The sequence below is a fragment of the Geodermatophilus poikilotrophus genome, assembly GCF_900111455.1.
Classification (GTDB): Bacteria; Actinomycetota; Actinomycetes; order Mycobacteriales; family Geodermatophilaceae; genus Geodermatophilus; species Geodermatophilus poikilotrophus.
In genome coordinates this window covers 56,933-171,249 of sequence record NZ_FOIE01000003.1, presented here as the reverse complement: position 1 = coordinate 171,249, position 114,317 = coordinate 56,933, and the positions used below count along the sequence as shown (strand labels likewise).

The 114,317-nt window shown below is 75.7% G+C and carries 107 protein-coding genes (2 of these 107 running past the window's edge); 45 read left to right on the top strand and 62 right to left on the bottom strand.

The window, feature by feature from the left end; translation table 11 throughout:
* Nucleotides 1–526: the 3' portion of a TetR/AcrR family transcriptional regulator gene (locus BMW27_RS08305; RefSeq protein ID WP_091443063.1), read on the top strand. It extends 149 nt beyond the left edge of the window; only the last 526 of its 675 coding nucleotides appear in the window; its start codon lies off the left edge, out of view; its stop codon occupies nt 524–526.
* A gap of 129 nt (nt 527–655) precedes the next feature.
* On the opposite strand, the gene BMW27_RS08300 is transcribed toward BMW27_RS08305, so the two are convergent.
* From BMW27_RS08300 to BMW27_RS08285, 4 genes are all read right to left on the bottom strand, one after another.
* Complete coding sequence (locus tag BMW27_RS08300) at nt 656–1,426, bottom strand: fumarylacetoacetate hydrolase family protein (RefSeq protein ID WP_091442212.1); 771 nt, start codon at nt 1,424–1,426, stop codon at nt 656–658.
* Nucleotides 1,426–2,214 carry an SDR family oxidoreductase gene (locus BMW27_RS08295; RefSeq protein WP_091442208.1) on the bottom strand — a complete coding sequence of 263 codons (789 nt, stop codon included), beginning with the start codon at nt 2,212–2,214 and terminating at the stop codon, nt 1,426–1,428. Before BMW27_RS08295 ends, BMW27_RS08300 begins: the two co-directional genes overlap by 1 nt.
* 43 nt (nt 2,215–2,257) lie before the next feature.
* Nucleotides 2,258–3,112 carry a fumarylacetoacetate hydrolase family protein gene (locus BMW27_RS08290; RefSeq protein ID WP_091442205.1) on the bottom strand — a complete coding sequence of 285 codons (855 nt, stop codon included), beginning with the start codon at nt 3,110–3,112 and terminating at the stop codon, nt 2,258–2,260.
* 62 nt (nt 3,113–3,174) lie between these two features.
* Nucleotides 3,175–4,062 (bottom strand): dihydrodipicolinate synthase family protein, encoded by an 888-nt coding sequence (locus tag BMW27_RS08285; RefSeq protein WP_091442199.1) that lies wholly within the window; start codon nt 4,060–4,062, stop codon nt 3,175–3,177.
* A 141-nt stretch (nt 4,063–4,203) separates the two neighbouring features.
* Here BMW27_RS08285 and lhgO point away from each other — a divergent pair, with 141 nt between their 5' ends.
* Both lhgO and BMW27_RS08275 read left to right on the top strand, forming a co-directional pair.
* The gene (lhgO, locus tag BMW27_RS08280; RefSeq protein WP_091442195.1) at nt 4,204–5,415 is read left to right on the top strand and encodes an L-2-hydroxyglutarate oxidase; all 1,212 of its coding nucleotides are present in this window, start codon (nt 4,204–4,206) and stop codon (nt 5,413–5,415) included.
* Nucleotides 5,412–6,635 carry an MFS transporter gene (locus BMW27_RS08275; protein WP_091442192.1) on the top strand — a complete coding sequence of 408 codons (1,224 nt, stop codon included), beginning with the start codon at nt 5,412–5,414 and terminating at the stop codon, nt 6,633–6,635. The genes lhgO and BMW27_RS08275 overlap by 4 nt, the downstream gene beginning before the upstream one ends.
* 6 nt (nt 6,636–6,641) lie before the next feature.
* Here BMW27_RS08275 and BMW27_RS08270 read toward each other — a convergent pair whose 3' ends face one another.
* From BMW27_RS08270 to BMW27_RS08230, 9 genes are all read right to left on the bottom strand, one after another.
* Nucleotides 6,642–7,079 carry a hypothetical protein gene (locus BMW27_RS08270; RefSeq protein ID WP_091442188.1) on the bottom strand — a complete coding sequence of 146 codons (438 nt, stop codon included), beginning with the start codon at nt 7,077–7,079 and terminating at the stop codon, nt 6,642–6,644.
* Nucleotides 7,080–7,148: 69 nt separating this feature from the next.
* Nucleotides 7,149–8,030 carry a DUF1932 domain-containing protein gene (locus BMW27_RS08265; protein WP_091442185.1) on the bottom strand — a complete coding sequence of 294 codons (882 nt, stop codon included), beginning with the start codon at nt 8,028–8,030 and terminating at the stop codon, nt 7,149–7,151.
* Entirely contained in the window at nt 8,027–8,710 is a 684-nt protein-coding gene (locus tag BMW27_RS08260; RefSeq protein WP_091442183.1) for an RraA family protein, read from the bottom strand. The genes BMW27_RS08265 and BMW27_RS08260 overlap by 4 nt, the downstream gene beginning before the upstream one ends.
* Nucleotides 8,711–8,720: 10 nt before the next feature.
* Entirely contained in the window at nt 8,721–10,043 is a 1,323-nt protein-coding gene (locus tag BMW27_RS08255; protein ID WP_091442180.1) for an MFS transporter, read from the bottom strand.
* Nucleotides 10,036–12,234 (bottom strand): Ldh family oxidoreductase, encoded by a 2,199-nt coding sequence (locus tag BMW27_RS08250; RefSeq protein WP_175486425.1) that lies wholly within the window; start codon nt 12,232–12,234, stop codon nt 10,036–10,038. The genes BMW27_RS08255 and BMW27_RS08250 overlap by 8 nt, the downstream gene beginning before the upstream one ends.
* Nucleotides 12,231–13,082: a DUF6282 family protein gene (locus tag BMW27_RS08245; protein WP_091442174.1), complete on the bottom strand. Its 852-nt coding sequence runs from the start codon at nt 13,080–13,082 to the stop codon at nt 12,231–12,233. The genes BMW27_RS08250 and BMW27_RS08245 overlap by 4 nt, the downstream gene beginning before the upstream one ends.
* A complete protein-coding gene (locus tag BMW27_RS08240; protein ID WP_245743380.1) occupies nt 13,079–15,307 on the bottom strand; it encodes a TRAP transporter permease in 2,229 nt (742 codons plus the stop codon). The genes BMW27_RS08245 and BMW27_RS08240 overlap by 4 nt, the downstream gene beginning before the upstream one ends.
* Nucleotides 15,304–15,855: a hypothetical protein gene (locus tag BMW27_RS08235; RefSeq protein WP_091442166.1), complete on the bottom strand. Its 552-nt coding sequence runs from the start codon at nt 15,853–15,855 to the stop codon at nt 15,304–15,306. Before BMW27_RS08235 ends, BMW27_RS08240 begins: the two co-directional genes overlap by 4 nt.
* 29 nt (nt 15,856–15,884) lie before the next feature.
* The gene (locus BMW27_RS08230) at nt 15,885–16,886 is read right to left on the bottom strand and encodes a TAXI family TRAP transporter solute-binding subunit (RefSeq protein ID WP_091442163.1); all 1,002 of its coding nucleotides are present in this window, start codon (nt 16,884–16,886) and stop codon (nt 15,885–15,887) included.
* Nucleotides 16,887–17,072: 186 nt separating this feature from the next.
* Here BMW27_RS08230 and BMW27_RS08225 point away from each other — a divergent pair, with 186 nt between their 5' ends.
* The 3 genes from BMW27_RS08225 to BMW27_RS08215 are packed head-to-tail and all read left to right on the top strand — an operon-like array spanning nt 17,073 to nt 19,894.
* Entirely contained in the window at nt 17,073–17,825 is a 753-nt protein-coding gene (locus BMW27_RS08225) for a GntR family transcriptional regulator (protein WP_091442160.1), read from the top strand.
* A 31-nt stretch (nt 17,826–17,856) separates the two neighbouring features.
* The gene (locus BMW27_RS08220; RefSeq protein WP_091442157.1) at nt 17,857–18,615 is read left to right on the top strand and encodes an SDR family NAD(P)-dependent oxidoreductase; all 759 of its coding nucleotides are present in this window, start codon (nt 17,857–17,859) and stop codon (nt 18,613–18,615) included.
* Nucleotides 18,616–18,628: 13 nt separating this feature from the next.
* Nucleotides 18,629–19,894: an MFS transporter gene (locus BMW27_RS08215; protein ID WP_091442153.1), complete on the top strand. Its 1,266-nt coding sequence runs from the start codon at nt 18,629–18,631 to the stop codon at nt 19,892–19,894.
* Here BMW27_RS08215 and BMW27_RS08210 read toward each other — a convergent pair.
* Entirely contained in the window at nt 19,866–21,080 is a 1,215-nt protein-coding gene (locus BMW27_RS08210; RefSeq protein ID WP_091443060.1) for a CaiB/BaiF CoA transferase family protein, read from the bottom strand. The genes BMW27_RS08215 and BMW27_RS08210 overlap by 29 nt on opposite strands.
* A 354-nt stretch (nt 21,081–21,434) precedes the next feature.
* Between BMW27_RS08210 and BMW27_RS08200 the strand changes: the two genes are divergently transcribed.
* The 6 genes from BMW27_RS08200 (at nt 21,435) to sbnA (ending at nt 28,004) form a co-directional block, all read left to right on the top strand.
* The gene (locus BMW27_RS08200) at nt 21,435–23,339 is read left to right on the top strand and encodes a S9 family peptidase (RefSeq protein WP_091442147.1); all 1,905 of its coding nucleotides are present in this window, start codon (nt 21,435–21,437) and stop codon (nt 23,337–23,339) included.
* A gap of 73 nt (nt 23,340–23,412) precedes the next feature.
* The gene (locus BMW27_RS08195; RefSeq protein ID WP_091442143.1) at nt 23,413–23,835 is read left to right on the top strand and encodes a DUF1810 domain-containing protein; all 423 of its coding nucleotides are present in this window, start codon (nt 23,413–23,415) and stop codon (nt 23,833–23,835) included.
* Nucleotides 23,836–23,871: 36 nt separating this feature from the next.
* Nucleotides 23,872–24,909, top strand: a complete 1,038-nt coding sequence (locus BMW27_RS08190) for a glutathione S-transferase family protein (RefSeq protein WP_091442140.1) — start codon at nt 23,872–23,874, stop codon at nt 24,907–24,909.
* 388 nt (nt 24,910–25,297) lie between these two features.
* Complete coding sequence (locus tag BMW27_RS08185; RefSeq protein ID WP_091442137.1) at nt 25,298–25,729, top strand: hypothetical protein; 432 nt, start codon at nt 25,298–25,300, stop codon at nt 25,727–25,729.
* 126 nt (nt 25,730–25,855) lie between these two features.
* Complete coding sequence (locus tag BMW27_RS08180; RefSeq protein ID WP_091442135.1) at nt 25,856–26,623, top strand: hypothetical protein; 768 nt, start codon at nt 25,856–25,858, stop codon at nt 26,621–26,623.
* A gap of 319 nt (nt 26,624–26,942) precedes the next feature.
* Entirely contained in the window at nt 26,943–28,004 is a 1,062-nt protein-coding gene (gene sbnA / locus BMW27_RS08175; protein ID WP_091442133.1) for a 2,3-diaminopropionate biosynthesis protein SbnA, read from the top strand.
* A 56-nt stretch (nt 28,005–28,060) separates the two neighbouring features.
* Here sbnA and BMW27_RS08170 read toward each other — a convergent pair whose 3' ends face one another.
* Entirely contained in the window at nt 28,061–28,801 is a 741-nt protein-coding gene (locus tag BMW27_RS08170) for an alanyl-tRNA editing protein (RefSeq protein WP_091442130.1), read from the bottom strand.
* A gap of 170 nt (nt 28,802–28,971) precedes the next feature.
* Between BMW27_RS08170 and BMW27_RS08165 the strand changes: the two genes are divergently transcribed.
* The 3 genes from BMW27_RS08165 (at nt 28,972) to BMW27_RS08155 (ending at nt 32,068) form a co-directional block, all read left to right on the top strand.
* Nucleotides 28,972–30,603: a Na+/H+ antiporter gene (locus BMW27_RS08165; RefSeq protein ID WP_245743378.1), complete on the top strand. Its 1,632-nt coding sequence runs from the start codon at nt 28,972–28,974 to the stop codon at nt 30,601–30,603.
* A 164-nt stretch (nt 30,604–30,767) separates the two neighbouring features.
* Nucleotides 30,768–31,388 (top strand): hypothetical protein, encoded by a 621-nt coding sequence (locus BMW27_RS08160; protein WP_091442126.1) that lies wholly within the window; start codon nt 30,768–30,770, stop codon nt 31,386–31,388.
* A complete protein-coding gene (locus BMW27_RS08155) occupies nt 31,385–32,068 on the top strand; it encodes a hypothetical protein (RefSeq protein WP_342707432.1) in 684 nt (227 codons plus the stop codon). The genes BMW27_RS08160 and BMW27_RS08155 overlap by 4 nt, the downstream gene beginning before the upstream one ends.
* A gap of 124 nt (nt 32,069–32,192) precedes the next feature.
* Here BMW27_RS08155 and BMW27_RS24295 read toward each other — a convergent pair whose 3' ends face one another.
* The 5 genes from BMW27_RS24295 to BMW27_RS08130 form a co-directional block, all read right to left on the bottom strand.
* Entirely contained in the window at nt 32,193–33,263 is a 1,071-nt protein-coding gene (locus BMW27_RS24295; RefSeq protein ID WP_091442123.1) for an acyl-CoA dehydrogenase family protein, read from the bottom strand.
* A 64-nt stretch (nt 33,264–33,327) separates the two neighbouring features.
* Nucleotides 33,328–34,488: an acyl-CoA dehydrogenase family protein gene (locus BMW27_RS08145; protein ID WP_091442119.1), complete on the bottom strand. Its 1,161-nt coding sequence runs from the start codon at nt 34,486–34,488 to the stop codon at nt 33,328–33,330.
* Nucleotides 34,489–34,636: 148 nt separating this feature from the next.
* Complete coding sequence (locus tag BMW27_RS08140) at nt 34,637–35,008, bottom strand: hypothetical protein (RefSeq protein WP_091442116.1); 372 nt, start codon at nt 35,006–35,008, stop codon at nt 34,637–34,639.
* A gap of 60 nt (nt 35,009–35,068) precedes the next feature.
* Entirely contained in the window at nt 35,069–37,342 is a 2,274-nt protein-coding gene (locus BMW27_RS08135; RefSeq protein ID WP_091442113.1) for a SpoIIE family protein phosphatase, read from the bottom strand.
* A 7-nt stretch (nt 37,343–37,349) separates the two neighbouring features.
* Nucleotides 37,350–38,144 (bottom strand): alpha/beta fold hydrolase, encoded by a 795-nt coding sequence (locus BMW27_RS08130; RefSeq protein ID WP_091442110.1) that lies wholly within the window; start codon nt 38,142–38,144, stop codon nt 37,350–37,352.
* Between the two features lie 160 nt (nt 38,145–38,304).
* Between BMW27_RS08130 and BMW27_RS08125 the strand changes: the two genes are divergently transcribed.
* Nucleotides 38,305–39,033, top strand: a complete 729-nt coding sequence (locus tag BMW27_RS08125; RefSeq protein ID WP_091442107.1) for a hemerythrin domain-containing protein — start codon at nt 38,305–38,307, stop codon at nt 39,031–39,033.
* A gap of 99 nt (nt 39,034–39,132) precedes the next feature.
* Here the strand turns inward: BMW27_RS08125 and BMW27_RS23295 are convergent, their stop codons facing one another.
* The gene (locus BMW27_RS23295; protein ID WP_175486424.1) at nt 39,133–39,300 is read right to left on the bottom strand and encodes a hypothetical protein; all 168 of its coding nucleotides are present in this window, start codon (nt 39,298–39,300) and stop codon (nt 39,133–39,135) included.
* A gap of 369 nt (nt 39,301–39,669) precedes the next feature.
* Between BMW27_RS23295 and BMW27_RS08120 the strand changes: the two genes are divergently transcribed.
* Nucleotides 39,670–41,967 carry a HelD family protein gene (locus BMW27_RS08120; RefSeq protein ID WP_091442105.1) on the top strand — a complete coding sequence of 766 codons (2,298 nt, stop codon included), beginning with the start codon at nt 39,670–39,672 and terminating at the stop codon, nt 41,965–41,967.
* A gap of 118 nt (nt 41,968–42,085) precedes the next feature.
* Here the strand turns inward: BMW27_RS08120 and BMW27_RS08115 are convergent, their stop codons facing one another.
* The 4 genes from BMW27_RS08115 to BMW27_RS23655 all read right to left on the bottom strand — a co-directional run bounded on the left by BMW27_RS08115 (nt 42,086) and on the right by BMW27_RS23655 (nt 46,156).
* Nucleotides 42,086–42,286, bottom strand: coding sequence for a hypothetical protein (locus BMW27_RS08115; protein ID WP_091442101.1), 201 nt, complete (start codon nt 42,284–42,286; stop codon nt 42,086–42,088).
* Between the two features lie 101 nt (nt 42,287–42,387).
* Nucleotides 42,388–43,623: a cytochrome P450 gene (locus BMW27_RS08110; RefSeq protein ID WP_091442097.1), complete on the bottom strand. Its 1,236-nt coding sequence runs from the start codon at nt 43,621–43,623 to the stop codon at nt 42,388–42,390.
* A gap of 205 nt (nt 43,624–43,828) precedes the next feature.
* Nucleotides 43,829–45,454, bottom strand: a complete 1,626-nt coding sequence (locus BMW27_RS08105; RefSeq protein ID WP_091442092.1) for an SIR2 family NAD-dependent protein deacylase — start codon at nt 45,452–45,454, stop codon at nt 43,829–43,831.
* Between the two features lie 72 nt (nt 45,455–45,526).
* Nucleotides 45,527–46,156, bottom strand: a complete 630-nt coding sequence (locus BMW27_RS23655; RefSeq protein ID WP_217638082.1) for a hypothetical protein — start codon at nt 46,154–46,156, stop codon at nt 45,527–45,529.
* Between the two features lie 178 nt (nt 46,157–46,334).
* On the opposite strand from BMW27_RS23655, the gene BMW27_RS08095 reads away from it, so the two are divergent.
* The 3 genes from BMW27_RS08095 to BMW27_RS08085 are packed head-to-tail and all read left to right on the top strand — an operon-like array spanning nt 46,335 to nt 49,476.
* Complete coding sequence (locus BMW27_RS08095) at nt 46,335–47,171, top strand: DUF1206 domain-containing protein (RefSeq protein WP_091442088.1); 837 nt, start codon at nt 46,335–46,337, stop codon at nt 47,169–47,171.
* 41 nt (nt 47,172–47,212) lie between these two features.
* Nucleotides 47,213–48,112 (top strand): DUF1206 domain-containing protein, encoded by a 900-nt coding sequence (locus BMW27_RS08090; RefSeq protein ID WP_245743376.1) that lies wholly within the window; start codon nt 47,213–47,215, stop codon nt 48,110–48,112.
* Nucleotides 48,113–48,123: 11 nt separating this feature from the next.
* Nucleotides 48,124–49,476, top strand: coding sequence for a DUF2254 domain-containing protein (locus BMW27_RS08085; protein WP_175486423.1), 1,353 nt, complete (start codon nt 48,124–48,126; stop codon nt 49,474–49,476).
* 3 nt (nt 49,477–49,479) lie between these two features.
* Here the strand turns inward: BMW27_RS08085 and fabG are convergent, their stop codons facing one another.
* Nucleotides 49,480–50,247, bottom strand: coding sequence for a 3-oxoacyl-ACP reductase FabG (fabG, locus tag BMW27_RS08080; protein ID WP_091442078.1), 768 nt, complete (start codon nt 50,245–50,247; stop codon nt 49,480–49,482).
* 87 nt (nt 50,248–50,334) lie between these two features.
* Nucleotides 50,335–51,546, bottom strand: coding sequence for an acetyl-CoA C-acetyltransferase (locus tag BMW27_RS08075; RefSeq protein ID WP_091442074.1), 1,212 nt, complete (start codon nt 51,544–51,546; stop codon nt 50,335–50,337).
* A 122-nt stretch (nt 51,547–51,668) separates the two neighbouring features.
* Here BMW27_RS08075 and BMW27_RS08070 point away from each other — a divergent pair, with 122 nt between their 5' ends.
* Nucleotides 51,669–52,823: an MFS transporter gene (locus BMW27_RS08070; protein WP_175486422.1), complete on the top strand. Its 1,155-nt coding sequence runs from the start codon at nt 51,669–51,671 to the stop codon at nt 52,821–52,823.
* Nucleotides 52,824–52,927: 104 nt separating this feature from the next.
* On the opposite strand, the gene BMW27_RS08065 is transcribed toward BMW27_RS08070, so the two are convergent.
* The 6 genes from BMW27_RS08065 to BMW27_RS23910 all read right to left on the bottom strand — a co-directional run bounded on the left by BMW27_RS08065 (nt 52,928) and on the right by BMW27_RS23910 (nt 58,674).
* Nucleotides 52,928–54,175: an ABC transporter substrate-binding protein gene (locus tag BMW27_RS08065; protein WP_091442068.1), complete on the bottom strand. Its 1,248-nt coding sequence runs from the start codon at nt 54,173–54,175 to the stop codon at nt 52,928–52,930.
* Nucleotides 54,172–55,425, bottom strand: coding sequence for a branched-chain amino acid ABC transporter permease (locus BMW27_RS08060; RefSeq protein WP_091442065.1), 1,254 nt, complete (start codon nt 55,423–55,425; stop codon nt 54,172–54,174). The genes BMW27_RS08065 and BMW27_RS08060 overlap by 4 nt, the downstream gene beginning before the upstream one ends.
* On the bottom strand, nt 55,418–56,308 hold the full coding sequence (locus BMW27_RS08055) for a branched-chain amino acid ABC transporter permease (protein WP_091442062.1): 891 nt from the start codon (nt 56,306–56,308) through the stop codon (nt 55,418–55,420). The genes BMW27_RS08060 and BMW27_RS08055 overlap by 8 nt, the downstream gene beginning before the upstream one ends.
* A complete protein-coding gene (locus BMW27_RS08050) occupies nt 56,305–57,171 on the bottom strand; it encodes an ABC transporter ATP-binding protein (protein ID WP_245743374.1) in 867 nt (288 codons plus the stop codon). Before BMW27_RS08050 ends, BMW27_RS08055 begins: the two co-directional genes overlap by 4 nt.
* Nucleotides 57,159–57,947: an ABC transporter ATP-binding protein gene (locus BMW27_RS08045; RefSeq protein ID WP_091442055.1), complete on the bottom strand. Its 789-nt coding sequence runs from the start codon at nt 57,945–57,947 to the stop codon at nt 57,159–57,161. The genes BMW27_RS08050 and BMW27_RS08045 overlap by 13 nt, the downstream gene beginning before the upstream one ends.
* Nucleotides 57,948–58,308: 361 nt before the next feature.
* Nucleotides 58,309–58,674: an STAS domain-containing protein gene (locus BMW27_RS23910; protein ID WP_091442051.1), complete on the bottom strand. Its 366-nt coding sequence runs from the start codon at nt 58,672–58,674 to the stop codon at nt 58,309–58,311.
* A gap of 228 nt (nt 58,675–58,902) precedes the next feature.
* Here BMW27_RS23910 and BMW27_RS23905 point away from each other — a divergent pair, with 228 nt between their 5' ends.
* A complete protein-coding gene (locus BMW27_RS23905; protein ID WP_139206854.1) occupies nt 58,903–59,196 on the top strand; it encodes a hypothetical protein in 294 nt (97 codons plus the stop codon).
* A 184-nt stretch (nt 59,197–59,380) separates the two neighbouring features.
* Nucleotides 59,381–59,749 (top strand): hypothetical protein, encoded by a 369-nt coding sequence (locus BMW27_RS23900; RefSeq protein ID WP_091442045.1) that lies wholly within the window; start codon nt 59,381–59,383, stop codon nt 59,747–59,749.
* Between the two features lie 189 nt (nt 59,750–59,938).
* On the opposite strand, the gene BMW27_RS08025 is transcribed toward BMW27_RS23900, so the two are convergent.
* Entirely contained in the window at nt 59,939–63,019 is a 3,081-nt protein-coding gene (locus BMW27_RS08025; protein ID WP_091442041.1) for a sacsin N-terminal ATP-binding-like domain-containing protein, read from the bottom strand.
* 71 nt (nt 63,020–63,090) lie between these two features.
* On the opposite strand from BMW27_RS08025, the gene ppk2 reads away from it, so the two are divergent.
* The 4 genes from ppk2 to BMW27_RS08005 all read left to right on the top strand — a co-directional run bounded on the left by ppk2 (nt 63,091) and on the right by BMW27_RS08005 (nt 67,682).
* Nucleotides 63,091–64,023, top strand: coding sequence for a polyphosphate kinase 2 (gene ppk2 / locus BMW27_RS08020; protein WP_091442038.1), 933 nt, complete (start codon nt 63,091–63,093; stop codon nt 64,021–64,023).
* 47 nt (nt 64,024–64,070) lie between these two features.
* Entirely contained in the window at nt 64,071–65,582 is a 1,512-nt protein-coding gene (locus BMW27_RS08015) for an aldehyde dehydrogenase family protein (protein ID WP_091442035.1), read from the top strand.
* Nucleotides 65,579–67,213: a GMC family oxidoreductase gene (locus BMW27_RS08010; RefSeq protein ID WP_091442031.1), complete on the top strand. Its 1,635-nt coding sequence runs from the start codon at nt 65,579–65,581 to the stop codon at nt 67,211–67,213. The genes BMW27_RS08015 and BMW27_RS08010 overlap by 4 nt, the downstream gene beginning before the upstream one ends.
* Before the next feature lie 136 nt (nt 67,214–67,349).
* Entirely contained in the window at nt 67,350–67,682 is a 333-nt protein-coding gene (locus BMW27_RS08005; RefSeq protein ID WP_139206853.1) for a hypothetical protein, read from the top strand.
* Between the two features lie 16 nt (nt 67,683–67,698).
* On the opposite strand, the gene BMW27_RS08000 is transcribed toward BMW27_RS08005, so the two are convergent.
* Nucleotides 67,699–69,015: an MFS transporter gene (locus tag BMW27_RS08000; RefSeq protein WP_245743373.1), complete on the bottom strand. Its 1,317-nt coding sequence runs from the start codon at nt 69,013–69,015 to the stop codon at nt 67,699–67,701.
* 72 nt (nt 69,016–69,087) lie between these two features.
* Between BMW27_RS08000 and BMW27_RS07995 the strand changes: the two genes are divergently transcribed.
* The 3 genes from BMW27_RS07995 (at nt 69,088) to BMW27_RS07985 (ending at nt 72,485) form a co-directional block, all read left to right on the top strand.
* Complete coding sequence (locus BMW27_RS07995) at nt 69,088–70,083, top strand: GlxA family transcriptional regulator (RefSeq protein ID WP_091442021.1); 996 nt, start codon at nt 69,088–69,090, stop codon at nt 70,081–70,083.
* 222 nt (nt 70,084–70,305) lie between these two features.
* On the top strand, nt 70,306–71,889 hold the full coding sequence (locus tag BMW27_RS07990; protein ID WP_245743372.1) for a DEAD/DEAH box helicase: 1,584 nt from the start codon (nt 70,306–70,308) through the stop codon (nt 71,887–71,889).
* Nucleotides 71,890–71,984: 95 nt separating this feature from the next.
* A complete protein-coding gene (locus BMW27_RS07985; RefSeq protein ID WP_091442017.1) occupies nt 71,985–72,485 on the top strand; it encodes a hypothetical protein in 501 nt (166 codons plus the stop codon).
* Nucleotides 72,486–72,521: 36 nt separating this feature from the next.
* Here BMW27_RS07985 and BMW27_RS07980 read toward each other — a convergent pair whose 3' ends face one another.
* Nucleotides 72,522–73,052: a helix-turn-helix domain-containing protein gene (locus BMW27_RS07980; RefSeq protein WP_091442013.1), complete on the bottom strand. Its 531-nt coding sequence runs from the start codon at nt 73,050–73,052 to the stop codon at nt 72,522–72,524.
* 63 nt (nt 73,053–73,115) lie between these two features.
* Here BMW27_RS07980 and BMW27_RS07975 point away from each other — a divergent pair, with 63 nt between their 5' ends.
* The 3 genes from BMW27_RS07975 (at nt 73,116) to BMW27_RS07965 (ending at nt 74,979) form a co-directional block, all read left to right on the top strand.
* Nucleotides 73,116–73,454: a hypothetical protein gene (locus BMW27_RS07975; protein ID WP_217638081.1), complete on the top strand. Its 339-nt coding sequence runs from the start codon at nt 73,116–73,118 to the stop codon at nt 73,452–73,454.
* Between the two features lies 1 nt (nt 73,455).
* Nucleotides 73,456–74,382 carry an alpha/beta hydrolase family protein gene (locus BMW27_RS07970; RefSeq protein ID WP_091442005.1) on the top strand — a complete coding sequence of 309 codons (927 nt, stop codon included), beginning with the start codon at nt 73,456–73,458 and terminating at the stop codon, nt 74,380–74,382.
* A gap of 105 nt (nt 74,383–74,487) precedes the next feature.
* Nucleotides 74,488–74,979 carry a cupredoxin domain-containing protein gene (locus tag BMW27_RS07965; RefSeq protein WP_175486421.1) on the top strand — a complete coding sequence of 164 codons (492 nt, stop codon included), beginning with the start codon at nt 74,488–74,490 and terminating at the stop codon, nt 74,977–74,979.
* Nucleotides 74,980–75,141: 162 nt separating this feature from the next.
* Here the strand turns inward: BMW27_RS07965 and BMW27_RS07960 are convergent, their stop codons facing one another.
* From BMW27_RS07960 to BMW27_RS07930, 7 genes are all read right to left on the bottom strand, one after another.
* On the bottom strand, nt 75,142–76,149 hold the full coding sequence (locus tag BMW27_RS07960; RefSeq protein WP_091442001.1) for a sugar phosphate isomerase/epimerase family protein: 1,008 nt from the start codon (nt 76,147–76,149) through the stop codon (nt 75,142–75,144).
* Nucleotides 76,150–76,273: 124 nt separating this feature from the next.
* Nucleotides 76,274–77,437, bottom strand: coding sequence for a Gfo/Idh/MocA family protein (locus BMW27_RS07955; protein WP_091441999.1), 1,164 nt, complete (start codon nt 77,435–77,437; stop codon nt 76,274–76,276).
* 66 nt (nt 77,438–77,503) lie between these two features.
* Complete coding sequence (locus tag BMW27_RS07950) at nt 77,504–78,562, bottom strand: substrate-binding domain-containing protein (protein ID WP_091441995.1); 1,059 nt, start codon at nt 78,560–78,562, stop codon at nt 77,504–77,506.
* A 97-nt stretch (nt 78,563–78,659) separates the two neighbouring features.
* Nucleotides 78,660–79,826 (bottom strand): ABC transporter permease, encoded by a 1,167-nt coding sequence (locus BMW27_RS07945; protein WP_091441991.1) that lies wholly within the window; start codon nt 79,824–79,826, stop codon nt 78,660–78,662.
* Entirely contained in the window at nt 79,823–81,388 is a 1,566-nt protein-coding gene (locus tag BMW27_RS07940) for a sugar ABC transporter ATP-binding protein (RefSeq protein WP_091441987.1), read from the bottom strand. The genes BMW27_RS07945 and BMW27_RS07940 overlap by 4 nt, the downstream gene beginning before the upstream one ends.
* A gap of 312 nt (nt 81,389–81,700) precedes the next feature.
* Entirely contained in the window at nt 81,701–82,867 is a 1,167-nt protein-coding gene (locus tag BMW27_RS07935; protein WP_091443047.1) for an ROK family protein, read from the bottom strand.
* A gap of 63 nt (nt 82,868–82,930) precedes the next feature.
* Entirely contained in the window at nt 82,931–83,590 is a 660-nt protein-coding gene (locus BMW27_RS07930) for an alpha/beta fold hydrolase (RefSeq protein WP_091441984.1), read from the bottom strand.
* 118 nt (nt 83,591–83,708) lie between these two features.
* On the opposite strand from BMW27_RS07930, the gene BMW27_RS07925 reads away from it, so the two are divergent.
* Nucleotides 83,709–85,133, top strand: a complete 1,425-nt coding sequence (locus tag BMW27_RS07925; RefSeq protein ID WP_091441982.1) for an NAD(P)/FAD-dependent oxidoreductase — start codon at nt 83,709–83,711, stop codon at nt 85,131–85,133.
* A gap of 117 nt (nt 85,134–85,250) precedes the next feature.
* On the opposite strand, the gene BMW27_RS07920 is transcribed toward BMW27_RS07925, so the two are convergent.
* From BMW27_RS07920 to BMW27_RS07900, 5 genes are read right to left on the bottom strand one after another with little or no spacing between them, the layout of a single operon-like run.
* A complete protein-coding gene (locus tag BMW27_RS07920; protein WP_091441979.1) occupies nt 85,251–85,931 on the bottom strand; it encodes an alpha/beta hydrolase in 681 nt (226 codons plus the stop codon).
* A gap of 9 nt (nt 85,932–85,940) precedes the next feature.
* Nucleotides 85,941–87,239 carry an erythromycin esterase family protein gene (locus tag BMW27_RS07915; protein WP_091441976.1) on the bottom strand — a complete coding sequence of 433 codons (1,299 nt, stop codon included), beginning with the start codon at nt 87,237–87,239 and terminating at the stop codon, nt 85,941–85,943.
* Nucleotides 87,240–87,243: 4 nt separating this feature from the next.
* Nucleotides 87,244–88,035, bottom strand: coding sequence for an SDR family NAD(P)-dependent oxidoreductase (locus tag BMW27_RS07910; protein WP_091441974.1), 792 nt, complete (start codon nt 88,033–88,035; stop codon nt 87,244–87,246).
* Nucleotides 88,032–89,195, bottom strand: coding sequence for a carboxylate-amine ligase (locus BMW27_RS07905; protein WP_175486420.1), 1,164 nt, complete (start codon nt 89,193–89,195; stop codon nt 88,032–88,034). Before BMW27_RS07905 ends, BMW27_RS07910 begins: the two co-directional genes overlap by 4 nt.
* Complete coding sequence (locus tag BMW27_RS07900) at nt 89,192–91,165, bottom strand: alpha-amylase family protein (RefSeq protein ID WP_245743371.1); 1,974 nt, start codon at nt 91,163–91,165, stop codon at nt 89,192–89,194. The genes BMW27_RS07905 and BMW27_RS07900 overlap by 4 nt, the downstream gene beginning before the upstream one ends.
* 101 nt (nt 91,166–91,266) lie before the next feature.
* Between BMW27_RS07900 and BMW27_RS07895 the strand changes: the two genes are divergently transcribed.
* The 3 genes from BMW27_RS07895 (at nt 91,267) to BMW27_RS07885 (ending at nt 94,971) form a co-directional block, all read left to right on the top strand.
* Nucleotides 91,267–92,235: a S1C family serine protease gene (locus BMW27_RS07895; protein WP_091441970.1), complete on the top strand. Its 969-nt coding sequence runs from the start codon at nt 91,267–91,269 to the stop codon at nt 92,233–92,235.
* Between the two features lie 145 nt (nt 92,236–92,380).
* On the top strand, nt 92,381–93,310 hold the full coding sequence (locus BMW27_RS07890) for a GGDEF domain-containing protein (RefSeq protein ID WP_091441969.1): 930 nt from the start codon (nt 92,381–92,383) through the stop codon (nt 93,308–93,310).
* Nucleotides 93,311–93,573: 263 nt separating this feature from the next.
* Nucleotides 93,574–94,971 (top strand): NAD(P)/FAD-dependent oxidoreductase, encoded by a 1,398-nt coding sequence (locus BMW27_RS07885; RefSeq protein ID WP_091441968.1) that lies wholly within the window; start codon nt 93,574–93,576, stop codon nt 94,969–94,971.
* Nucleotides 94,972–94,981: 10 nt separating this feature from the next.
* Here the strand turns inward: BMW27_RS07885 and BMW27_RS07880 are convergent, their stop codons facing one another.
* From BMW27_RS07880 to BMW27_RS07870, 3 genes are all read right to left on the bottom strand, one after another.
* On the bottom strand, nt 94,982–95,788 hold the full coding sequence (locus BMW27_RS07880) for an SDR family oxidoreductase (protein ID WP_091441967.1): 807 nt from the start codon (nt 95,786–95,788) through the stop codon (nt 94,982–94,984).
* Nucleotides 95,789–95,916: 128 nt separating this feature from the next.
* Complete coding sequence (locus tag BMW27_RS07875) at nt 95,917–96,096, bottom strand: hypothetical protein (RefSeq protein WP_091441966.1); 180 nt, start codon at nt 96,094–96,096, stop codon at nt 95,917–95,919.
* A complete protein-coding gene (locus tag BMW27_RS07870) occupies nt 96,093–97,100 on the bottom strand; it encodes a helix-turn-helix transcriptional regulator (RefSeq protein WP_091441965.1) in 1,008 nt (335 codons plus the stop codon). Before BMW27_RS07870 ends, BMW27_RS07875 begins: the two co-directional genes overlap by 4 nt.
* Nucleotides 97,101–97,193: 93 nt before the next feature.
* On the opposite strand from BMW27_RS07870, the gene BMW27_RS07865 reads away from it, so the two are divergent.
* Nucleotides 97,194–97,712 carry a DinB family protein gene (locus tag BMW27_RS07865; protein ID WP_091441964.1) on the top strand — a complete coding sequence of 173 codons (519 nt, stop codon included), beginning with the start codon at nt 97,194–97,196 and terminating at the stop codon, nt 97,710–97,712.
* A gap of 9 nt (nt 97,713–97,721) precedes the next feature.
* Here BMW27_RS07865 and BMW27_RS07860 read toward each other — a convergent pair whose 3' ends face one another.
* The gene (locus BMW27_RS07860; protein ID WP_091441962.1) at nt 97,722–98,696 is read right to left on the bottom strand and encodes a hypothetical protein; all 975 of its coding nucleotides are present in this window, start codon (nt 98,694–98,696) and stop codon (nt 97,722–97,724) included.
* A gap of 96 nt (nt 98,697–98,792) precedes the next feature.
* On the opposite strand from BMW27_RS07860, the gene BMW27_RS07855 reads away from it, so the two are divergent.
* On the top strand, nt 98,793–99,266 hold the full coding sequence (locus BMW27_RS07855; RefSeq protein ID WP_091441961.1) for an SRPBCC family protein: 474 nt from the start codon (nt 98,793–98,795) through the stop codon (nt 99,264–99,266).
* A gap of 91 nt (nt 99,267–99,357) precedes the next feature.
* On the opposite strand, the gene mgrA is transcribed toward BMW27_RS07855, so the two are convergent.
* Nucleotides 99,358–100,389, bottom strand: coding sequence for an L-glyceraldehyde 3-phosphate reductase (gene mgrA, locus BMW27_RS07850; protein WP_091441958.1), 1,032 nt, complete (start codon nt 100,387–100,389; stop codon nt 99,358–99,360).
* Nucleotides 100,390–100,481: 92 nt separating this feature from the next.
* Between mgrA and BMW27_RS23285 the strand changes: the two genes are divergently transcribed.
* On the top strand, nt 100,482–100,637 hold the full coding sequence (locus BMW27_RS23285; RefSeq protein WP_175486419.1) for a hypothetical protein: 156 nt from the start codon (nt 100,482–100,484) through the stop codon (nt 100,635–100,637).
* 33 nt (nt 100,638–100,670) lie between these two features.
* Here the strand turns inward: BMW27_RS23285 and BMW27_RS07845 are convergent, their stop codons facing one another.
* Together BMW27_RS07845 and BMW27_RS07840 are read right to left on the bottom strand one after the other, a co-directional pair.
* Nucleotides 100,671–101,174 (bottom strand): SgcJ/EcaC family oxidoreductase, encoded by a 504-nt coding sequence (locus BMW27_RS07845; protein ID WP_091441956.1) that lies wholly within the window; start codon nt 101,172–101,174, stop codon nt 100,671–100,673.
* Complete coding sequence (locus BMW27_RS07840) at nt 101,174–101,704, bottom strand: MarR family winged helix-turn-helix transcriptional regulator (protein WP_091441954.1); 531 nt, start codon at nt 101,702–101,704, stop codon at nt 101,174–101,176. Before BMW27_RS07840 ends, BMW27_RS07845 begins: the two co-directional genes overlap by 1 nt.
* 262 nt (nt 101,705–101,966) lie before the next feature.
* Between BMW27_RS07840 and BMW27_RS07835 the strand changes: the two genes are divergently transcribed.
* Nucleotides 101,967–102,785, top strand: coding sequence for an alpha/beta hydrolase (locus BMW27_RS07835; protein WP_091441951.1), 819 nt, complete (start codon nt 101,967–101,969; stop codon nt 102,783–102,785).
* Between the two features lie 245 nt (nt 102,786–103,030).
* Here the strand turns inward: BMW27_RS07835 and BMW27_RS07830 are convergent, their stop codons facing one another.
* The gene (locus tag BMW27_RS07830) at nt 103,031–104,224 is read right to left on the bottom strand and encodes an MFS transporter (protein ID WP_091441950.1); all 1,194 of its coding nucleotides are present in this window, start codon (nt 104,222–104,224) and stop codon (nt 103,031–103,033) included.
* 172 nt (nt 104,225–104,396) lie between these two features.
* Here BMW27_RS07830 and BMW27_RS07825 point away from each other — a divergent pair, with 172 nt between their 5' ends.
* On the top strand, nt 104,397–105,143 hold the full coding sequence (locus tag BMW27_RS07825) for an alpha/beta fold hydrolase (protein ID WP_091441947.1): 747 nt from the start codon (nt 104,397–104,399) through the stop codon (nt 105,141–105,143).
* 225 nt (nt 105,144–105,368) lie between these two features.
* Here BMW27_RS07825 and BMW27_RS07820 read toward each other — a convergent pair whose 3' ends face one another.
* On the bottom strand, nt 105,369–105,971 hold the full coding sequence (locus tag BMW27_RS07820) for a TetR/AcrR family transcriptional regulator (protein WP_091443044.1): 603 nt from the start codon (nt 105,969–105,971) through the stop codon (nt 105,369–105,371).
* 105 nt (nt 105,972–106,076) lie between these two features.
* On the opposite strand from BMW27_RS07820, the gene BMW27_RS07815 reads away from it, so the two are divergent.
* The 3 genes from BMW27_RS07815 to BMW27_RS07805 all read left to right on the top strand — a co-directional run bounded on the left by BMW27_RS07815 (nt 106,077) and on the right by BMW27_RS07805 (nt 108,699).
* On the top strand, nt 106,077–107,249 hold the full coding sequence (locus BMW27_RS07815) for an MFS transporter (protein ID WP_245743370.1): 1,173 nt from the start codon (nt 106,077–106,079) through the stop codon (nt 107,247–107,249).
* Nucleotides 107,246–107,695, top strand: coding sequence for a hypothetical protein (locus tag BMW27_RS07810; protein WP_091441942.1), 450 nt, complete (start codon nt 107,246–107,248; stop codon nt 107,693–107,695). Before BMW27_RS07815 ends, BMW27_RS07810 begins: the two co-directional genes overlap by 4 nt.
* A gap of 71 nt (nt 107,696–107,766) precedes the next feature.
* The gene (locus tag BMW27_RS07805) at nt 107,767–108,699 is read left to right on the top strand and encodes a ketopantoate reductase family protein (protein WP_091443041.1); all 933 of its coding nucleotides are present in this window, start codon (nt 107,767–107,769) and stop codon (nt 108,697–108,699) included.
* Nucleotides 108,700–108,787: 88 nt separating this feature from the next.
* Here BMW27_RS07805 and BMW27_RS07800 read toward each other — a convergent pair whose 3' ends face one another.
* From BMW27_RS07800 to BMW27_RS07775, 5 genes are all read right to left on the bottom strand, one after another.
* Nucleotides 108,788–109,180, bottom strand: a complete 393-nt coding sequence (locus tag BMW27_RS07800) for a DUF1801 domain-containing protein (protein WP_139206852.1) — start codon at nt 109,178–109,180, stop codon at nt 108,788–108,790.
* Between the two features lie 567 nt (nt 109,181–109,747).
* Nucleotides 109,748–110,959, bottom strand: coding sequence for an MFS transporter (locus BMW27_RS07790; protein ID WP_091441933.1), 1,212 nt, complete (start codon nt 110,957–110,959; stop codon nt 109,748–109,750).
* Nucleotides 110,960–111,175: 216 nt separating this feature from the next.
* Nucleotides 111,176–111,439, bottom strand: coding sequence for a hypothetical protein (locus BMW27_RS07785; protein WP_091441929.1), 264 nt, complete (start codon nt 111,437–111,439; stop codon nt 111,176–111,178).
* A gap of 355 nt (nt 111,440–111,794) precedes the next feature.
* Nucleotides 111,795–112,553, bottom strand: coding sequence for a DNA alkylation repair protein (locus BMW27_RS07780; RefSeq protein ID WP_217638080.1), 759 nt, complete (start codon nt 112,551–112,553; stop codon nt 111,795–111,797).
* 255 nt (nt 112,554–112,808) lie between these two features.
* A protein-coding gene (locus BMW27_RS07775; protein WP_091441926.1) for a vitamin B12-dependent ribonucleotide reductase crosses the window boundary here: on the bottom strand, nt 112,809–114,317 show its 3' portion. The gene runs 1,347 nt beyond the window's last position; 1,509 of the gene's 2,856 nt are visible here — the last part of the coding sequence; its start codon lies off the right edge, out of view; its stop codon occupies nt 112,809–112,811.

Sequence of the window (114,317 nt, the reverse complement as noted above, 5' to 3'; positions counted from 1 at the left end):
CACCGACATCTCGGCGGCGGCCGGTGTCGCGCACGGCAGCTTCTACACGTACTTCGGCTCCAAGACCGCCGTCTTCCGGGCGCTCGTGGCCGAGACGATGGACGACCTCTACGCCTCGATGGGGACCCGCCACGAGCCGGGCCCGCCGGACGGCTCACCGGAGGAGGTCGCGGTGCACCGCATCGACCGGGCCAACCGCCGGTTCGTCGCCATGTACCGGCAGAACACCGCGCTGATGGCGCTGTTCGAGCAGGTCACCACCTTCGACCCGGAGGTGCGGGCGCTGCGCCAGGCCGCCCGGGAGCGCAACGTCGGCCGGGTGCGGCACAGCATCGAGCAGCTGCAGCGCGACGGCCTGGTCGCCGCCGACCTCGACGCCGAGTACAGCGCGCACGCGCTCGTCGCGATGGTCAACGGGCTGGTGCACTACTGGCTGGTGCTCGACGGCGAGTTCGAGCAGGAGCGCCTGGTCGCCGCGCTCACCCGGCTGTGGGCGCAGGCCCTCGGCCTGCCGGTGCGCACCTGACCGACCGCACCGACCTGCTCCGCAGGGAGCCGCACCGACCTGCTCCGCGGGGAGTCGTGCTCTGCCCACGGTGGTGGGCAGAGCACGAGCGTCGTCAGGTGGGGAGGTCCGGCGCGGCTGACGCCCGCCTCAGACGATGCGGGTGGACAGCGACCCGATCCCCTCGAGCGTCACCGTCACCTCGTCGCCGGCCTGCAGCGGCCCGACGCCGGCCGGGGTGCCGGTGAGCACGACGTCGCCGGGCAGCAGGGTCATGGTCTGGCTGACCCACGACACGCACGCGGCGACGTCGAGCAGCATGTCGGCGGTCGTGCCGTCCTGCTTCACGTCGCCGTTGACGGTGGTCCGCAGGGACAGCGCCGCCGGGTCGACGTCGGTCTCCACCCACGGCCCCAGCGGGCAGGAGCGGTCGAAGCCCTTGGCGCGGGTCCACTGCTTCTCGGCGCGCTGCATGTCGCGCATCGTCAGGTCGTTGGCGACGGTGTAGCCGAGCACCACGTCGGCCACCTCCTCGGCCGGGACCCGCGTGCACTCCCGGCCGATGACGACCGCCAGCTCGCCCTCGAAGTGCAGGTTCCCGGTGTCCGGCGGATAGGGTACCTCGGCGTCGGGCCCCACCACGGACGTGGAGAACTTGGCGAACACGACCGGGATCTCCGGCACCTCGTTGCCCAGCTCCCTGGCGTGCTCGGCGTAGTTGCGGCCGAGGCACAGCACCTTGCTGGGCTCGACGGGGGCGAGCAGCCGCACCTGACCCAGCGGGGTCCGCTCCTCCGTCGTCCGGACGCCGTCGAACGGGTCGCCCTCGAGCCGGACGACGACGGCGTCGTCGCCGTCCCCCTCGACCAGGCCGTAGGACGCCGGACCGCCGGCGGCCGGGGTGTAGCGGGCGATGCGCATCAGATGGCCCGCACCATGCCACCGTCGACCAGGAAGTTCTGGCCGGTGACGTAGGTGTTGGCGCCCGAGGCCAGGAACGCCGCCACCTTGCCGAACTCCTCCGCGGTGCCGTAGCGGCCCAGCGGGATGCCCGCCTCGCTCTGCGCGCGGACCTCCTCGACCGACTGCCCGGTCTTCTCGGCGCGACCGGCGTCGAGCGAGGCGACGCGGTCGGTGGCGATCCGGCCGGGGCCGAGGGTGTTGACCAGCACGCCGTCGGCGGCCACCTCCAGGGCGACGCTCTTGGCCAGCCCGAGCAGGCCCACCCGCAGCGTGTTGGACAGCGTGAGGTTCTCGATCGGCTGCCTGATCGAGGAGGACGCGACGGTGACGATCCGGCCCCAGCGCTGCTCGCGCATGTGCGGCAGCACGCCGCGGAACAGCCGCACGGTCGACAGCAGGTTCAGCTCGAACGCCTGCTGCCACCGGGCGTCGTCGAGCGCGTCGAACCCGCCCGGCGGCGGCCCCCCGGCGTTGTTGACCAGCACGTCGACGCCGCCGAGCCGCTCCCGCGTCTCCCGCAGCAGCCGGTCGAGGTCGGCGGCGTCGGAGACGTCGGCCGGGCAGTGCTCGACCTGCGCGCCGGTGGCGTCGGCGATCTCCTGCGCGGTGCTCGTTAGCCGGTCGGCGCCGCGGCTGGAGATCATCACCCGCGCGCCCTCGGCGGCCAGCTGGGTCGCGGTGGCGCGGCCCAGGCCCTTGGAGGCGGCGGTGACCAGGGCGACCCGGCCGGTGAGTTCGAGGTCCATCGGTTTGTCCTCCGTGGTCGTCGGGGCGGATTCGGTCGGGCGCTCAGGCCACGGGGTTGGTGAGCTCGCGGAAGCCGGTGATCTGCACACCGGCGGTGTCACCGGAGCGGATGTGCACGGCACCCGGCGTGCCGGTGGAGATGACGTCGCCGGGCAGCAGCGTCATGACCCGGGAGTGGAAGGCCACCAGCCACCAGGGCCGGAAGGTCATGTTCGAGACGACGTTGCGCCGGTGCACCGCGCCGTTGTGGATCGTGGCCACCTCCAGTGCGTCGACGTCGTCCACCTCGTCGACGGTCACCAGCTCGGGGCCGAAGCTGAAGAAGGTGTCGAAGCTCTTGGACCGGGTGAGGTAGCGCGGGTTCTTCTCGAGGATGTCCTCGGCGGTCATGTCCACGATCGTGGTGAAACCGGCGACCACCGAGGGGGCGTCGGCCTCGTCGACGTCCTTGCACTCGCGGCCGATGACCACGCCCAGCTCACCCTCGGCGGTGGTGCGCTGCGACTGCGGGGGGATCCGGATCGGGTCCCCCGGGCCGATGATCGCGGTGTCGGGCTTGAGGAAGCTGGCCGGCTCTGTCGAGGGCGCCTTCTCCGACAGGTCGGCGGCGTGCTCGACGTAGTTCAGGCCGATGCCCCAGATCTTCCGCGGGCGCCGGTAGAGCGGCGCGTACGCCAGCTGCTCCTGCGGCACGACGAGCTCGTCCAGCCCGGCGGCGTCCTGGCCGGCGACCCAGTCGCGCAGCTCCTCGACCCGGCCGCTCTCGAGCAGCCCCTGGACGGTCTCCGGCCAGTCGGTCCGCAGGCGCCGGTTGAGCGCGGGCAGCGGTACCGCGCCACCCGGGCGCACCAGCGCCCCCGGCTCCGCGCCGTCCAGTCGCAGCGTCGTCAGTCGCACAGCGGTGTCCTCTCGCAGGCGGGCGCGGGCCGTGCGGCAGCACGACCTGCGGGGGTGGGTGGTTACAGGCCGACGGCGGCGATGAGGTCGTCGAGCTCGGCGAGGGTGAGCTCGTCGACCGGCGGGGCCGGGAAGCGGGCGTGCGGGGAGGCGATGGCCCCGCGCCGGGCAAAGACCTGCTTGCGGATGGTCACCCCGCCGACGCCGAGCTGGGCCTCGTAGCGGATCAGCGGCAGGTACCGGAAGAAGAACTCCTGCGCGCCCGCGCGGTCGCCGGCGACGAACCGCTCGTAGGTGCCGACCAGCACCTGCGGGAAGCCGAAGCCGGTCATGATGCCGTCGGCGCCGCGGAGCAGCTCCTCGTACAGGTACAGCCCGCCGAGGCCGCCGAAGACGCCGACCGGCCCCTTCGCCTTCTGCCGCACCGCGGTGATCTTGGGCAGCGTCGGGGTCTCCTCGAGCTTGAGGTAGCGGCACCCCTCGATCTCGTCGAGCAGCCGGACGAGGAACGGCGCCGGCATCACCACGCCGGTGTTCACCGGCTCGTCCTGGACCACGACCGGCACCGACACCGCCTCGGCGACCAGCCGGAAGTGCTCGAAGACCAGGTCGAGGTTCCGGGTGTTGTCCGGCGGGGCGAGCATGACCGCCGCCGCGCCGGCGTCCTCGGCCCGGCGCGCGTAGTCCAGCGCCATGCGGGTGGCCCGGGCGGAGACGCCGGCCACCACCGGTACCCGGCCGGCGGTCGCCTGCAGGTAGCGGCGCAGCACCCGCTCGCGCTCGTCGTCGAGCAGCCGGGCCGCCTCGCCCATGATCCCGAGGATGGTCAGCCCGTGCGCCCCGGCGCCGAGGTAGTCCTCGACGAGGCTGTCGATGCTGCCCTCGTCGACCTCGCCGTCGTCGGTGAACGGCGTCAGTGTGATCGGCAGCACACCCGTGAGGGCGCTCACCAGGAACTACCCTGCGGACGGGAGCACAGGCCGGGGGCTCGGCGCGCGACGGAGATCACATCGGCACCGTAGCCGCCTGCCGGGAGCCGTTCCCACACCCGCCCCCCGCAGAGCCGCGGGCGGCCGAGAGGACGGAGAGCGATGCCGGTCCAGCGATACGCCGTGGTCGGGGGCGGGATCATCGGGACGGCGGTGGCCCGGCGGCTGCTCGCCCGCGCCCCCGACGCCGTGGTGACCGTCCTCGAGAAGGAGGACCGGCTCGCCGCCCACCAGACCGGCCGCAACAGCGGCGTGGTGCACGCCGGCCTCTACTACGAGCCCGGCTCCCTCAAGGCGACGCTGTGCCGCCGCGGGGTCTCCCTGCTCCGCGAGTTCTGCGCGGAGAAGGGGCTGCCCTACCAGGAGATCGGCAAGGTCCTCGTCGCGCTCGACGGGGCCGAGGAGCAGCGGCTGGGCGCGATCGCCGAGCGGGCCCGCGCCAACGGCGTCCCCGGGGTCCGGGTGATCGACCGGGCGGAGCTGCACGAGCTCGAGCCGCACGTCGCCGGCATCGCCGCGCTGCACTCGCCGACCACCGCGATCGTCGACTACGTCGCCGTCACCGAGCAGCTGGCCGAGGAGGCCCGCAAGGCCGGGGCCACCGTCCGCACCGGCTTCGAGGTCGCCGGCCTGCGGTCCGCCGGCGGGGAGGTCGTCGTCAGCAGCACCGCCGGCGAGGAGGTCGCCGTCGACCGGGTGGTGCTCTGCTCCGGGCTGCACGTCGACCGGCTGGCGCGGCTGGCCGGGGACGACGACGCCCCGCGGATCGTGCCCTTCCGCGGCGAGTACTACGCGCTGCGGCCGGACAAGCGGGCGCTGGTGAACGGCCTGGTCTACCCGGTGCCCGACCCCCGGTACCCGTTCCTCGGCGTGCACCTGACCCCGCGGGTGGACGGCGAGGTGCTGGTCGGGCCCAACGCCGTGCTGGCGCTGGCCCGCGAGGGCTACCGGTGGCGGGACGTCTCCCCCGCCGAGCTGGCCGCCATCGCCCGCTTCCCCGGCTTCCGGCGCTTCGCGAAGCAGCACTGGCGCACCGGCCTGGCGGAGATGCGCGGCTCGCTGAGCAAGCGCGCCTACACCGCCGCGGCCCGCCGCTACGTGCCCGAGCTGACCGTCGAGGACATGGTCCCGGCGACCGCGGGGATCCGGGCGCAGGCGCTGGAGTCCGACGGCAGCCTGGTCGACGACTTCCGCATCACCCGGCGGGGCGCGGTGGTGGCCGTGCGCAACGCCCCCTCCCCCGCGGCGACGTCGTCCCTCGCCATCGCCGAGCACCTGGTGGAGCTGCTGCTGGCGGAGGAAGGGGCGGCGTGAGGGCGCGCCGGGAGCGGCCGGCGGGCTCGGCCCGCGCGGCGACCGCCGCGGTCACGGTGACGACCGCGGGCGTGCTCCCGGCCTACCTGGTCGGCGTGCTGTGGGTGCAGTTGAGCGCCGACCTCGGCGTCGGGCCGTCGCTGCTCGGCCTGCTGGTCGCGGCGTTCTTCGCCACCTCGGCGGTGTCGGCGCTGTTCGCCGGAACGCTGGTGCGCAGGCTGGGCGGCATCCGGGTCGTGCGGCTCTCCGGGCTCACCGCGGCGCTGGCGATGCTGGGGGTCGCGGTCGTCGCCCGTGACACCGCCGTCCTGGTCGCCGCCCTCGTCGTCGCCGGGTGGGGCAACGGCGTCGGGCAGCCGGCCAGCAACGACCTGATCGCCCGGTCGGTGCCCGCCGACCGGCAGGGCCTGGCCTACGGCCTCAAGCAGGCGGCGATCCCGCTGTCCACGCTGCTCGCGGGCGTCGCCATCCCGCTGGTGGCCATCCCGCTGGGCTGGCGCACGGCGTTCGGGCTGGGGGCCGTCCTGGCGCTGCTGGTGGTGCTGTCGGTGCCCGGCGCGCGGCGGATGGGGTCGGCCGGGGCCTCGGCACCGCCGTCGGAGGCGGCCGGGCCGTTCCGCCGCGGCCCGCTGTACGTGCTGGCCGCCGGGCTGGCGCTCGGCGCGGGCACCGGCAACGCGCTGGGCTCCTTCTTCGTCAGCACCGCGGTCGCCGGCGGCATCGCCCCGGCGACCGCCGGCGTGCTGGCCGCGGTGGCCAGCGGGCTGGGGGCCCTGGCCCGGGTGGTCGCCGGCTGGCTGGCCGACCGGGTGCGCACCCGCTGGCTGCTCGTCGTCGCCGCGCAGATGTCGCTGGGCGGGCTGTCCTACGCGCTGCTGGGCACCGGGGTCGAGGCGCTCATCGCCGTCGGCGCGGTGGTCGGGTACTGCACCGGGTGGGCGTGGGCGGGGCTGTCGACCTACGCCATCACCCGCATGCACCACGGCATGGCCGCGCAGGCGACGTCGATCACGCAGGGCGGCATGGGCCTGGGCGCCGCGCTCGGGCCGCTGGCCTTCGGCGCGGTCGTGTCGGCCGGCTCCTACGCCGTGGCCTGGACCGCCACCGCGGCCCTCGCCGTCGTCGGCGGGCTGGTCGTCGTGCTCGCCCGGCACCTGCTGCTGCGCGACCGCCCCGCGCTGGTCGCCGCACACCGCCGCCGGGCCGCCGCCCGGGCCTGAGCGCGGTCAGCCGCGCAGCGGCCAGGCGGCCAGCGGCGGCAGCTCCCCGCCGTGGCTGCCGCCGGCGTGGGCGACGGCGGCCAGCAGCAGCGCGAGGCCGTCGCGGTCCAGGCCCGCGGCGAGGTCGCCGAGGTCGACCGGCTGCCCCTCGGCCAGGGAGGCGGCCGCCCGGAGCAGACGCAGCTGGCTGCTGCTGCCGCCGATGCGCCCGGCGCGCAGCGCGGCGTCGAGGTCGGGCCAGGCGACCTGCGCCCACAGCCCGTCGCCGTCGACGTCCCCGAGCAGGGAGATCAGCCCGGCGCCCTGCAGCTGGGGCAGCCAGTGCCCGGCGTTGGCGAGCAGCAGGACCGCGGCCTCGGCGGAGTAGTCGCCGACCGCGGCGCGCAGCAGGGCGTTCTCGACCTCGACGAGGTCCAGGTCGGCCGCCCTGGGTTCGAGGATCACCGCGTCCCCTCCCGGAGTCCGTCTCGCACGTCGCCCCCACGATGCCGGAGGGGTACGACAACTCCCGGCTCAGCCGGGCAGCGAGCGCAGCACCTCCAGCGCGTCGGCGAGCGTCGGCGGCACCTCCCCCGCCCGCCGTCCGGCCTGCTCGAGCCCGCGCGCGGTGCGCTCCTGCCGGGCCACCAGGGCGGTCGACATGAACGGCTCGACGCCGGTGCCGGCGACCGTGTCGCGCACCATCCGGGCCTCCCCCTGCCGGCGGCCGGCGTGCGCGACGTGGGTGGTGACGAGCATCGTGGCGAAGTCGCGGGTGGGCCAGCGGTCCAGCGTCTCCTCGACCATGGCGATCAGCGGCTCCACGACGTCCAGCTCGCGGGCGGCCAGCAGCGCCTCGGTCCACAGCCCCTCCAGGCCCTTGACCACGACGCTGCGGAGCATCTTCAGCGCGGCCGCGGCCCCCACCCGCTCGCCGACGACGCCGGTGCGGAACCCGGCGCCCGACAGCAGCCGGGCCGCCTCCGGGGCGTCCGGCCCGGCCAGCGAGATCGGGATGCGGCTGCCGTCGAGCCGGATGCCCCCGCCGGTCATCACTCCGTCGACCACCCGGGCGGCGGGCAGGGCGGCCGCCACCGCCTCCTTGACCAGCGGCGCGGTCGAGTTGAGGTCGACGTAGAGGACGCCGTCGCCCACGACGGCCGCGAGCCCCTCGGCCACCGCCAGCGCGGTGGCCGGGGTGACCAGCGACAGGACGACGTCCCGGTCGGCGAGCTCCGCGACGTCGGCCACCGGCTGCGCTCCGGCCGCCCGCACCGCCGCCGCCAGCCCCGGACCGCGCTCCGGGTCGAGGAGCACCCGGTCGTGCACCGCCAGGTCGGCGCCGGAGGCGGCCAGGGCGGTGCCGATGACCCGGCCGGCCTCGCCGAAGCCGACCAGCCCCCACCGGGTGCTCACGCGACCACCCCGGGGCCGACCCGCACCTCGGTGAGCGCGGCGGCCACCCACGACCTGTCCCACGTGCCGGCGGCGATGTGCGCGAACACCGCCTCCTCCGCCCGCGCCTGCTCCTCGCCGGCCGCGACCACCTCCGCGACCCGCTCGTGCGGCACCACCACGACGCCGTCGGCGTCGCCGACCACGACGTCGCCGGCGCGCACCACCGTGCCCCCGGCGTGCACCGGGCCGCCGATCTCGCCGGGGCCGTCCTTGTACGGGCCGAGGTGGTTGACGCCCCGCGCGAAGACCGGCACGGCGCCCGCGGCCAGCCCCTCGACGTCGCGCACCGCGCCGTCGACGACGAGCGCGGCCAGCCCGCGGGCGGCCGCGTAGCGCGCCATGATCTCGCCGAGCAGTGCCCGGTCCAGCGCGCCGCCGCCGTCGACGACGAGCACGTCGCCGGGCTCGGCGAGGCCAAGAGCGCGGTGGACGACGAGGTTGTCCCCCGGTCGGGTGCGCACGGTCAGCGCGGGCCCGGCCACCCGCGGCCAGCCACCGCCCGGCACCCGGTGCACGCCGCAGATCCCGCCGCTGCGCGCCATGCAGTCGGACAGGGTGCTCGTCGGCAGCGCACGGCTGCGCTCCAGCAGTCCTGCGTCGGGACGGGGGCCGGGCGGGTGCAGCCGGCAGGTGCTCATGTCGGGCTCCTCAGGTGGGTGCGGGCAGGTCGGGGGCGGCCGCGGCGCGGCGCCGGCGACCGGGCAGCCGGCTCACCGGCAGCCCGCGCGACCGGCGGACCATCCGGCGGCTGACCCGCACGGTGACCGCCCCGGCCAGGCTGAGCGCCGCGGCCGTGAGCCAGGCCGCGGAGTAGGACCAGGTCTGCGCGACGACGCCGAACAGCAGCGGACCGGAGGCGGCGCCCAGCGACAGGCCGGTCTGCACGAACCCGGTGACCGACGCCGCGGCGTCGCGGTTGTCGCGGATGACGGCGTAGTGGAACAGCCCGGTCCACGCCCAGCCGGCGCCGTAGGCCAGCACGCCGCCGGCGACGAAGGCCGGCACCGGGCCCGCCGCGAGCAGCACGTAGCCGGCCGTACCGGCGGCCAGCAGGTTCGCGATGAACAGGTAGGCGCTGCGGGTCGGGTGCCGGTCGACGAGCAGGCCGTAGCCGATCCGGACGACCAGCCCGAGCACCGAGCAGCCCGCGAACAGCAGCCCGGCCGCACCCGCGTCGATGCCGGCGGCGACCGCGGAGTCGACGAGGAAGACCCCGGTCGGGGTGGCCGCGGCCGAGCCGAGGAAGCCGCCGACGGTGAGCACCACCAGCCCGCCGCGGGGCAGCCCCCGGTCCGGCGCCCGGGGAGCGCCGGGGGCGCGCGGCGCCCCGGCCCGCCGTCCGGCGTCCCGGCCGGTGAGGGCGACCAGCAGCAGGACGACGGCGAGACCGACGGCGCAGGCGACCGCCCACCGCCAGCCGAAGACGAGGGCCACCCCGGGGACGGCGAGCCCGCCGAGGAGCGTCGCCGCGGGGATCGAGGACTGCTTGATGCCGAAGGCGACGCCGAGCCGCTGCTCGGTGACCAGCTCGGAGACGACCGCGTTGGCCGACGGCTGGGCGACGGCGTTGCCCAGGCCGCCGACGGCCAGCCCGGCCATCAGCGCGGCCGGCGAGCCGGCCAGGGCGATGACGGCGAGCGAGGCCGTGGCCAGCGCCGCGGCCAGGGCGGCGCCGCGGCGCGAGCCGAGCCGCTGCACCAGCCGGCCGGCGGGCCGGGCGAGGCCGCCGGAGACGGTGAACAGCGTCGCCGCGGCCAGGCCGAACAGGCCGAGGCCCACGTCGAGGTCGGCGCGGATCTGCACGGCCAGCGCCCCGACGAGGAAGGCCGGCAGCACGCCGAGCACGGAGACGGCGACCGCCCGGAGCACGGCGCCCACCGCGGCCGGGGACCGGGCACGCCGGTTCCGGGCCGCGGTGCGCCGGCCGGGTTGGTCGGGGTCGGCGTCCACGTCCCCGGCCGGGTCAGCCACGCGCTCCGCCCGCCAGGGGCCGGCCCACCTGCTCGCCCAGCACCTGCAGCGCGCGGTGCGTCTCGGCGTCCAGCGGGACGCCGTGCGCGCGACGCAGCGCGCGCTCGGCGGCGGCCCGCTGCCCCGGCGTCCGGACCGGCAGCTCCGGGTCGACCGGGGCCAGCGCCCGCAGCCCGGCGAGCAGCCGGGCGGCGCCGGTGCCGATGGCCTCCGGGTCGCCCAGCCGCGCCGGGTCGAGGACCACGACCAGGTGGCTGGTGTCCGGCGGCCGGGCGCCGGACCGGAACGTCAGGTTGCCGACCCCCGGCCCGGTGGGCCCACCGGCCAGGACCGCGGTGAGCAGCTCGACCAGCAGACCCAGGCCGTAGCCCTTGTGACCGGACCGCTCCCGGTCGCTGCCCAGCGGCAGCAGCGCCCCCCGGCCGGGGAAGACCGCGGCCGGGTCGGTCGTCGGCCGGCCCTCGGCGTCCACGCCCCAGCCCAGCGGCACGGGCTTGCCGAGGCGCAGCGCGATCTCGAACTTGCCGGCGGCGACCGCGGACGTCGCCATGTCGAAGACCAGCGGCTCCTCCCCGGCGACCGGCACCCCCAGGGCCAGCGGGTTGGTGCCGAGGTACGGGCGGGCGGCCCCGGCGGGTGCGACGACCGGGCCGGTGTTGGTCCCCGCCAGCCCGACCAGCCCGAGCCGTGCCGCGTCGTGCACGTAGCAGCCGCTGGCGCCGTGGTGGCTGCTCCTGCGCACGTTGACCCAGCCGACGCCGTACCGCCGCGCCCGCTCGACCGCCTCGTCGAAGGCACGCGTGGTGACCGGGTGGCCGAGCAGGTCGTGGCCGTCGACCAGCGCCACCGCACCGCCGTCGGAGTGCACGCTCGGCTCGCCGTCGACGGCGACGACGCCGGTGCCGATCGCGCCGACGTAGGCCGGCAGCCGGGCGATGCCGTGCGAGTCGATGCCCGACAGGTCGGCGTAGGCGAGCACCCGCGCGGTGTCGCGGGCGTGCGACGGCCGGACGCCGACGGCCTCGAGCACCTCGGCGGTCCAGGTCTCCAGGACGTCAGCCGGCACGCGCACCGGCGGCTCCCCGAGCACCTGCGCGGCCTCTCCCGCCGCCGGCTCGGCGGGCGGGGACGCGGGGGCCGACGGCTCGACCGACCCGAACGCGGCGAGGACGGCGTCGGCCACCTCGCCCGTCGACGCCGCCGCTGCGCCCGCCGGCGCCAGGTCGTAGGTCCACGGGCCCGCGCGGAGCACGGCGTCGACCGCCGCCCGCACCCGCTCGCCGGCCTCGCGGGTGGCGGGGAAGTGCCGCAGCAGGGCGGCCAGGGCGAGGAAGCCGCCGAGCGGGTCGACCTGGTCCCGCAGCGCCCGCCGCGGAGCCGAGCCGTGCGCCGGCTCGAACAGGCCGACGCACCGCCCGCGGACCGGCTCGCCGGGGTGCAGCGACGCCGAGCCGCACAGCGCCGGGGAGCCGGCCCGGCCGGCGGCGAGGTCGGAGAGGATGTCGCCGAGCAGGCCCTCGGTGACCAGGACGTCGGGCACCGGGGCCCCCGAGCCCAGCTCGAACGCCGCGCGGTCCACGTACCGGTGCTCGACCTCGATCCCGCGCTCGCGGGCGACGTCGCCGGCGACCTGCCGCCAGAGCCGTCCGGTCGCGTAGAGGTTGGCCTTGTCCACCGAGACCAGCCGCCCGCCGCCCCGCCGTGCCAGCACGTCGCAGGCGGTGTGCACCACCTCGGCGACCCGTTCCCGGGTCAGCCGCAGCACGTCGGCGGCCTCGCTGCCGTCCTCGTGCAGCACCCGGTCGTCCGCGCCGCCGTACGAGCCGCCGATGAGGTTGCGCACGACGGTGAGCTCCCGGCCGTCGCCGAACGGGATCTCGCGGACCGAGATGCGCAGGTCGTAGCGCTCCCGGAGCCGGTGCAGGGCGACCTCCGGGCGCGGGCACACCCCGGCCGGCACGCGGGGGTCCTCCCCCACGGCGCCGAGCAGGACCGCGTCGGCGGCGTCGCAGGCGGCCAGCGTCCCGGCCGGCAGCACGTCGCCGCTCTCCGCCGCGGCCCGGGCGCCGACCGGCCAGGGCCCGGTGACCTCCACCTGCCCGCGCTCGGCCAGCAGCCGCAGCAGCCGCGTCGGCCCGTCGAGCACCTCCTCGCCGACGCCGTCCCCCGGCAGCAGCGCGATCCGGATCACCGGAGCACCAGCTCGCGGCCCACGGTGGTGAGGGCGTGCTCGGCGCCGGCCTCGCCCAGGCACGCCTCCAGCCCGGCCAGCCAGCCGGGGAGCGCCTGCGCCATCGTGGGGTGGTCGGCGTGCCCGAGGTCGCCGCCGAAGGCCAGCTGGTCGTGCGGGTAGACCTCGCCCAGGGTGGTCGACGGCGGCCCGTCGGTGGTGAGGATGTCGGGCAGGATGCCGAGCTCCAGCACCACGCCCAGCCGCGCCAGCTCCGGCGCGGCGTCGTCGTCCCACTGCAGGAACGGCATGCGCGGGTGGTTGAACAGCATCCGGCGCACCCCGGCCGCCGACGCCGCCCGGAAGAGCACCAGCGCCTCCGCGCAGGTCAGGTGACCCGAGGCCAGCACCAGGTCGGAAGCGGCGACGACGTCGAGCACCTCCTGCCACGCGGGCAGCAGCGCACCGGCGTCGTCCAGCACGTCGACCTGCCGGAAGGACAGCGTCCGGTGCACCGAGAGCTCGGGGGCGGCCGCCGACGCGACGTGCGCGGGCGCGGAGACCGTCGGCATCCACACCACCCGCCCACCGAGCCGGGCGGCCACCTCCACCGCGTCGGGGTTGGCCCCGCCGGCCGGTGAGTTGAGCACGATCCCGCCGACCACCCGGACGCCGTCGGTCTCCGGCCGGCCCGCGGCCAGGGCCGCGCGCTCCACCGTCGAGCCCTCGTGCGCCTTGAGGACGGCGAGGTCGACGCCGACCTGTGCGTGCGCGCCGACCACCTCGTGGTCGAGCCCGTGCCGGGCGACGAGGCTGGGTGCCCCGTGCACGTGCAGGTCGGCGACGCCGTCGATGAGCCGCGGGCTCACCGCTCCGTCCGCGGGCGGTCCGCGGTCGTGGCACCGGCCGTCGGTAGCGCGTCGGCCGAGCCGCTGGGCACGTCGGACCTCCCGGCCTCGGGTTCCACCGCACGTCCGTCGTCGTCCGGCGTGGCCCGGCGGCGGGTGACCAGGTGCACCACCACGCCGGCGAGGGCGAAGCCCGCGCCGACCGCGATGAACATCGGCGTCATGACCAGCAGCGCGATGGCCGCGACGAGGAACAGCACCCGCTCGGGGACGCGCGCCGGGCCGAACAGCCAGGCGCCGGTGACCACCGCCAGCGAGGCCACGGCGAAGACCGAGGTGACGAAGGCGATCGCCACCGTGGCGGCGCCGCCCTCGAAGAGCAGCCCGACGCCGCGCGGGGAGAGCACGAAGATGAACGGCACGAGGAATGCCGGCAGCGTGTACTTCCACGTCAGCCACATGGTCTTGACCGGCTTGCCACCGGTGATGGCAGCGGCGGCGAACGGCGAGAGCGCCGTCGGCGGGGAGACCTCGCTGAGCACCGCGTAGTAGAAGATGAACATCGCCGCGGCGAACGGCTCGACGCCCACCTGCTGCAGCGCCGGGGAGATGACGACGAACGAGATGATGAAGCTCGCCGTCACCGGGACCGCGAGCCCCAGCAGCACGACCACCACCGCGGAGAAGACGGCGGTCAGCACCACGTTGCCGTTGGAGAAGTCGACGATGATCCCGGCCAGCCGCAGCGCCAGGCCGGTCAGGGTCATGACGCCGACGATGATGCCGGCGACGGCCATGACCGGGATGACCGACAGCGCCCCGGTCGCGCCCTGGGCCAGCGCCTCCCACAGCCGCCGGGGCGTGATCCACGACCGGCGCTCGAGGAAGCTGAGCAGGAACGCCAGCACGGTGGCGTAGACGACCGCGCGGAAGGGCGTGAAGCCCAGCACCAGGAAGAAGACGATCGCGGCCAGGGAGGAGAAGTGGTAGCCGAAGCGCAGCAGCAGCTTCCAGGCCGACTGGGTCTCCATCGCCACGGTGTGCGTCTTGTGCCGCCGGGCGTCCATCTCGATCGCCAGGATGATCCCGAGGTAGTACAGGATCGTCGGGATCGTCGCCCAGATGAGCACCTCGAGGTAGGAGACCTGCAGCAGCTCGGCGATGATGAACGCCGCCGCGCCCAGGGTCGGCGGGGACATGATCGCGCCGATGCCGGCGGCCGCCAGCACGCCGCCGCCGGCCTCCTTCGGGTAGCCGGCCCGCTTCAGCAGCGGCCAGGAGATGCCACCGAGGGTCACCGTCGTGGCGACGCCCGAGCCGGACACCGTGCCCAGCAGGAAGCCCGAGAGGGTGACCGTGCGGCCGGGGCCGGCCGGGGACTGCCCGAACGCGGCGAAGGACAGGTCGATGAAGAACCGGGTGGCACCCGAGGCGGCCAGGACGGCGCCGTAGATGGTGAACAGGATGATGTAGGTGGCGGCGACCTCCAGCGGCGTGCCGAAGATGCCCTGCAGCCCCATGACGTTGTGCCCGACCAGCCGCGGCCAGCCGAAGTTGGCGGTGGTGAACGGCGCGGGCAGGAACGATCCCCAGTACGCCGAGGCGATGAACAGCAGCACGACGACCGGGACCAGGATGCCGACGGTGCGCCGTGCGGCCTCCAGGCACAGCAGGACGAGCAGCGTGCCGATGATCAGGTCGGTGTCGGTCGGCAGGATCGCGCGCCGGAAGAAGCCCTGCCAGTCCAACACCATGTAGAGGCCGGGCACGAGCGAGGCGAGCGCCAGCAGCCAGTCCAGCACGTTCGGGCGGTCGGCTCTCCCGGACTCCTTGGCCCTGACCGACCGCGGCCAGCCGCGGTAGGTCAGGAAGGTCAGGAACAGGCCGATGGACAGGAACGTCGGCAGGTACACCTGTCGCGGGAGCGGGTTGAACACCCAGTAGAGGCCGAACAGGGACAGCCCCACGCCGACCACCGAGGTGACCCAGCTCGGCCAGCCGGTGAGGTGGCGGGCCGGCTTCTCGGCCTCGAACTCGGCGATCAGCGCCTCCTCGTCGATCCGGTCGGGGTCGTCGACCGGATCGGCGCCGGGGCGCTTGTCCAGGGTGGCGACGTCCACGATGCCGCCCTGCCGGTGAGCGGCGTGGTGGGCGGCCCTGTGGACGCTGTCGTGCCGGTGCTCCGCCGGGGCCTGCTCGTCCTCGGCCGTCCGCGTCCGTGCGCGGCCTGGCAGCTTCATCTTCATCGCTCGATCTCCAGTAGCACGGTGGGGTCCTCCCTGGTCAGGAGCCGCCAGATCGGGACGGGGTCGGTACCCGGGGTGTGCAGTGTGCGCTCGCCCAGGTCGGTGGCGGCGATGTTCAGGACGTCGAAGACGGCCGGGCGGGCCGGGTCGGGCTCGGCCACGTGGTGGCGGCGGTCGCCGGGCGGCGCGGGTCGTGGTGCACCCGGTACGGCGTAGTACTCCTCGAGCACGGCCACCTGGTCGGCGGCCAGCTCGACGAGCTCGAAGCGGCCGTCGGGGAGGACGCGGTACCGCTCCTCGGCCAGGGTGGTGTAGACGCTGTTGCGGTAGCTGACGGCGAACCGGTCCCCGGTCAGCGGGACGCGGGCGACGACCTCGCCGTCCGGCGTCCGGACGACGACCGCCCGGCCGTCGTCCCCGGCCAGCGCCGCGGTGGTCGCCGCGACCACCACCAGCACGACGGCGGCGAACCACCGCACCGTGCGGCGGCGGGCGGTCGCGCCGCCGGGGCCCGCGGCAGCAGCCCCGGACCCCGGCAGCACGACCACGACCGGCTCCTCCCGCGCTCGCTGCCCGGTCAGCCCACCGAGTCGAAGTAGGCCTGCGCGCCGGGGCAGGTCTCGATGAAGGCGACCTCGCCGGCGGTCGCCGGGTCCAGCTCCTCGGCCGCCGGGTGGACGGTGAGCAGCTGCTCCTTGTTCTCGAAGATCGTCCGCGTGATGTCCTGCTGCAGCTGCTCGTCCATGTCCGTGCGGGCCACGAGGATGTTCGGCGAGACCACCTGCGGCGAGGCCTCGGTCTGGCCCTCGTAGGTGTTGGCCGGGATCTCGTCGGCGAAGTAGTAGTCGCCGTACTGCTCGGCCATCGCGTCGGTGTACTCGGCGGTCGGGATGAGCACCAGGTCGGCGTTGTTGGCCAGCTCGACGATGGCGCCGGTGGGCAGGCCGCCGGACCAGAAGCCCGCGTCGACGGTGCCGTCCTGGATCGCCGCGACGGTCTCCGCGACCCCCAGCTGGGCGCGCTCGATGTCGGCCTGCGGGTCGAGGCCGGCCGCCTGCATGATCCGGTCGGCGGTGACCTCCGAGGCCGAGCCGACGGCCCCGGGCGACACCCGCTTGCCGCGGAGGTCCTCGATCGAGGTGATCCCGGTCGCCGCGGTCGTGAAGACGTGCGTGAAGTTGTTGTAGATGTTGCCGAGCGAGCACAGCGGCAGCGCCTCGGTGAACGTGTTCTCACCGTTGGCCGCGTCGGAGACGACGTCGCCGAGGCCGAAGGCCAGCTGCGCCTGCCCCGAGGCCAGCAGCTGCATGTTGTCGACCGAGGCGTTGGTCTCCTGGACCGTGACCGTCGTCCCCTCCAGCTCCGAGCTGAGCAGGTTGGCGATGCCGCCGCCGTAGGGGTAGTAGACGCCGCCGGTGCCACCCGTGGCGAAGGTCAGCGGGCCGCCGGCCTGCGCGCCCTCACCTCCCCCGGAGCCGCCGGACTCGCCCCCGCCACAGGCGGTGAGCAGGAGCGCGGTGGCCAGCGCGGTGCCGAGGAGGCGGCGGGTCGGCCGGGCAGGGATCGGGCTGGAGGTCATCGTTGGCCTTCCTGGTGCGTGCGGTCGGGGACCCCAGGGCCGGCGTCCTCCCTGGTCGGGACGGCTCGAGGGGCCGAGCCGGAGCGGTCGGTCGCTGAGTGAACCAGCTCACAACAAATCTTGTCTACTGTTAACGATCCGTGGAACGATCCTGCTGCACACCGACGCGGGAAGTGGGGATCGATCGTGTCCGGCGCCGACCACATCCACGCCCTCCCGCTGCGCGAGCACGTCTACGGGCGGCTGCAGGAGCTGCTCATCGCCCGGACGCTCGCGCCCGGCGACCACCTGGTCGAGGAGCGCCTGGCCGCCGAGCTCGGGGTCAGCCGCGGTCCGGTGCGCGAGGCCCTGCAGCGGCTGCACCGCGACGGCTGGATCACGCTGCGGCCGCGGCAGGGGGCGTTCGTCAACCAACCGACCCGGCAGCAGGTCGAGGAGTTCTTCGAGGCCCGGGAGGTGGTCGAGCGCGCCGCCGCCGAGCTGGCCGCGCGGCGCTGCACGCCCGAGGACGCCGCGGCGCTGCTGGGCATCTGCGACGAGGCCGACGCCGACTGGGCGCGGGGGGTGCCCGCCCAGCAGATGGCCGGGCACACCGCCCGCTTCCACCGCACCGTGGTGCTCTGCGCGCGCAACCACCTGCTGCTCGAGTTCGGCGAGCAGCTCTCCCAGCGCAGCCGCTGGTTCTTCGCGCCGCTGGTCAGCACCATCGCCCCGCGCGCGTGGGCCGAGCACCGCCGGGTCGCCGAGCTCATCGCGGCCGGCCGGCCCGACGAGGCCGCGGCCGCCATGCGCGCGCACGTCCACCAGTCCCGCGACTCCTACCTCGACACCCAGCCGGTCGACGACGCCCCGCCCGAGCCGGTCGCCTTCCGCCGCACCCGGGCGCCGTCGGGCTCGCGGGCCGCCGACACCCCCCGCACCCGGCGCGCCCGCGCCTGACCCCAACCCCGCCCCGAGCACAGGAGCCCCCGTGAGCACTGCACGCGTCGTACTGGTCACCGGAGCCTCGAGCGGCATCGGCCGGGCCTGCACCGAGGCGTTCCTCGCCGAGGGCGCCCGGGTGATCGCCGCCGCCCGCCGCACCGAGCGGCTGGCGGACCTCCACGCGCAGCACGGGGACGCGGTGCTGCCGCTGACCGTGGACGTCCGGGACCGCGCCCAGGTGTCGGCCGCGCTCGGCTCGCTGCCCGCCGACTGGACGCCGATCGACGTCCTGGTCAACAACGCCGGGCTGGCCGCCGGCCGCGGGCCGATCCACACCGACGACCCGGAGAACTGGGACCGGATGCTGGACACCAACGTCCGCGGCCTGCTCAACGTCTCGGCCTGCGTGCTGCCCGGCATGGTCGAGCGCGGCTCCGGCCACGTGGTCAACATCGGGTCCAACGCCGGCCGCGAGGTCTACCCCGGTGGCGCCGTGTACTGCGCCACCAAGGCCGCCGTGGAGCGGATCACCCGCGGTATGCGGATGGACGTGCTGGGCAGCGGCGTGCGGATCAGCCAGGTCGACCCCGGGATGGTCGAGACCGAGTTCTCCCTGGTCCGCTTCGACGGGGACGAGGCCCCGGCGAAGGCCGTCTACGAGGGCCTGACCCCGCTGTCGGCGGCCGACGTCGCCGACGTCGTCACCTGGGTCGCGAGCCGGCCGCCGCACGTCGTCGTCGCCGACGTCCTCCTCTACCCGGTGGACCAGGCCGGCTCCGGCAGGGTCGCCCGCCGCAGCTCGTGAGGTGACGCCGACCGTGGGGGCCGGGCGGCGCCGGGACTTCCCGGGCTGGCGGATGGTGTGGGCGCTGGCCGGCACCGAGACCGTCGCCTACGGGGTGCTCTTCTACTCCTTCGCGGTGTTCCTCGTGCCGATGCAGCGCGACCTCGGCGCCGGCACCGCGCAGCTGTCGGGCGCGCTCACCCTCGCCATGGCCGTCACCGGAGCGGCCGCCCCGGCCGTGGGCCGCTGGCTGGACCGGCACGGGGCGCGCTGGCTGATGACCGCGGGCAGCCTGCTCGGCGCGGCCTGCGTCGTCGGCTGGTCGCAGGTGCGCACCCTGCCGCAGCTGTACCTGGTGTTCACCGGCATCGGGCTGGCCTGCGCGGCCGTCCTCTACGAGCCGGCGTACGCGGTGATCAACACGTGGTTCCACCGCGAGCGGCGGGCCGCGCTGCTGACCCTCACCGTGGTCGCCGGGTTCGCCTCGACCGTCTTCCTGCCGACCTCGCAGGCCCTCATCGACGGGCTCGGGTGGCGCGGCGCACTGCTGGTGCTCGCCGTGCCGGTCGCACTCTGCGCGGTGCCGCACGCGCTGCTGCTGCGGCGCGCCCCGGCCGACCTCGGCCTCGCCCCGGACGGCGCGGCGTCCCCCGAACCCGTTGCGGCGCCCGGTCCCGGGCCGTCGGCGACGCCGGACCCGCCCGCCGCCCCGGTCGACCCGTGGCAGGACCCCGCGGTGCGCCGGCTGACCCTGGCCACGGCGCTGGAGATGCTGGCCACCACCGCCGTCGCGGTGCACCTGGTGGCGCACCTGTTGGAGCGCGGCGCGTCCCCGACGCTGGCGGCGGCGTCGGCCGGTGCCCTCGGCGCGATGTCGGTGGCCGGGCGGGTGGTGCTCACCGCGCTGGCCGGGCGGCTGGGCACCGGGCCGGTGAGCGCCGCGCTGATCGCCGGCCAGGCGGTCGGCGTGGGGCTGCTGTTCGCCCTGCCGCAGCCGGCGTCGACGGTGGTGTTCGTGCTGCTGTTCGGTGCGGGGTTCGGCGTCATCCACATCGCCCGCCCGGCACTGCTGGGCAGCTACGTGCCCGCCGCCGTCTTCGCGTCGGTCTCCGGCGGCCAGGCCCTGGCCGGGCAGCTGGGCCGGGTGGTCGCCCCGGTCGCGGCCGGCGCGCTGATCGGAGCGGCCGGGTACGGCGTGGCGTTCGGGGCGGTCGCGGTCTGCACGCTCGCCGCGGCCGCGCTCATCCTCTCCGCCGAGCGGGCTGCCGCGCTCACCCCGGAGCGGGCCGCTCCCCGGTGACCGGCCGGGCGGTGCCGGCGGCTCGGACGGCGTCGTCGTCGAGGCCCAGCCGGCGCAGCGTCGCCTCGGTGTGCTGGCCCAGGGCGGGCGCGCCCGGGAGCGAGGGGGCACCGCTGCGGCCGAAGGTCCACGGCAGCCGGGCGTGCACCAGCGTGCCCTCGGTCGGGTGCTCGACCTCCTCGAAGAACCCGACCGCGGCCAGGTGCTCGTCGTCGAACAGGTCCTCGACGGTGTTCACCGGCATGGCCGGGATGTGCCGGTCGCGCAGCGTCGACAGCCAGTGCGCCGTGGGCCGGCGGGCGAGCTCGTCGTCGACCAGCCGGTAGAGCTCGTCGATCCGCCGGGTGCGGCCCCGGATGGTGGTCAGCTCGGGGTCGTCGGCGAGGTCGGGCCGGTCGACCAGCCGGAAGAACTCGCGCCAGTGCGCGTCGGTGTAGAGCAGCATCGCGACGACCCCGTCGGCGGTGCGGTGCGGGCGGCGGTAGGGCGACGCCGTCCGGGCGTACCCCGTGCCGCCGGTGCGGCCCGCGTACACCCGGCCGCCCTGCTGCTCCATGAGCAGGAAGCCGGCCATGGACTCGAACATCGGCACCTCGACCGCCTGCCCGCGGCCGGACACCGACCGCTCGTGCAGGGCGGCGAGGACGGCGGCCAGCGCCATGACGCCGACCGTCTTGTCCACCACCTGGGTGCGCACGTACTGCGGCTCCCCGGCGCCGCCCTGGACGGCGGCCAGCCCGGAGACGCCCTGGACGACGTCGTCGTAGGCCGGCTCGTCGCGGTACGGGCCGGCCGAGCCGTAGCCCACGGCGGCGCAGTGGACGACCCGCGGGTTGCGGGCCAGGACCGTCCCGGCGTCGATGCCGAGCCGGGCGGCGGCCCTCGGCCGCATGTTGTGCAGCACCACGTCGGCCTCGTCGACCAGCAGGTCGAGTGCCTCCCGGCCGGCCGGCGTCGTCAGGTCCAGGACGACGGACTCCTTGCCCCGGTTGAAGGTGAGGAACGCCGGCCCCAGCCCGGAGCCGCGCTCGTCGCCGACGCCGCGGATGATGTCGCCCGACGGCGGCTCGACCTTGACCACCCGCGCGCCCATCTGGGCCATGAGCACCGCGCAGTACGGGCCGAGGAACGTCGAGGTGAGCTCCAGGACGGTCAGGCCCGCGAGCGGTCCGGGCGACGGCGGCACGGGCACTCCCTCCTGGGTGGGCGGCGGTGGAGGCAGCGTGCCAGAGCGCGGGGAGAGCGGTCCCACCGGGCGCACCGGCGGGACGCCAGGTCGGCACCTCGGAGGATCCGGGTCACGCGTGCCCCACTCGGCACGAGAGTCCCGGTGCTCCTCGTCCGGCGGGGACGCGGGCCGTACCGTGGAGGAGGCGCCGGGCGACCCGGCGATCCAGCGGCCGGACGGCGTGGTCCGCCCCGGCCGGGACCGGCGGAGCGCGTGCTGCGCGAGCCGGACGCCACGGACCACTCTCGGCGCGGGGGCTGTGCCAGCCTGCGCGTACGCCACGAGGCTGCAGAACAGGGAGGACCTGGCACGGTGACGACGTACCCGGACGCGGACCCGACGGTCGTCGAGGACGCGATCGCGCTGGGCGACTCCCTCGTCGACGCCTGGGGCAGCTGGGGACCGAACATGACGCCGGACGCCCGGCAGGTCGCCTTCATCAGCGACCGCTCCGGCGTGCCCCAGCTCTACATCAAGGACGTCGTGCTCGACGGGCCGCGGCCCGCGGCGCGGCACGTCAAGCTCTCCGAGGACCCGGTGGTCTCCGTGCGGTGGGCGGCCGACAGCGGCTGGCTCACCTGCGAGGTCGCCACCGACGGCGGGGTCCGGACGGCGGTGTGGGTGGTGCGTCCCGACGGCAGCGACGCCCGCCGGATCGCCGGCGACGCGACCACGCACGCCGAGCTGGGTCCCTGGACCCGCAGCGGGCACCGCTTCGTCGTCACCTTCCCCGGCGCCGCCGAGGGGGTGCCGACCCGCTGCTTCCTGGCCGACCCCGCGACCGGCCGGCTCGACCCGCTGGCGGAGGGCGAGCTCATCCGCGTGCTCGACGTGTCGCTGGAGGAGCGCTTCATCGTCATCCGCGACGGCGCGCGTGGGCAGCAGTACGTCGTCGTCGTCGACCGGCTCACCGACGAGGCCCTCAGCGTGCTGCCCCAGGGCGCGACCGGCTCGACGGAGGTCGCGCTCATCCGGCCGGCTCCCGCGGAGCACGGCGGACCGGTCTACGTGTACCTGGCCTCCGACGTGGGCCTGCCCCGGCGCCAGCTGATCGGCCTGCCGTTCGGCCCGAACGGGTGGCGCGGCGAGCCCCGGACGCTGGCGGCGCGCGACGACGCGGAGCTGGAGTTCATCGACGCCGACGACGCCGGCCGCCTGCTGCTGCTGGTGTGGAACGTCGCCGGGCGCAGCGAGCTGGAGCTCATGGACACCGCCACGGGCGGGCGGACGCCGATCTCCGGCCTGCCCGGGCTGGTGGCCGCGGACCCGGTGCTCAGCCGCGACGGCTCGAGCGTGGTGCTCGGCGTGGAGGGCCCGACGCGACCCCGCGAGCTCTGGCACCTGGACACCACGACGCACGCCTGGACCCGGGTCTCCTCCTCCCCCCCGCTGCCCGCGCGGCGGCTCGTCGTCCCGACACCGGCGACCTTCGCCGGGCAGGACGGCCTGCCGCTGACCGGCTGGCTGTACCGCGCGCCGAGCCGGCTGAAGGGGACCGGCCCGGCGGTGCTGTGGCTGCACGGTGGGCCTGAGGCGCAGGAGCGGCCGACGTTCGACCCGGAGCACCAGGCGCTGGCCGCGGCCGGCATCACCGTGTTCGCGCCCAACATCCGCGGCTCGTCGGGGTTCGGCCGGGAGTTCGTGCACGCCGACGACCTGCACGGCCGCTACGACGCGTTCGCCGACGTCCTGGCCGCCGCGCAGCACCTGGTGGACACCGGTGTCGCCGACGCCGACCGCATCGCGGTGACCGGCCGCTCCTACGGCGGTTACCTGACCCTGGCCTCGCTCGCCTTCTCGCCCGGCGTCTTCGCCGCGGGAGTGGACGTCTGCGGCATGTCCGACCTGGTCACCTTCTACCGCGACACCGACCCGTGGATCGGCGCGGCCGCGGTGTCGAAGTACGGCCACCCCGAGCGGGACCGCGCGCTGCTGGAGGAGATCTCGCCGCTGCGGGCCGCCGGCGCCATCGACGTCCCGCTGCTGGTGGTGCACGGCGAGCACGACACCAACGTGCCGATCGGCGAGGCGCACCAGGTCGTCCTGGCGCTGCGCGAGCAGGACCGGACGGTGCAGTACCTGGAGCTCGAGGGCGAGGGCCACGACTTCCGGCGGGCCGACTCGCGCAAGCGGCTGCTGGGGACGATGGTGCGCTTCCTGGCCCGGGCGCTGTCCCGGTCGCGCGAGGCCGACCCGGTGGGCGGCCGGGCCGGGTGAGCGAGCCTGCGAGCTCACCCGACGGCACAACAGCGCCGCGAACGCGGCCGACGAGCGCCAGCGAGGAGGTCCCGTGAGCGACCCCTTCGGCCTCGAGCGGTTCGTCCGGGCTCAGGACGGCGGGGTGTACGAGCACGCGCTGCGCGAGCTGCGGGCCGGGGCCAAGCGCGGTCACTGGATGTGGTTCGTCTTCCCGCAGATCGCAGGTCTGGGGCGCAGCTCGACCGCGCAGCACTACGCGCTGTCCGGCCTGGAGGAGGCGCGGGCGTACCTCGCGCACCCCGTGCTGGGGCCGCGGCTGGTGGAGTGCGCGCAGGCGCTGCTGGAGCTGCCCGGCCGTGACCCGGTCCGGGTGCTCGGGTCCGTGGACGCGGTCAAGCTGCGCTCGTCGATGACGCTGTTCGAGGCGGCCGCGCCCGACGAGCGGGTGTTCGCCGAGGTGCTGGAGCGCTGGTTCGACGGCGAGCGGGACGAGGCGACGACCACGCGGCTCTGACGAGCGGCCCGGCGCGGGTTCGATGAGGCTGGGGGCGTGAGCGAAGACAACAGCGGGTCGGGCTACGTCACCTCCGGGGAGTTCAAGCGGGACACGAACTACATCCCCGACCGGATCACCGCCGACGGTTCGAGCGGGTGGCCGGCGGAGGCCGGGCGCTACCGGCTCGTCATCGCGCGGGCCTGCCCGTGGGCGAACCGGGCGGCCGTCGTGCGCCGGCTGCTCGGCCTGGAGGACGCGATCTCCATGGGCATGTGCGGGCCGACCCACGACGAGCGGTCCTGGACCTTCGACCTCGACCCCGGCGGCCGCGACCCGGTGCTCGGCTACGAGCGGCTGCAGGAGGCCTTCCTCGCCCGCTTCCCCGACTACGACCGCGGCATCACGGTGCCGGCGCTGGTCGACGTCCCCACCAAGCAGGTCGTCACCAACGACTTCCTGCAGATGACGCTGGACCTCTCCACCGAGTGGACCGCGTTCCACCGCGACGGCGCGCCCGACCTCTACCCCGAGAAGCTGCGGGACGAGATGGACGAGGTCATGCAGCGGGTCTACACCGAGGTCAACAACGGCGTGTACCGGTGCGGGTTCGCCGGCTCCCAGCGGGCCTACGACAGGGCGTACCAGCGGCTGTGGACGGCGCTGGACTGGCTCGAGGAGCGGCTGTCCGGGCAGCGCTACCTCATGGGCGACACGATCACCGAGGCCGACGTCCGGCTGTTCACCACGCTGGCCCGGTTCGACCCCGTGTACCACGGCCACTTCAAGGCCAACCGGCAGAAGCTGACCGACATGCCGGTGCTGTGGGCCTACGCGCGCGACCTGTTCCAGACCCCCGGGTTCGGCGACACGATCGACTTCCCGCAGATCAAGGAGCACTACTACGTCGTGCACGCCGACATCAACCCGACCCAGGTCGTCCCGGTCGGTCCCGACACCTCGAACTGGCTGACCCCGCACGGGCGCGAGGAGCTCGGCGGCGCGCCGTTCGGCGACGGGACACCGCCCGGGCCTCCTCCTGCGGACGAGCGCGTGCCGGCCGACCACGGCCCCGGCGGCCTCGGCCACCGCTGAACACCGGCGCGGCCCGGCACCACGCGGGTCCGGCCGGCGCCGGGTGTCCTCGGCAGCGCTCGTGCTCTGCCCGCACCGTTGGGCAGAGCACGAGCTGCCGGGGAGGACCGCCGGGCCGGGAGGCCCCGACGCCGGTCGTCCGTGAACCCGGCGACGTCGGAGCTGGTGCGGTCGTCGGGCGGACGCAGCAGGAGCTCCACCCGCTCCACCGTGGGTTCCCCGCCGCGGAGCCGCCAGGACGTGCCGTCGGCGTCCACGGGCTGATCGCGGACGGCCACGGGATGGCGCAGTAGCAGGATCGGGCCCACGGTGACGCCGGTCGTGTGGACAAGCGCCCTCCTGTGGACGGCGGACCGCACCGACGGCGGCCGCGGCCAGGGTCGCGGCCATGACGACTCCCCCGCTCGCGCAGGTCCCCGTCCGCTCGGCCGCCGAGCTGACCCGGCGCTGGGCCGCCCTGCTCGACCCACCGGTCTTCGCCGCCCGCAGCCTCTGGCTGCTGTGGCTCACCGGCGACGGTCGCTCGCTGCCGCTGGTCGTCCCGGTCGACGACCTGCCGGCGGTCCCCGACCGGCTGATGCTCCGCGGGCTCGCCGACTTCCACGAGACGCTCACCGAGGACCTCGACGTCACGCACCTGGCGATGGCGCTCTGCCGCCCCGGGCGCGCCGTGGTCACCGCCGCGGACGAGGAGTGGGCGACCGGGCTGCACACCGTCCTCGACGACGCCATCGGGAGCAGCTGGAGCCTGCACCTGGCCGCAGGTGGCCGGGTGGTCCCGGTCGTCGAGCGCCCGACGTGGCGGCCGTCGACCGGGTGAGGCGGGGATCGAGGATGGCCGGCGCGGTCGACACGACCGGCGGTCGTCCGCACGACCGCGCGGCAGGCCACGCCGGGCGCGGCCCTCGACGGCGCGGCTCGGCTCGACGTCGAGCAGGCTGGGAAGGTGGCTGCCGGTCCGCCCCTGTCCCTGCCCAGCGTCGGACCGGACCCGGTGCCCTGGGACACCGCGCTCGCAGCGGTGCTCGGGTACGCGCGGGGGCGGCGGGCGCTGTGGTTCCGCTCCCCGGGCCACCCCGAGGGTCGGTGGGTGCGGGTCCCGGCCTTCGGCTACGAGCGCTTCGACTGCCGCCCGCCGGTCGTCGGACCGCTGGGCGACGACGACGTCCTGGTCGCCGAGGGGCTGCACGGCCGCCTCGACCCGGCGGGCTGGGCCACGGTCCGCTCTGCGCTCGACGATGCCGGCCCGCTCGCCGACGCCGTGGCCGTGCGGGCGGAAGAGCGGGCGTTCTGGGGGCTCCCGCCCGGTGAGCTGTCGGTGCTGGAGGAGCCGGGCACGGTCGGCGCCGCGCTGCGGGCGGTCGGCCGGCACGGTCCCGGGCAGCACCGGGACCACCTCGTCGCGGCGCTGCACCACCGGCGTCCGGACCTCGTGCCGCTGGTCGGCGGCACCACCCGCCGTTCGTTGCTGCCCCACGTCGAGGAGGGCGACAGCGGGCCGGAGGCGGTCGTGCACCGGGAGCTGCTGGTCAACGCCGAGGCGTTCGGCGCGCTCGAGACGGTGGCGTCCCGACTGCTGACCGCGACCGGGGGCGTCCCGCTCACCCGGCTGCGGCTGCACGACGTCCTGGTCTGGCTCAGCGGCGGTCTCCGGCTGGCGCACGCCGTCGCCCTCGGCAGGCAGACCCCGGAGTGGGCGGCGCTGCGGGCCTGACCGGTCGAGCGCGCCGTCGAAGACGGTGACGTCGACGGTCCCGTCCAGCTCCACGGCCGACCGTCGGCACGCCTCCCGGGTCATCAGTGGGGTCGAGCCGCGCCTCGCTGCCCGGCCGGGTACGCGGCGTGAGCGCGAGGTCGGAGCTGTCCGCTCGGGGTGGGGATGACCCCACCCCGACCGTGGGGGAATGCCGGGTCGATCCGGGGGTCGGCACGGTCGAATCAAGCGGCGCCACACCGGACTCTTGTCTCCAGGGGATCCACCCACGGGCCGCGCGGGACACCGCAGTTCCGCGCCGACGAGATGAGAACCGATCGTGACCGTCATCTCCCAGCCGCACGAGTACAACCAGCACGACCTGTTCATCGACCTGCGGTCGGTGATCGGACACCCGCTGTTCCTCAAGGTCGAGGGGCTCAACTTCGCCGGATCGGTGAAGCTCAAGGCCGCGAGCGGGATGGTGGCGGCCGCCGAGCGTGAGGGTCGGCTGCAGCCGGGGTCGGTCATCGTCGAGTCCTCGTCGGGCAACCTCGGCGTCGCGCTGAGCATGATCGCGGCGAGCAAGGGCTACGGGTTCTTGTGCGTGACCGACCCCCGCTGCAACCTGCAGACCAGGCTGCTGATGGAGGCGCTCGGCGCCGAGGTGCACGTGGTCACCGAGGTGGCCGACCCGGCCCGCGGCCTCCTCGGTGCGCGGATGGACTACGTGAGGGCTCGGTGTGCCGCCGACCCCCGGTACCTGTGGCTCAACCAGTACGAGAACCAGAACAACTGGCAGGCGCACTACCGCCAGACCGCGCCGGCGATCGCCCGGCAGTTCCCGGAGCTGGACGTCCTGTTCGTCGGGGCCGGCACCACCGGCACCCTGATGGGCTGCGCCCGGTGGTTCCGCGAGCACCGCCCCTCGGTGCGCATCGTCGCCGTCGACGTGGTCGGCTCGGTGTCGTTCGGCGGTCCGGCGAGCACGCGGATGATCCCCGGTCTGGGCATGGGCGTCCGCCCGCCGCTGCTCAACGAGTCCTACGTCGACGAGTTGGTGATGGTGGAGGAGGCGGACACCGTCCGCGCCTGCCACCGGCTGGCCCGGCGCGGCTTCCTGTTCGGCGGCTCGACCGGCACCGTGGTCAGCGGGGCCACGAGCTGGCTGGCCCGCCACGAGGAGAACGGCGGGCGGGAGCTCACCGCGGTCACCATCGCCCCGGACCTGGGTGAGCGGTACCTCGACACCGTCTACCAGCCCAACTGGGTGCAGGACATCTACGGCGACGACGTGCTGCGGTCGCTGGACCTGGACGCGGCCCCCGCGACCGCGGCACTGCCGCCGATCCCCGTGCCGCGGGTCCCCATCGACGCCGCGGTGGCGTCGAACGTCGCCTGAGCACCACCCGGTCCCCGGGCCGGGAGCTGAACCGCTCCCGGCCCGGGACCGGCACGTCAGACGACGCGGATGCGCAGCCGGCGGAAACCGCGGCCCTTGTTCTCCATCTTGACCACCTCGACCCGGCCGACCATCGCCGTCGAGGCCACGTGCGTGCCGCCGTCAGCCTGCAGGTCCAGGCCGACGATGTCGACGATCCGGACCTCCTCGATGTCGGGCGGCAGCAGGTCGGTCGCCGTCCGGATCAGATCGGGGATCGCGTAGGCCTCCGCACGCGGCAGCGTCCGCACCTCGATGCGCCGGTCCGCGGCGATCTCGGCGTTGACCGCCTCGGCCACGCGGTCCTTGAAGTCGGCCGGCACCTCGGCCAGGTCGAAGTCCATGCGCGCGGTCAGCGGCTCCATGTTGCCGCCGGTGACCTTCGCGCCGAAGTCGCGCAGGACGACGCCGGTGAGCACGTGCAGGCCCGAGTGCGTCCGCATCAGCGCCGTCCGCCGCTCGTCGTCGAGCGCCCCGCGGACGGCGGTGCCCGGCGGCGGCACCGGATCGCCCTCCACCGGGACCAGGTACAGCTCGTCGCCTCTGCGGGTGCCGGCGATGCGCGTGCGGACGCCGCCCCACAGGAGCACGCCCTCGTCCGGGGGCTGCCCACCGCCGCCCGGGTAGAAGGCGCTGCGGTCGAGGACGACGCCCCGCTCGGGATCGGCCGCGACCACCGTCGCGTCCCACTCCCGCACGGTGGCGTCGGTCAGGTCGAGACGGTGGGTGTGCCCGTGGGCGTCGCCGGCAGTGGTCACCCCGGCATGCTGCCCGGGATGGCCGGACGGCGGCCACCATCGGGCCCCCGTCCGGTCGGACGGTACGGCGAGGGGACCGGCGTCCTCCGGTGTGAGCGGCTCGAGCCCGGGCGTCGACCCGGAGGATCACGGCCGTCGGGAAGACTGTGCAGGTGCACGCGGAGACTGCGGTGTTGCTGGTCCTGGGTGCGGTCGCGGTGATCGTCGGGGTGCGGTGGGTCGCCGGACGCACCGGCCTGCCGGCCGCCGCGCTGTTGACCCTGGCCGGCATCGCCTACGCCTACCTGCCCGGCCCGAACGTCGCGCTCGACCCCGAGCTGGTCCTCACCCTCGTGCTGCCACCGCTGCTCTACAGCGCGGCGCTGGACTCCTCGCTGCTGGCCATCCGCCGGAACCTGCGGACGGTCGTCAGCCTGTCGGTCCTGCTCGTCACCGCGACGGCGCTGCTCATCGGCGTCGGCTTCGCGCTGTTCGTCGCCGGCGCGACGCTCGCCGCCGGGATCGCGCTGGGCGCCGCCGTCGCGCCGCCGGACCCGGTGGCGGCCCTCGCGGTGGGGCGCAAGGTGGGCCTCCCGCCGCGGCTGATCACGCTCATCCAGGGCGAGGGCCTGCTCAACGACGCCACCGCGCTCACCATCCTCTCGGTCGCGGTGGCCGCGGCCCGCGGCGACGGGTTCTCCACCCCCGCGGCCGTCCTGCAGTTCGTCGTCGCCGCCGCAGGGGGCGTGGCCGCCGGCGTGGCGGTGGCCTACGCCGTCCGGCCGCTGCGCCGGCTGCGCAGCGACCCGCTGTCGTCCAACGCCGTCTCCCTGGCCACGCCGTTCGTCGCCTACCTGCTCGGCGAGTCGCTGCACGTGTCCGGCGTGCTGGCGGTCGTCGTCGCCGGGCTGGTCATCGGGCACAACAACCCGAGCTGGGCCTCGGGTGCCAGCCGGCTGCAGACCGACGCCGTCTGGCGGCTGGTCGACTTCCTGCTCGAGGGCATCGTCTTCCTGCTCATCGGCCTGCAACTGCCCATGGTCATCCGCGGGCTGGACCAGTACGACACCTCGACGATCGTCACCGCCGCCGCCGTCACCGTGGGCGTCGTCCTCCTGCTGCGCCCGCTCTGGCTCTGGCTCACCGAGCACCTGCCGCAGGCCCTGCACACGCGGCTGGGCGGGCACGGCGACGGCACGCCGGAGGAGGACGGCGTCCCCCGGCTCACCGGCCGCGAGATCGTCGTCCTCAGCTGGGCCGGGACCCGGGGAGTCATCAGCCTCGCTGCCATCTTCACGCTGCCCCTGGTGACCGACACCGGCGAGCCGTTCCCCGACCGCAACCTGCTGCTGCTCTGCGCCTTCCTGGCCGTGCTGGTCACGCTCGTCGGGCAGGGGCTGACCTTCGCCCCGCTGGTGCGCGCGCTGGACCTGCGCGCCGACCAGGCCGACCAGGCCCGGCTGCGCAACGAGGCCCGGGCGGCCTCGGTGGAGGCCGCGCTCGTCCGGTTGACCGAGATCGAGGCCCAGCAGCACGACGACGTGGACGACCAGGTGATCGCCGGCCTCCGTGCCCAGCTGACCCCCCGGCTCAACCGCTACCGACGGCGGCTGGACCTCCTGCAGAACGCGGAGGGCGGGGAGATCCCCCTGTCCCCTCAGTACGAGGCGGCGCTGCGCCTGCGCCGGGAGGTGCTGGACGCGCAACGGCACGAGTTGCTGCGCTGGCGGGAGGTGGGCCAGCTGCCCGACGCGGGCCTGCGGATCCTGGAGCGCGAGCTGGACCACGAGGAGGGACTGCTGCCCGCCCGCGGACCCCGGTGAGCGGGCTGCCGCGGCCGCCCGCCGCCGGCGCGGGCCGTCGTCCCGACGGCGGCGCACCGGGACATTGCCTGCCGGCCCGGGCGCGAGGACGCTGGGCGCCGCGGCGATGCCGCCCGAGCACCGCCGCCCGAGAACCCCAGCGCGCCTGGGAGAGGAGCGGTGACGTGTACGCACGCTCGACCACCATCCGCGGCAACCCGCAATCCGTCGACCGTGGGACGGACTACGTCCGCGACGAGGTGATGCCCGCCGTCCGCAGCATGGAGGGCTGCATCGGACTGTCCATGATCGCCGACTCCGAGTCCGGGATGTGCATCGTGACGACGTCCTGGCGGGACCGGGAGACGATGCAGGCCAGCGCCGAGGGGGTCCGGCCGCTGCGCGACCGGGCCAGGGAGGTCTTCGGCGGCGAGGTCGAGGTGCACGAGTGGGAGGTGTCGGCCATGCACCGCCGGCACGAGGCCCACCACGGCGCCTGCACCCGGGTGACCTGGCTGCGCGGCGCCCCCGACGACATGGAACGCAGCATCGACGCCTTCCGGATGAGCCTGATGCCGCGGCTGGACGACCTCGCCGGCTTCTGCAGCGTCAGCCTCATGACCCACGCCGCCGAGGGCATGGCCGTCTCCGCGGTCACCTACGACAGCCGGGAGGACATGATCGAGACCCGCGAGCACGCCCGCGCGCTGCGCGACGAGTTCGTGCCGGCGCTCGGCCTGGCCGTCACCGACGTCCGGGAGTTCGACCTCGTCCTCGCCCACCTCCGGGTACCCGAGACCGCGTGAGCGCCGCAGAGCAGGCCGGGGTGGCCTCCGCCGGCACCCGCGCCGAGAGGAAGCCGCCCGTGTACGCGCGCACCGTCACCGTCCACGGCGACCCGGAGGCGGTCGACGACGGCGTCGCCTTCCTGCGGGACAGGGTCATGCCGGCCGTCGAGGGCCTGCCCGGCTACGTGGGCCTGTCGATGCTCGCCGACCGCGGCTCCGGCCGCTGCATCGCGACCACGTCGTGGGCCGACGAGGCCGCGATGTCCGAGACCGCCGAGCAGCTCCGGCCCCTGCGGGCCCGGTTCGCCCAGATCCTGGGCGGACCGCCGGAGCTGCAGACGTGGGAGATCGCCGTCCTGCACCGGGTGCACGAGGCGCCGGACGGGGCCTGCACCCGGGTCACCTGGACGCGCACCGACCCCGACCGGGTGGAGCAGGTCCTCGACGCCTACCGGCTGAGCCTGCTGCCCCGGCTCGAGGAGATGGCCGGCTTCTGCAGTGCCAGCCTGCTCGTCGACCGCTGGGAGGGGCGGGGCGCCGCATCGGTCACCTACGCCGACCGGGAGACCCTGGAGCGCTCGCGCACCGACGCCACCGCCGTCCGGGAGGAGTTCGCCGCCGCGATGGGCAGCCGGATCCTCGAGGTCGCCGAGTTCGACCTGGTGCTCGCGCACCTGCGGGTGCCCGAGACCGCCTGATCGCCGCGGGGCCGGCCGGGTCGCCCCGGCCGGCCCCTGGCGGCCTCCCGGCGAGGGGCCCGCCGCGGCCCCTTGCCGGGTCCCGCCGCCAGCTCGCGAGTGGCGGGGGCGAGGGGGTCCTCCCTCAGACCACCCGGGTCAGGGCCGGCCAGAGGCCGTCGCCGCCCTCGGCGAGCAGCCCGACGCCGAGCACCTGCGACCAGGTCAGCTCCGACCCGGCCTCGTCCCGCCAGGACCACAGCCGCCGCGTCAGGTGGTGCAGCTTGTGCTCCTGGGTGAACCCGATCGCGCCGTGCACCTGGTGCGCCAGCCGGGCCACCGCCTCGACCGCCGCCCCGGCGCGCACCTTGGCCGCCGCCGCGGCGAGGACGACGTCGTCCCCCCGCCCGAGGGCCTGGACGGCGGCGTCGGTCAGCGCGGTCACCGCGGTGACCTCGCCGGCCATCTCCGCGAGCTCCATCTGCACGGCCTGGAACTTGCCCAGCGGCCGACCGAACTGGTGCCGCTCCCCGGCGTACTGCACGGTCCAGGCCAGCACCCGTTCCAGCGCCGCGGCCAGCTGCACCGCCCGCGCCAGCGCGAACCGGGCCCGCACCTCCGCGGCCCTCGCCGGGGTCAGCAGCGCTCCGGCCGCCGGCGCACCGCCGAGCACCAGCGAGCCGCGCGGCTCCCCGGCCAGGTTGCGCGCGTCGCTGGTCGCCAGCCCCTCAGCGTCGACCAGCGCCAGCACCGCGCCCTCGATGCCCTCGGGCGCCGCTGCGAGGACCGCGACGTGCTGCGCCACCCCGGCCCAGGCGACGTCGGTCGCGGAGCCGGTGAGCTGCCAGCGCCCCGGGCCGTCGCCGTCGTCCACCGGCTCGGCGGTGACCGCGCCGGCGACCGCGAGCGTCAGCGGCTCGGCCGGGTCGGGCAGGTCCAGGCCGGCCGCCAGCAGCGCCGGCCCGGCGGCCAGCAGCTGCTCGGCCACCGGCACCGCCCCGGCACCGGCGGCCAGCGTGCGGACGACGGCCACCGCGTCGGCCAGCTCACCGCCCGACCCGCCGGCCTCCTCGGGCAGCCCGACGCCGGTCAGCCCCGCCTCGGCCAGGTCGGCCCACAGCCCGGCGTCCCACGCGGTGTCCGCGGTGAGCGCGAACGGCTCGTGCGCCGAGAGGATGTCGCGGACGGTCTCGACCACCAGGTCCTGGTCGCTCATCGCACTGCCCCCTGGCTCGCGTCCGCGCTCGCTCGTTCCCGGCCGCGGTGCTCACCCACCGTCGTCATCGCAGCCCCAGCCCCCGCGCCACGATCCCGCGCAGGATCTCGTTGGTCCCGCCCCGCAGCGTGTAGCCCGGCGCGTGCAGCTGGGCCTCGGCCAGCGCCCGCCCCAGCGGGTCCGGCGACTCCAGCGACACGGTCACCTCGACCACCCGGCGGATCTCGTCGACGACGTCGGCCTCGAACGTCGTCCCCACGTCCTTGACCAGCGCCGCGGGGATGTCGGGGAGCTCACCGCGGTCCAGCGCCGCCGCGATCCGCAGCGAGAGCTGGCGCAGCGCCAGCAGCCGCGCCGAGAGCCGGCCGAGGGTGGCCAGCTGCGCGGCGTCCCCGGTGTCGCCGGCGCGCCGGGCGAACTCCGCGAGCAGCGGGTAGGTCGACAGGAAGCGCTCCGGCCCGGACCGCTCGAAGGCCAGCTCCGCGGTCACCTGGTGCCAGCCGGCGCCCTTCTCCCCGAGCAGCATGTCGCCGGGGACGACGACGTCCTCGAAGACCACCTCGTTGAAGTGGTGGCCGCCGTCGAGGATGCGGATCGGGTTGATCGTGATGCCGGGCAGCGACAGGTCCACCAGCAGCTGGGACAGCCCCGCGTGCCGGCTCGCCGGGTCGGCCGGTGAGGTGCGCACCAGCACGATCCCGTAGTGCGAGAAGTGGGCGTTGGACGTCCACACCTTGGCGCCGTTGACCACCCAGTCCCCGTTGCCGTTGCGCGCGGCGCGGGTGCGGATCGAGGCGAGGTCGGAGCCGGAGTCCGGCTCGCTCATGCCGATGACGAAGTAGCACTCCCCTGCGGCGATCCTCGGCAGGATCTCCCGCCGCTGCTCCTCCGTGCCGTAGCGGAGCAGGTTCGGCCCGGACTGCCGGTCGGCGATCCAGTGCGCCGCCACCGGGGCGCCCGCCGCCAGCAGCTCCTCGGTCACCGCGTAGCGCTCCATCGCCGAGCGCTCGTGCCCGCCGTACTGCTTCGGCCAGGTCATCCCCAGCCAGCCGCGCTCGCCGAGCTTCCGCGAGAACGCCGGGTCGACGCCGGACAACCAGGTGTCGACGTGGGTGGTGAAGGTCCCGGCGGCCAGCTCCTCGGCCAGGAACTCGCGCACCTGGGCGCGGACCTCCTCGGCGGCCTGGGACGGCGGCGCGGGCGCCAGGGTCAGCGAGCTGCTCATGCGGTGCGACTCCCCACGTCGATGTGGCTGTGCCCTCTGGTTGTACAGGGCGGCGACGTGGGCGGCACGGCCGACTCCGGCCGTGGTCACCGGGTCGTTGCCGGGACCGGCGGCGCCTCGTCGCGCGTCCCCGGCACCGACCCCGTGGTCAACCCGCGGGCGACGGCGGGGACGACGGCGGTGGGTCGGGCGGCGCCTGCTCCTCCTCGTCGTCGTCGGCCGGCTCCTCGCCCTCCGTGCCCCGGGTGAGCTGGCGGAGCTCGGCGACGACGTCCCCGGCCACCGTCGCCAGCGAGGTGACCGCGTCGGAGACCAGCCGGCGCACCCCGGGGGCGTCCAGGCCGAGCAGCGCACCGAACCCGGCGGCGACGTCCACCCCGGGGAGGGCACCGGGCGCACCGACCGCCCGCGCCTGTCCGTCGGCCAGCTCCGGTGACCAGCGCATCGCGTCGCCGGACATCGTGATGTCGCCGGTGGCCCCGTCGATCGACTCGGTCACCGGGTTGGGTGGACGCTCCATGGCCGCCTCCCGCGCCGCACGTGCCCCTGCGCCGATGGTGGCCCTCGCAGGGCCGGGGGTCTAGGGGCGCCGGGTGATCGCCAGCAGGGCCACGTCGTCGGCGCGCACCCCGCTCGCCAGCTCGGCCAGCAGCCGGTCGCAGAGCTCGTCGGGGTCGTTCGTGCCGGCCCGCACCGCGGCGTCCATCAGCGTCGCCAGGCCCCGGTCGAGGTCGGCGTCCCGGCTCTCCACCAGCCCGTCGGTGTAGAACAGCAGCGTCGCGCCCGGGGCGAGCACCCCGGCCCACTCCACCGCGGGGCCCGGCGCCGGCGGCGCGCCCAGCATCCGGCTGGGCCGCACGTCGATCAGCTCCGCCCTCCCGCCCGCGACCAGCAGCGGTGCCGGGTGCCCGGCGGAGGCCATCCGCAGCCGGCCCGTCTCCGGGTCGAGCACCGCGAACAGGGCGGTGGCCATCAGCTGCAGTCCCAGCAGCGACCACCCTGCCTGCAGCCGGTCGATGACCGCGCTCGGCGGCGGCCGGTCGGACAGCAGCGCCCGGTAGACGCTGCGCAGCTGCCCCATCACCGCCGCGGCGGTGATGTCGTGCCCGACGACGTCCCCCACGGCCAGCGCCACCTGCCCGCCGGGCAGCGGGACGACGTCGTAGAAGTCGCCGCCGACGTCGGCGCCGCGGCTGGCGGGCAGGTAGCGGACGGCGACGGCCAGCCCCGGCACCGGCGGTGGGGCCGGGGGCAGCAGGTTGGCCTGCAGCGTGTGCGACGTGCGGGTCTCCAGCTCCAGCCGCTGCGCCTTGTCCACGACCTGCGACACCTGCAGCGCCAGCTGCTCGGCGACCTCCACGTCGGCCGGCGTGAACGCCCCGCGCCGCCGGTCGCTGCCCAGGCTCAGGACGCCGAGGACGCGCCCGTCGGCCAGCAACGGCACGCAGACGAGGTTGACCAGCTCGAGGGCGCGGGCGACCCCGAGGTGTTCCTCGTCGAGCGTGATCTGCGCGAGCCACCGGTCGGTCACCTCGCGGATCCACACCGTCCGGCCCAGCTCCATGGCCTGCACGGCCGGGTGCGGTGACTCGCGGTACGGCAGGTGCCGCTCCTGCAGCGCGGCGGCCAGCTTCTGCCGCGCCGGGTCGCCGTGCCGCGCGGCCGCCCGGGCCAGGCCGTGCTCGCCGGCCAGATCGATGACGCAGACGTCGGCCAGCCGCGGCACGGCCAGCTCGGCCAGCCGCTCCGCGGTCTCGGTGACGTCCCCGGCCGAGGACATCAGCCGGGCCGCGTCGAGCAGGAAGGCCGAGCGCTCCGCGTGCCGCGCCGTCTCCTCGTACAGCCGCACCCGCTCGATCGCCTGTCCCGCCTGGCGGCCGACGGTGGCCAGCAGGTCGGCGTCGGCCTGGACCAGCGTGCCCCGCTCGCCCGGCGGGGTGAGGTCGATCAGCCCGGTGTCCCCCGTCACCCCGAGCAGCAGCACCAGCGCCCCCAGGTGGCGGGCGTCGGCGTCCACCGGGACGACGACCAGCGCCTCCTGCCCGTGCTCCTCCATCACCGAGGCCAGAGCCGGCCACACCGCACGCAGCCCCGCCCCCCGCGGCACCGTGTGCACCCCGCCGTCGCGCACCAGCTCGGCGCCGCCGAGCGCCGCGGACTCCATCGCGTCCAGCAGGTCGGCCGGGATCCCGCCGGCGGCGACCAGCTCCAGCGGCGGCACCGAGGGCTCCGCCCGGCGGCTCGCGCGCCGCTCGCCGGCCAGCCACAGTGCCGCGCCGCTGGCCCCCACGGCCTCCCGGCTGCGGCGCACGATCACCTCGGCCACGTCCCGTGCCGTGACCGCCGCCGACACCTCCGAGACCACCTGCTGCAGCGTGCGCGCCCGGCGCTCGGACTCCGCGGCCGCCCGCTGGGCGGCCAGCAGCGCACGCTCGTAGCGGCGCCGGGACGTCGCCTCGAACACGGTCGCGCGCACCAGCAGCGGCGCGCCGCGGGCGTCGCGCACCTCCACGGCGTTGAGCAGACAGGGCAGCAGCGACCCGTCCGCCCGGACGACGTCGAGCGCCACCTCCCGCACCATGCCCTGCATCCGCAGCAGCGGCGCCAGGTGGGTCTCGTAGAACACCCGCCCGCCGATGCTGAGCAGCTCCTGGAAGCGCACCCCGATCAGCTCGCCGACCGGCCGGCCGGTCCACTCGCAGAAGGTGCGGTTGGCCTTGACGAGCTGGCCGTCGGGGAGCGCGGAGAAGTAGCCGCACGGGGCGTTCTCGTACAGGTCGGCCGGGTCGTCCTCGAGCAGTCGGCGCAGCCCGGCAGGACCCTCGCGGGGGTCCGGTCGCCGCGGGTCGTCCATGGCGGGGCTACTCGAGGAAGGCGCGGATCGCGGCGGTCGTCTCCTCCGGCGCCGACAGGTGCGGACAGTGCCCGGTGGCCGCCAGCCGGGTGAGGACGCTGCCCGGGACCTGCTCGTGCACGTACCGGCCCACCACCTCGGGGGCGATCGCGTCGGCGGTGCACTGCAGGACCAGCGTGGGCACCCGGACTCCGGGCAGGTCGGCGCGGTTGTCGGAGAGGAAGGTGACGCGGGCGAACTGCCGGGCGATGTCGGGGTCGGTGCGGCAGAAGCTGTTGGTCAGCTCGGCGGTGAGCTCGGGCCGGTCGGGGTTGCCCATGATCACCGGCGCCATCGCGGCCGACCAGCCCAGGTGGTTGCTGTCGAGGGACTCCAGCAGCGCGGCGATGTCCTCCCGCGAGAAGCCGCCGGTGTAGTCGCCGTCGTCGACGTAGCGCGGGTTGGGCCCGACCATGACCAGCGCGCCGAACAGGCCCGGGGCGCAGGCCGCGGCCAGCACGCCCATCATCGCGCTCACCGAGTGCCCGACGAAGACGACGTCGTCGAGGGCCAGCTCGCGGCAGATCTCCACGACGTCGGCGGCGTACCCGTCCAGCGACCCGTACTTGACGCGGTCGTACGCCGACAGGTCCGACCGGCCGGAGCCGACGTGGTCGAAGAGGACGACGCGGTGGTCGACCTCGAACGCGGGTGCGACGAGGCGCCACATCTCCTGGTCGCACCCGAAGCCGTGCGCGAAGACCATCGGCCGACCGTCGTCGACCCCGCTCACGCGGACCCGGTTCCGGGCGATCACGCTCACCGCCGCAACGTAGCCGTCCCGGACCCCTCCTGTCCCTCCCCTCGCCGCGCGTCGTGGTCCACGGCGCGGCGCGACAGGGACGGAGAGCCCTGTCGCGCAGGGGGACGCTGTTCCTACGCTGGGCTGTCGTCCGGTCCCGCCGACCGCACCGAGGTGCTCCATGCCCGCCGCCGCGGCGCTCCGCCGTCCCTCCGCCCTGCGGACACCCACCGACGACCCGCCGGCCGACGTGCCGGCCCCCCGCGCGGTCGCCTCCGAGCTGCTGCTGCACCGGCTCGTGCGCCGCGAGCTGCGGCTGCTGGCCGAGCTGTCCGCGTGGGCCTCCGCCGACGACGTCGAGCGCACCCGGGAACTGACCCGGCACGCCGACCTGCTCGGCCGGCTGCTGCTGCACCACCACGCCACCGAGCGCGAGCTGGTCTGGCCGGCGCTGCTGCGCGCGGCGCCGGCCGCCCGGCCGCTGGTGGCGCAGTGGACCGCCCGCGTCGCCGGCCTCGACGACCGGTTGCGCGGTCTGTCCACCGCCGCGCGGCAGTGGGCGGTCGCCTGCTCGGACAAGGCGCGCGACGCCTTCACGCTGGCCTGCCTCGACACGGCGGACGCCGTGGCGGAGCAGACCGCCGAGGAGGAGCGCGACCTGCTGCCGCTGCTGGCCGCGCACCTCTCCCCCGCGGCGTGGGCGGAGGTCACCGGGGCGGCGCGCTGCCCGCTGTCACGGCGCGAGCGCTCGCTGGTGCTCGGCCTGGCCCTCGAGGACGCCTGCGCCGGCGACCGGGCCCGGCTGCTCGCGGGGCTGCCGACGTCGACCCGGCTGGCCTGGCGGCTGGCCGGCCGGCGCCGCTACCGCGCCGCCGTCGTGCGGCTGCGCGGGGCACCGCCCGCCGCCTGAGAGAGGACCCCCTGCCCCCCGCCGCCCGTCGGAGGGCCCCGTCCCTCGCACGCTCGGGGTGAGCCTCCGGACGGGGCCGGCGGGACCCGGGACGGGGACTCAGTAGCGGGAGGTGCCGCAGTCCGCGCAGCGCTTGCGCGGCGGCAGGGTCTCCCGCTGGCAGTTGGGGCAGGTCCAGGCGCTGCGGTCCGGATGCGGCCGGGTGCGCGTGCGCGCGCTGCGCCGGAGCCGGGGATCGGTCCGGATGTCACTGGTGGTCGGGCTCATGGGGCACCTCCTGGGGTCGCACGCCCGACGCTAGGCAGCCGACGTGTCGTGGAGGTGACCTCCGGGTTGCCGTCGCCGTCCGTCCGCGTGCCGCCGCCCCGCGTGTCGCAGGGGCCCCGCGTCCGCGGGCCGGGGCGGTCACCACCAGCTCGTGCGGTCGGTCTGCCCGGCGGCCACCTGGTCCGCTGGACCGTCCGGCCGAGCTGGCCGACCGGCTCGTGGGTCCCCTGTCCGCGCTGTCCGTCGCAGACCGGTGACGCCGCGTCCGTGGCCGACCGCACGGCGGCGCCTGACCCCCGGGCGGGGAATGCGTGGGCACCATGGACGTTCGTCTGTTGCCGCAGACGAGTACCGACAGAGAGACGTGCAGTGCCGACGACGCAGCCCGAGGTCGTGTCCCACCCGGAGATCGACACCGAACAGCAGTACGTCAAGGAGCTCTACGCCCGCCTCGACGCCGCCCGCGACCTGGCCGAGCGACGGCTGAAGCAGGCCATCTCGTGGCCCGCGGTCGACCCGCAGGCGCTGCAGGAGCGCGACGCGACCGTCCGCTTCCAGACCGAGCGGGTCACCGCCCTCGACGCCGCCGAGGCCGGCCTGTGCGTCGGCCGGATCGACCGCACCGACGACGGCCCGCTCTACATCGGCCGCATCGGGCTGGCCGCCGACGACGCCGGCGGGGACCCCGCGCTGGTCGACTGGCGGGCGCCGGCCGCGCGGCCGTTCTACACCGCCACCCCGGTGCACCCGCTGGGCGTGGCGCGCCGCCGGCACATCCGCACCCGCGGGCGCACCGTCGTCCGGCTGGACGACGAGGTACTGACCGAGGGGGTCGCGGGGTCGGGGCTGACCGGCGAGGTCGCGCTCATGGCCGCCCTCGACACCGCCCGCACCGGCCGGATGACCGACATCGTCCGCACCATCCAGGCCGAGCAGGACCGGATCATCCGCGCCGACGACCGCGGCGTCCTGGTCGTGCAGGGCGGGCCGGGCACCGGCAAGACCGCCGTCGCGCTGCACCGCGCGGCCTACCTGCTGTACACCCACCGCGAACGGCTGGCCCGCCGCGGCCTGCTCGTCGTCGGCCCGACCCCCACGTTCCTGCGCTACATCGCCGACGTGCTGCCCTCCCTCGGCGAGACCGGCGTGCTGCTGGCCGGCCTCGGCCAGCTGCGCCCCGGCCTGGACGCCCGCGGCACCGAGTCGCCGGAGACCGCCGCGGTCAAGGGCCGGCTGGAGATGGTGGAGGTGCTCGAGCGCGCCGTCGCCGACCGGCAGGTCGTGCCCGACGCCCCGCGCGAGGTGACCGTCGACGGGTTCGCGCTGCGGCTGCGGCCGATCGACGTGAAGCGCGCGCAGAACGCCGCCCGCCGGGCCGACTCGCTGCACAACCTGGCCCGACCGGTGTTCGCCCGCCGCGTCGTCGACCTGCTCACCCGCCGCTACGCCGAGCGGATCGGTCTGGGCATCGACGGCGGTTCGGACCTGCTCGACCGCGAGGACACCGCCGCGCTGCGCCGCGAGGTGGCCGAGGAGCCGGCCGTCCGGCTGCTCGTCGACGACCTGTGGCCGGTGCTCACCCCCGAGCGGCTGCTGACCGACCTGTTCGCCGACCCCGCCCGCGTCGCCGCCGCCACCCCGGGGTGGGACGACCGGACGCGCGCGCTGCTGCACCGGCCGCGGGGATCGGGCTGGACGCCGGCCGACGTCCCGCTGCTGGAGGAGGCCGAGGAGCTGCTCGGCTTCGACGACAGCGCGCAGCGGGCCCGCGCCGAGCGGGACCGCCGCCGGCGGCTGGCCGAGGCGCAGGAGACCCTCGACGTGCTGCACGGCTCGCGCTCCATCGACCTGGAGGACGAGCACCTGGAGGCCGAGGTGCTCAGCGCCGGCGACCTGATCAGCGCCGAGGAGCTGGCCGAGCGGCAGCGGGCGCTCGACACCCGCACCACCGCCGAGCGGGCCGCCGCCGATCGCACCTGGACGTTCGGGCACGTCGTCGTCGACGAGGCCCAGGAGCTCTCCGCGATGGCCTGGCGGCTGCTGGTGCGCCGCTGCCCGACCCGGTCGATGACCGCCGTCGGCGACCTCGCCCAGACCGGCACGCTGGCCGGCGCGGCCGTCTGGGACGAGACGCTGCGGCCGCACGTCGGCGACGCCTGGCGGCTGGAGGAGCTCACGGTCAACTACCGGACGCCGGCCGAGATCATGGCGGTCGCCGCCGACGTCCTCGCCGCGGGCGGCACCGGGGCGAGTGCACCGCGCTCGGTCCGGCCGGGAACCGCCGAGCCGTGGGCGGAGGTCACCGGGGAGGACGGGCTGGCCGCCCGCGCCGCCGAGGTGGTCGAGGAGTGGGCGGCGCACGAGGGCACCACCGCGGTCGTCGCCCCGGCCGGCCGGGTCGCCGAGCTCACCGCAGCGGCCGCAGCCCGGGTGGACGGCGTCTCGTCCGGCCCGGACGCCGACTCGTCGCGGGGGCCGGTGGTGCTCACGCCGGCCGAGGCGAAGGGCCTGGAGTTCGACGCGGTGCTCGTCGTCGACCCGCAGCGGGTGCTCGACGAGGGCGTGCGCGGGCACAACGACCTCTACGTGGCGCTCACCCGGGCCACCCAGCGGCTCGGCGTGCTCTCCCCCGGCGACCTGCCCGGGGAACTCGCCCGCCTCGCCTGAGGGAGGACCCCCTGCCCCTGCCACCCGTCGGAGGGCCCCGTCCCCCTCACCCCTCGCACGCTCGGGGTGAGCCTCCGGACGGGGCCGGCGGGACCGTGCAGGGGCCGCTCGTGGCGGCTCAGCGGGGCAGCGCGTCCCGGCGGCGGGTGGAGACCTCCGCGGAGGCGGCCACGATCGCCGCGGCCAGGAGCAGCACGCCGCCGGCGCCGACCAGGGGCACGCCGTTGATGGTGCTCTTGTCGAGCTCGGCCCAGGCCATGCCGACGACGAGCGCCAGCAGACCGACCACGCCCACCAGCGGCGCGAGCCACCTGCCCATGTCCCGTCCTCCTCGTCCGTACGGCCCTGCGATGACACCACGCGGTACCGACACCTGGCGCCGTCCCCGGCGCGTTCGCAACGGAGCGCGACGGAGCCGGTTCAGTCGGTGCCGCGGACCCGCAGCACCACGCCGCTGGCCGGCTTGGCCGGGATCCGGCGCAGCGAGATCGACAGGTCCTGCGCCGGGACGTCGGCCTGCAGCCGGGCGAGCCGGACGGCGAGCGCGGCCAGGACGGCGACGGTGACCTGCTCCCCCGGGCAGCGGTGGTTGGTGCTCGGGTCCCCGGCGCCCTGGGGCACCAGCTCGAAGGCGCCGATCTCCCGGTCGAGGAAGCGCTCCGGGCGGAACGTGTACGGGTCGCCCCACAGCGCGGGGTCGTGGTTCTGGCCGTAGAGGTCCAGCAGCACCATCGAGTGCGCCGGCACCCGCTCGCCGTCCCACTCCACCTCGCGCGGGGCGCGCCCGCCGATGAACGGCGCGAACGGGTAGAAGCGCCGCACCTCGTGCGCCCAGGCCTCCGCGAACGCGGGCTCGGCCGAGGCCAGCCGCTCGCCGTGCTGCGGCCAGCGGGCCAGCGCGTGCCCGGAGAAGGCGAGGAACCAGCTGATGGCCACGGTCGGGCGGATCACGTTGAGCAGCTCGACCGCCGCGGTGTGCGGGTCGAGCCGCTCGCCGTCGGCGTCACGGTGCCGGGCGACGACGTCGACGACCGAGCCGCCGGGGACCGCCACCGCGCCGCTGCGCACGTCCGCCACGAGCCGGGACAGCTCCGCCTGCCGGCGGCCGCGTGCCCGGCGGGCGCGCCAGTGCCGGGGCCCTCCGGTGGCGAAGCCGTCGACCATCGCGGTGAGATCCCGGGCGACGGAGGGGACCTCGTCGTCGGTCAGGGGGACGCCGGCCCAGTCGCAGGCCGCCCGGGTGAGCACCGCGGCCGCCTCGTCGAAGAGCACGACCTCCCCGCGGTCCACCCAGCCGGGGACCGCGGCGTCCCAGGCGGCCGTGGCGGAGTCGACGAGCGGGGCGATCCGGTCGTGGTCCATGAGCAGCGACACGAACATCGCCTTGCGGGTGCGGTGCTCCTGCCCGTCGAGGGTGTGCACCGCGCCCTTGCCGAACAGCGTGCCCCGCACCGGCTCGGGGATGGCGTGCGACCGGTGCACGTGGTCCTCGTCGTACAGGAAGCGGGCGGCGTCCGGGCCCTGGATCCCCAGTGCGGGCAGGCCACCGAGCCGGACCGCGACGGTCCGGCGGCCGCGCGCCCGCCGGGCGTCCGGCAGCCAGCCGTAGCCCTTGGCGAACAGGAGGGGGCTGTTCTCGAGTCGGGGTCGGCGCACGGGGGCCCGTGTGCCCCAGACCTCGCCGGCTCACACCGCGGCCCCTCCGGTGAGGTGCTGGAACGGCCACCCTCCAGCAGGAGGACCCCCACCGTGAGAGGACCCCGTCCTCCTCACCCCTCGCAGGCTCGGCGTGAGCTTCGGGACGAGGCCGCGGCGGTGCCTGAGAGGGGCCGAGTCGCGAGGGGAGGGGTGGTCCTCCGGTTCACCCCGGGCGCTGCTCCTGCAGGCGGTCGTCGTGCGGGGCGCTGGCCTCGTCCGGCGGCGGTCCGTCGGGCGTGCACACCTGCGAGCCCAGCCGGCGCAGCAGTGCGGTGACCTCGCCGACCGCCGAGGACGACGCCCTGTCGGGCACCGTGCGCTCCACCTGCTGCAGCGCCTCGGCGAGGGCCCGTTCCTCGGCGGAGAGCATCCCCCGGTAGGCGGGGTCGAGGAGGTAGCCGGTCGGCGGGGTGGACAGGCAGCCGATGCAGTCCAGCAGCACCTCCAGCAGCCGGGCGGCCTCGGCCGGCGGGGTGTCGCCCGGCGCGATCGCCACCGTCTGCACGTCCTGCTCCCACAGCCGCGCGCGGGCCGGGTCGTCCAGCAGCGCCAGCACCGTGCCGCTGCGCTGCCGCGGTGCCGCGCCGGGGGCCCGGGTGGCGCTGCGCACCTGGTGGGCGATGCGGATCAGGTCGTCGTCCTGCATCGAGGTGCCGACGAAGAGCACGTGCCGGGTGAGCAGCAGGGAGTGCAGCACCCCGGCCAGGGCCGCGCGCGTGTCGCCGAACTGCAGGTACTCCTCGCGGGTGAGCACGACGCTCTCGGGGTGCGCGGCGTCCCCGTGCAGCTTGAGCAGCCACGGCCGGCCGGGGACGGCGTCGTCGAAGGGCAGCACCGAGAGGTCCCGGCCGATGTCCGCGGCGGCGAGCTCGACCAGCGGGTCGTAGTTGGTGGTGACGAACTCCTGCACCGGCAGGTCGGCGAGCAGGGCGTGCGCGAGCGCGTAGTGCCCGGGCCCGAACCGCTCCTTGACGAAGCCCTCCAGCTGCTCGCGGCCGAGCTCACGGGCCAGCAGCGCGGCGGCGTCCTGGGCCGGCAGCCCGGACAGCCCGTCACGCAGTGCGTCGTCCAGCCCGGACCGCTCGGCCAGCTCGTCGAGCAGCTGCTCCCAGGTGGGCAGCCCGGCGGCGGCGCTGACGCCTGCGCCGACGAAGGCGGCCAGCTGCCCGCGGCGGGCCCGCTCACCGAGGTCCTCGGCCAGCTCCCGCAGGTGCCCGGGCAGGTCCCAGCTGCTCGCCTCGGCTCGGCGGACCCGCTGCGCCGCGGCCAGGTCGCTGGGCCCGCGCAGCACCAGCGCGACGTCGAAGCCGTGTTCGGCGGCGCCCTCGCGCAGCACGGGCAGCAGCCGCTGCAGCAGGGTGCCGCGCTGTCCGGCCGCCCCGCCCCAGCCGGTGCCGAGGGCCGGCAGCGCGACCAGCCGGCGGGCCCGCCCCTGCACCGGGTCGGGCACCTCTCGCCGGGCGACGGCGGCCAGGGCCTCCCGCGCGCCGTCGACCAGCCAGCGCAGCGCGTCGTCGGGGTCGCGCTCCTCCTCGTGGACGGTGTCGACCAGCCACAGCGCCCGCCCCGCGTCCCCGACCCGCCCGCCGGGCAGCTCCAGCACCCGCTCGTCCCCGCGCCAGCGGAGGTCGAGGCAGACGCCGCCGCGGTCCTCGCTGGTCACGACGTCGTCGGGCAGCATGCCGCGCCACGAGGGAGTGACCCGCAACGACCGGTCGGTGGGCACCAGGACGTCGTCGCACACCAGCCGGCGCAGGTCGGCGCCGACGACGAAGACGTGTCCGGTCACGGTCGGAGGGGTGCCCCGCCGGGCCGGGGGTGAACCGGCACGCAACCGGCGTTGCCTGGCCGGGTCGGACGCTCAGCGCGGGATGCCGCAGCCGCCGGCGCCGCACGCGCACCCGGCGCAGGCCGCGGGCCGGGCCGGCGCCGGCTGTGCGGCGATGGCCCGCAGGCTCGAGGCACCGACGAGCAGGACGACGCCCAGCAGGCCCAGGCCCAGCGCCCCGACGAGGGTGGCACCGTCGGCCGCGCGCTCCCAGTCGGCCAGCAGCCCGGTGACGACCAGCAGGCCGGTGACCAGCGCCCACCAGATGAGGGCGGCCTGGCCGCTGCGGCGCACCGCACCGCCCCTGCCGAGCAGCGTCAGCGCCCCGGCGAGCAGCCCGGCCGGAACGGCCACCAGGAGCACCCAGCCCGCGACGCCCGCGGAGCCGAACGCGAACGTCAGGGCGAGCACGCCGGCGGCGGCCACCGCCCAGCCCACCGCCCGTCCCCGGCCGGCGGCCCCGGCCGCCAGCTGCCCGCCGCGCCAGGCCAGGAGCGCGCCGCCCGCCCCCAGGACCAGCCGCGCGCCGCCGTCTGCCCAGAAGACCGCGACCGCGGCGACCACCAGCAGCGCGACCCCGCCGACCAGCCACCGGGGCCACGCCCGCCGGGCCTGCTCCGGACTCGTCCGCTCCCCCGCCGTCACCGCTGCACCGCTCGCCACGACACAGAGTGTCCCTCACCGGCCGACGGCGGCCGCGGCCCGCCGCAGGCCGGCCCCGTCGTCGCCGAGCCAGTCGTGTCGGGGCCAGTCGCCGATCTCGCCGGGAGCGGCCGACTCCGCGCTGTGCCACGCTGATCATCTCGCGGGGGACGGTGCAGCGTTCGGGGAGGAGCCGGCCATGAGCGGGACGACGGGGCGCGCCGCGGGAGCCGCGGGCCGGGCGGGCGACAGCGACGCCCTCGAGCACCTGGCCCGCGTCGGGCTGATCGCCTACGGCGTGGTCCACCTGCTGCTCGCCTGGCTGGCACTCCAGCTGGCCTGGGGTGGGGGCAGTGGCGAGTCCGCCGACCAGGCCGGCGCACTGGCCACGCTGGCCGAGCAGCCGCTGGGCCGGCCGCTGCTGTGGCTGCTCGCCGTCGGGCTGGTCGCGCTCGCGGCCTGGCAGGCGGCCGAGGTGCTGCGCTGGCGGAGCCCGCTGTCGTCGTCCGGGGACGCCCGGAAGAAGGCCCTGGAGAAGACCGTCAAGTCGGTCGCCAAGGCCGTCCTCTACCTGGTGCTCGCCGTGCTGGCCGTCCGCACCGCGACCAGCGGAGGCTCGAGCGGGGGCCAGCAGTCGGCGGCCGGCGTCTTCGGCTGGCCGGCCGGACGCTGGCTCGTGGCGCTCGTCGGCCTCGTCGTCATCGGCGTCGGCGCCTACCTGGTGCACAAGGGCGTGTCGAAGCGGTTCCTCGAGGAGGTCGAGCTGGGCTCGGCCTCCCCGCAGACGACCCGGCTGGTCACCCGACTGGGACAGGTCGGCTTCCCCGCCAAGGGCGTGGCGCTGGGCGTGGTGGGCGGGCTGCTGGTCTACGCCGCCGTCACCTTCGACCCGGCCCGGGCCACCGGGCTGGACGGTGCGCTGCGCACCATCCTCGGCGCCCCCTTCGGCCGGGTGCTGCTGACGCTGGTTGCCGTCGGCATCGCCGCGTTCGGCGCCTACTGCTTCGTCCGCGCCCGCTATCCCGAGCGCACCTGATGGAGGACCCCCCTGCCCCCCGCCCCTCGCGGTCCCGTCCAGTGGCTCACCGTGAGCCCGCGAACGGCGCGGAGGACGGGGTCCTCCTCCTGCAACGGGGCTGGATCCACCGGCTGGTCGAGTCCGCCCGTGGTGTCACCGACCACCCGGTGCTCGAGGCGGTCGCCCGGGTCGGCCTGATCGCCTACGGCGTCCTGCACCTGCTCATCGGCTGGCTGGCGGCGCAGCTGGCGCGCGGCAGCGCCCGCACCGACGCCGACCAGACCGGCGCGCTGCAGGCGGTCGCCGGCACGCCGGGCGGCACGGTGCTGCTCTGGCTGATCGGCCTGGGGATGCTGGGCCTGGCGCTGTGGCAGGCCGGGGAGGTGCTGCTGTGGTGGCGGGGGCTGCTCGACCGCCGGCACGTCCTGCGGACGGCGTTCGTCTGCGCGAAGTGCCTGGCCAAGGCGGCCGTCTACGCCGTCCTCGGGGCGACCGGGCTGCTGTTCGCCCTCGGCCTGGAGTACGAGGCCGACGAGCGGCTGCGCGAGCTCACCGGTGAGACGCTGGAGGTGCCGGGAGGGGCGGCGCTGGTCCTCCTCGTCGCGGCCGGCGTGGTCGCCGTTGGGCTCTACACGCTGGTGCGGGGGCTGACCGGCGGCTTCATGAAGGACATCGACCTGCCCACCGCCCCCGACCGCTGGGAGCCGGTGATCGAGGCGGTCGGGCGGGTCGGCTACGTCGCCAAGGGCGTCGCGTTCGGCCTGGTGGGAGTGCTGCTGTGGCAGGCGGCTGCCACCGCCGACGTCTCCACCGCCACCGGCCTGGACGGCGCGATGACCGCCATAGCATCGGTCGACGCCGGGCCCTGGCTGCTGGGCGCGGTCGCCGCCGGCTTCGCCGCGTTCGGCGTGTACGCGCTGGCCCGCGCCCGCTACCCCGACCGCGACCCGTCGACGTGAGGTGGGGCCCTGTGACGTCGAGGCCGCGCGGGGGACGCGTAGAGGCGCTGCGGGGAGCAGTCAGCGGGGCGCTGTGGCCGCTGCCCGCCGCCGCGATCCTCGCCGCCGTGGGGCTCGGCATCGGGCTCACCGAGCTGGACCAGGAGCTGGCCTTCGGCGACGACCCGATCCGCTTCGTGTTCACCGGCGGACCGTCGGCTGCCCGCACCCTCCTCTCGGCGATCGCCTCGTCGCTGATCTCGGCGACGACGCTGCTCTTCTCGCTGACGATCGTCACCCTGCAGCTGGCCAGCAGCCAGTACTCGCCCCGGCTCCTGCAGACCTTCGTCCGCGATCGGGTGGTGCAGACCTGTCTGGGCGTGCTGCTGGGCACCTTCGTCTACGCGCTGGTGGTGCTGCGCACCGTCCGCTCGGCCGACGAGGCCCAGGGCAGCTCGTTCGTCCCGCGGATCTCGGTCACCGTCGCGTTCCTGCTGATGCTGGCGTCCGTGGCGGCCCTGGTGACCTTCCTGAGCCACCAGACCCGCCAGCTCCGCGTCGAGACGATGATGCGCGACGTCCACGACGAGTCCTCCCGCACGCGGGCGCGGTTGCAGGAGCGCCAGGGGGACCAGCCCGACGGTCCGCTCCCGGAGGTCCCCGGCAGCGCCCGCCCGCTGTGCGCGCGGTCGAGCGGCTTCCTCGTACAGGTCGCCGACGGTCCGCTGCTCGAGGCGGTCACCGGCTGCGGCGCCGTGCTGCTGCTCGACCGGCGCCCCGGGGACCCGGTCGTCGCCGGCGCCCCGATGGCCTGGGCGTGGCCGCAGGGCGCCGGGGACGCCGTCCCGGTGGATGAGCTGGAGGGGGCGCTGCAACGCTCGGTCGACCTGGGCCACGAGCGGGGCGACGTCGCCGATCCCAGCTACGGGCTGCGCAAACTGGTGGACATCGCCGCCCGGGCCCTCTCCCCCGGCATCAACGACCCGACGACCGCCGGGCACGCGCTTTCGCACGTCTCGGCACTGCTGGGCGATGCGGCCGTGCGGGACACCTGGCACCGCCGGCTGACCGACGAGGACGGCGCCGAGCGGCTGGTCCTGCGGTCCTGGACCTTCCCCGAGCTGCTGGACCTCGGGGTGACCCAGGTCCGCCACTACGGCCGGGAGGACCTCACCGTCGTCGACCGGTTGTTCGGGTTGCTGGCCGAGGTGGCGTGGCGGGCCCACACGCCACTGCAGCGTGAGGCCCTCCGGCACGAACGGGACGCACTGGTCGAGCAGAGCTGCGCCAGCCCGCCGCCGGGGCGCACGGCCGAAGACGTGCAGCGGTGGGCCCGGACGGTCGACGCGGCCCTGGCCGGGCAGTGGCTGCGACCGGCGGGTTGACGCTCAGCCCCGCGGGCCCCCGGCGACGTAGACGACCTGCCCGGAGACGAACCCGGCGCCCTCGCTGACGAAGAACGAGACGGTGTGCGCGATGTCCGCAGGCACGCCTCCCCGCTGCACCGGGATCGCCGCGGCCCGCTCGGCGACGTACTCCTCCCAGTCGCGGCCGATGCGCTCGGCAGTCGCCTTGGTCATCTCGGTCTGGATGAAGCCCGGCGCGATCGCGTTGGCGGTGACGCCGAACTTGCCCAGCTCGATCGCCAGGGTCTTCGTGAACCCCTGCAGACCGGCCTTGGCGGTGGCGTAGTTGGCCTGGCCGCGGTTGCCCAGTGCCGAGGTGCTCGACAGGTTGACCACCCGGCCCCAGCCGGCCTGGACCATGTGCGGCTGCACCGCCCGGGTCATGAGGAACGAGCCGCGCAGGTGCACGTGCATGACCAGGTCCCAGTCGGCGTCGGTCATCTTGAACAGCAGGTTGTCGCGCGTGACGCCGGCGTTGTTCACCAGCACCAACGGCGGGCCGAGCTCCGTGGCGACCCGCTCGACGGCGGCCTGCACCTGGTCGGCATCTCCGACGTCGGCGCCCACCCCGAGGGCCCGGCCGCCGGCGGCCTCGATCGCCTGGACCGTGGCGGCGGTCGAGGACTCGTCGAGGTCGACCACCGCCACCGCGAAGCCGTCCTCGGCCAGCCGCTGCGCAGTGGCGGCGCCGATGCCGCGGGCCGCGCCGGTGACGATCGCGACGCGCTGCTGGTCGCTGGGGTTGGACATGCGGCAGCTCCTCTACTCGAAGGGAAGGCTGGCCCCCTGGAGGGTCCCGCCGCGAGCTCGCGAGCGGTGGGGGGTAGGGGGTCCTCTTCAGACCCGCTCGAACAGGGCGGCGAGGCCCTGGCCGCCGCCGATGCACATCGTCTCCAGCCCGTAGCGGGCGTCGCGGCGGGCCATCTCGCGGGTGAGCGTCGCCAGGATGCGCCCGCCGGTGGCCCCCACCGGGTGGCCCAGCGAGATACCCGAGCCGTTGACGTTGGTCCGCTCGAAGTCGGCGTCGGTGAAGCCCCACTCGCGGGTCACCGCCAGCACCTGGCTGGCGAACGCCTCGTTGAGCTCGATGAGGTCGACCTCGGCGAGCTTGACGTCGGCCAGCGCGAGCGCCTTGGCGGTGGCCGGCACCGGGCCGATGCCCATGGTCTTCGGCGGGACGCCGGCCACCGCCCAGGACACCAGCCGGGCCAGCGGGCGCAGGCCGAGCTCGGCGGCCTTCTCCGGCGAGGTGACCACGCAGACCGCGGCGCCGTCGTTCTGCCCGCTGGCGTTGCCCGCGGTGACGGTGGCCTCCGGGTCGTCCCGGCCCATGATCGGGCGCAGCTTGGCGAGGGTCTCGACGTTGGAGTCCGGGCGGATGTGCTCGTCGCGGTCGACGACGACCTCGGTCTTCCGCTGCTTGACCGTCACCGGCACGATCTCGTCGGCGAACCGGCCCGCCTCGGCCGCGGCGGCGGCCCGCTGGTGGCTGCGGACGGCGTACTCGTCCTGCTCCTCGCGGCTGATCCGGTACTCCCGGCGCAGGTTCTCCGCCGTCTCCAGCATCCCGCCGGGCACCGGGTGGTGCTGACCTCCGGCGGTCACCCGGCCGCGGGCCAGGCCGTCCTGCAGCAGCACACCCGGCCCGGCCTTGACGCCCCAGCGCATGGCGGTGGAGTAGAACGGCGCGTTGCTCATCGACTCCGCGCCACCGGCCAGCACGACGTCCGAGCTGCCCGACTGCACCGCCATCGCCGCGTACAGCACCGCCTGCAGGCCCGAGCCGCAGCGGCGGTCGAGCTGGATGCCCGAGGCGGTCACCGGCAGCCCGGCGTCCAGCGCGGCGACCCGGCCGAGCGCCGGGGCCTCCATCGTCGGGTAGCAGTGCCCGAGCAGGACGTCGTCCACCGACTCCGGCGGCAGCCCGGTGCGCTCCACCACCGCACGGACCACCGTGGCCGCGAGCTCCTGCACCGGCACGTCGCGCAGGGAGCCGCCGAAGCCACCGACCGGGGTCCGCAGGGGCTCGCAGATGACCGCATCGCGCACGGGGTCCTCCTCGTTCGTCACCGTCGGGCACCCGTGAGTCTGCCCCCGTGCGACCGGTCGTGCCGCAGTGGCCTCTCCGCACGTCGCGCGCGGAGTCGGCGGCGCCTCCGTAGGGTGCCGCGGTGGCCTGGAGGCGAGCGGTGTTCACGTTGTTCGCGGTCGCGGCCGGTACGAACGTCCCCACGCCGCTGCTGCTGGTCTACCAGGAGCGGCTCGGCCTCTCCCCCGAGGTGCTGACCGCGCTCTTCGGCTGCTACGCCGCCGGCCTGGTGCCCGCGCTGTTCCTGGCCGGCCCGCTGTCGGACCGGCTGGGTCGTCGCCGCGTGGCCATCCCCGGCGTGGTCCTCGCCGGGGTGGCGTCACTGGCCTTCGCCGCGGCCGGCGACTCGCTGACCCTGCTCTTCGCCGCCCGCTTCCTGCAGGGCGTCGTCAGCGGCGTCGTGTTCAGCGTCGCGAGCGCGTGGGTCGCCGAGCTGTCCGTCGCCTCCGGGGAGGGTGCGGGGGGACGGCGAGCCGCGGTCGCCATGACGGCGGGGTTCTCCCTCGGGCCGCTCACCAGCGGGCTGCTGGGTCAGTTCGCGCCGGCGCCCACGGTCCTGCCGTACCTCCTGCACACGGTGCTGGTCGGCGTGGGACTGGTGTTGGCGCTGCCGGTGCCCGAGACCGTCGTGCCGTCCCCCGGCGGACGGCGCACCACCGGCAGTCCCGCCGTCCCGCTGCTGCCCCCGGGCAGCGCGCTGCTCGCCGCGACCGTGCTGGCCCCGGTCGCGATCTGCGTCTACGCCTTCCCCTCGTCGGTCATCTCGGCCGTGCCGCTGCTGGGCGAGCTGCCGGCCGGCGGGGTCGCGGTCACCGGGGTGCTCGCCGGGGTGACGCTCGGCGCAGGGACGCTCGTGGCCGGTCTCCAGCGCCGGCTGGAGTCGTGGACCGCCGTCACCGGTGCCGCCCTCGGCGCGGTCGGGTTCGGTGCAGCGGCGGCCTTCGTGGCCACCGGCGCCTGGCCGTGGCTGCTGGCCGCAGCGCCCCTGCTGGGGTCCGGCGGCGGGCTGTGCCTGGCGGCCGGGCTCACGGTCACCGGCCGGCTGGCCGCGCCCACGCGCCGGGGCGAGCTGACGTCGGTGTTCCTCGCGTGCGCCTACCTCGGCTTCGCCGTGCCGTTCCTCATGGCGACCGCGGCCCGGTCGGCACCGGCCTGGCTGCCGCTGCAGGTCGCCGCGGTGCTGACGGCACTCCTCGCCCTCCGGCTGCTCCCGGTCGCCCGCCGCGGTCGGCTGTGACACCGTCGTCCTGCCGGACGACACCGCGGCCAGGTGCCGTCCGCCGAACGCGACGGCGCCCCCTCCCGACCGGGAGGGGGCGCCGCCAGTGGTTCACCGCAGGGTCAGCGGAGGCCCTCCGCGAACTCGCCCTCGAACGCCTCCTGGACGACGGTGGCGCCACCCGGGACGTCGGCCGGCCGCAGGATGAAGCTCTGCAGGCTGGGCGAGCGTCCGGTCTCGAAGCCGTCGATCGGGACGACAAGGCCGCCGGTGTCGACGTTCTGCAGCTCGTTGAAGGCGTTGACCACACCCGCTCGGGTGAGGTCACCGTTCTCGCAGGCCGCGTCGAGGACCTGCTTCATGATCGCGCTCATGCCGTAGCCGACGAGCACGCCGAGGCTCGGCTGCACGTTCGGGTAGGCCTCCTGGTACTGCGCGAGCAGCTCGGGCTGGGCGTCGAAGGCCGAGACCGGGCTGGACACGTAGAGGTTGTCCTTGAGCGCCTGCGCGGCCGGCCCCTGCAGCAGGCCCGGCGCGAAGACCGGGTTGCTGCCGATGATCGGGACGTTGAGGCCCTGGGCCGCCGCCACGCCGGCCGCGGAGGCCGTCTGCGTGGGCGCGACGGTGAGCGCGATCGCGTCGACGCCGGCCGCGGCGAATTGGGTGATCTGCGCGGTCATGTCCTGGTCGGCGGACTTAATCTGCGCGGGGATGATCGTCAGCCCGCGCTCCTCGGCCACCGCCTCGCTGCCGGCCAGGCCGTTCTCGCCGTACTCGCCCTCGAAGTAGATGTGCCCGACGGTGGCCCCGTCCTGCAGCAGGCCCTGCTCGAAGAGGTAGGCGTACCCGTTGGCCAGCTCGACGTCATAGGTGGCGCCGACGACGCCGGTGCCGGGGATCTCGGTGAGGGTGCGCGCCCAGGCCGACGGGAAGTTGACGATCTGGTCGGCCTCGTACTCCGGGGCCAGCGCGGTGTTGATCGGCGAGCCGATGGTCTGCTGCATCGCCAGGATGTTGGGCTCCATGCCGCTGTAGAGCTGCACACCCGTCTGCGGGACGTAGGTGGTGTCCTGGACGTCGAGCTCGACTGTGTAGGTGTCGCAGACCTGGTTGTCCTGCCAGAACAGCTGGTTGGCGTTGGTGATGTCCTGGCCGAGCGCGGCGAACACGCCGGTCAGGTCGGTGAGGACGCCGAGCGTGATCGTCGTCCCCTCCACGCCGAAGTCGGTGGTGACCTCGCCGCCCGCGCCGCCCTCTCCTCCTCCGCCCCCTCCACCGGCCTCCGGTGCCCTGGTGCTGCAGCCGGCGGTCGCCACGACGACGGCCGCGGCGACCGCGGTGGTCGTGCGCAGAGTCTTGCCTGTTCTCATCTGGTCTCGCTCCCTTGTGCTGGTCGGTCGGAGGGGGTCGGTGCGGAGCCGGGTTGCTCCGGGGGTGGTGTGGAGACTCCGCCGCGGGCGGGCGCACGGCCCCGGCGGAAGCGTGAGGTGAGGCGCTGCGCGATCCCCGCGAGACCCGCGGGCTCGAACAGGACGATGAGGATGATCGCGGCGCCGTAGAGGAACCGGGCGGCGAAGCCCGCGGAGATGCCGCCCTGGCCCGGCGCGCTCACCAGCGGCAGGACGTCGGCGTACTGCTGGAACAGCAGCGGGAGCGCCGTGACGAACAGCGCGCCCAGCGCCGCGCCGCCCACCGAGCCCAGCCCGCCCAGCACGATCATCGCCAGGTACTGGATGGAGACGACGAGCGTGAAGGACTCCGGGGCGATGCTGCCGATGGACAGCGCGTAGAGCACCCCGGACAGGCCCGCGTACATCGAGCTGACCAGGAACACCCGCGCCTTGTAGGCCTGCACGTTGACGCCCATGACCGACGCGGCGACCTCGCTGTCGCGCAGCGTCTGCAGCGCCCGGCCGGGCCGGCTGCGCAGCAGGTTGCGGGCGAACACGTAGGCGGCCAGCGCCAGGACCAGCCCGAGGTACCACAACCGCTCGGCCTCCCGGAACGGCACGCCAAGCACCCACAGCTGCGGGTCGCTGTTGCCGAAGGTGAAGCCGAACAGCGAGAACTCCGGCGCCGCGCGGCCGTTGAAGCCACCGGTCACCGGCGTCCAGGTGTTGATCACGTGGACGCCGATGAAGACCAGCCCCAGCGAGGCGACACCGAGGTAGATGCCCCGCAGCCGCGCCGCGATCGGGCTGAAGACCAGTCCGGCCAGCCCGGCGAGCAGCACGCCGACGACCATGCCGACGATCGGCGGCAGGCCCAGCCCCTGCAGCGCGGCCCGGGTGCCGAGTCCGCCGGACTCCCCGGAGATGTAGGTGTAGCTGACCGCGCCGACGGCGAGGAAGAAGGCGTGCGCCAGGGACAGCTGGCCGGTGGTGCCCACGAGCAGGTTCAGCCCGATGGCGCCGATCGCCGCGCCGAACACCGCGAAGCCGGTGCGCAGCCAGAACTCGTCGAAGTACAGCGGGAAGACCAGCAGGAAGAGCAACAGCGCGGCGACCAGCACCCACTTGACCACGGTGCCGGGACGGCGGCCGGCCCGGCCCGGCCGGGTGGGGGTGGCGGACGTCGCGCGGGAGGCCCCCGCCTGGCGCGAGACGGTCTGCTCAGACACGGGTCAGCTCCTTGGTGCCGAAGAGCCCCGAGGGCCGGACGAGCAGGACGGCGATCATGACGACGTAGGGGACGACCTCGCCGAAGCCCCGGCCCAGGAAGAGCAGGTTCTCCTGGTAACCGGCGGCCAGGGACTCGGCGACCCCGATGAGCAGGCCGCCCACCAGCGCACCGCCGGTGGAGTCCAGGCCGCCCAGGATGGCCGCCGGGAAGGCCCGCAGCGCCGTGGCGTAGACGGCCGAGCTGACCCCGGGTGTCGGGCTGCCGACCAGGAACAGGGCGGCCACCCCGGCGAGGACGCCGGCGACGACCCAGGCCAGCGCGGAGACCCGGCCCTGCCGGATGCCCATCAGCGCCGCGGTCTCGCCGTCCTCGGCCGACGCGCGCATGGCCACGCCCCAGCTCGAGTACTTGAACGCGACGAAGAACAGCGCGATGAGGACGCCGGCGACGACCATGGCGATCAGCCGGTTCTGGGTGATCCCGATGCCGCCGATGCGCACCGACTCCCCGCCCCACGGGTGCGGCACGTTGAGGATGTCCGGGCCGATCCGCCGGATCAGCTCGGTCAGCAGGATGATGTCGACGCCGATGGTGACGATCGCCAGGCTGATCACGGGCGCGCCGCGCAGCCGGTTGATGATGAAGCGCTCGATCAGGAACGCGGCCAGCGCGGTGAACACCAGGCCGACGAGCACGGCGAGCAGGAAGCCCAGCGGCTCGGACAGCCGCGCGATGGAGTAGGCGCCGAGCAGCAGCAGCGAGCCGTGGGTGAAGCTCACCACCTCGCTGGCCTTGAAGATGATCACGAAGCCGAGCGCGATCAGCGCGTAGATGGCGCCGAGCGACAACCCGTTGAGCAGGAGCGAGAGGAACTGGGTCACGAGGTGGTCCCTGGCGTCTCGGTGGTGTGGTGGGCGGCGGCCTCGGCGGGCGTGTCGTCGTCGCCGGAGCCCAGGTAGGCGCGGATGACCTCGGGGTCGGCCTGCACCTCGGCCGGGGTCCCGTCGGCGATCCGGCGTCCGAAGTCCAGGACGGTGACCCGGTCGGCCAGGGACATGACCATCCCCATGTCGTGCTCGACCAGGACGATCGAGATGCCGAGCGCCGAGCGGATCTCCCGGATCGCCTCGGCCATCCGGCCGGTCTCCTCGGCGTTCATCCCGGCCACCGGCTCGTCGAGCAGCAGGAGCCGCGGCTCGGTGCACAGCGCCCGGGCCACCTCGACCCGCTTCTGGTCGCCGTAGGACAGCACGCCGACCGGGGTCTGCAGCTTGTCGCCCAGGTCGAGGAACTCGGCGATCTCCCGGATCCGCTCGCCGTGCACCTTCCCCTCGCGGGTGGCGCGGGGCAGCCGCAGCCCGGAGGAGAGGAACCCGGCCTTCGTCAGGTGGTGCCGGCCGAGCATGAGGTTCTCGGCCACCGACTGGGCGCCGGACAGCGCGATGTTCTGGAACGCGCGGGCCACGCCGACCCCGGCGATCTGGAACGGGCGCATGCGGTCGAGCCGCGCCTCGCCGAAGCGGACCTCGCCCTCAGCGGCCTGGTAGACGCCGGAGAGGACGTTGAACATCGTCGACTTGCCGGCGCCGTTGGGGCCGATGACCGCGTGGATCGTCCCGGGAGCGACGGTGAACGAGACGTCGGACAGCGCCTTGATGGCGCCGAACCGGACGCTGACGTGCTCGACCTCCACCGGCGAGACGTCCGAGCGCGTGTCCACGCCGGCCGCCGTCACGCCGTCCACCGGGAGAGCGTGCGGCGGGGGCCGCGGGTGGCCGGGCCGGCGTCGACCGCGTCGCCGTGCCCGAGGTAGAGCCGCTGCACCTCGTCGGTGCGGGCGAGGTCCGCGGCCGGCCCGGACAGCGAGACCTTGCCGACGTCGAGGACGTAGGCCAGGTCGGCGACCCCCAGCGCCATCGTGGCGTTCTGCTCGACGAGCAGCACGGAGGTGCCCTGCCGGTTGATCTCGGCGACCACCTCGCCGATCTGGCCGATGACGCGGGGCGCCAGCCCCAGCGAGGGCTCGTCGAGCAGCAGCACCTTGGGGCTGGCCATGAGGGCCCGGCCGATGGCCAGCATCTGCTGCTCACCACCGGAGAGCAGCCCGGCCCGCTGGCCGCTGCGCTCGGCCAGCACGGGGAACAGGTCGTGCACCCGGGCGTGCGCGCGGGCCTTGGCGGCGCGGTCCCGGTTGCCCATGCCGCCGGCGCGCAGGTTCTCCTCGACGGTGAGCCGGCCGAAGATCCGCCGCCCCTCCGGCACCTGGACGACACCCCGGCGGACGATCTGCCCCGGGTCGCGCGTGGTGAGGACGTCACCGTCGAAGCGCACCGCGCCCTCGTCGACGCGTCCCCGGTGCAGCCGCAGCGTGCCGGAGATGGTCCGCAGCAGCGTGCTCTTGCCGGCACCGTTGCTGCCGAGGACGGCGACGACCTTGCCGTCGGGCACCTCCATGGTCACGCCGCGCACCGCCTCGACGGCGCCGCCGTACGTCACGCGCAGCGAGTCGATGCTCAGCATGCGGGCCGCACCGCGGCTGTCCCCGGCGAGCCGGCCGGCGTCCGTGGGTCGCCGTGTCGCGGAACGACATCGGCCTGTGATTCAGGGCACATGGCCGGAGACTGTAAAGCCACGACGCGCCGAGTACGCCACAGGCGCGGACGATCGTGACCTGCAGGTGACCTGCGCACGAGCGTCGGGGGTGACCCGACGGGAACCGGGGACCAGCAATGTGCGGCGGTCACACGCCGCTGACCGGCCACGTGTGGGGAAGTCACATGGAGGGATGGCCTCGAACGCCGCCGGGGCGGCCCCCTGCAGAGCCCGCCCTGGCTCCGTCCCACACCACGCCCCGAGCGTGCGGGGCGGGGGGAGTCCTCCCTCAGGCGGCGCCGGCTCCGGCGCGGGGCTCGACGTGCTCGACGGCCAGCAGGTCGTAGAGGCCGGTGATCTGCAGCGGCCGGACCACCGCCCGGCACGAGGCGACCACGCGCAGCAGGACGCCGCCCTCTGCGGCCCGCCGGTGGGCGCCGGCCAGGACGCACAGCCCGGCGGAGTCGAGGAAGGTCACGCCGTCGAGGTCGACGGTGAGCGCCGGGACGCGGTCGGCGAAGACCGCGTCGACGACCTCGCGCAGCCGTGGGGCGGTGGAGGAGTCGACCTCGCCGCTGACGGTGAGCAGGACGCCGGTGGCGGGAGAGCCGGTCACGTCGATCGAGACGAGGTCGGTGGTGGGGACAGCGGTCACGGTGCGCCTCTCTCGAGGAAGCGAACCCGTACGGACGACCACGGGACCAGCCGTGGCACGACGCGGAGTCCGGCAACTGGTGCCGCGGCTGACTGCTGAACCGCTGCCCCTGACCGTAGGGACCTCTCCCCCGATGTTCAAGAGGCGACGGCGGACGTGATCACGGCCGCATCGCGCCGGGAGCGGGCGCGGCGGCCGGACGCCCACCGCGCGGGGATACTGGACGGCGTGTCGAGGTGGCTGGCGGTGTGGGGCGGGATCTGGCTGGCCGGCTCGGTCGGGGCCTTCCTGGTGCTCGACCCGATCCTCGCCTCGTTCGTCGCCATCGTCGGCCTCTGTCTCTGGGGCGTCGCGGTGCTGGCCAGCGACTGGGAGCAGCACTCCTCCTTCGAGCAGCGCGAGCTCGACCGGGCCCGCCGGCGCGCCGACCGCCGGGAGCGGACCAAGGACGCCCGCGCCCGCGACCGCGCCCGCTGGGAGGCCCACCAGCAGCGCAAGGCCGACCGCTCCTCCGGCCGGTAATCCGCTCGACGCCCCCCGGCACAATCCGTAGCGTCGCTGCCGTGCGCTCCTGATCCGTCCTCTCCGTGACGTGCCGCGGGTCGAGTCCTGCTCCCCGCCGTCCGCGCTCCGCTCCGGCCGGGCGCACCTCGCTCCTCGCTGACCGGCTGCCGGTCGCGCAGCCCTCCCCTCTCCGGAGGCCACCGTGTCCCGCCCCCACCGCGCCCTCGACGGCGCACCCGCCACCGCCCGCGCCGCCCTCCCCGGGACCGAGGCGGCCGCCTTCGACCGCCTGGCGCACGCCGTCCTCGCCCGGCCCGGCGCCGCCCTCGGCGCCACGCTGCGCGCCGTCCTGCCCGGCCCGGCCGGTCCCCGGTGGCTGCGCTCGGCGGGCCTGCCGCCCACCACCCGCGCCGCCGACCTGACCGCCGAGCAGTGGCTGTCGCTGTACCGCTGCTGCGCCGAGGCCGGGCGCGCCCCCGCGCCCGGCGCGCCGGCCGGGTGGAGCGGACGGCCCAGCTCCGCCCACGGCCGTGCCTCGGGCGCGCACGCCATCCCGCGCTGGGGCCAGTGAGGAGGGACCCCCTCGCCCCCGCCGCTCGTGAGCTCGCGCCAGGCCCCGTACAGAGGCTCGCCGCGAGGCCCCGTCTCGGGTCCCGCCCTGAGCCTGCGAAGGGTGGGGAGGACGGGGTCCTTCCACGGTGAGGGGGACGGGGTCCTCCTCCCTGCAACGGGGCCGACGGGAGGCGCCGTCGGCCCCGACTCACGGGCCGACGGCGTCCTCGGCGGCGAGCACGTCGGCGTGCTCCGGATCGGCGAAGGCCTCGGCCAGCGCCTGGCGCAGCGGCCACGCCCCCGTCCGCCAGGCCAGCGCCCGCCCCAGCGCACCCGGGGTCCCGTCCACGTGGTCGACCCCGCTCCCCGGCCACCACGGGACGGTCCGGCCACCGGCCCGCAGCGGCTCGTGGACGGCGACCTCGCCGGGGAGCTCCGCCATCTCGAGCCGGGCCGCGGCCAGCTGCGCTCCCGGGACGTCGGCCCAGCGCACCCGCCGCACCGGACGGCTCTCCACCCGGGCGCGCACCGCCTCACCGGCCAGCGGGAGGTCCAGCAGGTCGGCCACCGGCCCTGGGGCACCACCGGCCGGCACGAGCGGGGAGTCGACGAGTGGCTGCAACCACGGGGCGTCCAGGACGACGGCCCGCTCGGCTGCGACCACCCGGTCCGGCGCCACGCGCACCCGGTCCGGCGGGTCCACGTCGACGCCGTCGAGCGCCGCGGCCAGGCGGGCGTGCACGGTGCGCAGCACGGCGGGCGAGACGGTGCGGCGGTCGTCGCCCAGCCGGTCGAGCAGGTCCAGCGCGCCGTCGACGTCGGCGAGCACGTCGTCGACCGACGCAGGCGGGCGCAGCAGGTCCAGCAGCCGCGGATCGGCGTCGGCCGGTTCGTACAGCCCCTGCAGCTCCGCCGCCGCCGGGTGCCGCAGCCGGTCGGGGCGCCGCCCGCCGAGCACCGGGTGCCCGCCCAGCCACCACCGCAGGTAGCCGGGCACCGTCACCCCGTCGAGGACGACGTCGGCCCACGCGTCCGCGGGCAGCGCGGCCAGCAGCGGCAGCGCGCCGGCCCAGTCGGCGACCAGCTCCAGGTCCCGGACGGCGGTCAGCGGCGGCCACGACGGAGCCGGCGCGTCGGCGGGCAGCCGGTCGAGGACGGCGTCGGCCCAGTCCTGCGCCGCGTCGACGTCGAGGCCGTCGGGGTCCTCGGCGCGCACCAGCGCGAAGCCGTCGAGCACACCCACCGCCCGCAGCACGTCCGGGTCGGCGTCCAGCCCGGGTGCCAGGGTGCCCAGCGCGCCGTCGAGCAGCACGCCGGCGAAGCGGGACCCGGGCAGCACCAGCTCCCCGGCCGGCGCCCAGCCACCGTCGGCGTCGGGCAGCGCCAGCTCCGACAGCCAGGGCAGCTCCCCCGGCCCGGTCCCCGCCGCGGCGACCAGCGCCAGGACCGCGTCGGCGAAGGCGGCCGGGTCCCGGTCGGGCTCCCAGCCGTCGTCGGCCGCGTCGACCGAGGTCTCGACCGCCGCGCGCACCTCCGGGTCGGCGAGCACCGCGGCGGCGGTGGCCGGGCGCGCCCCGAGCCGTTCCAGCAGCCGGCGGGCGGCGGCGGGGGCGACCGCGTCCGGGTCGGCCACCCGCAGCCCGAGCGGACCCAGCCGCGCCACCGGCAGTCCCTCGTCGGGCAGCAGCACCCCCGCCGGGCCGTGGGCGGTGCGGCCGTCGGCGAGCGGGACCGGCAGTGCGGCCAGCTCCTCGCGCTCGGCGCCGTCGAGGGCCGCGTACAGCCGCGCCCACCACGACGGCGGCCGGGCGACGCCGCGGACCGCCTCCACGGCCTCGGCGGTGCCGACCCGGCGCACCCCGAGAGCGGCCAGCGCGGGCAGGTCGGTGCGGGCCGACCAGCCTGCCGGCAGCAGCCCGGGGAGCACGCCGGTCAGCGCGGCCACCCGCTCCTCGGTGGGCTCGGCGAGCACCGCGGCGCGGCCGGGCGGCTGCCGGTCGCGGTCGGCGCCGGCGACCGGCAGCCAGGCGGACCCGCGCAGCCGCTCCAGCGCCGCGGTGCACAGCGCGGCGTCCAGCTCGGCACCGGCCAGCCCGATGCGCGGCACCAGCGCCAGCACCGCGCCGTCCCTCCCCGGGCCCTCGGTCAGCCCCGCGAGGAGGTCGGCGTAGGCGCCGGCGGCCGCGGCGACCAGCTCGTCGGTGACCGGCCCGGGCAGCACGTGCCGCCGGTCGGGGCCCAGCGGGAAGGGCGCGACCAGGCGGGCGGGCAGGGTGAGCGGCTCGTCGCTGGGGGTCGGCGCGTGCACCCGCTGGGGCAGCGGCAGGGGCGCCGGGCGCCCGTCGTCGTCCAGCGGCACCGCCCAGGTCAACGTCCACGCGCGACGTGCCCGCTCCTCGACCGGCCGCTCGGCGAGCAGCGCCTCGGGCAGCTCGCCGTCGCGCCGCTCCAGCCGCCAGACGGTCGTCCGGTCGCCGTCGGTCAGCTCGGCCTCCGCGCCGCGCCGGCGCACCGCGAGCGAGCGGACCGTCCCGTCGAGGACGACGTCGACCGCCGCGAGCCCGGGCAGCGCCAGCAGCAGCTCGGGAGCCAGCTCCTCCAGGGCGGTGCGCACGGCGGCCCGCGACCCGGCGCGCAGCGGCAGCACCACCTCGGTGGCGAAGCCCTCGGGCGGCGTCCCCCCGGCCGGCCAGGGCAGCCGCAGCACGGGGACGGCGCCGTCCCGGCGGGCCACCTCCTCGGCCAGCGCGGGGACGGCGGCGACCTCGGCGCGGGTGCGGTCGGCGCTGAACGCGACCCCGCCGGCGGTCGAGTGCACCGCCGGCTCGTCGGTGACCGCGAGGACGGCGGCGAAACCGACCCCGAACCTGCCGACCGTCTCGATCCGCGGTCCGCCCGGGACCCCGGACCCCGGCTGGTCACGCTTGGCCGAGGCACGCAGCGAGGCCAGGCCCTGCACCCCGGCGGCGTCGAGGGGGGCGCCGGTGTTGGCCGCCCGCAGCACCTCTCCCCCGGCGCCGTCACCGGTCAGCTCCAGCCGCAGCCGCCCCGTCTCCCCTGCCCGGGCGGCGGCGTCGGCGGCGTTCTGCGCCAGCTCCACCAGCAGCCGGTCGCGGTAGCCGCCGCGGACGAGGTCCTCCTCGGCGTTGGCGTCCTCGCGGAAGCGGGCCGGGGAGTCGGCCCAGGCGGCGAGCACCCGCCGCCGCAGCTCCGCGGTGTCGAAGGTGTCGGCCGCTGTCGCGGCACCGCTCGGACGGGGCACGCCCGGGGCGTCGGGGGAACCGGGCACGGGGCCAGCATCGCAGCGGCACGCCGGGGCGGCGCGTGCACCGGGGCGCTCCGCGGGGTAACCCCCGCTGCGTGTCCGAGATCGACGTGTCCCAGTACCGGTTGCAGGCCCTCCCCGCGGACGACTCCGACGAGGACTGGGACGACGACGGCGAGCTCTTCGGCCCGGACGGCAAGCGGATCGAGACCTGGCGGGAGGGCTATCCCTACGACCGGCGGCTGCCGCGGTCGGAGTACGAGCGGGAGAAGCGCCGGCTGCAGATCCAGCTGCTGCGGCTGCAGGGCTGGGTCAAGGACACCGGCCAGCAGCTCGTCGTCCTCTTCGAGGGGCGCGACGCCGCGGGCAAGGGCGGCACCATCAAGCGCTTCACCGAGCACCTCAACCCGCGCGGCACCCGGGTCGTCGCGCTGGACAAGCCCTCGGAGCGCGAGCAGACCCAGTGGTACTTCCAGCGCTACGTGGCCCACCTGCCCGCCGCCGGGGAGATCGTGCTGTTCGACCGGTCCTGGTACAACCGCGCCGGCGTCGAGCGGGTGATGGGCTACTGCACCGACGAGCAGTACGAGCGCTTCATGCGCCAGGCACCGGAGTTCGAGCGGATGCTCGTCGACAGCGGCATCCGGTTGGTCAAGTTCTGGTTCTCGGTGTCCCGGCGCGAGCAGCGCACCCGCTTCATCGTGCGGCGGATCGACCCGGTGCGGCAGTGGAAGCTCTCCCCCACCGACCTCGCCTCGCTGGACCGCTGGGACGACTACACCGCGGCCAAGGAGGCGATGTTCGCGGCCACCGACACCGACCACGCCCCGTGGACCGTCATCAAGAGCAACGACAAGAAGCGGGCCCGGCTCGAGGCGCTGCGCCACGTCCTGTACTCCCTGCCCTACGAGGGCAAGGACGAGGCGGTCGTCGGCCGGCCGGACCCGAACATCGTCGTGGCCGCGGCCGACGTGCTGGAGTCCGACCGCGAGGCGCTCGAACGGGGCGAGCTGGCCGCGGCCCGGTGAGCCGGCCTGCCGCCGACGGGTCCTACCGGCCAGTGACCTGCGTTCCCGTGTCGCTCGCCGAGCAGGGGGACGGCGCCGGGCGCCGCGCCGCCGAGACGTTCGAGTCGACCGCACCCGCGTCGGGCGCGGTCGTCGGGGTGTTCCCCGTCCAGGACGCCGAGGACGTCCGCGCCGCCGTGGACCGGGCCCGCGCCGCCGCCCGGGCGTGGGCCGACCTCGGCTTCGACGGCCGCCGGACGCGGCTGGCGGCCTACCGCGGCCACCTCGCCCGCCGGGTGCACGAGCTGGCCGACCTGGTGCACCGGGAGAACGGCAAGCCGCACGCCGACGCGATCCTCGAGATCACCCTCACCGTCGACCACCTCGCCTGGGCGGCCACCCACGCACGCAAGGTGCTCGGCCCGCGCCGGGTCCGCCCGGGCCTGCTGGCGGCCAACCACGCGGCGTGGCTGGAGTACCAGCCGCTCGGCGTCGTCGGCGTGATCGGCCCGTGGAACTACCCGGTGTTCACGCCGATGGGCTCGATCGCCTACGCCCTGGCCGCCGGCAACGCCGTCGTCTTCAAGCCCTCGGAGCACACACCGGCGGTGGGCGTGTGGCTGGCCGAGGCCTGGCGGGCCGCCGTCCCCGACGTCCCGGACGCCCTGCAGGTCGTCACCGGTCTCGGTGACACCGGCGCGGCACTGTGCCGCGCCGGTGTGGGCAAGCTGGCCTTCACCGGCTCCGCCCCCACGGGCCGCGAGGTCATGGCCGCCTGCGCGGAGACCCTGACGCCGGTGCTCATGGAGCTCGGCGGCAAGGACGCGATGATCGTCGACGACGACGCCGACGTGGCCGCCGCGGCCGACGCCGCGGTGTGGGGCGCGATGAGCAACGCGGGGCAGACCTGCATCGGCATCGAGCGGGTCTACGCCACCGAGCGGGTCTACGACGCCTTCGTCGCCGAGGTGACCGAGAGGGTCCGCGGGCTGCGGCCGGGCACCGACGACGACGCCGCGTACGGCCCGATGACGATGGCCGCGCAGACCGACGTCGTCCGCCGGCACGTGGACGACGCGGTCGCCTCCGGTGGCCGGATCGCGGCCGGTGGGACCGTCGAGGGGCGGCTGGTCGCGCCCACCGTGCTGCTCGACGTGCCCGAGACCTCGGCCGCCGTGCGCGAGGAGACCTTCGGCCCGACGCTGACCATCACGCGGGTGCGCGACGCCGAGGAGGCGCTGGAGCGCACCAACGCCAACGCGCACGGCCTGGCCGGCGCGGTGTTCTCCCGGTCGAGGGCGCGGGCCATGGACCTCGCCCGCCGGATGAGGAGCGGCATGACGTCGGTGAACTCGGTGCTCACCTTCGCCTCGGTGCCGGCGCTGCCCTTCGGCGGTGTGGGCGAGAGCGGCTTCGGCCGCATCCACGGCGAGGACGGGCTGCGCGAGTTCACCCGCGCCAAGGCCATCACCCGCCGGCGGGTCGCCCTCCCCGTCGACCTGATGAGCTTCACCCGGCCCGCCGCTGCCGCCGACGCGCTCGCCCGCGTGGTGGGACTGGTCCACGGGCGGCACCGGTGACCGTGCCGGACCCGGCACACGCGGGCACCGAGGAGCACGACGTCGTCGTCGTCGGCGCGGGCTCGGCCGGCTGCGCGCTGGCCGGGCGGCTGTCGGAGGACCCGTCGCTGCGGGTGCTGCTGCTGGAGGCCGGCGGCTCGGACGACGTCCTGGAGGTGCGGGTCCCGGCGGCGCTGCACAAGACGTGGCGCACCCGCCGGGACTGGAACTACACGACCGTGCCGCAGCCGGCCCTGGGCGGGCGGCGGCTGTTCTGGCCGCAGGGCAAGCTGCTGGGCGGGTCGTCGTCGATCAACGCGATGATCTACGTCCGCGGCGCGGCGGCCGACTACGACGAGTGGGCCGAGCTCACCGGCGACCGCTCGTGGTCCTACCGGCACGTGCTGCCGCTGTTCCGCCGGATGGAGGACAACGCCCGCGGCGCGGACCGCTTCCACGGCGTCGGCGGGCCGCTGCGCGTCGAGGACCCGCGCTCCCCGCACGCCTGGTCACGAGCGGCCGTGGCGTCCGCGGTCGCGGCCGGGTACCCGCGCAACGACGACTTCAACGGCGCCGGACAGGAGGGCGTCGGGCTCTACCAGCTCACCCAGCGCCGCGGCCGCCGCTGGTCGGCGGCCGACGCCTACCTGCACCCCGCGACGGCCCGGCCCAACCTCACCGTGCGCACCGGCGCGCTGACCACCCGGGTGCTGGTGTCCGGCGGGCGGGCCACCGGCGTCGAGTACCGGTCGGGCGGGCGGACGCGCACCGCGCACGCCGCGGCCGAGGTCGTGCTGGCCGGCGGCGCGGTGAACTCGCCGCAGCTGCTGATGCTCTCGGGCATCGGCCCGGGCGCGCACCTGCGCGACGTCGGCCTCGACGTCGTCTCCGACCTGCCCGGCGTCGGCGGCGGGCTGCAGGACCACCCCCTGGTGCCGGTCGTCTGGCACACCCGGTCGGGGAGGTCGCTGTCCCGGGCGGAGTCGCCGTCGGGCTACGCGCGCTGGTTCGGTGCCCGCCGCGGCCCGCTGACCTCCAACCTGGCCGAGGCGGGGCTGTTCACCCGCTCCCGGCCGGACCTGCCCGAGCCCGACCTGCAGTACCACTTCCTACCGGTGAAGTTCTGGCAACAGGCGCGGGTCGACCCAGACGTCGACGCGTTCACCGCCGCCGCCGTCCTGGTCCGGGTGCACTCGCGCGGCTCGGTGCGGCTCCGCTCGGCCGACCCCACGTGGGCACCGGCCATCGACGCCGGCTACCTCACCGACGAGCGCGACCTGGACGCGCTGGTCTGCGGCGTCGAGAAGGCCCGGGAGGTCGCCGGCTGCGGCCCGCTGGCCGACGTCCTCGCCGAGGAGTGGTCCCCCGGCGGCGCGGTGCGCACCCGCGACGGCCTGCGGCGGGTGGTGCGCGACAGCCTCGAGTCGCTGTACCACCCGGTCTCGTCGTGCCGGATGGGCAGCGACGACGACGCGGTGGTCGACGCGCAGCTGCGGGTGCACGGCGTCGAGGGGCTGCGGGTGGTCGACGCCTCGGTCATGCCGACGCTGGTGCGCGGCGACACCAACACGCCGACGATCATGATCGCCGAGCGGGCGGCCGACCTCATCACCGGCCGCAGCGTCGACCCGGCCCTCACCGGGGCGGCCTGACCGGGGACCTCCTGCTCGCCGCCGCCCGCAGGCTCGCGTCGCGGCCCTGCAGGAGGCCGGCGGGACCGGCAACGGGACGGGCCGGGGGACTCCGCGCCCGGTGTATCCGTCGGCCCGCGCCGGTGCTCCGACGGGCGTGAGCACCGGACACCTCCGTGAGCCGCCCTACTGGGCCCTGCTCGAGACCGCCCACACCTTCGGCCGCAGGGACGGCCACGCCGCCGCGCGGTTCGAGCCGCACGGCCCGGTCGACCCGCCCTCGACGCACTGCCGCGGCCGCGACCCCGCGGCGTTCGCGCGCCTGCTCTGGAGGGACCGGCCCGGCGACCCACCGAGCGGCCTCGAGGCGAACGCACCCCTCTGGTACGCCCGGGGCTTCGCCGAGGGCCTGGCCGCCGAGCGGCGCTGGGCCGACCGCCGGCGGACGGTCGCCGCGGCCGGGACGGGCTCCCCCCGGCACACCCGCTGAGGCGCCGGCCCCGGGCTCAGCCGTGGGCCTGGGCGGCCGCGGCCTCCTCGGGATCCGTCGGCAGCGCCGTCCCCGCCGCGGCCGGCCGACGGGGGATCAGGAACGACATGGCCGCCGCGGCGATGCAGAGCGCCCCGGCCACCAGCCACGCGGGGTCGTAGGAACCGGTCACGTCGCGGATCACGCCGCCGCCGAAGGCGGCGAACGCCGAGCCCACCTGGTGCGAGGCGAAGACCCACCCGAACACCACCGGCGCCCGCGGACCGAAGAACTCGCGGCACAGCGCCAGCGTCGGCGGCACGGTGGCCACCCAGTCCAGGCCGTAGAACACGATGAACGCCACCATGCTGACGTGCAGGTCGGGCCCGAACAGGGTCGGCAGCAGGAACAGCGACAGGCCGCGCAGCCCGTAGTAGGCCAGCAGCAGCACCCGTGGGTCGACGCGGTCGGTCAGCCAGCCGGAGAGCACCGTGCCGGCGATGTCGAAGACCCCGACGACGGCGAGCAGCCCGGCCGCGGTGGTGATCGGCATACCGTGGTCGTGCGCGGCCGGGATGAAGTGCGGCTGGACCAGCCCGTTGGTCGACAGGCCGCAGATGAAGAAGCCCCCGGCCAGCAGCCAGAACGGCGTCGTGCGTGCGGCCGACACCAGCCCGCGCACCGCCGTCCGCGCCGCGCCGGTGCGGACCGGGTCGACGTCGTCGGCCGCCGTTCCGCCGTAGGGCACGGCACCGACGTCGCGCGGCCGGTCGCGCAGCAGCCACAGCACCAGGGGGACGACGGCCAGCGCGGCCGCGGTCGTGCCCAGCGACGCCGACCGCCAGCCCCACGTCGCGTCGGCCCAGGCGACCAGCGGGAGGAACACCAGCTGCCCGGTCGCCCCGCCGGCGGTGAGGATGCCGGACACCAGGCCGCGGCGGGCCACGAACCAGCGGCCGGTCACCGTGGCGACCAGCGACAGCGCCATCGACCCGGTGCCGAGGCCCACGAGGAAGCCCCACAGCAGCACCAGCTGCCAGCTCGCGGTCATGAAGACGGTGAGGCCGCTGCCGGTGGCGGTCAGCAGCAGCGCCCCGACCACGACCCGGCGGATGCCGAAGCGCTCCATCAGCGCGGCGGCGAACGGCGCCGTCAGCCCGTAGAGCGCCATGTTGACCGCGACCGCGGCGGAGATGGTCGTGACCGACCAGCCGAACTCCGCGCGCAGCGGCTCGATGAGGACCCCGGGCACCGCCCGGAACGCCGCGGCGCCGACCAGGGCCAGGAAGGTCACCCCGGCGACCCACCAGGCGGGGTGGACCCGGTGCGTGCGCGGCGCGGCGGTGCTCGTCACGACCGAGAGCATGGCGGACGCCGCGGGCGGGCGGACAGTGGCCCGGCGGCCAACACGTGCAAGGATCCGGCCATGCCTACCGGTCCGGTCCACGACGTCGCCGTCCTGGCGCTGCCCGGCTCCATCGCCTTCGAGCTCGGCCTCCCCCACCGGCTGCTGGAGTCCGCGGTCGACGCCGACGGGCACCGGCTCTACCGCGTGCGGGTCGCCACCCTCGACGGGGGGCCGGTCCGCACCTCGGCCGGGTACTCGGTCACACCCGAGCACGACGCCTCGCTGCTGGCCTCCGCCGGGACGGTCGTCGTCCCGGGGGTGCACGGGGGGCCGGCGATGACCGACGGCACGATCCCCGACGGGCTCGCCGACGCGCTGCGCACCGCCGCCGGGCACGCGCGGCTGGTGTCCATCTGCACCGGCGCCTTCGTGCTCGCCGCCGCCGGCCTGCTCGAGCGGCGCCCGGCCACCACGCACTGGATGCACGCCGAGACGCTGCAGCGGCTGTTCCCGGCCGTCCGGGTCGACCCCGGCGTGCTCTTCGTCGACGACGGCGACGTGCTGACCTCCGCCGGCAACGCCGCCGGCATCGACCTGCTGCTGCACCTCATCCGCCGCGACCACGGCTGCGAGGTGGCCAACCGGGTGGCGCGGCGCAACGTCGTCGCCCCCTGGCGGGAGGGCGGCCAGGCGCAGTTCGTCGAGCGGCCGCTGCCCGAGGTCGGGGACGTCGGGACGGCGGCGACCCGCGCCTGGGCCGTCGAGCGGCTGGGCGAGCCGCTGACGCTGGCCGACCTCGCCGCGCACGCGCGGATGAGCGTGCGGACCTTCACCCGCCGCTTCCGCGACGAGACCGGCCTGTCACCGCTGCGCTGGTTGGCCGGGCAGCGGCTGGCGCTCGCCCGGCAGCTGCTGGAGTCCACCGACGCGCCGATCGACCGGGTCGCCGACGAGGCCGGCTTCGGCACGCCGGCGTCCCTGCGCCAGCACCTGCGGGCCACCATCGGGGTGGCGCCGGGCTCCTACCGGCGCAGCTACCGCGGCCGCGGTGTGACCGGCCCCTCCCCCGTCTGAGGGCACAGGTCGGCGCTGCGTCTGGTTGAGTAGCAGTACCGGCGTTGCCCTGCTGCCCATCCGGGGTGCAGGGCCGGACGTCGGGCTGCGGCAGCGCCACCCGGGCGCGCCCGGCTGTCCGACGTCCCGCCGACGACGCGGTACCCGGCCCTGCCCCGTGCAGGGCCGCCGGTGCGCTCGTGCCGGGTCGCCCGACGGCGAACCGAGCACCGAGGACCACCCATGACCACGCACGACCAGTCCACCCCTGCCGCCGCGGGCACCCGCCGCCGCCGCGGCGGCCGCGGCGGGAGCAGCCGCCCCGCGACCGGCCAGCGCACCGCGCAGCAGCCGACCGCCGAGGCCGCGGCGCCCGTCGTCCCCGTCGGGGGCGACGCCACCGTGCTGCCCACCGACGCCACCTTCGCCGACCTCGGCGTCCCGGCTCCGCTGGTCGAGGTGCTCGCCGCCAGCGGCATCACCGCGCCGTTCCCGATCCAGGTGGCCACGCTGCCGGACACCCTCACCGGACGCGACGTGCTCGGCCGCGGCCGCACCGGCTCGGGCAAGACGCTGGCCTTCAGCCTGCCGCTGGTCGCCCGGCTGGCCGCCTCCGACAGCCGCCGGCAGCCGAAGCGGCCGCGCGCGCTCGTGCTGGTGCCGACCCGCGAGCTGGCCAACCAGGTGTTCGCCGTCGTCGACCCGCTGGCCCGCGCGCTGGGGATGAAGGCGACCACCGTCTTCGGCGGTGTCGGCCAGAACCCGCAGGTGCAGGCGCTGGCCGGCGGCATCGACGTGCTCATCGCCTGCCCCGGCCGGCTGGAGGACCTCATCGGCCAGGGCCACTGCGACCTCTCCGCCGTCGAGATCACCGTCCTGGACGAGGCCGACCACATGGCCGACCTCGGCTTCCTGCCCGGCGTCAAGCGGCTGATGGACCGCACCCCGGCGACCGGCCAGCGGCTGCTGTTCTCCGCGACGCTGGACAACGGCGTCGACGTGCTGGTCAAGCGCTACCTGCACACCCCCACGACGCACTCGGTCGACCCCGCGGTGGCGCCGGTCTCCACGATGACCCACCACGTGTTCCGGGTGGAGGCCGCCGACAAGCCGGCCGTCGTCCGGGAGCTGGCCTCGGGGCTGGGCCGCAGCGTGCTGTTCACCCGCACCAAGCACCAGGCCAAGAAGCTGGCCAAGCAGCTGACCGCGGCCGGCGTCCCCGCCGTCGACCTGCACGGCAACCTCAGCCAGAACGCCCGGGAGCGCAACCTCGAGGCGTTCAGCAACGGCAGCACCCGCGTGCTGGTCGCCACCGACATCGCCGCGCGCGGCATCCACGTCGACGACGTCGCGCTCGTCGTCCACGTCGACCCGCCGGCCGAGCACAAGGCCTACCTGCACCGCTCGGGCCGCACCGCCCGGGCCGGTGCCGGCGGCACCGTGGTCACCGTCTCCACCCCCGACCAGGCCGGCGAGGTGCGCACCCTCGCCCGGCAGGCCGGCATCACCCCGACGGTGAGCGCCGTCCGGCCCGGCGCCGCGGAGATCGGCGCGCTGACCGGGCCGGCCGCCCCGCACGTCGAGCCGGCGCCCGCGCCGGAGCCCCAGCCGCAGGGCCAGGGCGGCGGCCGGCGCCGCCGTCCGGCGGGCGGGTCCGGTCGCTCCGGCGGCCAGCCGGGCACCGCGTCCGGCGGCGGGACGACGTCCTCCTCCCGCGGCTCGGGCCGCGCACCGGGTCCGGCGCGCACCCGGGCCGAGCTCGCCGCCCGCGCCGGGACGCACTCGGCGGCGTCGTTCAGCGGCCGGGCCCGCCGCGGCGGCCGCTGACCGGGACCCAGGGTTGACGCCCCGGGTGGTGGGCACTGGTCCCCTCGACCAGGGTCAGACCGGGCCCTGACCGCCCGCGACCAGCGAGGAGCACCATGGCACTGCCCATCACCCTGTCCGAGATCGCGCCGCGCATCTCGGCCGGCGCGTTCATCCTCAACAGCGGCCTGGGCAAGCGCGGCGCCGACGAGGGCACCGCGGCCGGGCTGCACGGGTTCGCGTCGGGCACCTACCCGTTCCTCAAGGGCGTCGACCCGGCGACGTTCGTCCGGGTGCTGTCCTACAGCGAGATCGCCGTCGGGGCGGCGCTGCTGACGCCGTTCGTGCCCACCGCCGTGGCCGGTGCGGTGCTGACCGGTTTCTCCGGCGGGCTGCTCGGGCTCTACCTGAACACCCCCGGCATGCGGAAGCCGGGCAGCCTGGCGCCGACCCAGGAGGGACTGGCGGTGGCCAAGGACGTGTGGCTGCTCGGCATCGGCGTCGGCCTGCTCACCCGCGGGACGATCGACCGGGAGCCGCGCCGGGTGCGCAAGGCCGCCAAGACGCTGGCCAAGGCCAACAGGAAGGTCGCGAGGGCCGCCGCACGCGCCGAGTGACACGACACGGGGCCGGAAGACCCCCGGCCCCGTGCGTCACCCTGGCAGGAACACCTGGCTGACGATCCGGCGCCGGCGGGCGCCGTCGGGCTCGAGCGCCAGCCGCGCGGTCAGCACCGCGCGCAGCTCGGTCACCAGCCCGGTGAACTCTTCGTCGTCCAACCACAGCGCCACCTGGCGGTAGCCGACCCCGTCGGCCGCCGGGTCCAGGCCCGGGCCGGCCGCGGCATCGGCGTACCGGTCGAAGTCCGCGAGCAGCGCGGCGACGAAGGTGGCGAAGGCCCGCCGGTGCTCGTCGACCGACATCGCCGCGGCGTCCGCGGCGTCGACCGACGCCGCCTCGGTCACCAGCCGGTAGCTGCGCTCGGTCGCGCCGCGGACCCTCCGCTCCCCCGCCACGGTCAGCACGCCCGCCTCGGCCAACACCCCGACGTGCCGGTACAGCGTCGCCGGGGGGACGTCGGGTAGCTCGCCGCGCAGATCGGCCGTCGTCAGCGCGCGGTCCCCGAGGAAGGCCTGCACGATCCGCAGCCGAACCGGGTGGAGGAGCAGGTCCGCCGTCGCCATGACGCCACCGTTCTCATGATTGACATCGTTCTCGAATTCGGTAACGATGATGCCATGGCGACCGTGACCACGACACCCCGGACCCTGCACGTCTCCCCCACCCGGGCCGAGCGCGTCCTCGGCCTGCTCCGCGACCTCGAGGTCCCCCTGTCCGCCGTGCGGTCGGTCGACGTCGTCCCCGACGGGCCGGCCGCGGCCCGCGGGGTGCGCGCACCCGGCCTCGGGCTCCCGGGCCTGCGCCTGATCGGCACCTGGCGCGGGCGCGGGGGGAAGAGCCTGGTGTCGGTGCGGCGTGGCCAGCCGGCCGTGCGGGTGCGCCTGACGGGGCAGCGCTTCGACACCCTGCTGCTCGGCGTGGACGACCCGGCCGCGGTCGCCGGCGCCCTCCCCCCGGCGCGCTGAGGTGCGCGAACTGCCGGTGCAGGTGCCCGGCCACCCCTCGCTCGCCGGGACCCTCACCCTCCCCGACGTCCCGACGCCGGTGCCCGCGGTGCTGCTGGCCGCCGGGTCCGGTCCGCTCGACCGCGACTCGAACCACCGCCGCCTGCGCTTCGACGTCACCCGCGCGCTGGCGCAGGCCCTGGCCGAGGGCGGGCTCGCCTCGCTGCGCTACGACAAGCGCGGCGTCGGCGGCAGCCCCGGCGACTGGCGGGCCGCCGGCCTGTACGACAACGTCGACGACCTGGCCCGGGCGCGCGACGCGCTGGCCGCCCGGCCGGAGGTGGACCCGGACCGGATCGTGCTGGCCGGGCACAGCGAGGGCGCCATCCTGGCCGCCGCGCTGGCCGGCCGGGGCGCTCCGGTGGCCGGCGTGGTCCTGCTGGCCATGAGCGCGACCCCGGGGGTGGAGCTGCTCCGCTGGCAGGCGCGGCAGATCGCGCCCACGCTCCCGGCACCGGTGCGCGGCCTGCTCCGGCTGCTGCGCACCGACCTGGAGGCGAAGGTCGTGGCCAACCACCGGAAGATCCTCGCGACCACGACGGACATGGCACGGATCGACGGCGTCCGCACCAACGCCCGGTGGCACCGCGAGTTCCTGCGGCACGACCCACGGGCCGACCTCGCCCGGCTCACCGTCCCGGTCCTGGCCGTCACGGGCGCCAAGGACCTCCAGGTGCCGGCGGACGACCTCGCCGTCCTGGCCGCGACCGTGCCCGGGCCGGTCGAGGTCCGGCGTGTCCCCGACCTGACGCACACGCTGCGCCGGCAGCCGGGGGCGGCCTCGTTGCGCCACTACCGGGAGGAGCTGCGCCGTCCGGTCGATCCGGAGGTGTGCGCCTCCGTCGTCGCCTGGTGCCGGAGAGTGACGGGAGTGCCCGCGCCGTCCTGATGCACGGGTCGGGGGCTTCCGCGCGGGTGCGTGAGCGTTGCAGCATCCCCGGCTACGGGGAGCCGCCGTCGGGGCGGGGTCCCGTCGGCTCCCAGGAGGTCCCGCGTGCCCCACGCGACCGGTTCTGCCCGCCCTGCCCGCCGCGTCGCGCCGCTCGTCCTGGCCCTCGGGATCGGCCTGGTGACCGGCTGCTCCGCGGAGGACGACGCCGCCGACGCCGCAGCCACCAGCAGCGCACCCTCGACCAGCGCGGAGGCCACCACCTCGACCGCGGCTCCGACCTCCTCCTCGTCGAGCGCTCCGGCGCAGGCCGAGAGCCAGACGGTGTCGGTCGACGAGGGCGAGATGTACATCGAGCTCTCCGAGGACTCGCTCTCGGCCGGCACGTACTCCTTCGAGGTCACCAACAGCGGCCGCATGCCGCACGACTTCGTCGTCGAGCAGGGCGGCAGCGACGTCGCAGCCACCGAGGTGCTGCAGCCGGGTGAGTCGGCCACGCTCGAGGTCGAGCTCGCGCCCGGCGACTACGTCTTCTACTGCTCCGTCGGCGCGCACCGTGCGGCCGGCATGGAGTTGCCGGTCACCGTCGCCGCCTGAGGGAGGACCCCGCCTGCCCGCGCCCTCCGGAGGAGGAGGACCCCGTCCCCCGCACCGCTCGCAGGCTCGCGGCGAGGCTCTGGACGGGGCCGGCCCGGGACGGGGTCGCGACCTCCGGGAGGTGGGCGGCGGGACCCCCGACCGCCGTCCACCTCCCGGCCGTCAGTTGCCGCTGGCGAAGGCCGCGTCGAAGGCGGCCGCGGGCGGGTCGAAGGCCAGCCGGCGCACGAACGCCAGCGCCTCGGGGGCGCCGACCAGGCGGTCCATGCCGGCGTCCTCCCACTCGACCGAGATCGGCCCGTCGTAGCCGATGGTGTTCAGCATCCGGAAGCAGGCCTCCCACGGGACGTCGCCGTGGCCGGTGGAGACGAAGTCCCAGCCGCGCCGCGGGTCGGCCCACGGCAGGTGCGAACCCATCCGGCCGTTCCGCCCGTTCCCGACCTGCTTCTTCGCGTCCTTGCAGTCGACGTGGTAGATCCGGTCCTTGAAGTCCCAGATGAACGAGACCGGGTCGAGGTCCTGCCACACGAAGTGGCTGGGGTCCCAGTTGAGCCCGAAGGCCTCCCGGTGGCCGATGGCCTCCATCGTGCGGACCGTCGTCCAGTAGTCGTAGGCGATCTCCGACGGGTGCACCTCGTGCGCGAACCGCACCCCGACCTCGTCGAAGACGTCGAGGATCGGGTTCCAGCGGTCGGCGAAGTCGCGGTAGCCGTCCTCGACCATCGACTCGGGCACCGGCGGGAACATCGCCACGGTCTTCCAGATCTTCGACCCGGTGAACCCGACGACGGTCTTCACGCCCAGCTTCGCCGCCGCGCGGGCGGTCGTCTTCATCTCCTCGGCCGCCCGCTGCCGGACGCCCTCGGGATCGCCGTCGCCCCACACGCGGGGGTGCACCATGCCGCGGTGCCGTTCATCGATCGGGTCGTCGCAGACGGCCTGGCCGTTGAGGTGGTTGGAGATCGCGAAGACCTGCAGGTCGTGCCGCTTCAGGATCTCCAGGCGCTCCTGCACGTAGGAGTCGTCGTTCGCCGCGCGCTCGACGTCGAGGTGGTCGCCCCAGCAGGCGATCTCCAGGCCGTCGTAGCCCCACTCGGAGGCGAGCCGGGCCACCTCCTCGAACGGCAGGTCGGCCCACTGGCCGGTGAACAGGGTGACGGGACGGGGCATCGTGGTCTCCTCTTGGTCGGCCTCGTCCCGGGCCCCGCCGCGAGCTCGCGGGGAGTGGACGAGCGGCTCCCCTGCAGGGCCCCGCCGCGAGCCTGCGCGCGGCGGGGGGCAGGGGGGTCCTTTCTCAGATGTCGGTCCACACGGAACGGGCGGCGGCGCTGCGCTCGACGGCGTCGAGCACCCGCTGCACCTGCAGCCCGTCGGCGAAGGACGGCCTCGGGTCCTCGCCCTTGGCGATGGCGGTCACCAGGTCGACGACCTGGTGGGTGAAGCCGTGCTCGTAGCCCAGGCCGTGCCCCGCCGGCCACCAGGCGCCGACGTAGGGGTGCTCGGGCTCGGTGACGAGGATGCGCCGGAAGCCCGCGGTCGCGGCCGGCTCGTCGCCGTCGAAGAACTGCAGGACGTTCATGTCCTCGAAGTCGAAGGCCAGGCTGCCGCGCGAGCCGTTGACCTCGATCCGGATGGCGTTCTTCCGGCCGAGGGCGAACCGGGTGGCCTCGAAGCTGGCCAGCGCCCCCCCGTTGAACCGGCCGAGGAACACCGCGGCGTCGTCGACGGTGACCGTGCCCATGCCCTCGCCCGCGACGCCGGACAGCGACCCGGCCGACGCCGGCAGCGGGCGCTCCTCGACGAAGGTCTCCAGCAGCGCGCTGACGCCGGTGAGCCGCTGCCCGGTGATGTGCTGGGTCAGGTCGACGATGTGCGCGCCGATGTCGCCGAGCGCGCCCGAGCCGGCCTTGTCCTTGTCCAGCCGCCACGACATCGGCGCGGTCGGGTCGGCGATCCAGTCCTGCAGGTACTGGGCGCGCACGTGCCGGATCTCGCCGAGGCGGCCGTCGGCGACCAGCTGCCGGGCCAGGCCGATGGCCGGGACGCGGCGGTAGGTGAAGCCGACCATCGACCGCACTCCGCGGGCGGCGGCGCGGGCGGCGGCGTCGGCCATCGCCTCGGCCTCGGCGACCGTGTTGGCCAGGGGCTTCTCGCAGAGCACGTGCTTGCCCGCCTCGAGCGCGGCGATCGCGATCTCGGCGTGGGTGTCACCGGGCGTGCACACGTCCACGAGGCTGACGTCGTCGCGCTCGAGCACGCGGCGCCAGTCGGTCTCGGTCGACGTCCAGCCCAGCCGCTCGGCGGCGTCGGCGACGCGGACGGCGTCCCGGCCGGCGAGCACGGTCAGCTCGGGACGCAGCGGCAGGTCGAAGAAGTGGGGGGCGGTGCGCCAGGCCTGCGAGTGCGCGGCGCCCATGAAGGCGTAGCCGATCAGGCCGACGCCGAGGGTCGGGGTCATGCGGGCTCCTCGGTCGGGTCGCCGGGTGCCGCTCGTCGCGGCACCCGGCGACTCCGCATCAGCGGGTCAGGACTCGAACGCGGCGTCGATGTACTGGTCGACGTTCTCGGCGGTCACGACGGGCGCGTCGAGCACGATCCGCTGCGGCACCCCCTGGGAGGTGAGGTCGGACAGGCTCTTGTCCTGCGCGATCAGCCGGGCGAGCGCGATGCCGTCCGCGGCCTGGGTGTGCGGGTAGATGACCGTGGCGTCGAGCACCGACTGGCCGGACTGGATCTCGCGCATCGCGTTGGCCGAGCCCGCGCCGCCGACCATGAAGAACTCGCTGCGGCCGGCGTTGTTGATGGCGGCCAGGACGCCGACGCCCTGGTCGTCGTCGTGGTTCCAGACAGCGTCGATCTGCGGCGCGGCCTGCAGCAGGTTCGCCGCGGTCCGCTCCCCGCCCTCGACGGTGAAGTCCGCCGCCACGCGGTTGTCCACGTTGAGGCCGCACTCGGCCAGTGCGTCGGCGAAGCCCCGGCTGCGGTCCTGCGTCAGCGGCAGCGAGTCGATGCCGGCGATCTCCGCGACGACCGCGTCGGGCTGGTCGCCCAGCTGCGTGCAGATGTACTGGCCGGCCGAGACACCCATGCCGTAGTTGTCGCCGAGGACGGTGGCCCGGGCGGCGAACGGGCTGTTGAACTCGCGGTCGACGTTGATGACCGGGATGCCGGCCTCCATGGCCCGCAGTGCGACGGGGGTCAGCGCGGCCCCGTCGAAGGGCAGCAGCACGATCGCGTCGACGCCCTCGTTGATGAAGGTCTCGACCTGGCTGATCTGGGTGCTGACGTCGTTGGTGCCCTCGGCGATCGAGAGCTCGACGTCCTCGTAGCGGTCGGCCTCGGCCTGCGCGGCCTGGCTGATGCCGGCCATCCAGCCGTGGTCGGCGGCGGGCGCGGAGAAGCCGATGCGCACCGTCTCGCCGGCCTCGTCGTTGGGGCTGGCGGCCTCGCCGCCGCCCCCGCCACCGCCGCCGGAGGCCTCAGGGGTGTTGCTCGTGCAGCCGGCGACCAGGACGCCGGCGCCGAGGACGGCGAGCGCGGTCGACGTGACACGACGGAACGGGCGCTGCCTCGCTGCAGACATGTTCTCTCCTCGGGTATCGCCTCCCTGGCTGTCGTCGGCCAGGTGGTCGGGGTGGTGCGGTGGTGCCGGTCCGGGGACGGTGCCGCCCCGGACCGCGTCAGGGGCGGTCGGTCGTCGCGCCGGGCGCGGGGCCGCCGGGGCCGCCGGGCGTCGCGCCGCCGGAGACCGTGCCGGCCGCGCCGGCCGGGGCGGGCGGGCTGCCGGTGCCGGCGCCGCGGCCGAGCCGACCGAGGCTGAACGAGCCGGTCGCCAGCCGCATCTGCAGCAGGACGGCGACGACGATGATCACGCCGCGGGCGACCGCCTGGGCGGAGCTGGACAGGTTGTTCAGCGTGAAGACGTTGCCGAGCGTGGTGAAGATGAGCACGCCCAGGACGGTGCCGACGATGGTCCCGCGGCCGCCGATGAGCAGCGTGCCGCCGATCACCACCGCGGCGATCGCGTCCAGCTCGTAGAGCGTGCCGTGGGTGGAGCTGCCGGTCGTCGTGCGGGCCATGAGCATGACCGCGGCGATGCCGCAGGTGACGCCGGAGAGCACGTAGAGCCACATGGTGTGCCGCTGCACCCGGATGCCGGCCAGCCGCGCGGCCTCGGCGTTGCCGCCGACGGCGAAGGTGCGCCGGCCGAACGTCGTCCGGTTGAGCAGCACCCACCCGGCGACGGCGACCAGCGCGAAGATGACCACCAGCGTGGGGACCCCGAGGACGTCGCCGGAGAAGAAGGCGAGGAAGTCGCGGTCCTGCACGATCTGGGTGCGCCGGTTGGCGATGATCTCGGCCAGGCCGCGGGCGGCCGCGAGCATGGCCAGCGTGGCGATGAAGGCGACGAGCTTGCCGTAGGCGATGACTATCCCGTTGACCAGCCCGCACCCGGCGCCCACCAGGAGCGCGGTGACCACCATGACGATCCAGTGGACGTCCGCCGCCATCGCCTGGGTGGCCAGCGTCGTCGCCCACACCGAGGACAGCGCCACGATCGCGCCGACCGACAGGTCGATGCCACCGCCGATGATCACGAACGTCATCCCGATGCTCACCACGCCGATCACGGCGGCCAGCCGCAGGATGGTGAGCACGTTGTCGATGGCGAGGAACCGGTCGGGGGCGGTGGCGGTGCCGACGATGCAGAGCACCGCCAGGGCGACGACCAGGCCGAGGTTGCGGCCGATGGGCCCGGCGAGGAACCCCGAGCCGCCGCGGCGCGCTGCGGCGCCGGACGGCTGCTGCGGGGCGTCGGTCCCCGTCGTCGCGGTCGTGCTGCTCATGCCACGTCCCCTTCGCGCTGTGCCTGCTCGTCGTCTCGCGTGTGCATCTGGCCGCCGTGGACGGCCGCGTCCTGCATGACCAGGTCGAGCACCCGGTGCTCGTCGAGCGCGCCGGCCGGTTCCTCCGCCAGCACGCGGCCGTCGCCGATGACCAGGACCCGGTCGGCCAGGCCGAGCACCTCGGGGATCTCGCTGGACACCACGACGACGGCCACACCGCGGTCGGCCAGCGCGCGGATCAGCGCGTACATCTCCGAGCGGGCGCCGACGTCGACGCCCCGGGTCGGCTCGTCGAGCAGCAGCACCCGGCAGTCGCGCAGCAGCCAGCGGGCCAGCACGACCTTCTGCTGGTTGCCGCCCGACAGCGTCCGGACCTCCCGGTCGACGTCCGCCGGGCGGACCTCCAGCGCGGTCACCTGCTGCCGCGCGGCCTCGGCCTCCGCGGACCGGGACAGGAAGCCGGCGCGGGCGAACCGGGCCAGGCTGGACAGGCTGATGTTGCGGGAGACCGACTCCCCCAGCAGCAGCCCCTGGCTCTTGCGCTCCTCGGGGGCCAGGCCGACGCCGGCCGAGACCGCGGCGGCGACGTCCCCCGGGCGCAGCCGCCGGCCGCCGACGCGGACCGTGCCGGACGTGGGGCGGCGGGCGCCGTAGACGCTCTCGAGGATCTCCGAGCGCCCGGAGCCGACCAGGCCGGCCAGGCCCACGACCTCGCCGGGGCGGACGGTGAAGGAGACGTCGGCGAAGGAGCCGCGCAGCCCCAGCCCCTCGACCTCCAGCAGCGGGGCGGCGTCGGGGTCGGGGTGCTCCCGCCGCTCGGGGAAGACGTACTCGATGTCGCGGCCGGTCATCAGCGTGATGACCTCGCGGGTCGGGGTCTCGCGGGCGGGCAGGCCGGTGGCGACGGTGCGGCCGTCCTTGAGGACGGTGATCCGGTCGCCGACCTCGCGGATCTCCTCGAGCCGGTGGGAGATGTAGACGACGGCGACGTCGTGGGCGGTGAGGTCGCGGATCACCGCGAACAGCCGCTCGACCTCCTCGCTGTCCAGGACGGCCGACGGCTCGTCCATGATGATCAGCTTCGCGTCCTGGGAGAGGGCCCGGGCGATGCTGACCATCTGCTGCGCGGCCGCCGGCAGCGAGCCGACCTCCGCGGTGGGCCGGATGTCGGCGTGGCCGAGGCGCTCCAGCAGCCGGGCGGCGGCCCGGTTCGCCGAGGACGGCCGGGTCAGGCCCAGCCGCGCGTGCTCGCGGCCGAGGAAGACGTTGTCGGCGACGGTGAGACCCGCGACCAGGTCCAGCTCCTGGTAGATGGTCGCGATCCCGAGCGACATCGCCGCCTGCGGGTCGGTGAGCCGTACGGGCTCCCCGCGCCAGCTGATCCGGCCGGCGTCGGGCTGGTGCGCCCCGGCCAGCACCTTGATGAGCGTCGACTTGCCGGCACCGTTCTGGCCGAGCAGGCAGTGCACCTCCCCCGCCCGGACGTCGAGGTCGACCCCGTCCAGCGCCCGGACACCCGGGAACGACTTGACGACGCCGTGCACCTCCAGCAGAGGAGGCACCCCAGCGCGGGGAGGAAGGACAGCCACAGCGACACCACCCGAACTTCTGCTCAACACTGACCATTAGTCGGCTGAAGCGAGAACATAAGGGGCCGTGCCGGACGTGGTCAAGACCACTGAACGGGGGTTGCCGAAACGAGACCCGATGGCGTGACGGTGCTCCGGACCCCAGCTGCCGCGCCGGGCGTGTCCGGACGTGGCCGCGGTGTCGTGCCCGTCGGCAGGGCCGCAGCGTCCCCGGCGGGTCCGACGGGAGGGCTCACCGGGCAGGGAACGACAGTGGTCGCGGTCTCGGCCGGTGGGCCGACCGCGTCACCGCGCGAGGGCCTGCTCGACCGACTCCTCGTCGAGGAAGCCCTCGATGGCCATCAGGGCGGCGCCGATCCGGCCGGACAGCTCCGGAGCCGCGCTGACGGTAATCTCCAGCGCGCGGGCGGCCAGCGGCATGGACCGCCGGTACACCGACTCCCGGATGCCCGCGAGCAGCGGGACGCCGGCCTGGGCCACGCCGCCGGTCACCACGATGCGGTGCGGGTTGAAGAAGTTGACCAGCGCCGCGAGCACCGTGCCGATCGTCCGCCCGGCCTCGCGGACCAGCTCGATCGCCGCACCGTCGCCCTGGGCGGCTCGCTCCACGACCTCGCGGGTGGTGCGGACCGGGAGCCCCGCCGCGACGGCGTCAGTGAGCAGCGCACCTCCGCCGGCGAGCGCCTCCAGGCAGTTCTCCTGGCCGCAGCGGCAGGTCACCAGCCGCCCGTCGGGCGTCGTCACGTGGATGTGCCCGATGTCCCCGGCGCTGCCCTGCGCCCCGCGGTAGACCCGCCCGTCGACGATGACGCCGCAGCCGATGCCGGTGCCGACCTTGACGACCAGCACGTCCTGCACCGACCCGGCGGCGCCCATCTCCCCCAGCGCCATGACGTTCACGTCGTTGTCGACGTAGACCGGGCACTCGTAGCGGCCGAAGGCGCTGGGGATCGGGAAGTCGTGCCAGCCGGGCATGATCGGCGGGTGGAACGGGCGCCCGCTGGAGTGCTCCACCGGGCCGGGGACGCCGACCCCCACGGCGCACACGTCGGCCGGCTCCAGGCCCGCGTCGGCGAGGACCAGCTGGGCCAGCCGGTCGACCTCGGCCAGCACCGGCCGGGGGCCGTCGGCGATGTCGATGGAGTGGCCGACGGTGGCCAGGACCTGCGCCGAGAGGTCGGTGACGGCGACGTCGACGCTCGTGACGCCCAGGTCGACGGCGAGCACGCAGCCCGCGCGGCTGTTGAACTGCAGGAGCGTCGGCGGGCGCCCGCCGGTGCTCCAGCCGCGGCCGCCCTCGGCGAGGAGGTTGGCCGCGATCAGCTGGTCGACCCGGGCGCTGACGGTGTTCCGCGAGGCGCCGGTCAGCGCCACCAGCTCGGCCCGGCTGCGCGCGCGGCCGGTGCGGACGTGCCGCAGCAGCGCGCCGGCCGAGGCGGAGGAGGAGGCCACGAGCACATCGTGTCACGCAGCGGCCACCCACCCGAGCGCCCGGGCCGCCCGCGTTCCCCGTCGTCAGGCGCCCGGGCGCCGCTCCGCCGCGGACTCCCGCACGAGGGCCGCGACCTCCCCCGGGTGGGTCATCGGGGTCAGGTGCGCCGCGCCCGGCAGCTCGACCAGCCGGCCGCGGGGCGCGGCCGCGGCCACGGCGGCGGCCCAGTCGTGCGCGCAGAGCCGGTCGCGAGTGCCGCGGACGACGGTCACCGGGACGCCGACGGTCCGCAGCCGGACGTCGATCCGGTCGGGTGAGGCCACGGCCCACAGCTGCCGCATCGCCCGCGGCCCGGTGCGCAGCCACTGCGGCAGCGCCAGCAGCGCGTGCGGCCACCGCTCCCCGACCGCCGTCGCCACCCACCGCCGGAGCAGTCCTCCCCCCGACCGCAGGCGGGGATCGGTGGTCGGCCCCAACAGCACCAGCCCGGTGACGCGCGGGTCACCGGCCAGGGCGGCGACCACCTGACAGCTCTGGGAGTGGCCGACCAGCAGCACCGGCCCGCCACCGAGCCGGTCCCGCAGCAGGACGGTGAGCTCCTCGAGCGACGGCACCGGGCCCGGCAGCCCCATCCCCGGCAGCAGGACGACGTCGGCCGGCACCAGCTCCCGGAGCCGGGCCGACGAGCGCCCGTCGAGCCCGAGGCCGGGGACGAGGACCGGCCGGGTCGCGGGATTCGGCACCGAACCGGTCTACCGCGCCCGCGTGACCCGCTCACCAGCGGGTAGGACGGCGGACAGTGACCTGGATCGCTCCCGGGCGTCCGCGTCCCGGGACACCGAGGTGGGAGACTGATTCATCATGACGACATCACCTGTGGCCGGCCCCGCCGGCACCTCACCGTCCGGCCGGCCCAGGGTCGTCATCGTCGGCTCCGGCTTCGGCGGGCTGTTCGCCGCCAAGGCGCTCAAGCGGGCCCCGGTCGACGTCACCGTCATCGGCAAGACCAGCCACCACCTGTTCCAGCCGCTGCTGTACCAAGTGGCCACCGGCATCCTGTCCGAGGGCGAGGTCGCACCGGCCACCCGGGAGATCCTGCGGCACCAGCAGAACGCCCGGGTCGTCCTCGGCGAGGTCACCGGCGTCGACCTGGCCGCCCGCACGGTCACCTCGACCATCCTGGGCCGCACCACGGTGCACCCCTACGACGAGCTGATCGTCGCCGCCGGCGCCGGGCAGTCCTACTTCGGCAACGACCGCTTCGCCGTGTTCGCGCCCGGCATGAAGAGCATCGACGACGCCCTGGAGCTGCGCGGGCGCATCTTCGGCGCCTTCGAGCTGGCCGAGCTCGCCACGGACCCGGCCGAGCGCGACCGGCTGCTCACCTTCGTGGTGGTGGGCGCCGGTCCGACCGGTGTCGAGATGGCCGGGCAGATCGCCGAGCTGGCCCACCGCACCCTGCGCCGCGACTTCCGCAGCATCGACCCGACCCAGGCCCGGATCATCCTGCTCGACGCCGCCCCGCAGGTCCTGCCGCCGTTCGGCGAGAAGCTCGGCGAGCGCGCCCGCCGGCACCTCAACGAGATCGGCGTCGAGGTCCAGCTCGGCGCGATGGTCACCGACCTCGACGCCGACGGCCTGGCGGTCAAGGACCGCGACGGGCAGGTCCGCCGCATCCAGGCGGCCACCAAGGTGTGGGCGGCGGGCGTGCAGGCCAGCCCGCTCGGGCGGCTCCTCGCCGAGCAGTCCGGCGCCGAGATCGACCGCGCCGGACGCATCAACGTGCTGCCCGACCTCACGCTGCCCGGGCACCCCGAGGTGCACGTCGTCGGCGACATGATGGCGCTGGACAAGTTGCCCGGCGTGGCCCAGGTCGCCATCCAGGGCGGGCGGTACGCCGCCGACCAGATCACGCGGCGGATCGCCGGGCGCGAGGCGCGCGGTCCGTTCCACTACCGCGACAAGGGCAACATGGCGACGATCTCCCGCTTCTCCGCCGTCGCCGACATCAAGAACCTCAAGTTCGAGGGCTTCTTCGCCTGGGTGCTCTGGCTGGTCGTGCACCTGATGTACATCGTGGGCTTCAAGAGCCGGGTCACCGCGGTGCTGCACTGGATGGTCAGCTTCCTGGGCCGCGGCCGCGCCGAGCGGGTGGCCACCCAGCAGCAGGTGTACGGGCGGCTGGCGCTGGAGGAGCTCGGGCCGGGGTTCGCGGTCGGCAAGACCGGCGGCCGCAAGGACCCGCAGGCACCGCCGACGGACATGACCGAGCGCCGGTCCGCCTGAGGGAGGACCCCGTCCTCCCCACCCTCCGGAGCAGGACCCCGTCCTCCTCACCGTAGAAGGGCCCCGGCGAGCCCCTCGACGGAGCCTGCCCGGGACGGGGCCATCGGCGCTCACGGCTCAGCCGGGCTCGCCCAGCCAGGTGGTGAGGGCGGCGGTCACGTCGCCGGGCCGGACGACGTGGCCGCCGTCGAACTCCTCGTAGGTGACGTCGTACCCGCTGGTGCCCAGCTCGCGGGCCAGCCGCCGTCCGCACCGGGCGACGGGCAGCACCCGGTCGTCGGTGCCGTGGGAGATCCAGATCCGCGGCCGGCCCACCAGCCGTGGCGGGACGGCCAACCCCGGGGAGAAGGCGAGCACCGCCTCGGCGAGGTCGCCGTTGGCCAGCCCGAGGCTGAGCGCGTACGAGGCGCCGTCGGAGAAGCCGCCCAGCGCCACGCGGCTGACCGGCTGGCGGGCGAAGACCTGCGCCAGGGCGGCGTCGAGCACCGCGACGTCCCGGCCGAGGCCGCCGGCGATGAGGTCCCAGGTCGAGGAGACCGACGACGGGGCCAGCACCAGGGCGTCCCGCGCGGTGGCCGGGTCGCCGACCAGGGCCACGGACTGCGCCGCCATCCCCCCCGCGCCGTGGAAGAACACCAGCAGCGGCCGCGGCCGGGGCGGCCCCTCGGGCACGACGAGCTGCGCCTGCGCGTGCGGCCCCAGCTCCAGCGTGCGGACCCCCGGCGGGTACGGCAGTGCGGCCGGCGCGGCCGGTGGGCGAGCGGCGAGCCGTCCCTCCGCGGCGTGCGGGAGCGCCATGACCGGGCCCTAGACCGCGTGCGCCAGCGGCGGTACGTGCTCGTCGGCCCGCTCCAGGTGCAGCGGCTGCAGCGGCGAGGTGTCCTCCAGGTACAGGAAGGCGTCGTAGCGCTCGCCGAGCACGGTCGGCACGTAGTTGCCCCACTTCTCCCGCTCGGGCCGGTAGACGACGCCGATCGCCCGGTGGTCCAGCCGGCGGTCCAGCTCGGCCGGCCGGGCGCCGTCGCGGTCCCAGACCAGCAGTGCGTCGCGGCCCAGCTCCTCGTGCAGCAGCGCCTCCAGGCTGCCGGACCGGGCCTCGGGCACCGGCATCCGCTGCATCTGGGCACCCCACCCGCTGCCGGCGATCACGCCGCCGCGGTACCCGCCGAAGCCGATGAGGACGACGCCGTCGGTGCCGTGCCGCTCGCGCAGCAGCTGCCCGACGTTGGTCATCCCGGCGTCGGCCATGTCGGTGGCGCGGGCGTCGCCGATGTGCGTGTTGTGCTCCCAGACGACGGCCTTGGCCGGGTGGGTCCCGCTCTCCGGGTGCGCCAGCAACCGGTCGACGGTGTCGACCATGTGCACGTCCCGGACGTTCCACGACTCCGCCGAGCCCTGCACCATCGCCCGGTAGTAGCGCTCCGCGTCGACGACCACGGCCGCGTTCTGCTCGGCGGAGAAGCGGGCCTCCGGGTCGGTCCCGGCCTCGGCCCGGCCGCGCCCCTCGCACAGGGAGTGCAGCAGCTCGACGGCGGCCTGCTCGCAGCTGGTCGGCGCGAAGCGGCTGGCGAAGGCGTATTCGGCGCCGTCCTCCCCGAACGGCTCGAAGCAGCGCAGCGCCCGGACGGCCGTGTCCACGTGCTCGGGCTCGTTGTCGCGCAGCCAGCCGACGAGCTCGTGCACCGAGTCCCAGAGGCTGTAGACGTCCAGGCCGTAGAAGCCGACCCGCTCGCCCTCGACGCGCTCGGCGTTGACGTCGCGCAGCCACCGGCAGAAGTCCACGAGGTCGTCGTTGGCCCACATCCAGGTCGGCCAGCGGGAGAAGGCGTCCAGGGCGTCGCGCGGGTCGGCGTCGGCACCGGGACGGAGCTTGACCGAGCGGTTGACGCGGTAGCAGTCCGGCCAGTCGCCCTCGACGGCGACGAGGCCGAAGCCGCGCTCGGTGACGAGCCGGCGGGTCAGCGCGGCCCGCCAGGCGTAGTACTCGTGCGTGCCGTGGCTGGCCTCGCCGATGGCCACGACGGGCGCGTCGCCGATCCGCTCCAGCAGCGGGTCGAGGTCGGCCGGGTCCCGCAGCGGCCGCGCCAGGTCGTGGATGCCCGCCACGGGACTACCCCGCGCTGCCCGGCTCGGCCATCTTCGCGTGGCCGGCGGACTTGAGCCGGTCCGGCAGCACCGAGTTGACCACCGCCTGCGCCTTGCTCATCACCGAGCCGCCCAGCACCTTGTCCTTGCCGGCCATCATCGCCTCGAACCCCTGCCTCGCGACCTGCGCCGGGTCGTCCTTGGGGCCCTGGCCGAGCTTGGTGTCCATCAGGTCGCCGCGCTCGAAGAACTCGGTGTCGGTGGGGCCGGGCATGAGCGAGGTGACCGTGACCCCGGTGTCGCGCAGCTCGGTCGCCAGGGCCTCGGCCAGCGACTGGACGAAGGACTTGGAGGCGTTGTAGACCGCCTGGTGGGGCCCGGGCATCGTCGAGGCGATCGACGAGGTGATCAGCACCCGGCCCTCGCCGCGCGCGGCCATGTCGCGGAGCGCGTACTTTGCCAGGACGACGGTGGAGACGACGTTCAGGTCGATGATCGCGAGCTCGTCCGCCAGGTCGTTCTCGGTGAACGGCCCGCCCTTCCCGACACCCGCGTTGAGCGCGGCGGCGGCCAGCGGGCGCCCGGTCGCCTGCACCGCGGCCCAGAGGTCGTCGATCCCCGTCCGCGACCGCAGGTCGGCCTGCACCGCCTGGACCGCGGTGCCGGCCGCGCGCAGCTGCTCGGCCGCGGTGGTGAGCTCGGCGTCCTCGGCGTTCACCACCAGGTCGAAGCCGTGCTCGGCGAACTGGCGGGCCAGCTCGAGGCCGATGCCGCTCGAGGCGCCGGTGACCAGGGCGAGGGGACGCGGCTCTGTCATGGTCGCCTCCTACCCCGCGGGCTCCGGTCTATCCCGGCGCCGGGGACGCCGTCCCGCACCACCTCGGCGGCCACCGCCCGCGGGTCGCCGGTGCGTGACCAGGTGGCCCGCTGCCGCGCGGCCGAGGTGCCGCGCTCCCAGAGCCGGTCGAGCAGCGCGGCGACGTCGTCCTCCTCGCCGTGCGCGCGCAGGTCGTCGGCGAGCTCGGTGACAAGCGCGGCGACGGCGTCCCGCGCGGGCACCGGCTCGCCGCGCACCGGGTCGAACAGCTCCCCGCCGAGGCCGTCGCGGGCCGCCCGCCAGCGGGCCGCCCGCAGCAGCTCCGGACGCGGCTCGTCGAACGGTTCGCCGTGCTCGGCGCGGCCGGCCAGCACCCGCACCAGCGAGCGGGCCAGCGCGGCGTGCAGGACGGCGGCGTCGAGGTCGGTGCAGACGTCGGCCAGCCGGAACTCCAGCGTCGGCCAGCGCGCCGAGGGCCGCACGTCCCAGTACAGGTGCCGGCCGTCCTGCACCACCCCGGAGCGGACCAGCCCGTCGACGACCTCGCGGAACCGCTGCTCGCTGCCCATCGGCTCGGGCGGCCCGGCGTTGGGCCAGTGCGACCACCACACCGTGCGCCAGGACTCGTAGCCGGTGTCCGCGCCGTCGTGGAACGGCGAGCTGCCGGTCATCGCCAGCAGCACCGGCAGGTACGCGCGGAGCCGGTCCATGACCGCGACCGCCGTCCCGACGTCGGGGACGCCGACGTGCACGTGGCAGCCGCAGATGTCCTGCCGGTGGGCCAGCGCGCCCCACCGCTGCGCCATGTCCCGGTACCGCGGCGCGGCGGTGAGCCGCTGCTCCCGCCAGGTGCCGAACGGGTGGGTGGAGGAGGCCAGCAGGGCCAGCCCGTCGCGGGCCGCGGCGGCCGCGGCCTCCGCACGGGTGGCGGTCAGCTGGGTGCGCAGCTCGGCGAGGGTCGTGCAGACGCCGGTCGCGGTCTCCAGCTGCGTGCTGACGATCTCCGGGTGCACGTGCTCCCCCGCGTCGCCGGCCAGCGCGGCCGCCACGGCCGTGACGCCCGGGGTGAGCGCGAGGGTGTCGGGGTCGACCAGGTGGAACTCCTCCTCGACGCCGACCGTGGCCCCCGGCTCCGTCCCCGGGCCGCCTCCCCGGCTCACGGCTCGGCGAACCAGGCGAAGCCGAGGCCCGGGACGACGACCTGCCCGTCGCGCACCGGGAGGACGCCGTCGCTGCCGTGCACCTGCTCGAAGTCGCCGAAACCGGTGACGGTGTCGGCGTCCACGCCCTGAGGGCGCGGCGAGAAGTTGGCCAGCCCGACGAACGTGCCGCTGCGCGGGTGCTTGCGCCGCCAGACCAGCACCGCGTCGCTGCCGGCGTCCACGACCGTGGACTCGACGCCGCCGCGCAGCGCCAGCAGCGCGCGGCGCACCTCGCCCAGCCGGTGGATCTCCCGCCACACCCGGCCCTCGATCGTCGCGGGGTCGGTGGTGCGGGCCGCGGCGTCCCAGTCCATCGGCGGGCGGTGCATCCAGCGGTTGTCCGGGGCCAGCGCGGGATCGGCGAGGTAGCCGGGATCATTGCGCAGGGCCAGCTCGTCGCCCATGTAGAGCAGCGGGATGCCGCCGTACGCGTAGGCGACCGAGTACAGCAGCACCAGCCGGCGGACCCCGGCGTCCAGCGCGGCGTCGTCCCCGGCCTCGAGCGCGGCCTCGATGCCGCACAGCGACGCGGCCGAGCCGGAGACGCGGGCATCGCCGGTGACCTCGTTCTCCTGGAACAGGGCGCCGCGGGCGAAGGAGCCGGGGAAGCGGCCGGCGTAGAAGTCGTTGAGGAAGCGGCGGTGGGCGAACCCGTCGAGGCCCACCGCGGCGGCGTCGGCGTCGGCCACGGCCCAGCCGATGTCGTCGTGGCCGCGCACGTAGGTGCACCACGTGGCGCTCGGCGGCACCGGCCGCATCCTGCGCAGCGCCTGGCGGGCCAGCCGGACGTCCTGGGTGGCCAGGCTGCTCCACAGCAGCACCATGAGCTGGTTGTGGTAGGCCAGCTCGCACTCGGGCCGGTAGCGGTCGTGCCCGCCCAGGTACCCGACCAGGTCGTCGGGCGAGACGATCGCCTCGGCCTTGAAGACGACGCCCGGGGCGGCCAGCCGGGTCAGCGCGTGCAGCAGCTGCAGCAGGCTGTGCCCCTCGGGCTGGTTCTGGCAGCTGGTGCCCAGCCGCTTCCACATGAAGGGGACGGCGTCCATCCGGAAGACGTCGACGCCGCGGTTGGCCAGCCAGGTGATCTCGCCCAGCATCGCCAGGGTGACCTCGGGGTTCGAGTAGTCCAGGTCCCACTGGTACGGCCAGAACGTCGTCCACACCCAGCCGCCGGCGCCGCCGCAGGCCTCCGGCACCCAGCTGAACGAGCCCGGCGCCCGGTCGGGGAAGACCTCGGGGATCGTCGCGTCGTAGGCGTCGGGCAGCGTGCGGTCGGGGAAGGCGGTGTAGAAGCCGGCGTACGCGGGGTCGCCGGCCAGCCAGCCCCGCGCCCAGGCGTGCTCGCGGGCGGTGTGGTTGAGCACCAGGTCGATGCACAGCGCCATGCCGCGGTCGTGCAGTGCGCCGGCGACGTCCTCGAGGTCGCTCATCGTGCCCAGCCGCGGGTCGACCGCGCGGTAGTCCAGCACCGCGTAGCCGCCGTCGTTCTCGCCCGGCCGCGGCTGCAGCAGCGGCATGAGGTGCAGGTAGGTCGTGCCGAGCCCGGCGAGGTGGTCCAGCCGGCCGGGGAGCCGGTCGAGGGTGCCGCAGAACCGGTCGACGTAGCAGACGTACCCCTGCACCCGGGACCGCAGGAACCACCCCGGGTCGACCTCCCGGCGCCGGTCGATGCGCTGCAGGGCCTCCGGGCGCTCGACGGCGGCGGCCAGTGCGCTGCGCAGCGCGCGGGCGAAGAGCTCGTCGGCGGCGTCTCCGTAGAGGGTGGCCAGCGGCTCGTGGACGTCGTAGAGCGCGAGGTCGGCGCGGGCGAGGAAGGCGTCGCCCTCGGCCGGGCCGAGCGCGGCGACCGCGGCTGCCTCCAGCTCCGGCCGCAGCTGCCTCCACGCCTGCTCCGCCGCTGCTCGGCGAGCGGTCGCCGGGATCGTCACCGCGCCAGTATCGGGCCGCTGTTCGCCCACGGCATGACCGCTGCCGCACCGGGCCGGTTCGGCGTTCACTGGTGTAAGCGTGTAATCGAAGGAGGCGCGCCATGGGAGTGCTGCACGAGCCGGACCCCTCGGGCTCCATCGGCGAGCCGGCCCTCGACGCCTACTCGCAGGTCGTCACCGCGGTCGCCGCCGAGCTCACCCCGCACGTCGCGGCACTGCAGGTCACCGGGCCCGACGGCCGCGGTGGCGCGGGCTCGGCGGTCGTCGTCCCGGGCGGGGGGCTGATGCTGACCAACGCCCACGTCGTCGGCCGGTCCCGCACGGGCCGGGCGGTCTTCGCCGACGGGAGCGAGACCGCGGTCGACGTCGTGGGCGCCGACCCGCTGTCCGACCTCGCCGTCGTCCGGGCCCGGGGCGCCACTCCCCCACCGGCCCGGCTCGGCGACGCCGCGACCCTGCGGGTCGGCCAGCTGGTGGTCGCGGTCGGCAACCCGCTCGGGTTGGCCGGCTCGGTGACCGCCGGTGTGGTCAGCGGCCTGGGCCGGTCGCTGCCCACCCGGGACGGGCGCACCGCCCGGGTGGTGGAAGACGTCATCCAGACCGACGCCGCGCTCAACCCCGGCAACTCCGGCGGGGCGCTGGCCGACTCCGCCGGCCGGGTGGTCGGGGTCAACACAGCCGTCGCCGGCTGGGGGCTGGGCCTGGCGGTGCCGGTCAACGACACCACCCGGCGGATCGTCGACGCGCTGGTGCGCGACGGCCGGGTGCGCCGCGCCTACCTGGGCCTGGTCAGCACGCCGGCCCCGCTGCCCGCGGCGCTGGCCGAGCGCACCGGGCGGCGGCGGGGGCTGCGCGTCGTCGACGTCGTCCCCGGCTCGCCGGCCGACCGGTCCGGGCTCAAGCCCGGCGACCTGGTGCTCGAGGCCGGGCGGCGACCGGTCGCCGAGGCGCAGAGCCTGCAGCGGCTGCTGTTCGACGAGGCGATCGGCCGGCCGCTGCCGGTCACGGTGCACCGCCGCGGCGCGATGGTCGACGTCATCACCGTGCCGACCGAGCTCACCGGCGGGTGACCGCCGCCACGGAGGAGTGACAGCGAGTGAGCCCGGCCTCCCCCGGTCGGGCGGCGGGGAGTCCCCCTATGGGGTCGGGCCGGTTCCGCAACGCTGCGGAGCGTCGTCGGGGCGGCTGATCCTGGCCCCGACGAACGGGGGGTCCATGCAGACGCTGCGGCCAGGCGGCTTCGCGCTGCTCTCACTGCTGTACGCGGTGGGGGCGGCGCTGTGCGCCGTGGGCGCGCTCGCGCCGTCGTCCGGGCGCTCACCGGTCCTCCTGCTGTGGGGCCTGGTGGGACTCGGTCTCGCCGGGGCGGCCGTGCTGGGGCTGCGCCGCGACCGGTTGGGTCCCCGTTCGCTGCACGCGGCCGTGGTCCTGCTCTCGGCGGTGCTCGGCGTGCTGTGCTGGCGGTCGGCGACCGCGGTGGCGGTCGTCGGTCTGGGTCCGGCGATGGTGGCCGTCGCGGTCTTCAGCGCGCACTTCTCCTCCCGGCGTGCCGCCCGGCTGCACGTCGGCCTGCTGCTGGCGCTCACGACGGTCGGGGCCGTGGCCGCGGCCCCGTCGGGCTTCCTCCCGCAGTGGCTCACCACGGTCGTCACCGTCGTCGTCCTCACCGAGGTGCAGTCCCGCCTGTCCGGCGACCTGTACCGGGCCGCCGGCACCGACCCGCTCACCGGGCTGGCGAACCGGCGCGCCTGGCAGGCGGCCGCCGACCGCGGCCTGGCGCACGCGCTGCGCAGCGGCGAGCCGTTCACGGTGGTGCTCATCGACCTCGACGACTTCAAGGCGGTCAACGACCAGGCCGGCCACCGCGCCGGCGACGCGCTGCTGCAGGCGCTGGCCACCGGGTGGAGCGCGCAGCTGCGGCTGTCGGACCTGCTCGGCCGCTACGGCGGCGACGAGTTCGTGCTCAGCCTGCCCTCCACCGACGCCGCCCGCACCGAGGACCTGCTGGCCCGGCTGCGGGCCGCCCACCCCGCGGCCTGGTCGGCCGGGACCGCGACCGCCCGTCCCGGGGACACCCTCGCCGAGCTGCTCGTGCGGGCCGACGCCGACCTCTACCGGAACAAGCGCGGCAGGCGCCGCGGCTGACGGCGCCGGTCCGGCACGCTCCCACCCGGCGACCCGCCCCGGACGCCGTCCCGCAGGTGGTCATGGGGCTGTTGCCGGCTACACGCGCCGACACGCCGGCCGAGGGCGCACCGAGCCCATGATCACCATGCTGGTGGCCGGGCCGGGCACCGGGACGGCGACGACCGCGGGGCTCCCGGGACGGCGACGGGACCACGGGGGCTTCCGGCACTGTCCGGTCCCCCGGCGCGGTGGCAGCGTCCCCGGCGGACCCGGGAGGCGGCATGGCGACGATCGTGGTGTGCGGCGGCGGGGTGGTCGGCCTGTGCGCGGGCCTGATGCTGGCCGAGGACGGGCACGAGGTCACCGTCCTGGAACCCGACGCGGCCGACCCTCCCGGGACGTCCCGCGAGGCGTGGGACGGCTGGCGGCGCACCGGCGTGGCCCAGTTCCGCCAGCCGCACACCCTCCTCCCCCGCTTCCGGCAGGTGGTCGACCGGGAGCTGCCCGGGCTGACCGAGCGGCTCGCCGACGGCGGGTGCGTCGGGGTCGACTACCTGGAGTCCCTGCCGCCGTCGATCGAGGACCGCGCGCCCCGGCCGGGCGACGACCGCTTCCGCTTCGTCACCGGTCGGCGCCCGGTCACCGAGGCGGTCGTGGCGGCGGCCGCGGAGGAGCACCCGCGGCTCTCGGTCCGCCGCGGGGTGCGGGTCGCGGGGCTCCTGCGCGGCCCCTCGTCGCTGCCCGGAGTCCCGCACGTCGCCGGGGTGCGCACCGGCACCGGCGAGGAGGTCACCGCCGACCTGGTCGTCGACGCGACGGGACGCCGGTCGCCGAGCGCGGACTGGCTGGCCGAGCTGGACGCCCGCCCCGGCCGGGCGGAGAGCTCGGCCAGCGGCTTCGTGTACTACACCCGCTACTTCACCGGCCCCGAGCAGCCGCGGCGGATCGGTCCGCAACTGGCGCCCGTGGGCAGCATCTCGCTGATCACGCTGGGAGGGGACAACGACACCTGGTCGGTGACCGTCTTCGGGCCGACCCGCGACGCCCCGCTCAAGGCGCTGCGCGAGGCGGAGGTGTTCGACCGGGTGGTGGCCGCCTGCCCGCGGCAGGCGCACTGGCTGGACGGCCGGCCGATCACCGGGGTGCTGGCGATGGCCGGGGTGCTGGACCGCTACCGGCGTCTGGTGGTGGACGGCGTCCCGGTGGTGACCGGCTTCGTCGCGGTGGGCGACGCCTGGGCCTGCACCAACCCCTCGGCCGGTCGCGGCATCTCGGTCGGGGCGCTGCACGCGCAGCTGCTGCGGGCCGCGGTGCGCACCTCGCTCGACGACCCGGGTGAGCTGGCCCGAACATTCGACGAGGCCACCGAGCGGGAGGTCACGCCCTTCTACCGGGGCCAGCTGACCGCCGACCGGGCGCGGATCGCCGAGATGGACGCCCTCCGTGCCGGCCGCGAGCCCCCGCCGCCGGACCCGGTGCGCGCCGCGCTGCTGGCCGCTGCCGTGCACGACGCCGACGCCTACCGCGCGCTGCTGGAGACGGTCACCTGCCTCGCGCTGCCCGGGGACGTGCTGGCGCGTCCCGGGATGGCCGAGCGGCTGGCGGCCCACGCCGGCGAGCCGCCGCCGGGAACGCCCGGTCCGGACCGGAGGCAGCTGCTGGACCTGCTCGCCGGCTGACCGGCTCCGGTCAGGGACGCCGCCAGTCGTCGGAGTCCAGGTGCGATCCGGCCATCGGGCCCATCTGCAGCATCCCACCGTCGACGGCGTAGGAGGACCCGGTCACGTAGGACGCCTCCGGCGAGGCGAGGAAGGCGACCACGGCGGCCACCTCGCGGGCGTCGCCGGGACGGCGCAGCGGGATGCCGGGCCGCTCGTGCCCCGGAGCGGTCGGGTCCTCGTCCTCCTGGCCGGTCATGGGCGTGGCGATCTCGCCGGGCGCGACGGCGTTGACCGTGATGCCGTGCTCGGCCAGCTCGATCGCGGCGACCCGGGTGAGCAGCCCCAGGCCGCCCTTGGCCGCGCAGTAGGCGGCGGCGCCGACCCGGGGCTGGTGCTCGTGGACGCTGGTGACGTTGACGATCCGCCCGCCGCGGCCGGCTGCGACCATCCGGCGGGCGGCTCGCTGCAGGCACAGGAACGCCGCGTCGAGGTCGGTCGCCAGCACCTCCCGCCAGGTGGCGAAGTCGGTGTCGAGCACCGTCGACGCGTGCCCGGTGCCGGCGTCGTTGACCAGGACGTCGATCCCGCCGAGGGCCTCGGCCAGGTCGTCGACCACGTCGGCGGCCTGCGGGAGCCGGGTGAGGTCGACGTACCGGACCTCCGCGCGACATCCGAGCGCGCGCACCTCGGCGGCGGTGGCCTCGGCGGCCTCCTCCTCCCGGTACCAGGTGATGCCGATGTCGCACCCCTGTCCGGCGAGCGCGACGGCGGTGGCCCGGCCGATGCCCGACTCGGAGCCGGTGACGATGGCGACGCGGGGTGCGGGGCCGGTCATGGCCCGACGCTAGTCGGAGGACCACCCTTCCCCCCGCGCCTCGCAAGCTCGGCGCGGGCCCCTGAAGGGTGGCCGTTCCAGCACGTCACCAGGCTCGGCGCAGGCCCCTGAGGGGCCGGCGACGGGCTTCAGGCGGCGGCGAGGCGCCGGTCGAGCAGGGCGTCGACGTCGGCCTCGGCTTCGGCGACCTGCCGCTGGTTCTCGGCCGACGGACTGTGGGCCGCGGCGCTGCGGGCGACGCCGAGCGCGATGTAGGCGACGGCGATCTCCAGGTCGAGGGCCTCGATGCTGGTGACGGTGCGGGTCATGGCGGCCTCCCCTCGGTGGGACGGTCCCCATGCTCGTCCGGGGGTACGACGGAACCGGCCCTGCTGAACCGATGCCCCCACTCGTGCAGCAGATACAGCAACTCCGGCGGCGAGACGACGGTGACCTCGGCGCCCAGGGTGCCGATGGCGAACGCCGGCCAGTCCAGGCCGTCGGCCTCCATGCGCACCCGGCAGCGGCCGGGACCGTCGTCCTCGACGCGCGCCCACCGCCCGATCCGCGCCCGCACGCGGTCGGCGGGGGCGTCGGCGAGGAACTCGACGGCGGTCGGGGCGCTCAGCGCCGCCGTGCCGGCCCGGACGAACGCGACGGCGTCCTCGGCCGGCAGCCGCCGCGGTGCGAACCGCGCCCCGGTCGGCTGCGGCCGGGCCAGCCGGTCGAGGCGGAAGCTGCGCCAGTCGCCGCGGTCGAGGTCGTAGCCGACCAGGTACCAGCGCCGGCCGAGGGTGACCAGCCGGTGCGGCTCGACCCTCCGGTCCGACGGGGTGGCGTCGGCGGCGGTGTAGGCGAAGTGCAGCCGTTCGCAGTCGCGGCAGGCCTGGGCCACGACGGCCAGCGCCTCCGGGTCGACGAGCTGCCGCGGGGCGGCCCACGGCGCGGGGTCGGTCACCGCCCGCAGCGCCTCGACCCGGCGCCGCAGCCGTGCGGGCATCACCTGCACGACCTTGGCCAGCGCCCGCACCGACGACTCCGCCGTCCCGGCGACGGCGCTCTGCGCGGCGGTCTGCAGGCCGACGGTCAAGGCGACCGCCTCCTCGTCGTCGAGGACCAACGGCGGCAGCGCGGCGCCGGGGGCCAGCTGGTAGCCGCCGTCGACGCCGCGCTGCGCCTCCACCGGGTAGCCGAGCTCGCGCAGCCGGTCGACGTCCCGGCGCAGCGTGCGGACCGAGACGCCGAGCCGGTCGGCGAGGTCGGCGCCGGCCCAGTAGCGGCGCTGCTGCAGCAGCGAGAGCAGCCGGAGTATGCGGGCGCCGGGATCGGTCATGCCGTGATCCTGACCGACACTGCGGTCAGGATCTGACACTTGTACCTCCTAGCGTCGTCCTCGACAGGAACGGGACCCGGAAAGGCGGACACCATGGACACCACGACCCTCACCGGCGAGCGGGCGGACCTGTTGGAGGCGCTGGCCGCGCACCGGCACTTCCTCCGGTACACCGTCCAGGGCCTCACCGAGGAGCAGGCCCGGCTGCGGCCGACGGCCAGCGAGCTGACGCTCGGCGGGCTGGTCAAGCACGTCGCCTCCCAGGAGGCCGGCTGGGTGGACTTCGTCCTGAACGGGCCGGGCGCCATGGCCTCGGCCACCGACCCGGAGCAGATGGCGAGGTGGGCCGAGGAGTTCCGGCTGGGCCCCGACGAGACGCTGGACGGCGTGCTGGCCCACTACGAGGAGGTCGCACGGCGCACCGACGAGGTGGTGCGCACCCTCCCCGACCTCGACGCGTCGCACCCGCTGCCGGAGGCGCCGTGGTTCGAGCCGGGCGCGCACCGCTCGGCGCGCCGGGTGTTCCTGCACATCGTCGCCGAGACCGCCCAGCACGCCGGTCACGCCGACATCCTGCGGGAGACCATCGACGGCCAGAAGTCGATGGGCTGAGCGGGCGGGTCAGCCCTCCTCGAGCGCGCGGAGCGCGGCCAGCACCCGGTCGCGGGCCGCGGCGGCCTCGGTGGCTCGCCGCTCGGCGGTGCGCCGGTGCCGCTCGGCCCGCTGGAGCTCCTCGGCGGTCCGCGCGGCCTCCTCCTCCGTGCGGGCGAGCTCGTCGGCCAGCTCCTCGACCCGCGCCTGCAGGTCGGCCCGGCGCGCATCGAGGTCGTCGACGCGGTGCCGCTCCTCCTCGGCCGCGGCGACGGCCTCGGCGGCCAGCGCGGTCGCCTCCTCCGCCGCGGCGCGCGCCTCCTCGAGCTCGCGCCGTCGGCGCTCCTCGGCCGCCCGCCGCGCCTCCTCCTCGCGGCGTCGCGCCTCCTCACGGCGCCGGGCCCCCTCCTCGGCAGCCCGCTGGGCCTCCCCGGCGGAACGCCGGCGGGTGCCCGCGGTGCCGCCCCGCGTCGCGGGGGCCTCGCGCTGCTCCGGTCGCGGCCGCACCAGCCGCAGCGCCGGCCGGGTCCCCGTCGTCCCCAGGCCGCTGTAGGACATCGCCGCGGTGAGCCGGCCGGACAGCAGCGCCTCGCCGGCCGCCGGATCGGCCATCGCGGCGCGCAGCGTGTCCGCGACCTGGGTCTCCACCGTGCTGCCCACCCGCATGCCGTGCTCCCGGGCCAGCGCGGTCGCCTGCCTGGTGAGCGCGGTCAGCAGCTGGGAGCGCTGGCGGTCCAGGGCCCGCAGCTGGTCCCCGGCCAGGCTCTCCTGCGCCTGCCGCAGCAGGTCGCCGAGCTCGACGAGGCCCTCGATCTCCGCACGCTGCTCGCGCACCAGCAGGTTGCACACCCAGGCCGCCGCGGTCGGCTTGGGGAGCGCGCCGATCTCCCGGGCCAGGGTCCGGTTCCCCGCGGCCCGGGCGTCGTCCTGGCGCTGCCCGCGCACCGCGACGAACTCGTCGGGCAGCACCGCGTACAGCTCGTCGGCCACCTCGTCGAGGTCCACGGGCGCCTCCTCGCTGCCGAGTGCTGCGAACTCGTGGTGATCGCGGCGCGATCACCACGAGTTCGTAGCACTCGACGGGTCGGGCGGCGCGGCACCATGGCGGCCGTGACCACGACCCGGGTGAGCCGCTCCCTGCGGGCGCCACGCGCCGCCGTCTACCGCGCCCTGCTGGACCCCGCCGCCGTCGCCCGCTGGAAGGTGCCCGAGGGCATGACGTGCGAGGTGCACGAGTTCGACGCCCGCGAGGGCGGCACGCTGCGCGTCTCGCTCACCTACGACGAGCCGGGACCGCAGGGGAAGTCGACCGCGCACACCGACACCTACCGCGGCCGCTTCGTCCGCCTGGTGCCCGACGAGCTGGTCGTGGAGGTCGACGTCTTCGAGACCGCCGACCCGGTGTTCGGGGGCGAGATGACCAGCACCATCGCCCTGGCCGACGCCGGCGACGGCGGCACCGAGCTGACCGCGGTGCACGAGGGCGTGCCCGACGGCGTCGCACCGGCGGACAACGAGCTCGGCTGGCGGATGGCGCTGGACCGGCTCGCCGCGCTCGTCGAACGCGACGCCTGAGGAAGGCCCCCTGCCCCGGCCCCGTCCAGGGCACCGCCCTGAGCTCGCGACGGGCGGGGAGGTCGGGATCCTGCTACCTGCAGGAGGCCGCTCAGGCCGTCCGCGGGGCCTCCCAGAGGTCGATGCCGGAGTCGACGGCGTGCTGCTCGATCGCGGCCAGCTCGTCGTCGGAGAAGTCCAGCCGCTCCAGCGCGCCGACGTTCTGCTCCAGCTGGCCGACGCTGCTGGCGCCGACGAGCACGCTGGTCACCCGCGGGTCGCGCAGCGCCCAGGCCAGCGCCATCTGGGCCAGGCTCTGCCCGCGCTTCTCGGCGATGTCGTTGAGCGCGCGGACGTGCTCGAGGGCCTCGTCGGTGAGCAGGTCGGTGGACAGCGACTTGCCCTGGCTGGCGCGCGAGCCCTCCGGGACGCCGTCCAGGTACTTGCTGGTGAGCATCCCCTGGGCCAGCGGGGAGAAGGCGATGCAGCCGGCGCCGACGTCCTCCAGCGTGTCGAGCAGCCCCTCGGTCTCGATCCAGCGGTTGAGCATCGAGTACGACGGCTGGTGGATCAGCAGCGGCGTCCCCAGGTCGGCGAGGATCTCCGCCGCCTTGGCGGTGTCCTTGGGCGAGTACGACGAGATGCCGGCGTAGAGCGCCTTGCCGGCCCGGACGGCGCTGTGCAGCGCGCCCATCGTCTCCGCGAGCGGCGTGGTCGGGTCGGGCCGGTGGGAGTAGAAGACGTCGACGTACTCCAGGCCCATCCGGGCCAGCGACTGGTCGAGGCTGGACAGCACGTACTTCCGCCCGCCGCCGCCCTGGCCGTACGGGCCGGGCCACATGTCGTAACCGGCCTTGGTGGAGATGACCAGCTCGTCGCGGTAGGGGCGGAGGTCGTCGGCGAGGTGCCGGCCGAAGTTGACCTCGGCGCTGCCGTAGGGCGGTCCGTAGTTGTTGGCCAGGTCGAAGTGGGTGACGCCGAGGTCGAAGGCGCGGCGCAGGATGGCGCGCTGCCGGTCGAACGGGACGTCGTCACCGAAGTTGTGCCACAGACCCAGGCTGACCGCCGGGAGGTCCAGGCCGCTGCGGCCGGTGCGCCGGTAGGTCATCGAGTCGTAGCGGTCCTGCGCTGCGGTGTAGGCCATGGCCGCTGTCCTGCCCGGGGCACGGTCGCCCGAACCGGGCTCCCCCGGACCTACGCTCGACGGACCTGGTCCGACTGCACCGGAGGTGCGCCGTGCTGCGACTCATTGGGTTCCTGCTGCTGGTGTGGGTGGTGGTCACCGTCGTCGGCGCGGTCCTCGAAGGACTGTTCTGGCTGGCCGTGGTGGGCCTGCTCCTCTTCGTCGTCACCGCGGTCATCGGCTGGACCAAGCGGGACACCCGGGTCTGAGCCCGCAGAGCAGCTCATGGCCGCAGCGCTCGCTCACCCCCCGCCGAGCGGGTGACCGACGCCCAGTGCGCGGGCCACCGCGGTCAGCGCACGGGACACCCGGGACGGCACGGACGCCGGCCCCGGGATGGTGACCGGCCGGACCCGACCGTTGTGCAACGCAGCGATCCGCCACGCGCCGACCTCCTCCACGGCGACCAGTGTCTGACGCGAGAGCCGCCGCTCCGGCAGGCTCGAGCGCCAGGGCATCAGCACGGAGCCGGTCGCGTGCAGGACGGCGACGCCGGGTCGCAGGTGATGGACCGACTCGACGCCGCCGACGAGGGCCGAGCCGCTCAGCACGCCCGTGAACAGCTGCTGGTGGTTGTCGACCACCGCTCGGCGACCGCGCGCGTGCGTGCCGTCGTAGGAGACGTAGTCGCTGTCCTCGGTGAAGCAGTCCCCGTAGGCAGCCGCGTCTCCGGCCGTCCATGCCGTGCACATGCGGTTGAACAGCTCGTGCAGCGCCGCGTCCGCGCTGCTGTCGACGATCGTCATCAGGTGTCCTCCGCTCGTTCCGGGTGGGTGGGTGCGCGCCTGGAGGCGCGGGCTGCGCCGACGAGGAGCGCCCGGGCCCGGAGCCGGGTCGCGCACGCCTCCAGCTCGTCGGTCGCACGGGACAGGAACGTGAGCACCGCGTCGACCTGCTCGCGGGTCATCCCGGCGGTGAGGCGGTCGGGGTCCGGCCCGTCCTCGGCGAAGACGGCGGCGACCTCCTCGACCCGCTCCGGCACGGGCCGGAGCAGCTGCCGTCGCCCGTCGGCCGGGTCCGGACGGCGGTGCAGGAAGCCGGCCGCCTCCAACCGGGCGACGACACCGGTCACCGCGCCGGTGGTGAGACCGGTCATCGCGGCGAGCCGGCTGCCGGTGAGCTCGCCGTGCTGCAGCAGCAGGTCGAGGCACTTGTGGTCGGAGGGCCCGAGGCCGAGCCGCTCGGCGACGGCGTGGTGGTACAGGACGGTCGCCGTGCTGTGTCTGCGCGCGGCCCGCGCCAGCTGCTCGCGCCCGGAGCCACCACCGTGGTGCATCCGATCCTCCCGATCGCTTAGCCGATGAGCGAGTTTACGACCCAACGGGGCGAGTCCGTCAAGCCTCTGCCAGGGGTCACGAGGACCCGGGCCGTCCCGGGCCGGCGTCGACCGCGATCCGTCCGATGGCGGCGACGGGCGTGCGGCGCGGCGTCGGGCGCTGCCGCCGGTGAGGGTCGGAGGACCCCTCCGACCCGTGTCGCCGGCGAGGAGGATCGCCGCAGCGGGGGCCCGTCCGCCCGACTCGGAGGGAGGGGTCGCGATGCCCTTCTTCGACGGCTCCCGTGGCCGCATCCACCACGACGCCTGGCTGCCCGACGGCGAGGTGCGCGCCGTCGCCGTGTTCTGCCACGGCGGCTTCGGTGAGCACCTGGGGCTCTATGCACCCCTGGGCCGTCGGCTGGCCGCCGACGGCATCGCGGTGCACGCCCTGGACGCCTTCGGCCACGGCCGCAGCGACGGCGAGCGCGACCTGATGCACTCCTGGGACGACTACGTCGACGACGCCCGCACCCTGGCCGGCCTCGCCCAGGCGCAGCACCCCGGCCGTCCGCTGGTGCTCATGGGGCACTCCGGCGGAGGCGTGGCCGCACTGCTGCTGGCCCAGCGGTCCCCCGACCTGGCACGGGCGCTGGTGGTCTCCGCGCCACCCGCCCAGCCCCTGCCCTGGGTGGAGGCGCTGATGGCCGGGGACGCCGAGGACGTCGAGGACCCCGACCCCGCCGAGATGTTCAGCACCCACCCCGAGTACCTGGACGCGCTGCGACACGACCCGCTCGTCCACCGCGGCCCCGTCCCCCGGACGACCATGGAGGCGGTGGTGGCCACCTGGTCAGCGGTGGCGGCGGGGGTCGCCGAGGGCCGGCCGTCCATCCCGACCCTGTTCCTGCACGGCGAGGCGGACCCGGTGGTGCCGGTCGAGGTCTCGCGGACGCTGGTCGCCCGACTCCCCCGGGCGACCCTGCGCACCTTCCCCGGCGACCTGCACGACGTCCTCAACGAGCACGACCGCGACGCGGTGCACGACGTCGTGGCCGAGTTCGTGCTCGCCCAGGTCAGCCCGGCCGCCGCCCGCACCTGAGCCGGAGCTCCTGGCTCGCGCCCGCTGCACGGCTGCCACATCCCCGGCGGCTGTTCGTGCCCCCTGGCCGGACCTGGCCGAGCCACCCCGGCCCGCCGCGCTGCGCCCGCACGGCCGCGGCCCCGCCGAGGCCGCCGCCGTCGGGGCGACTCCGCCCGGGAGCCGTCCACGACCACCCGCTCGTGCCGGCGCCGGGGGCAGGGCGGCGGCTGCCGCAATCATCCCGGAGACCGCCGGCCGACCGGCTACCCGGCCGCGGCAGTGCGCAGCGGCCGGGTCGCCCCGGCGGCGAGCAGGCCGACGGCGAGGACGACGAGCACCACGAGCAGCGCCTGCAGCACACCGGTCACCTCCGCGACGAACCCGATCAACGGGGGCCCGGCGAGGAACGCGGTGTAGGCGATCGAGCTGACCACCGACACCCGGGCGGCGGCCCACGCCGGGTCGTCGGCGGCCGCGCTCATGCCCACCGGGAAGCCGAGCGCGGCGCCGGCGCCCCACAGCACCGCCCCGGCGAGAGCGAACGGCAGCCCGGGAGCGGTGACGAACAGCAGTAGCCCGAGCAGCGCGGTGACCCCGCCCGCGCGCAGGACGGTCACCCGCCCGAACCGGTCGAGCAGGGCGCCGCCGACCAACCGGAAGGCGGTCATCGCGGCGACGAAGACGGCGAAGCCCACGGCGGCGGTCGACTGGGCGATGCCGTGCCCGTCGACGAGGGCGACCGCCAGCCAGTCGTTGGCGCTGCCCTCGGTGAAGGCGAACGCGAGGGTGAGGACGCCGACCAGCAGCGTGCGCGGCTCACGCCAGGCCCGTCCGACGCCGGACCCGCCCCGGTGCGCGCCCTCCACCGCCGGCTCGGCGGGCAGGAACGAGCGGGTCGCGACCGCGACCGCGACCAGCGCGAGCGCCGCCGTCAGCACCAGCTGGGCCGGCAGCGGGAAGCCCAGCGCGGCGGCCCCGGCCCCCAGCAGCGCTCCTGCGACGGTGCCGAGGCTGAAGCCGGCGTGCAGCCGTGGCATCAGGACCCGGCCCAGCCGCTGCTCCACCGCCGCACCCTCGATGTTCATGGCGACGTCCCAGCCGCCGACGCCCATGCCCACCAGGGTCAGCCCCGCTCCCGCTGCGACGACCTGACCGGCGCTCAGGCCGAGGGCCAGCAGGAGCAGCCCCGCCACCACCAACGCCGCTCCCCCCAGCACGCCGCGGGCCGGGCCGGTGCGGTGCACCACCGGCCCGGTCAGCGGCAGCGCCACCACCGAGCCGACGGCCAGGCAGAGCAGGAGCAGGCCGAGTCCGGCCGACGACAGCCCGAGGGCGTCGCGGGCGGCCGGGACCCGGGAGATCCACGACGCGAAGGCGAACCCGTTGACCACGAAGGCCACGGCGACGGCGACGCGCGCCCGCTCGGTGGGAACGGCGGTCGAGGTCGGGCGCACCATCAGGTCCTCTCGTCACAGGGCGGTCCCCCACTGTCCCGGATCGGTCCGACGGCCCTCCCCCCGGGGAGCCCCGCCTCCGCCGGCCGGGCCGCGTCCCCGTCCGGAGTCCGGGCGACCGGCCCCGGCCTGGTGCAGGCTGCGGATCCGTCCCGGCACCGCAGAGGAGGTCCCCGTGACCCCACCCACCGTCCTCGTGCACGGCAACCCCGAGACCCCGGCGCTGTGGGACCCGCTCGTCGCCTCGTTGCAGCGGGACGTCGTCCGGCCGGTCCCGCCCGGCTTCGGGGCACCGCTCCCCGCGGGCTTCGGCGCGACGATGTCCGACTACCGCGACTGGCTGGTCGGCGAGCTCGAGCGGATCGGCGAGCCGGTCGACCTCGTCGGCCACGACTGGGGCGGCGCTCACGTGGTCAACGTGGCGATGGCCCGCCCGGACCTGCTGCGCAGCTGGGGCAGCGACGCGATCGGCGTCTTCGACGCGGACTACGTCTGGCACGACCTGGCGCAAGCGTGGCAGCAGCCGGGCGTGGGCGAGGAGGCGGTCGCGCAGATGCTGGGCGGCAGCACCGCCGACAAGGCCGCGCGGTTGGTCTCCTTCGGCTTCCCGCCGGACACCGCGGAGCAGGTGGCCGCCGGCCAGGACGAGGACATGGGCCGGGCCGTCCTGGCGCTCTACCGCTCGGCCGCCCAGCCGGCCATGGCGGACGCGGGCCGGTCGCTGGAGGCCGCCGCCGCCCGCCCGGGGCTGGCGCTGCTCCCCTCCGAGGACACCTTCGTCGGCACCGACGCGCAGCGGCGTCGCGCGGCCGAGCGCGCCGGTGCCCGCGTCGAGGTGCTCGACGGCCTCGGGCACTGGTGGATGGTCGAGGACCCGCAGCGCTCGGCCGCCGTGCTCGAGCGGTTCTGGGCGACGCTCTGAGGCCGGTCCGCGCACCACGCGGAACCGCAGGCAGGTGCGCGCGCCGGCCTCCTCGACGCAGGACTCCTCCAGCACGAGCGGCGGCGAGCCCTGCAGCTCCGTCAGGTCCGGGAGCGCGTGCCGGCGACCGGGCGGACCTCCCGCCGTCCCCGCGGTGAGGAGTGCGGCAGGCGGTCGGGCGGCTCGGCCGCGTCGTCGGACCGTCCGGCCGGTGGCCGCCCGGCGTCAGTGCCGCTCGGGGATGCGGACCGCCAGGAACGAGGCCGCGAGGGAGCGGGCCTGGTCCAGCGGGTTCCCACGTGCGAGGTCGGCGGTGGTCGCGTTGCGCGCCTCCCGCGCCAGCGCCCCGTCGTAGAGGAGCAGCAGTCCGGCGGCGACCTCGTCGGCGTCGTCGAGGCCGGCGGCGACCGCCAGTCCCCGCAGCCGGTCGGCGAGCACGCGGGAGTCGGCCTCCAGCCACCGCTGACCCGGGTGTCCGACCGGTAGTTCGGTGGCCGCGGCGAGGAACGCACACCCCCGCCGGTTCCCCTCCCGGGCGCGGTAGAGCGCCACGGCGTCGAAGACCGACAGCAGCCGCTCGACGGGGTCGGTGAGCCCGGCCAGCACCTCGTCCCAGGTCTCGACCCACGCCCGGTGCCGTTCCTCCAGGTAGGCCGCCACCAGCGCGTCCTTGCCCGGGAAGTGCGCGTACAGCGTGGACGGCGACACGCCGGCACGGGCCAGCACGGCGTCGACCCCCGTCGCGGCGATCCCCCGCTCGTAGAACAGCTCGGCTGCGGCAGCGAGGAGGCGCTCGCGCGCCGGAGGAGTCGCGGACTGGCTGGGCACCACGCTAGTGTAACGAGCGTTATGGCGAAACGATCGTTACAGACCCGTCTCCCCTCCGCACCGGCCGTACCGCTGCTCGTCCCGGCCGGGCTGTCGGTCATCGGCGTGACGTACGGCCTCGCGCGCTACGGGTACGGGCTGTACCTGCCCGACTTCCGCGCCGCCTTCCCGCTCTCCACCACGGGGGCCGGCGTCGTCGCGTCGGGCAGCTTCCTGGCTTACTGCGGAACCGCGGCCCTCGCCGGACACCTCGTCGTCCGCGGACGTGCCCGTCGGGCGCTGTGGCTGGCCGGCGGCAGCGCGGCACTCGGCTCGGCGGTGGTGGCCACCGCCTGGTCGTGGCAGGTGCTGGCCGTGGGGGTCCTCGTCGCCGGGAGCGGGGCCGGCTTCGCCACCCCGGCACTCGTGGCGGCGGTCGCGGCCACGGTGCCGGCCGAGGGCGAGCCGCAGGCGCAGGGCGTCGTCAACAGCGGGACCGGAGCCGGCATCGTCCTCGGGGGGCTGGTCGTCCTCGCGGCACCGGGGACGTGGCGGGAGGTCTGGGCGGGCTTCGCGGTCGTGGCGCTGCTCGCCACGTGGTGGGCCGACCGCTGCACGGCGTGGCCGCCAGGACCCCACCGGCCGGCACCCGGACCCGGTGGTGTCCGGGTGCTGGCCCTCCGGCGTCCCCTGGCGGCTGCCGCGGTCGCGGGGGTCGGGTCGGCCTCGGTGTGGACCTTCGGCCGCGACCTGCTGACCGAGGCCGGGCTCTCCTCCGCGGTCACGGGTCTCCTGTGGTGCCTGCTCGGGGCCGCCGGCCTCGTGGGCGGGCTGAGCGGCCACCTGGTGGACCGGTTCGGTGTGCGCGTCGCCTGGCCGGTGAGCGTCGGCCTCTGCGCTGCCGCGGTGGTGCTGCTCGCCGCCGCGCCCGGCTCCCTGCCGGCCTCGGCCGTGTCGCTCACCTGCTTCGGCGCGGGCTTCGTCGCGCTCACCGGTGTGCTCATCGCCTGGGGCGCCGGCACCGCGCCGCACGCGGCGGGACAGGCAGCGGCCGTGGTCTTCATCGGGTTGACCGCGGGGCAGGCGTGCGGTGCCGTCCTCCTCGGGGCGCTCGCCGGGACCACCGGCGTCCCGGTGGCGTTCGTGGTCGCGGCCGGGCTCCTGGGACTGGCGGCCACCGCGACCTCCGGCGGGGCCCCGGCCGTCCACGTGGGTGAGCAGGTGCCGCCTCGACCGTCGAGGAGTCACCGCACTCCGCGGGACGCCGCCGGCCGACGGGCGCGAGACTGCACACCGTGACGGACGAGCGGTGGACGACGACCGAGGAGATCGCGGCGGCCCGCGAGCGGCTGGAGGACGCGATCGAGGGATACGAGCGCCCGGCGGCCTACGCGGTCGGCCTGACCGTGGACGGCGACGCCGCGGCCGAGGAGGTCTTCCCGCGCGTCGACCGCGGCGAGAACTTCCTGCCCGCGGTGGTGCTGGCGTCGGTGTGCGGTCACGTCCGCGGGACGGCGACGTACCTCCTCGACGAGCAGCGCCTGCAGGAGGCCATCGACCTGCTCAGCCCGGCCGAGGCGTGCACCGCCTACGACCACCCCAACCTCGCCGTCTGGCGCCAGGTCCGCGCCGAGGCCGCGGACCGGCCGGGAGCACACGTCGTCGCAGTCTTCCTGGGCGACCTGCAACCGTCCCCGACCGAGCGACGCTACGAGCGGCTGCTCCGGGAGGCCGCTGCCGGCTGAGGGTGCGCGGGGCCCCATCGCCCCGTACGCCCGGCTGACCCGGGGCGATGGGTCCCTGCTGCGAGGCGATGATGTCTGCCGTGACCGACGAACAGGACGTCCCGACCGGATTGCGCGTGGCGGTGCTCGGCCCCGGCGGGGTCGGCGGTCTGCTGGCGGCCCTGCTGGCCCGCGCCGGCGCGTCGGTCACCTGCCTGGCGAGCGCGGGGACGGCGGATCGGCTGCGGACGGCGGGCGTGCGGGTGCAGAGCGCGCACTTCGGCGACTTCACCACCCCGGTCCACGCCGCCGAGCGGCTGAGCACCCCGGTCGACGCCGTCCTCGTGTGCGTCAAGGCCACCCACCTGGACGACGCCCTGGAGCGCGTGCCCGCGGACGTCCTGGGCGACGCGCTGGTCGTGCCGCTGCTCAACGGTGTCGAGCACGTCGACCTGCTGCGCCGCCGCTACCCGGAGGCCGGCGTCGTCCCGGCGACGATCCGCGTCGAGAGCACCCGCACCGCACCGGGCGTCGTCCGGCACGGGAGTCCGTTCGTGACCGTCGACCTCGTCGCCGTGGACGGGCTCGGGCAGCGGGTGCAGCGGCTGGCCGACGCCCTGCAGCAGGCCGGCGTCACCACCCGGGTCGGGGACGACGAGCAGGCCGCGCTGTGGGGCAAGCTGAACTTCCTGGCGCCCCTGGCCCTCCTCACCACCGCGGCGCAGGCGACCGCCGGCGAGGTCCGCGAGTCCCGGCGGGAGGACCTGGTCGCGATCGTCGGCGAGGTCGCCGCCGTCGCCCGCGCCGAGGGCGCGCCCGCCGACGAGCAGCAGGTCGTCGACTTCTTCGACAGCGTGCCCGCGGGCATGCGCTCGTCGATGCAGCGGGACGCCGCCGCCGGCCGGCCGATCGAGCTCGACGCAATCGGCCGCGCGGTGGTGCGGGCCGCGACCCGGCACGGGATCGCCGCCCCGGTCACCGCCCGCTACGTCGACGAGCTGCGGGAGCGGTACCCGGGCAGCTGACCGCCCTGCCGGGTCGGTGCGAACCGCACCCGGTGCAGGCCGGGACACCCCGCACCGGTGACGTCCACCGACGCACGGGCGCGGCGGCTCAGCCGCCCGGGCCGCCGCGGCCGAGGGCGGCCAGCCGCTCCGCGCGAGCGGTGCGCAGCAGCGGCGCCAGCCGGGGGTCGCCGAGGTCCTCGGAGCGGCGGACGGTGAGCTTGCGGAACGCCTTGCCGGCGCCGTCGAGCAGGCCGCCGTGCTCGAGGGACGCGCCGTGGTTGAAGCCGAGGTTCAGGTGCCGGGCGAACGTCGCCAGGTAGGCGTAGTGCTCGCTGTTCTTGGCCGGGCCGACGCCGTAGCCGACGGTGCCCTGGTGCGGCCAGAGGACCCGGACGACGTCCGGGTCCACCTCCCGGACCAGCTCGTCGGCCGCCCGCACCAGGTCGGCGACGCCGGGCGCGAGCCGGGCCAGCAGGACGTCGAGGTCGCCGGTGCTCACCCCGGCACTGTCCCATCCGTGGCCGGCCCTTCCGACCGTGGCCTCCCGGTCGTCGAGGACGACGTCCGGGCCGGACGGCAGCACACCCCCGGCCGGCGCGGCACACGCCGCTGGCCAGGGCGGCCACCGCGCCGGACGGCGCGACCAGGCCGGAGACGGCCGACAGCCCAGACCGTCGGCTGACCGAGCAGCCGGCCGAAGGCGGTCCAGGAGGGGCAGGAGGCGGCGCCGGGGTACCAGCGCGCCGGGGACGTCCCGGACGGGTCCCGGGTGCGGTCGGACAGGATGGCCGGCAGCTGGGGCAGCGCGGCGATGATGCCGACGACGGTGGCGGACGGTGCGAGCACTGACGCGGCCTGCGTCGCGTCCGCCCCGAGGACGACGGTGGCGACGCTGACCGCGGCGAGCGCGGCGAGGCCCGCGGCTCCGGCCGCGGGGCGCACCAGACGTCGGCGCGCCCGTGACCCGTGACGGGAGGCGATCCGGCGTGATCGCCCGGTGACCTCGCTCATCGCCGTGGCCGGGGGCCACGCGACCCCCGGCGACGCTGCGCGGAGCCGGTCCGGCCTACCGCCGGACGGGCGCGCCGGTCGTCCGCGGGAGCGTGAGGGCGGCGCCGAGCCCGGCGGCCAGCACGGCCGTGGTGGCGGCGAAGGCCGCCTGGTACGAGATGACGTCGGTGAGCCAGCCGGCCACGAGCGGTCCCACGATGGCGCCGAGGTCGGCCGACATCTGGAACACCGCCACCACCCGGCCGCCACGGGCCGGGCTGACGTCGGCGACCAGTGCCGCCGGCACGCTGGCGAGGAAGGAGGCGGCCAGCCCGAAGAGCGCCATCGACAGCAGGAACACCCACAACGCCGGAGGCAGGACCAGGGCCGCCGTCGAGACCGTGGCCAGCGCGGCGCCGAGGACGAGCGCCGGACGCCGTCCCCACGTGTCGGCCAGGCGCCCCGACCGCAGCAGGCCCAGCGCCTGCGCCACGGAGCCGGCGAGCAGCCCGGCGCCGGCCCAGGCGACGGTCCGGCCCAGTTCCTCGGTGACGTACAGGGGCACCAGCGAGTTGCGGACGCCGAACAGCACCCAGCCCACGCCGAGGTTGGCCACCAGCGCGGTCAGGTAGACGCGGGACCGCAGGGCCGTCCGCAGGGCGACCGGCTCGGCGGCGAGGTCGGGTCCGGTCGCCGCGGGCGCCGCCGAGGGCTGCGTCGTCACGGACGGGCGCAGCAGCACCATGGCGACCGAGCCGGCGAGCAGCAGGAAGCCGGCGTAGAGGAAGAAGGGCAGCCGCGGCGAGAGCTCGGCGAGCAGCCCGCCGGCCGCCGGACCGGCGATCCCGCCGAGGATGAACCCGCCCTGCCACGTCGCCGCGGCGCGACCGCGGTGCGAGGGCGGGGCTACCCGCAGCAGCAGCGACAGCGCGGCGACGGTGAACATGGCGCTGCCCACGCCACCGGCCGCCCGGAGGGCGAGGAAGAGCGGGAAGGACGCGGCCAGACCGGCCAGGCCGGTGGTGACGGCGACGACGGCGAGGCCGGCGGACAGGACGGTCCGCTCGCCGAACCGCTCGACCAGGGAACCGCCGCCGAAGGCCGAGACGAAGCGGAAGAACGCGAAGGCGCTGACGGCGAGCCCGACGGCCGTCGTCCCGACGCCGAAGGCCCGGGCGTAGAGCGGGATGGCCGGTGCCACGATGCCGAAGCCGAGCGCGACGACGAAGGCGACGACGGCGAGGATGCCGACCTCACGGGGCAGCTCCCCCCGCCCCCGCCACAGCACGTCCTGGATGCTCGCACGGCGGTGACCGCGGCCCGTCGAGGGCCCGGGACCCCGCCGACTCCCGACACGGCAGCGACGCGGCCCTGCACCTGCCGACCGGGGCACCGGTCGTCCCGATCGGCGGACGGGGGTCGGCCCGCGAGGCTCATCCGCCCGTCTCGGCGGAGACCCGGGGTGGGCCTGCCCGCTGGACGGTTCCGGCCTCGGGAGCCGGCGTCAGGCCACGGCGGGGAGTGCTCGTCCGTCGACCAGCTCGGCGTAGGCCTCGTCGATCGTCACCCGGCTCGGGGAGAACTCACGGACGCTCTCACCGCACACGAGGTACATGCAGTCGACGCACTCGGACACGTCCGGTTCGAACACCACCGCGTCGTGGAACCGGAACACGTTCCAGTCGGGGACCACGGCGTCCAGGTCCGTGGCCACGTCCCGGCCCAGCCACCGGCTCAGGACGGCGACCTCGTCGATGAACTCGCGCACGTCTCTGCTCCCCTCTCCCGGCGCCCGCGGCGCTGAGGAGACCATCATCCGTGGGCGCGCGGTGCCCCCGCGAGCTCCCGGGTCAGAGGTCACCAACTCGTCACCCACCCGACACCTGCTCGACGGTCGATGCCGGCCGGGTCCGTCCTCGAGCTGCTGCCGAACTGCGATGTCGGTCCCACGGCCAGGGGGTGTCCTGCGAGGTCCCGGCCCCGGGGTGGTGCCCGGCGAGGCGACGGTCGGCTCGCGCCGGATCGGTGCCGCCCAGATGAGCTGTCGGCGTGGGCGCGCGGTCCCGGCGGGAGCTCGGTCACCCGGATCCCGATCCCCGGGGGGGACCGAGCGAGCCGGGCGATCAGACCCGCCCGGCGAGGTAGTCCCGGCGCCGGTCCGCGGGCAGCCGTTCGATCGCGTAGCGGAGCATCGTGCGCGGCATCCGCCGGTAGCGCGGCCCCAGGAAGGCCTCCACCCGGGCACGGTCCCGGTTCGCCACCTCCCGCAGCATCCAGCCCACGGCCTTCTGCACCAGGTCCGCGGGGTCGGTGAGCAGCCGGTCGGCCAGCCGCAGGGTCGCCTCGGGACGACCCGCCCGGACGCCGGCGAAGGTGGCCATCACCGCGATCCGGCGGTCCCAGACCGACGTCGACCCGGCCAGCTCGTCGAGCAGGGGCCAGTCCTCGGCCCGGTTCCGGGCGAGCAGCCAGGGCCCGAGCAGGTACGGCGCCGAGGCGTCCACCAGGTCCCAGTTGTCCACCCGGTCCCGCCGGGCGAGGTAGAGCTCCACGATCCGGTCGCGCTCGCCGTCGTCCGCCCGCTCGAAGCGGTGCACGAGGACGAACAGCGCGGTGAGCCGCTCCTCGTGCCACGGGCTCTCCAGCAGTTCCTCGACGTCTGCCAGCGTCGTCCCCGCGGCGTACCGCCGGGCGATCCGCCGCTGCGGGGGCACCGCGACCCCGAGGAACCGGTCGCCCTCGCCATAGCCGCCCGGCCGCGCCTGGAAGTAGCGGGCCATGCCCGCGGCCCGCTCGGGGTCGGCCAGCTCGGCCAGCTCGGTGCGGATCGCCGCGGCGGACCCGACGTCAGGCCGGGTACGTCCGCGCGAGTCGTCGGTCACGGCGCCTCCTGGGTGCCGGCGCAGCGCGGCGCCTCGTGCTGGGGGGTGAGGGTAGGGCGGCACCGTCGCACGGGTCGCGGTGGCGCCTCCCTCCCTCGCAGGGGAGACGCCACCGGCCCGGCCCTCAGTGAGGGCCGGGCCGGTGGACGGGCCGGACGCAGCCGCCGGGAAGTCCCGCCCTGAGTTCAGGACACGGGTGTCCGGAACTCAGGACGTCGCCGTCCTCGCCGGCAGGGGCCTCCCCGACCCCTCACATCAGCTGCAGCCGCTGGTCGAGCCGCACCCCTCGCAGACGTAGCAGCTGCCGGCCGGGCGCATCTTCGTGCCGCAGGTCATGCACAGCGGCGCGTCGGTGGCGGTGCCGGTGACCAGCTCGAGCAGCTCGGCCGAGGAGTGGGCCTCCTTGACCGGCTCCGCCTTGGGCTCCGGCTTCGCCGGGGACTCGGTCGGCACCGAGCCGCGCAGCGCCTCCACGTCGACCTCCTCCTCCACGACCGTGGCGGTCGAGGCGGAGGTGCCGTAGCCGGACACCTGGGCGGCGCGCTCCTCGGCGGTGAAGATGCCGAGGCTGGCCCGCTTGTCCACCGGCAGGTGGTCCAGCGCCAGGCGACGGAAGATGTAGTCCATCACCGACTGGGCGATCCGGATGTCGGGGTCGTCGGTCATGCCGGCCGGCTCGAAGCGCATGTTGGTGAACTTCTGGATGTAGGTCTCCAGCGGCACACCGTGCTGCAGCGCGAGCGAGATGCCGATCGAGAAGGCGTCCATGACGCCGGCCAGCGTCGAGCCCTGCTTGCCCAGCTTGAGGAAGACCTCGCCGAGGCTGCCGTCCTCGTACATGCCGGCGGTCATGTAGCCCTCGGCGCCGGCGACGCTGAAGGACGTGGTGACGCTGGTCCGCTTCTTCGGCAGCCGCTTGCGCACCGGGTGCGACAGCGCGGTCACCGGAGCAGCGGCCTCGACCTTGGTGTCGGCCTTCTTCGCCTTGGCATCCGACAGCGGCTGACCGACCTTGCAGTTGTCGCGGTAGATCGCCAGCGCCTTGAGGCCGAGCTTCCAGCCCTGGAAGTAGATGTTCTCGACGTCCTCGACGGTCGCCGTCTCCGGCATGTTGACCGTCTTGCTGATCGCGCCGGAGATGAACGGCTGCACCGCGGCCATCATCCGGACGTGGCCCATCGGGGAGATGGCCCGCTCGCCCATCGCGCAGTCGAAGACCTCGTAGTGCTCCGGGCGCAGGCTCGGGGCGTCGACGACGTGGCCGTGCTCGGCGATGTACTCGACGATCGCCTCGATCTGCTCGTCCTGGTAGCCGAGGCTGCGCAGCGCCCGCGGGACCGTCTGGTTGACGATCTGCATGGAGCCGCCGCCGACCAACTTCTTGTACTTGACCAGCGAGAAGTCCGGCTCGATGCCGGTCGTGTCGCAGTCCATCATGAAGCCGATCGTGCCGGTGGGGGCCAGCACCGAGGCCTGCGCGTTGCGCCAGCCGAAGTCGGCGCCGAGCTCCAGGCACTCCTGCCACTGGGCGGTCGCGGCCTTGAGCACGTCGGCGTCGTCGGCGCCGACCGGGCGGATGGCGTCGTTGGCCGCGGCGTGCTTGCGCATGACGCGGGCGTGGGCGTCGGCGTTGCGGGCAAAGCCCTCATAGGCGCCCACGATGCCGGCCAGCTCCGCCGAGCGGCGGTACGCGGTGCCGGTCATCAGCGAGGTGATCGCCGCGGCGAGGGTCTGGCCGCCGCGCGAGTCGTACGCGTGGCCGGT

Bases quoted from the DNA above. Each gene is read 5' to 3' on its own strand.
- BMW27_RS08300 (WP_091442212.1), bottom strand. From the start codon at position 1,426: ATGCGCATCGCCCGCTACACCCCGGCCGCCGGCGGTCCGGCGTCCTAC.
- BMW27_RS08295 (WP_091442208.1), bottom strand. From the start codon at position 2,214: ATGGACCTCGAACTCACCGGCCGGGTCGCCCTGGTCACCGCCGCCTCC.
- lhgO (WP_091442195.1), top strand. From the start codon at position 4,204: ATGCCGGTCCAGCGATACGCCGTGGTCGGGGGCGGGATCATCGGGACG.
- BMW27_RS08260 (WP_091442183.1), bottom strand. From the start codon at position 8,710: ATGAGCACCTGCCGGCTGCACCCGCCCGGCCCCCGTCCCGACGCAGGA.
- BMW27_RS08240 (WP_245743380.1), bottom strand. From the start codon at position 15,307: ATGAAGATGAAGCTGCCAGGCCGCGCACGGACGCGGACGGCCGAGGAC.
- BMW27_RS08230 (WP_091442163.1), bottom strand. From the start codon at position 16,886: ATGACCTCCAGCCCGATCCCTGCCCGGCCGACCCGCCGCCTCCTCGGC.
- BMW27_RS08185 (WP_091442137.1), top strand. From the start codon at position 25,298: ATGACGACTCCCCCGCTCGCGCAGGTCCCCGTCCGCTCGGCCGCCGAG.
- BMW27_RS24295 (WP_091442123.1), bottom strand. From the start codon at position 33,263: ATGAGCGACCAGGACCTGGTGGTCGAGACCGTCCGCGACATCCTCTCG.
- BMW27_RS08145 (WP_091442119.1), bottom strand. From the start codon at position 34,488: ATGAGCAGCTCGCTGACCCTGGCGCCCGCGCCGCCGTCCCAGGCCGCC.
- BMW27_RS08140 (WP_091442116.1), bottom strand. From the start codon at position 35,008: ATGGAGCGTCCACCCAACCCGGTGACCGAGTCGATCGACGGGGCCACC.
- BMW27_RS08135 (WP_091442113.1), bottom strand. From the start codon at position 37,342: ATGGACGACCCGCGGCGACCGGACCCCCGCGAGGGTCCTGCCGGGCTG.
- BMW27_RS08125 (WP_091442107.1), top strand. From the start codon at position 38,305: ATGCCCGCCGCCGCGGCGCTCCGCCGTCCCTCCGCCCTGCGGACACCC.
- BMW27_RS23295 (WP_175486424.1), bottom strand. From the start codon at position 39,300: ATGAGCCCGACCACCAGTGACATCCGGACCGATCCCCGGCTCCGGCGC.
- BMW27_RS08115 (WP_091442101.1), bottom strand. From the start codon at position 42,286: ATGGGCAGGTGGCTCGCGCCGCTGGTGGGCGTGGTCGGTCTGCTGGCG.
- BMW27_RS08095 (WP_091442088.1), top strand. From the start codon at position 46,335: ATGAGCGGGACGACGGGGCGCGCCGCGGGAGCCGCGGGCCGGGCGGGC.
- fabG (WP_091442078.1), bottom strand. From the start codon at position 50,247: ATGTCCAACCCCAGCGACCAGCAGCGCGTCGCGATCGTCACCGGCGCG.
- BMW27_RS08065 (WP_091442068.1), bottom strand. From the start codon at position 54,175: ATGAGAACAGGCAAGACTCTGCGCACGACCACCGCGGTCGCCGCGGCC.
- BMW27_RS08045 (WP_091442055.1), bottom strand. From the start codon at position 57,947: ATGCTGAGCATCGACTCGCTGCGCGTGACGTACGGCGGCGCCGTCGAG.
- BMW27_RS07995 (WP_091442021.1), top strand. From the start codon at position 69,088: ATGCCTACCGGTCCGGTCCACGACGTCGCCGTCCTGGCGCTGCCCGGC.
- BMW27_RS07990 (WP_245743372.1), top strand. From the start codon at position 70,306: ATGACCACGCACGACCAGTCCACCCCTGCCGCCGCGGGCACCCGCCGC.
- BMW27_RS07985 (WP_091442017.1), top strand. From the start codon at position 71,985: ATGGCACTGCCCATCACCCTGTCCGAGATCGCGCCGCGCATCTCGGCC.
- BMW27_RS07980 (WP_091442013.1), bottom strand. From the start codon at position 73,052: ATGGCGACGGCGGACCTGCTCCTCCACCCGGTTCGGCTGCGGATCGTG.
- BMW27_RS07960 (WP_091442001.1), bottom strand. From the start codon at position 76,149: ATGCCCCGTCCCGTCACCCTGTTCACCGGCCAGTGGGCCGACCTGCCG.
- BMW27_RS07955 (WP_091441999.1), bottom strand. From the start codon at position 77,437: ATGACCCCGACCCTCGGCGTCGGCCTGATCGGCTACGCCTTCATGGGC.
- BMW27_RS07950 (WP_091441995.1), bottom strand. From the start codon at position 78,562: ATGTCTGCAGCGAGGCAGCGCCCGTTCCGTCGTGTCACGTCGACCGCG.
- BMW27_RS07945 (WP_091441991.1), bottom strand. From the start codon at position 79,826: ATGAGCAGCACGACCGCGACGACGGGGACCGACGCCCCGCAGCAGCCG.
- BMW27_RS07925 (WP_091441982.1), top strand. From the start codon at position 83,709: ATGACGACATCACCTGTGGCCGGCCCCGCCGGCACCTCACCGTCCGGC.
- BMW27_RS07920 (WP_091441979.1), bottom strand. From the start codon at position 85,931: ATGGCGCTCCCGCACGCCGCGGAGGGACGGCTCGCCGCTCGCCCACCG.
- BMW27_RS07910 (WP_091441974.1), bottom strand. From the start codon at position 88,035: ATGACAGAGCCGCGTCCCCTCGCCCTGGTCACCGGCGCCTCGAGCGGC.
- BMW27_RS07895 (WP_091441970.1), top strand. From the start codon at position 91,267: ATGGGAGTGCTGCACGAGCCGGACCCCTCGGGCTCCATCGGCGAGCCG.
- BMW27_RS07890 (WP_091441969.1), top strand. From the start codon at position 92,381: ATGCAGACGCTGCGGCCAGGCGGCTTCGCGCTGCTCTCACTGCTGTAC.
- BMW27_RS07885 (WP_091441968.1), top strand. From the start codon at position 93,574: ATGGCGACGATCGTGGTGTGCGGCGGCGGGGTGGTCGGCCTGTGCGCG.
- BMW27_RS07880 (WP_091441967.1), bottom strand. From the start codon at position 95,788: ATGACCGGCCCCGCACCCCGCGTCGCCATCGTCACCGGCTCCGAGTCG.
- BMW27_RS07875 (WP_091441966.1), bottom strand. From the start codon at position 96,096: ATGACCCGCACCGTCACCAGCATCGAGGCCCTCGACCTGGAGATCGCC.
- BMW27_RS07870 (WP_091441965.1), bottom strand. From the start codon at position 97,100: ATGACCGATCCCGGCGCCCGCATACTCCGGCTGCTCTCGCTGCTGCAG.
- BMW27_RS07865 (WP_091441964.1), top strand. From the start codon at position 97,194: ATGGACACCACGACCCTCACCGGCGAGCGGGCGGACCTGTTGGAGGCG.
- BMW27_RS07855 (WP_091441961.1), top strand. From the start codon at position 98,793: ATGGCGGCCGTGACCACGACCCGGGTGAGCCGCTCCCTGCGGGCGCCA.
- mgrA (WP_091441958.1), bottom strand. From the start codon at position 100,389: ATGGCCTACACCGCAGCGCAGGACCGCTACGACTCGATGACCTACCGG.
- BMW27_RS07845 (WP_091441956.1), bottom strand. From the start codon at position 101,174: ATGACGATCGTCGACAGCAGCGCGGACGCGGCGCTGCACGAGCTGTTC.
- BMW27_RS07840 (WP_091441954.1), bottom strand. From the start codon at position 101,704: ATGCACCACGGTGGTGGCTCCGGGCGCGAGCAGCTGGCGCGGGCCGCG.
- BMW27_RS07835 (WP_091441951.1), top strand. From the start codon at position 101,967: ATGCCCTTCTTCGACGGCTCCCGTGGCCGCATCCACCACGACGCCTGG.
- BMW27_RS07830 (WP_091441950.1), bottom strand. From the start codon at position 104,224: ATGGTGCGCCCGACCTCGACCGCCGTTCCCACCGAGCGGGCGCGCGTC.
- BMW27_RS07805 (WP_091443041.1), top strand. From the start codon at position 107,767: ATGTCTGCCGTGACCGACGAACAGGACGTCCCGACCGGATTGCGCGTG.